A 115,343-nucleotide genomic window follows, 5' to 3' on the forward strand; every position below is an offset into this window, starting at 1 on the left:
ATCGTGCATCAACAGGATTCGAAGCATTAACAGACAATGTTAATGAAGTGAAAAGTATTTTCGGAGATACAGTTGTAATTGAACGCGCTTCTCTAGAGGATATCATGTATTACCTGAAAGGGGGCATGCACCATGTTTAATTTAATCAGACGGGATGTCATTTTACAAAAAAGGCAGTTGTTAATCTATATTCTTTGTATCTTATTTTTTATCTTTATGGATAAACATCCAGCATTCACTTTTCTTGTAGCCAGTATTTTCATTCCCTTTAACACATATGCCTATGATGAAAAAGTAGAGACAAATATATTATTGAATTCCTTACCTTATACACGTACGGAAATTATCGCATCACGCTATCTTGGGGCTATTGCTTATATGATTTTAGCAATTGGAGTGACAAGTCTAGTATTATATGCTTTTAATAAACCATTTACACTGACCGATATTGCAATGGGGAGTGGCTTATTTTTATTATTTGCGGCGTGTACCTTTCCATTATTTTATCTATTAAAACCAGGTCATATTACAATGACTGTAATGATTACCTTTCTGATTTTAGCGTTTGTAGGAAGGGATAGTGTTCTTTTTTTAGCTGAACATTTACCAGGCATAACGGATTTTATCGTTAATTTATCCATCCCAGCTCTATACACTGGAGCGACACTTGCCATCATGGTAGTTTATTTAATTTCTTGGGGAGTTACGACTGTTATTTACCAACGAAAAGCATTTTAAGAGGAGCGTTGCACGAACTGAAACAGTTAGAATTACCCTCGAAATAAGAGAGATTTCTTAGTCTACTTATGGAACAATTTTAATTTAAGATTAAAGAACGCTTATATGAGAGATGAACTGCGCCTCAATTGTTAGACAGCGTCTATCGATAGAAGCGCATTTTTTTGTGAAAATGATTGAATGGAAGCGGTTGTTTTGAAATAATGGGTTGTAAGAAATCGGGCGAAGTGTCTATGAAACTTTAATACATATCTATTATTTACAGTTGAAAGGTTGTTGTCTAATGTTAAAAGCCAAGGCTTTAAAAGCAGGAGATCAAATTGGGGTTATTACACCATCCTCTCCAGCACCTGTTCTTTTTAAGGAAAGATACCAACGGGGTTTAATCCAGTTAGAGGAGATGGGGTTTACAATTGTTGAGGGAAAATGCTCAAGAGAAATACAATCTTATCGTTCTAGTTCAATTGGAACAAGAGCAGAAGAAATAAATGAGTTCATTTATAACAAGGATATAAAAGCGATTATTAGTACAATTGGAGGCCTAAATTCAAATTCTTTATTGCCTTATATAGACTATGAATATTTAAAAAGGAATCCAAAAGTGATTATGGGATACAGTGATGTTACAGCACTTTTATTAGCAATCTATGCTAAGACAGGACTGACTACCTTTTATGGACCTGCTATTATTCCTTCATTCGGTGAGTTTCCTAAAATGTTAGCGAAGGGGAGGGAGTATTTTGAAGATATTGTCCTATTAAAAAAGAAAGCCCCATTTGCACTTGATGTACCATTAGAATGGACAGAGGAAAGGCTTGAGTGGGAGACGCAAAGTAGGGAAAAAGAGATGGTGAAAAATGAAGGGTGGAAAACGTTACGAGAGGGCATTGCCGTAGGAACGTTGATTGGTGGTAATTTAGATACAATGTCTGGCATCATTGGGTCAGAATATTTTCCAAATTTAAAAGGGGCTATTTTGTTTCTGGAGGACACTTCAAAAAATATGGCACTTGAAGAACGTTTGTTAAGTATGTTAAAAGTTAATGGGGTATTTGATGATATCGCCGGTTTAATTATTGGAAAGCATGAACATTTTAATGATTTGAAATCACCATTCTCACTCGATGAGTTACTATTGGAAGTGATTGGTGATACGAATATCCCAATTCTTTCAAATGTAGATATTGGCCATACTTTCCCTTCACATGTATTTCCAATTGGAATTAAAGTGAAGCTAAATGCTACAAAAGGAATCATAACGTTCCTTGAAGATGGTGTTGTAAAAGATAAAGTTGAATAATATAGATGATATTACTAAAGTGGAAGCCCTTTGGATGATTTCTTTTCAAAGGGGCTTCTTTTTGGCTGTTTGAAAATGCTGGTTAATTTCAAACGCTTTAATAGATCGAAACAGGCATATCATTTCAGAATTTAGGTTAACGATTAGTTAGTTTGTGAACAACTTCCAGCATTATTGTATTAAGAGCTCTTTGCCTAGTACTACGTTCTTAATATTTATTAATATTTTTCAATCTTTCTTATATAAATAGTAGTATTTAGTCCGATTTGCTAGGGGAAAGAACGTTAGTTTGTGATAAATGTCACAAAATGTTCATGTTCATTAATTCACATATGGTTGATTTCGTCCTACAATAGATAATAAGAAATACTGAAAAATTTTAAAGAGCAGGAGGCAGCTTTATGGAATTTGATAGTGTCATATTAAGTAGAATGCTCACATCTACAACTTTAGCATTTCACATCATATTTGCGACAATTGGTGTCGGTGTGCCTGTAATGATTGCAATTGCAGAATTTATGGGCATTAAAAAAAAGGATCCCCACTATTTATTATTAGCCCGAAGATGGGCAAGAGGATTTACAATTACAGTAGCTGTAGGAGTCGTGACAGGAACGGCGATAGGATTGCAGCTTTCTTTATTATGGCCTAGCTTTATGCAGGTGGCAGGTCAGGTGATTGCTTTGCCATTATTTATGGAAACTTTCGCCTTTTTCTTTGAAGCTATCTTTCTAGGGATTTATTTATACACTTGGGATCGATTTAAAAATAGGTGGATTCATTGGATATTAACGATACCGATTATGATAGGCTCTTCCGCATCAGCCTTATTTATTACAACGGTGAATGCATTTATGAATACACCTCAAGGATTTGATTTAGTTGATGGAAAAGCAATAAACATTGACCCAATTGCAGCGATGTTAAACCCTGCAACACCGACGAAAGTTTTTCATGTGTTAACTTCTTCTTATATGACATCGGCCCTTATACTAGCTGCGATTACTGCATTTGCAATTTTAAAGGGAAGCAAGGGGGAGTATCATCGCAAAGCTTTACGTTTAACAATGGTTGCTGGCTTTGTGTTTACGATTGGAACTGCACTGGCTGGCGATGTTTCTGCGAAATTTTTAGCAGAGTATCAACCAGAAAAATTAGCTGCTGCAGAGTGGCATTTTGAAACAGAATCAAACGCTGATCTTATTTTGTTCGGAACGTTAGATGAAAATAATGAAATTCATAACGAAATTCGAATTCCAGGTTTTTTAAGCTTTTTAGCTGGAGGCTCACTTGATACTGAGGTAATTGGTTTAAATGAGTTTCCAGAAGATGAGTTGCCACCACTATGGGTCCATTATTTATTTGATTTAATGGTTAGTATTGGAGTCTTTAGTTTAATCATTACTTTCTTCTTTATTGTTGCATGGAAATGGAAGAGGTTGAATGAATGGTGGAAGCCGCTATTATGGGGAATTGTTGCCAGCGGTCCATTAGCTATGCTTGCTATTGAATTTGGTTGGATATTTGCCGAAGTCGGAAGACAACCTTGGATTTTAAGAGGGTATATGAAAGTGGCTGAAGCAGCAACGAAGGGAGACGGTGTAGGGATTACCTTTATCCTATTTGTTTTACTATACATCGTATTAGCCGTGTTAACGATTGTCGTTTTAATTAAAATGTTTAAAAATAAACCAGCAGAAGCTGAATTAGAACAACGTTTTCCAATAAAACAGTAAAGACGTACATGAAGGTCACCTCGTCCTTCTATTTGGAAAGGAGGAAGTATTTTGAGCTTAGAAGTATTAGGAATAACCGTTTTGTGGATCTTTCTTTATGGATATTTAATCGTAGCATCCATTGATTTTGGGTCGGGATTTTTTGCATTTTATGGTAAGGTGACAGGGAAGGATCATATTTTGAATGATTTAATTAGTCGATATTTATCACCTGTATGGGAAGTAACAAATGTCTTTTTTGTTTTCTTTTTTGTCGGTCTTGTTGGCTTCTTTCCAGATACAGCTTATTATTTTGGAACATCTCTTTTGATTCCAGGTAGCATTGCCATTATTTTACTTGCAATAAGGGGCTCTTTTTATGCATTTGGTAACTACGGTTCAAAGGATAATATCGTCTATTTGTTTTTATACGGAGCAACAGGATTACTGATTCCGGCATCTTTATCAACGGCACTGACAATCTCTGAAGGGGGCTTTTTAAAAGTTACAGATGATAAAGTCATCTTTTTAGCAAATGAACTGTTGAAAAGTCCTTATTCATGGAGTGTAGTCGCCTTATCGATCGTGTCAGTCTTATTTATTTCTGCTACATTTTTAACGTACTACGCTGATAGAGCAGGAGATATAAAGTCGAGAGAAATATTGAGGCGTTTTGCATTGTTTTGGAGTCCACCTACGATCGTGACATCACTGCTAGTATTTGTTGCGTTGCGTGAACATAATGAAGAGCATTTTACTCAAGCAATTGAAATATGGTGGATGTTTGGTCTATCACTTGTTTTTTTCGCCATTGCTTCTTATCTGATTTATAAAAAAACAAGGTTTGGCTTTGCTTTTATCGCCGTTATGTTGCAATTCTTTTTTGCCTTTTTTGGATATGGTGCGTCACATTTACCTTATATTCTTTATCCGTATATTACAATCCAATCGAGTGTGACCAATCCTACGATGGGAACGACATTAGTCATTGTATTTATTGCCGGTCTGTTTCTTTTAATCCCGTCTCTTATTTTACTGATGCGCCTATTCCTATTCGATGCTGATTACATCAAAGGCCAGAAGTAATATTACTTTCATTCCCGTAAAAATATGCTAAAATAGTGGAGAAGTGATGACTTCAATTTGGGGGTATAAAGGTGAATAAAGAATTTATAGTCATAGGCTTAGGTCGCTTTGGAGGAAGTATTGTTCGGGAATTAGCGGAGCAAGGAATGGAAGTCATGGCCATTGATAAATTTGAGGATAAAGTAAATGAATTTTCTTCTATTGCCTCGCATGCTGTAGTCGCTGATGCCACTGATGAGTCTGTGTTAAAAAAATTAGGATGTCGCAATTTTGACCATGTAATCGTAGCTATTGGGGATGATATCCAAGCTAGTATTTTAACGACGTTAATGCTAAAGGAAATCGGTGTACAAAACATTACAGTTAAAGCACAAAATGATTATCATGAAAAGGTACTTCGTAAAATCGGTGCTGACTCTGTAGTACACCCCGAAAGAGATATGGGAAAACGAATTGCTCATAACATTGTTTCGAATAATGTACTAGATTATTTAGAGCTTTCTGATGAGCATTCCATTGTAGAAATTGTTGCAAATGAACAATTAGCAGGTAATTCACTAATTGATTTAGATATCCGTGCAAAATATGGAATTAATATTGTTGCCATTAAACGAGGAAATGAAGTAATTGTTTCACCACAAGCGAGTGATTTAATTCGTTCGGGTGATATATTAATTGTTATTGGTGCGGATAGTGATATAAATCGTTTTGAAAAGAAAGTATTATAGAAAGTAAGGCATATCAGTCTTTATACTGCGCCTCCCATTGTTGAATTGAACAATGGGAGGTGCAGTTTTTTTATGGCCAATACAAATCGTTCTCTGTTATTAAAATAGAAACGAACGCTATCGATGTAAGAAACACAATGATTTTAATCTAGGTAAATCAATATAAGCAGAATGTATGGAAGCCTTTAGGTTAGAAAGAGAGTGTAACTGTTTTATCCTAAGGGGTTTTTCAGTAAAAATAAAGTGCTTATAGCATTAAAAGATAGATAATAGAACGGTTAATTGACAATGGAATTTTCTGGGGGAAGTTCCGTAAAATGGAATACTTGGATAATTTTTATTGGTTTATTCAGTAAAATGTTTTAAACTAATAGTTAGTTTAGATGAAAAAACAAAATTATTTGTATATTTCTTCTAAAATCCATTGGAGGTGTTTCAGATGAGGTTTATTGATAGTCATTTAGGAAGTTTCAATATTAGGTTCGTAATATGAGTAAATAAGGTAAAGGAAAATTTGTTAAAGTCATTATAATGTCAACTCCTAAAATCTAAAAACAATTTTAAGGAGTGAGTTATAATGAAGTATATAAACGCAAATAATGCCTTACCTAAGCAATTGTTAGTAGAAATACAAAAATATGTTCAAGGACAATTAATATATATACCAAACACTGAAGGGACTCGAAAAAAGTGGGGAGAAAATTCAGGTAGTAGAGAGTATATAAAGTATAGAAATGAAAAAATCTGTGAAGAATTTACTACAGGATTAACGATTGACCAACTATCAGAAAAGTACTGTCTTTCTGTGTATAGTATTCAAAAAATCGTTTACTCAAAGAAAAGACGATGAAGAGCTGACTGGATTAACAATCCAGTCAGCTCTTTTGTGTAGAAAACGATTATACTTATTTAAAATATATTGTTCACAAAGAAATACAGATAAAATAAAGGTGAAACAGGCTAGATGTAACATATTTACTAACGAGTGAATTTGCAGCGAGGGCAAAAAATAGGGTTACATCATTTAAAATAAGGGGATTTATTAATGAATACTAATGAAAAAAACTATCTAAGTATAGAAGAGATTATTTCATTACCAACACTATCAGGTACAAACATAAGTGAAGATGGTAATAACGTAGCATTTGTTAAGAAGACAGTTAACTGGAAAGACAATAATTATAGTAATCATGTATGGATATATGAAAAAGATAAAGGGCAGTGTTACCCATTAACAACTAGTGATACAGAGAGTACAGACCCATTATGGTCTCCCGATTCTAGAAATATCGCCTACCTAAGCCCAGTTGGTGATGGTGATAATAAGAGAAATCAGATATTTGTAAAGGCAATAGATGGTTATAGTGGTGTTCAAATTACTGATGAGAAAGAAGGGGTCATTAATTTCAAATGGGAGCCTACTGGCAAGGGTTTTTATTATGTTGCACATTCAAAGGAATCTGAGGAGATAAAGAAACGTAAGGAATTATATGGAGATTTCCATCATATAGGCAAGGATTACCAGAATAATAGTTTATATTATATTGAAGTAGAAAAAGTGATGCAAAAAGATAAAGGTGAGCATGATAGTAGCGTTGTTCATCAACTAACTGATGGTAAGGATTTTCATATCCATGATTTTGATATTTCAAATGATGGGAAGAAGATTGTATTAATGGCTACACCAAGCCCAAATATGGGAGATTATTTTTATCAAGACCTATACATACTAGACATTAAAGCTGAAGAGCTACAAAAGATGAATATAGATAAGTTGTTGGGAGGGAGCGTTTGCTTTTCTACTGACGGCAGCAAAATATGTTACTCAGCAAGCATAAGGGAGAAGGATTACTATAAGACCCATATACAAGATAGTACACTAGAGATATATGATATTAACAATGGAGAGTTCATTCAACCTTTAACAGATTTTGATAGTACCGTGATTCCATTACGCTGGACAGCTAAAGGAATTTTAATTAGATGGCAGAATAAAACGAATTATCTTATTGGATTATTATCTGAGAATGGCACTGTGGAAATGTTAAGTGAAAAAGTAGATAGCTTTATAATGGAGGCTTCTATAACAAGAGATGGAAATCATCTATCCTATAATAAGGCTATTACAACTGAAACCTTTGAAATCTATTTAGACGATAAAAAAATAACGAATGAAAATAGCTTTTTCAAAGGAAAACTTAAATGTAACAGGGAAATAATCTCATGGAAAAGTAGCGATGGTCTTGAAATAGAGGGGATTTTATCAACCCCAGTTGAGTTTGACGAAAATAAAAAATATCCCTTATTAGTGATAATCCATGGTGGTCCTGCTTGGGCATCCTTTCCAATATTTTCAGGCTGTTTTGATGAGAAATATCCTATTGAACCGTTTATCGAGAAAGGCTTTATCGTTTTAGAACCAAACTACAGGGGAAGTTCTGGTTATGGTAATGAATTTTTAAAAGCAAACTATAGAAAACAGGGAATTGCTGACTACGAAGATGTTATATCTGGAGTGGATAAACTAGTTGACATGGGGATTGTAGATAAAGATAGAGTAGGAGTTATGGGATGGAGCAACGGGGGATATATATCAGCTTTCTGTTCTACATTTAGTAGTAGATTTAAAGCTATTTCAGTTGGAGGTGGAATTACTAATTGGAGTACCCATTATGTACATACGGATATCCCTTACTTTGTTAGGATGTATTTAGGAGATAATCCATGGAATGATCCAGAAATATATACTAAAACTTCACCAATGACCTATATTAAATCAGCCTGTACCCCTACTTTAATCCAACATGGCGAAAAGTGTGCAAGAGTTCCAACTCCAAATGCTTATGAGCTATATCAAGGATTAAGGGATATGAAAGTTGATACAGAATTAATTATATTAAAAGGAATGGCCTATAGTTCTGACCAGCCAGGAATTAATGTAGCGATTATGAAGCAGAATTTGATGTGGTTTTCACACTATATTCTTGGAGAAAGCATGATTGATCTTAATGTATTATAATTAATAAAAGCATATCCTCACAGGATACAAAAAGGTGAAACAGCCTTCATAAGAGGGCTGTTTTTTAATAACCGTCATCTTAATCTTATAAACATGAAAAAGTTCATAGGATATTCCTATGAACTTCAATAGTATGTTACTTGACGATATATGATAAATTACTCTGACGTATACTCTTTTTCGTCAGTATGTTTATGATACTCATCACTATGATTCGTTCCACCCTCATATTCATCATTTGAATCATCGTGAGTAAACTCTAACTTATCCTTTACACCTAATAGATGTGCTAACTTTACAGGTACTTGTGCATTATCATAATAACCATTAAAATACTCGGCTCCTGTACCAATTGCACTTAAAGGAATTCTTACACCTGTGTGGATTTCAGTTGTCCATCCAATATTTCCCCTAAGTGCAACAATTTCACTAATGGCTAAACCAGTTTTGGTGTAGTAGTAACCAATATCATTGTTTTCATTATCGTCTGATTCCTCATCCATAGCTTTATTTATAATTTCTAGTTCTTTTTCACTTAACTCTCCCAATCCGTAATCGTTGCTTAGATAATGTAAGAATGCTTCTCTATCCTTATTAAATTCTTCAGTAAACTTCGTTTGAGCTACGTCTTCAATTGAATGATTACCAACTAATTTATCTAAATGTAACATGTATTCCTGGGTTGTTTTGCCGTCTTTATCATAATCTCCTAATCTTCCCCCTAACGTAAGTCCTCCTGTTTCGTGGTCAGCAGTCACTAAGATTAGGGTTTCATCAGGATGCTTTTCATAGAATGCTAATGCTTCATCAATTGCTTTATCCAATTCTAGCGTTTCTTCAATGACTCCAAGAGCATCGTTTGCGTGAGCAGCATGGTCAATTCTTCCTCCTTCTACCATTAAGAAGAATCCACTGTCTTCCCCTTTGTTATATAGAAATTCAATTCCTTTTTTAGTCATTTGATCTAATCTAGGATACTCTTTGCCTTCTTTTTCTGTTTCATCTCTATCAATTACATAAGGAATGTGTGAATAAGAGAACAGCCCTAAAACTTTTTCCTCTTTAGTTATGTCTTCAGATAAGAATTTAGTAGTGTCCTTCTCACTTAAGAAAATCGTATAACCTTCATCTTCAAAGGATTCAATTAACCCAGAATCTTCTCTTTTTGAATTTAACCCCATATCATTATCTTCCCCAACGAAATGTCTGTATCCTCCGCCTGCTAAGAAATCGACACCAGATTCTAAATAATCCTCTGCAATTTCATTTGCATTTTCTCTTGAATCTTGATGACTTGCAAAAGATGCTGGTGTTGCATGAGTCATTCGCGTTGACGTAATAAGACCAGTTTGGAACCCTTCTTTTTCTAAAGCTTCAATAATTGTTGGTTTACTCGTTTTATCATCTTCCATTCCAATGGCTCCATTATACGTTTTGTACCCACTTGATAATGAAGTTCCCGCAGCTCCTGAATCTGTAATTAGAGTATCTGAGGAGTGTGTACTAATATCAGCTGCCACTGGTAAAGTGTGCATGGATAAAATATCTGTATTTCCCATAACCGTATTTTTATAGTATTCTGTTAAACTTCTTTGCGGCATACCCATGCCGTCCCCTATAAATAGAAATACGTATTTTGGTTGTTCAATCTCACTTTTAGCTGCAGACTTCACTTCTTTATTATGATCTTTTTCAACTTCAGTATTAGATGTACATCCAACTAAGCCTGTCATAATTAATGTGCTCGCTAATAATTTCTTTACTTTTTTCATGAATATGATCCCTCCTATATGTCTAAAGAAATTCTACATTCTTAAGATGAACTCAATATTTTTTCGTTGTTAAATATATGTAAATAATTCATTAATAGTTAATAAAAGTAATTTACATTCATATATTTATATAATTAAAATAAAAAACTAGTCCTAATACACATATGTATATTTTTAATAGTAGACAAAAAAACACTGGTAGATCAGTACGTGTTAAGGCTGCCAATTGATCTCATATAAAAAAATCAACATTAAAATTTAACAAAGGTTAAGGGAAAAAGAAGGGGAGGGGGGAGTAAGTAAGACAGATACGGAAAGTGGATGTACGTAAAGGACGACAAAAAAATACTGATAGGTCAGTACGTGTTCAGACGATCGAAAAACTTTAATAGCTTATATATGTAAATTTATGCATTTATTTAATTGGAAAAAGATATTACATATTTGAAGGCAATAAACGTATTTCATCCAAGAAAATCAGAGGGCGTTTTTGTGTAATTAGTACTCTGAGAACCATCTGCTGCGAAAGAAAAACTAATACAAAAACCTGCCTCCCTTGTAATAGGGGGCAGGTTTGTTGTTGTAAGTGCTCGTTATACTTCCATAATGATTGGTAAAATCATTGGACGTCTTTTTGTTTTTTCGTATAAGAAAGGAGCAAGTGTGTCGGTCACTTCATTCTTAATTTCAGACCATTGCGTAGTCTTTTTCTCCAGTAAAATATTTAAATGCTTTGTAATGAGGTTCTGTGCTTCGTTAATTAAATCACCTGATTCCCTCATGTAAACGAATCCTCGAGAAATTAAATCTGGTCCAGAGGCTATCTTAAAGTCCTTCATATTAATACTTACTACGACAATCACTAATCCTTCTTCAGATAAAATTCGACGGTCACGCAACACAATATTTCCGATATCACCGATGCCACTACCGTCAATATAAACATTACCTGAAGGGATTTTTCCAGCAACACTAGCGGTATCTGAACTTAGTGCTAACACTTCTCCATTGTCCATGATATAGCAATGCTCAGCCTCAACACCACAATCAACGGCAAGACTAGCGTGCATTTTCTGCATTCGGAATTCACCATGTATCGGCATAAAGAATTTTGGTTTCATCAGGCGGAGCATTAGCTTTTGTTCTTCTTGCCCACCATGTCCAGAAGTATGAATATCATTTAGAGAGCCATGAATAACGTCTGCTCCTGCTCTAAATAATAAGTTAATCGTCCTATTAACACTTATTGTATTCCCTGGAATTGGAGAAGAAGAGAATACAACGGTGTCTCCTGGCTGAATTTGAATCTGACGATGTGTACCACCAGCGATTCGAGATAAAGCGGCCATTGGTTCACCTTGACTACCCGTACAAAGAATTGTGACTTCGTTTGCTGGTAAACGATTTATTTGGTTCGGCTCAATAAAGGTTTCTTTTGGAGCTTGAATATAGCCAAGTTCTTGCCCAATCTGAATGGATGATTCCATGCTTCTTCCGAATATGGCCACTTTACGACCATGTAGAACGGCTGCTTCAATTACTTGCTGAAGTCTGTGAATATTAGATGCAAATGTAGCAAAAATAATTCGACCATCTACTTTTCGGAAAATGTCATGAATACTGTCGCCAACTCGACGTTCTGACATTGTGAAGTTAGGTACCTCACTATTCGTACTGTCAGATAATAGGCATAGGACGCCCTCTTTTCCAATTTCAGCCATTTTGGTTAAGTTTGCAGGCTCACCAACAGGTGTAAAGTCAAATTTAAAGTCTCCTGTATGAACGACGTTTCCAGGAGGTGTTTTCACAACAATACCGTACGAATCTGGAATACTGTGAGTTGTTCTAAAGAATGTCACAGATGTTTTTCTGAATTTAATAAGGTCATCTTCTTTTATGACATTAAGCTTCGCAGTACGAAGTAAACCGTGCTCTTCAAGTTTATTTTTGATTAAACCAATAGCTAATTTTCCGCCATAAATAGGGACATTCACTTGTCTTAATAAATAGGGGATTCCACCGATATGATCTTCATGACCATGAGTAATGAATAAGCCTTTAATCTTATCCACATTTTTCACTAAGTACGTATAATCTGGAATGACATAGTCAATGCCGAGAAGCTCGTCCTCAGGAAATTTGATTCCCGCATCAATTAAAATAATTTCATCTTGGAACTGTACGCCGTAAGTATTTTTTCCGATTTCACCCAAACCGCCCAGGGCAAAAACAGCTGTTTGATCATTTTTTACAAATTTCATAATTTGCTTAGTTCTCCACTTTGAAGTTAGGACTTTGTTTTTCATATTCAAGGTGGTTCTCTAGTACGGCTTGAACAAACTCAATATTGTATGGACGGTCTTTTAAAGTTTGGCGTACTTCTCTTTCAGAATTTGCTTCGACATAAGTCGTCTTCGTGTGTTCACGAACGGGTGCTTCCTTTTTACTTTCTTGGTAATACACTTTGTAAATCATTTCTTTCTCTCCTTATCCGTTATCAAAGTAACTTTTTCTATTATATAAAAAGTTATCAACTTTTTCATGTATTCTTGCGTATTAGTTGATATCTTTATATGTAGGTTTCAAAGTCTTATGAATAGTTTGATGACCTTAGTTTTGCAATATAGTGAAGTGTAAAATAAGAAGAAGCCCTCCTAAACGTGAAGGGCTTACACATTTAAGCGATTGTTTTTTTTCTGAGTAAGTCTTTCCATTGTTTAAGCAGCTTTTTACGCAGCTTTTTCAACATGGTAGATCACTCCTTATTAGTCATTTTAACTATTTTCTTCTTTAAAGTAAAGGTGAAGGCGCACGTGATAATATTTTGATGATATTAGTATGTGATAATGAAGGAAAAACTATTATGGATATATTTTCCTTAACACTTAAGGAAATTGACATTTCACGTGATTATGTTTACGTTTATGTCTGAACAGGGGAAATTTGATTAAAGGAGTTAAAAATGAGTAAGGTTGTGTTTTTTGATATAGACGGTACGCTTTTAGATCATGATAAGAATCTACCTGTTGAGACAAAGGCTGCGATTAGGCAGCTTCAAAAAAATGGGACATATGTAGCTATTGCGACAGGTAGGGCACCATTTATGTTTGAATCATTACGGAAAGAATTGTCCATTGATTCATATGTCAGCTTTAATGGGCAATATGTTGTATTTGAAAATAAGGTGATCTATACAAACCCTTTAAATATGGAACCGTTCGAACGTTTACTTCATGACGCCTCTCTTCGTTCGCATCCCATTGTGTATTTAAACGAAGAGACAATGAAGGGAAATGTTCCTCATCACCATTTTATTGAAAAAAGTATGGAGAGTTTAAAGTTTACGCACCCAGATTTTGAGGCAGATTTTTATAAAGAGAAGGAAATATATCAATCTTTATTGTTTTGTGAGGAAGGTCAGGAGGACTATTTCCGAGAGAAATATCGCGATCTTCATTTTATTCGTTGGCATCCATATTCCGTTGATATTTTGCCAGGTGGGGGCTCAAAAGCTGAGGGGATTAAACAAATGATTAAACAATTAGGGTTTGCTCTTGAAGACGTTTATGCTTTTGGTGATGGATTAAATGATATCGAGATGATTCAGGCTGTTGGAACTGGGGTTGTCATGGGAAATGCTACAGAAGCAGTTAAAAAGCATGCAGACTTTCTCACAAAAGATGTTTCAGAACAGGGTATTCCATATGCTCTAAAAGAATTAGGATTACTATAGAAAAAAGCGAGTAGGTATACTCGCTTTTTGTTTTTTTTTGAACTTTTCAAGTGTTTAAGTCAATGGATTGTATAAGGGGGCCGTTTGAGTCCCCTTTTATCGGTCAACTGGTGTTGCCCCTTCAATTGGTGCTAGTGGTTTCTGTTTATCGATATGATCGTAAAACATAATCCCATTTAAATGATCAATCTCATGTTGGAACACAATAGCAGGTAATCCCTTTAATCGTAATTTTTGTTCATTCCCGTCAACATCATACCCTTTAACCGTAATTCGTGCGTAACGTGGAACATATCCAGGTATAGTAGTTTCAACGGATAAACAGCCTTCTCCAGTAGTTAAATAGGCCTTTTCCATCGAATGACTAATGATCTTAGGGTTGAAAAGCGCAGCTTCATAAAGTGTTCCAGCTTTATCAGTGACCCTTACTGCAATCATTTTTTTGGATACATTTATTTGAGGTGCTGCTATTCCAATTCCTGAACGCAACCCATATTTTTCTGCTTTTTCAGGATCTTGACTATCTTGAACATATTGAAGCATATCCTTGAGTGTTTGTTGATCTTCTTGAGAAGGAGGTAAAGGAACAACCTCTGCTATTTTTCTTAAAGTAGGGTGTCCGTCTAGAATAATATCTTTCATCGTAATCATTTTTATATCCTCCAAGCTATTATGGCTATTCAATCTAACAGTAGTGTATCAAACTGCTAGGAAAATGTTAACCAGTGTTAATTAAAAAATAAAAGGGGTCATAAGCAAGACAGTTATTTGGTATAATTCAACAAAAGGGAAAGGTTTGACAACGAATGACTTCACTATATATTGTCATTTCATAAAGCTACATATATAGTAAGGGTTGAAATAACAGGGGGGATTTCTATGAAAAAATTATATAGTGGTATGGCAACGATGGTTTTAACATCATTAATACTTTCAGGGTGCCTCGGAGGTCAGACACCGGAAGAGAAAATGTATGAAGTGATGGAGCAAACGGTCCAAAAAGAACAACCTTTTCAAAAGGTTCAACAACCATTATCTGAACTAGAAGTTAAAGAACAGGAAATCTTTTCAACTGTCATTACTTTAGGGATGAAAGAGTATGATGAGATTGTCAAATTGTCTGATGAAGCATTGAGCAATATCGCAGAGCGAGAAGAATTATTTGAATCTGAGAAAAAAGCATTAATAGAGGCAGAAGAACATTTTAATTCCATTAAAGAAGTTATAGGCGATATAGAAGATAAAGAACTAGGGGCGAAGGCGAAAGAATTATTGGAGATAATGAATGCCCGATATGACTCCCATGATACGTTGGTTACTGTATATGAAGAGGGGTTGAATCTTGATAAAAAGTTGTACGAAAGTCTAAAAAAAGAAGATTTAACAATGGAAGACTTTGAACAACAGATTGAAGAAGTGAATAAGGTGTATGAGAAAATTTATCAAGCCAATGAAGCCTTCAATAAAGAAACGGAAGCCTTTAATGAAAAGAAAAAAGCATTTTATAAAGAGGCAAACTTAACAGAAGCGAAGGAATAAGCGAATTGAATAGGAATGATAAGGCCACTGCATCGTAGAAGTGGCTATTTTTTTGTTCATTATTAAAAGAGAATATGGTCTGTTTCTAATATAGTACAGAGAAAAATAACTATATAATACAGTTCTAATATATCAATGGGAAAGCAGGGAGGAATCTTGGTAGAAAGTTATTAAATTCTTGAAGATTTACTAATTGACTTTAATGATTTTTGTATTGTACACTATGAAGCGAACACATATTATTGTATTAGTGTTAAAAGAAATGATATTAATACAGTTTAATGTCGATCATGATCTCATAATGCGGGTTTCTTTTCCTGGATTATGGAAAAATAATAAGAGATCTATCCCAAAGGTTAGATGTGGTAGAATGTGTGAATCTTGGGTAACCTATCTCTGTATGTAAATATTTAATTTTATTGTCAGAAAGGAAGAGGTGAATTGCATGGCTTCTAAATCAAAGAAGGCAGAATTCGATGCAGTTAAAACGCTCGAACATATTGAACAGCAATTTGAAATGTTTCAAATTTTAAATGAAGAAGGCGAAGTTGTTAATAATTCAGCAATGCCATCATTAAGTGATGAAGAACTTCAAGAACTAATGCGTCGTATGGTTTATACGCGTATTTTAGATCAACGCTCAATCTCTTTAAACCGTCAAGGTCGTTTAGGTTTCTACGCACCTACAGCAGGTCAAGAGGCTTCTCAAATCGCTTCACATTTCGCACTTGAGAGTGAAGATTTTGTATTACCTGGCTACCGTGATGTACCACAAATTATTTGGCATGGTTTACCGCTTTACCAAGCGTTCTTATTCTCTCGTGGTCATTTTCAAGGAAACCAAATTCCAGAGGGTGTTAATGTTCTTCCACCGCAAATTATCATTGGGGCACAATATATCCAAACAGCTGGTGTCGCATTAGGGATGAAGAAACGTGGTAAGAAAGCCGTAGCAGTTACATACACAGGTGACGGTGGTTCTTCTCAAGGTGATTTCTACGAAGGAATCAACTTTGCAGGTGCTTATAATGCTCCAGCAATCTTCTTTGTTCAGAATAACCAATTTGCGATTTCTACTCCTCGTGATAAACAAACAAAAGGGAAAACGATTGCCCAAAAAGCAGTTTCAGCTGGAATCCCAGGAGTACTAGTTGACGGTATGGACCCACTAGCTGTTTACGCGGTAACTAAAGATGCACGTGAGCGCGCAATCAACGGTGAAGGCCCTACTTTAATTGAAACAATGTGTTATCGATATGGACCTCATACGATGGCAGGAGATGACCCAACTCGTTATCGTTCTTCTGAAATGGATACAGAGTGGGAAAAGAAAGATCCACTTGTTCGTTTCCGTAAGTTCTTAGAAGCGAAAGGTCTATGGAGCGAAGAAAAAGAAAATAAAGTAATTGAACAAGCAAAAGAGGACATTAAACAAGCCATTAAGAAGGCTGATGGAGCACCAAAACAAAAAGTTACTGATTTAATGTCTAATATGTATGAAGAACTTCCATTTAATCTAAAAGAACAGTATGAAATTTATCAGGAAAAGGAGTCGAAGTAAGCCATGGCGCAAATGACAATGATTCAAGCGATCACGGATGCACTGCGTACGGAGCTTAAGAACGATGAAAACGTTCTTGTGTTTGGTGAAGACGTAGGCTTAAACGGTGGGGTATTCCGTGCAACTGAAGGTCTTCAAAAAGAATTTGGAGAAGATCGTGTATTTGATACACCGCTTGCTGAGTCTGGAATAGGTGGATTAGCAATCGGTATGGCATTAGAAGGGTACCGTCCAGTGCCTGAAATTCAGTTCTTTGGTTTCGTATATGAAGTAATGGATTCAGTAAGTGGACAAATTGCTCGTTTACGCTATCGTACTGGTGGTGTATTTAACGCCCCAATTACTATTCGTTCTCCATTTGGTGGAGGAGTTCACACTCCTGAACTTCATGCTGATAGCTTAGAAGGATTAATGGCACAGCAACCTGGATTAAAAGTGGTTATTCCATCTACTCCTTACGATGCAAAAGGGCTGTTGATATCTGCTATTAGAGATAATGACCCAGTAATCTTCTTAGAGCATATGAAATTATATCGTTCTTTCCGTCAGGATGTACCAGAAGAAGAATATACGATTCCACTAGGGAAAGCAGACGTAAAGCGTGAGGGTGCTGATTTAACGATTGTTTCTTATGGCGCGATGGTTCACGAATCAATTAAAGCGGCTGAAGAGCTAGAAAAAGAAGGACATTCAGTAGAAGTTATTGACCTTCGTTCTATTGCTCCATTAGATATTGAAACGATTATTGCTTCAGTTGAAAAAACGGGTCGTGCTATTGTCGTTCAGGAAGCTCAAAAACAAGCAGGGATCGCAGCGGACGTTGTGGCTGAAATTACAGAGCGTGCCATTTTAAGCCTTGAAGCACCGGTATTACGTGTAGCTGCACCAGATACAGTGTACCCATTCTCACAAGCTGAACCTATTTGGCTTCCAAATCATAAAGACGTTCTAGAAACGGCGAAAAAAGTATTAAACTTCTAAATTAGATAAAGTGGAAGGGGGTATCTTTGACTCTCTTCCTATTGAACTAAATATATAACAGGAGGGAATATCCTTGTCATTTCAATTTAAATTACCCGACATCGGTGAAGGTATACACGAAGGTGAAATCGTTAAATGGTTTGTTAAACCTGGCGATAAAGTAGCAGAGGATGACGTGCTTTGTGAAGTACAAAACGATAAAGCAGTTGTTGAAATTCCTTCACCAGTAGCAGGTACAGTAGAAGAAGTACTAGTAGATGAAGGTGAAGTTGCAGTTGTTGGTGATGTATTAATCAAATTCGATGCACCTGGATATGAAGACTTAAAGTTTAAAGGTGACCATGAAGGTGATGAAGCGCCAGAAGAAAAAGTGGAAGAAGCTGCTCAGGATTCTGGACAAAAAGTAGAAGCGACTCCAACAGAAGCAACTCCTGAAGTTGATCCATCCCGCCGTGTTATTGCGATGCCATCTGTACGTAAGTATGCGCGTGATAAAGGAGTTACAATTCAGCAAGTCGTTGGTACAGGGAAAAATGGTCGTATTTTAAAATCAGATATAGATGCATTCTTACAAGGTGGAGCAACGCCAGTAGCTGAAGCTTCAGAAGAAGTAATTGTTGAAGAAGTAGCTGTTGAAACTGCAGCTCCTGAAAAACAAGCGAAAGTGGAAATTCCTGAAACTGAGTTCCCTGAAACTCGTGAAAAAATGAGCGGAATTAGAAAAGCAATTGCGAAAGCGATGGTTAACTCTAAACAGACTGCTCCACATGTTACGTTAATGGATGAAGTTGATGTAACGGAACTATGGGCTCACCGTAAGAAATTTAAAGAAATTGCTGCGGAAAAAGGAGTTAAACTAACGTTCTTGCCTTATGTTGTAAAAGCTTTAACTAGTGCTTTACGTGAGTACCCTGTATTAAATACTTCTATTGACGACGCGGCAGGCGAAATTGTTCAGAAGCACTACTTCAATATTGGAATTGCAGCAGACACAGATAAAGGTCTTCTTGTTCCTGTAGTGAAGAATGCTGATCGAAAATCAATGTTCTCTATTTCTGACGAAATAAATGAACTAGCAACAAAAGCACGTGACGGCCGTTTAGCTCCGGCAGAAATGAAAGGTGCATCTTGTACCATCACAAACATTGGTTCTGCGGGTGGACAATGGTTTACACCAGTTATTAACCATCCAGAAGTAGCGATTCTAGGAATTGGCCGAATTGCACAAAAACCTGTAGTCAAAAATGGTGAAATTGTAGCGGCACCTGTGTTAGCATTATCATTGAGCTTTGACCACCGTATTATTGATGGTGCTACAGCTCAAAATGCGCTTAATCACATTAAGCGTTTACTGAACGATCCAGAACTATTATTAATGGAGGCGTAATGCTATGGTAGTAGGAGATTTTCCAATTGAAACAGATACTCTTGTCGTGGGATCAGGTCCTGGTGGATATGTAGCGGCTATTCGTGCGGCACAACTTGGACAAAAAGTAACGATTGTTGAGAAGGGTAGTATAGGCGGGGTTTGCTTAAATATCGGTTGTATTCCTTCTAAAGCACTTATTTCAGCCGGTCACCGCTATGAAACAGCTCAACATTCTGATGATATGGGAATTACAGCTGAAAACGTAAAGGTTGACTTTTCTAAAGTGCAGAAATGGAAAGCTAGTGTAGTTAATAAACTTACTGGCGGTGTAGAGACTTTATTAAAGGGTAATAAAGTAGACATCGTAAGAGGAGAAGCTTACTTCGTTGATGCAAATACAGTTCGTGTAATGGATGATAATTCAGCACAGACGTATAAATTTAAGAATGCGATTATTGCGACGGGATCACGTCCAATTGAAATTCCAACGTTTAAATATTCTAAGCGTGTTCTAGATTCAACAGGAGCGATTAACTTAGGTGAAATTCCAAAAAACCTCGTGGTCATTGGCGGAGGATATATTGGGACAGAACTAGGTACAGCGTATGCAAACTTTGGAACAGGTGTTACGATTTTAGAGGGATCTGATGAAATTCTTGGCGGATTTGAAAAGCAGATGTCTTCTATTGTAAAGCGTAAATTAAAGAAAAAAGGCGTTGACATCGTAACAAAAGCGATGGCAAAAGGTGTTCAAGAAAGTGAAGACGGTGTTGTTGTAACTTATGAAGCAAACGGTGAAACAAAAACTGTTGAAGCTGACTATGTGTTAGTTACAGTGGGACGTCGTGCGAACACTGATGAGCTAGGATTAGAGCAAGCTGGTGTAGAACTAACGGACAGAGGAATTGTGAAAATCGATAAGCAATGTCGCACAAATGTTTCAAACATTTATGCAATTGGTGATATTGTTGAAGGTCCTCCTTTAGCACATAAAGCTTCTTACGAAGGAAAAATTGCAGCTGAAGCGATTGCAGGAGAAAAATCAGAAATTGATTATCACGGAATTCCTGCTGTTGTGTTCTCTGATCCAGAACTAGCTTCTGTTGGTTATACTGAAAAAGAAGCAAAAGATGAAGGAATTGAAGTAGTAGCAGCGAAATTCCCATTTGGTGTTAATGGACGTGCACTAGCTTTAAACAATACTGATGGTTTTGTGAAACTAGTTACACGTAAAGAGGATGGCTTGCTAATCGGTGCTCAAATCGCAGGTGCTAGCGCTTCTGATATGATTGCTGAGTTAGGCCTTGCTATTGAAGCTGGTATGACAGCAGAAGATATAGCGATGACGATTCATGCTCACCCAACATTGGGAGAAATTGCTATGGAAGCTGCTGAAGTAGCGATGGGTACTCCAATTCACATCATGAAGTAAGTTAAGATTGTATAAAGTAAAATATTTTAGGATAGGGAAGTAGAGGTAAAAGCTGCTTCCCTATCCTTTTTGTTTACGAGCAATAAAGACATTCGAAAGATTATATTAGTTTGAAATAAAGTTTTAATCGTTAATAAAAGATATGACTTTATATTCTTAGGACATACAAATGAAGGGTTTCTTAGCACTTGAAGAAGATATGAAACTTAGCAACAACACGGTTATTCAATAAATTTAAAAGATGCCTTATGACTTATATCTCTGCAATAAAACGGTTCAGCCCCTACTTGTAGATACATGTGTGAGGCTGGTTGGGATAGGTGTTGAGGTTTTGAAAGAAATAGCATGTATGCCTCCCTTAGAATAATATCCATTATCTATATTCAATAAAAAACCCATTTTGTTTCAAAATGGGTTTTTAAAATTAAGTACGTACAAGCTATCCGCTACTCTGCAAAGATTGTTTTAATGTCTTCTAACATCGTGTTAGCGGCGATAACTCCACCGGCAGTGTTCCAAATCGTATCATTTACTTTATATACATTTCCACTTTGTACTGCATTTAAGTTTTTCCATAATGGGTCATTTATCCATTCTTCTTCGACAGCTGCAGCATCAGTATAGGTGAAATAAAAAATAGCATCTGCATCCATTTCAGGAATTAATTCCTTCCCGACTTCAACAGCAAAGTTCCCCATTTTATTATCCTCTGTAAAGAGCTTTTCTTGATGAGCGGCACGTTTAAATCCGAGTTGCTCGAAGATTACACCTGAAAATGAATCCGTGTAGTAAATTCGCGTCGGGCGAGAGCTAAAACGAACAACTGAGATTTCTTTGTTTACGTTATCTCCTAGACTTTCCTTCACATCTAACACATGCTGGTCAAAATTATTCATAACTTCTTGACCTTTTTCTTCTAAATTAACGGCCTTGGCATATAAATCAAAGTTCACTTTCCAATCGCCTGATAGATCTTCTGAAAAAATAGTTGGTGCTATTTTTTCTAACTTATCGTAAATCGCTTCTTGACGGATTTTATTTCCTATAATTAAATCTGGTTTTAATTCAATGATTCTCTCAATATTTACTTCTGTTTCATTTCCGACAACTTCTACGCCATCCATATCACCTTTAATATGATCGTACCAAGGGTCACCTTCCCAAGATTGTACGGCTCCTATTGGTTTCACATCTAAAGCAAGCAGTGCCTCTGTACTCTCGTTTGTTAAAACAACAATCTTCTTAGGTGTCTCTTTTATTTCAGTGGAACCCATAGCATGTGTAACCATGTAACTAGTATTCTTTTCATCCCCTTTATCACCCTCAACTTTCGTCGCATCTTCTGTCGCTTCACTACATGCAGCTAATAGTAGAAGAGTTAGGATGCCTAGTACTGACAATGTAAAAGATAATTTCTTTTTAAACATAATGAACCTCCTAAATATTTTTAAATGCTAATAATAATCATTCTCAATTAAACTAGCACGACATTATACTAAAACATTAGTAAGTAGACTGTCAACAACTAATTGAAAGTGATTATCATTTTCATTGACGACATTGTTAATATCTCCTAGACTAGTAGTTATAAAACACTAGAAGGGAGAACAAATGGGTTTATCAAATCAATTATTAAAACTATTATCTTTAATGACAGCACTATCCCTATTAATTCTGTTTATCTTATTGAGTTTGCTTTTAGGCTATGCTGATACGACTGTTCAAACAGCTTATGAAGCATTTACTCAATTTGATGGATCGAATGAACATCTTATTATAAAAAACGTTCGATTACCTAGAGCCTTAATAGCAGCAGCGGTAGGTTCATCGCTTGCTATCGCAGGGGTTCTCATGCAAACATTAACCAAAAATCCTTTGGCAGAATCGGGTATATTAGGGATAAACGCTGGTGCTGGGTTTGCAGTAGTTATAACTATTACATTTATTGAAAGCGCTCAGCTTCTTCCATTCGCTGCTTTTATTGGTGCAGGTATTGCCGCAATCGCTGTATATTTCACTGGTTCAGCTGGACTTCATGGTTTAACCCCCATGAAATTAACCCTTGCTGGTGCTGCATTTGCTGCGTTATTTTCATCCTTTACTCAAGCCTTATTGGTCACAAATGAAAGTGCGCTTGATGAGGCTCTTTTTTGGTTAGCTGGGTCAGTCCAAGGGAGAGACTTATCCATTTTAGTAACACTTTTCCCTTATTTAGTAACCGGCTGGATTATCGCTCTATTCATCTCTGCAAAAATGAATGTACTAGCGATGGGGGATGACGTTGCGAAAGGACTAGGAATTCAATTAGGTCTAGTAAAATTGACTGTGGCTCTAGTAGTAGTATTACTTGCTGGAGGATCTGTTGCCATAGCCGGTCCAATCGGATTTATTGGAATTGTTATACCTCATATTGCCAGACATATAATAGGCACAGACCATCGCTGGCTAATTCCGTTTTCAGGGTTGCTAGGGGGCATTCTTCTTTTGGCAGCTGATATTGGTGCAAGGTTTATCATCATGCCTCAAGAGGTTCCAGTTGGAGTCATGACTGCTTTTATTGGAACACCATTCTTTATTTATATAGCAAGAAGGGGGTTTAATAGCCAGTGAAAAAATATTATAGTTTCCGTCTATTTGCTGGTAAAGTCTCCTTTTTAATTGATAAAAAAGCAACGCGCACGATTCTTTTTTTAATGGGTTTGACAGCAATGGTCTTTATTATTAGTACGGGTTTAGGTGATTTTGCAATTAATCCTTTTACCACCATAAGCATGTTCTTTGGAGGTGGTACGGACATGGAACAGCTCGTTGTATTTCAATTCCGTCTGCCAAGGATTATCGTTTCTTTATTAGCTGGAATGTCATTGGCTGTAGCTGGAGGGTTACTACAAGGAATCATCCGAAATCCGTTGGCGTCACCAGATATTATTGGATTGACGGCTGGTGCTGGGACAGCGGTTATGGCATTTTTATGGATTTTTAGTAATAACAATCATTCTTTGTATGTAAGTATACAGTGGCTACCCATAGCTGCTTTTATTGGGGCTACAATTGTCGCTTTGGTTGTTTATTTATTATCATGGAGAAATGGCGTAACCCCTATTCGCCTTGTATTAATAGGGATTGGACTATCAGCCTTAATGCAAGCAGCAACGACAATGTTTATGATTTTAGGTCCAATTTATCAAGCTAGCCAGGCGAATATTTGGATGATAGGAAGTGTAAATAATGCATCCTGGGAAAACGTGTGGTTTTTACTCCCATCGACGACAATCTTACTCGTGATTGCCTTTATTTCTTCTCGAAATGTAAATGTGCAAGAGCTAGGTGAAGATGTAGCAACAGGAGTTGGCAGTTATGTTCAAAAGCATCGTTTTATGCTGTTATTTATCAGTACTGCACTAGTAGGAGGTGCAGTTGCATTCGCAGGAGGAATAGGGTTTGTTGGACTCATGGCACCTCATATGGCAAGAAGATTAGTAGGTTCTTCTTTTGGTGCATTATTACCGACTTCCGCTTTTATAGGAGCTCTTTTAGTTATGCTAGCTGATTTAGTTGGAAGAACCTTATTTTTACCAATCATTATTCCAGCAGGGGTTTTTACAGCGGGGATAGGTGCTCCCTATTATATATATCTATTAATTAAAACAAAAAATGGATGAAACACTGCCGTCGATGGAGGGAACGGAATGGAAGAAATTATTCGAACGAATGCTTTAACATTGTCATATAGTGATTCGACTATTATTAAAGAGCTGGACTTAGTGATTCCAGCAGGGGAAATTACAGTTCTAATTGGCGGGAATGGTTGCGGGAAATCAACATTGTTACGTGCATTAGCTCGTTTATTGCCTCCCGAAAATGGTTCAATTCTTTTGAATGGGGATGATCTTTCTCGTCTTCCCACTAAAGATGTAGCAAAAAAATTAGCCATTTTACCTCAATCACCTATCACACCAGAAGGACTATCTGTTATACAGCTCGTAAAACAAGGGAGGTATCCGTATCAAAATTGGTTAAAGCAATGGTCGAAGGAGGATGAAGAGGCGGTAGTAAATGCATTAACAGCGACGGGACTACTTGCACTAAAAGATAGGCCTATTGATCAGCTATCCGGTGGACAAAGACAAAGAGTGTGGATTGCCATGTGTCTAGCCCAAAATACAAATATCGTTTTACTAGACGAACCGACTACTTATTTAGATTTGACTCATCAAATAGAAATACTGGATTTACTATATGAATTGAATGAAAAAGAGAAAAGAACGATCGTAATGGTTTTACATGATCTAAATTTAGCATGTCGTTATGCACATAATTTAATAGCCATTAAGGACCAAAAAGTAGTGGCCCAAGGGGAACCAGAAAAAGTGATAAATTCCAAGCTTGTCAAAGAAGTGTTTGATTTAAATTGTGAAGTCACGCTAGATCCGTTATTTGGAACCCCCCTATGTATTCCATACGGAAAAGGGAGGAAGATTGTGTAGAGCGATAAAGAAATGAAAAGGAATATATTAAAAGCAGAGATAAATTATTCACTCCATCAAGGTAATTTAAAGAATGGGGAATGTAGGGGTCAATCTGATTTGTTGGATTGACCCTATTATTATGGATAAAGCTTAGTCGCTCATAAATGTGCTACAAGGAGGATGGAAGCATGGAAGAAGTTTATGCTTTACTAAACCAGCACCTTTCGTAAGTAACTAAAAAATTTATATTTTACAGGTCTTTAAAATGAAACTAGGTCATGATCTTTTTGAGGTGAAAGTCTTTATTCCTTCTAGAATTGGAAGTATATCGAATCTTAATCTGATTCCTTCTGCCGCACCAACACTTCAACTTCCTAATCCTGCTTTCTAAGTCTCTTCAATTCAATGAATGATGGGCATAAAAAAAAATTTTTTATGGAAAAGATTATTTTTATATTGAAAATGATAATCATTATCAATTATAATGATAATCGTTATCAATTAAACTGAAGCACCAAATCATATAATGAATGGAGAAAGGAATGAGCTCATTGTTTGTTCAAATGAAATATATTTATGTAACTGAAGGCCATGCTCATAATATGAAAAATCGATTTGCAGGGGAGGGTGTAATTGAGAAACAACCAGGTTTTATAGACTTGAGTGTGTTAAAAAAAAGTAGTCGTAAAGGGCAAGAGGAAGTAATTGTCATGATTCGATGGGAATCAGAGAGGGATTGGAAGGCTTGGGAAACGAGTGATATTCATCTTGCAGGGCATCGTGCCAATCGAGGCAAACCTTCCCCTTCTTACATAATTGATAGTCGCCAAGAAGTCTATCAAGTGCTTGCGCAAAAATAATTACTACTATACCTTCAATTTTGCATTATTAGTCCATAGGGCATAGTGAAAGGATGGAATCATGCAACACACAGCAAAACAAATTGCACTTTATGCCTCGTTTCAAGCATTTCTTAATGGCTATATTCGTGAAATAAGTGGCGGTCGATGGATGAAGAAGGACGAATGGGTAAAAGAGCAAAGAACATCAGAGATTATGACAGAACCTTATGTTTATGAATTAGAATTACCACTGCAATCAATTCGACTCGCAATTGGGGTTAAATATCGTTCCTTGGTAGGAAGACATACATTTGGAATTACTCTTACGTATAGTGAAGGGAATAGGGTCTGGGAAAAGTCGGACGAGTTAATCACGATAATGACACTCAATCAAGAATTATATTTAAGGAGTCAAATCAATCTGAGTGGTCAACACGACCCTCGCTACGATGAGCTAACTATTCGAATTATGGACAGCTATCAAACAATGACGAGAATCATTGAACAGAGGATGGAAGATGCTACTAGTCTGTATGATTCAAATAGCTCATTTATCGAAACAGAACAGTCGTTAATATATGGCCATTGGCTACACCCTACGCCAAAAAGCAGGCAAGGAATGGCACAATGGCAACAATCGACTTTTTCGCCAGAGTTAAAAGGATCGTTTCAGCTTCACTATTTTCTCGTAAATCGCAGCATTGTAAGGGAGAGTTCCGTTCTTCATGAAAGTGCAAGTCAGATATGTAAACAGCCCTTAATCCAAAGCGAATGTGAAATTAATACCTTAGAGAATGAATGTGTCATTCCAATACATCCTCTCCAAGCTCAATGGCTTTTGCAACAACCTTCTGTAAAAGAAGTAATGGAAGCTGGGTTAATCCAAGAGCTTGGGATACTAGGACCTTATTATCAGGCAACATCCTCACTAAGAACCGTGTATAACGAGGATGATCCCTATATGTACAAATTTTCAATTCCTGTAAAAGTAACCAATTCCTTGCGAGTAAATCGTCGTCACGAGCTAAAAGCAGGAGGTTTGATGGCAAGTCTGATGAATAAGCTTCACTATACAATTCATTATCCTTCTTTCCAAATCATTCATGACCCTGCCTTTATAACGGTGGATTTCCCAGATCAATTAGAATCTGGGTTTGAGGTCATTATTCGCTCAAATGTATTCCAAAGGGGTCAAGGTGAGGGGATTAGCTCTATTGCAGCATTAGTGCAAGATCCCATTCCTGGACATAAATCAAGACTATACAATATTATCGTTGACTTAGTCCAATTAGAATCTGAATCATTAGAATCTGAATCATTAGAATCTGTCAGCTTTAAGTGGTTCAAAGAGTATTGGCATTGTACGATTGAGCCCTTAATTAAATTATATGATCAATATGGTATCGCTTTAGAGGCTCATCAACAGAATAGTGTTTTAGATGTGTCAGCGGGTTATCCCAAAACGTATTATTATCGCGATAATCAAGGCTATTATTTATCAAAGTCTTATCAAGAAAGCTTATTAAATTTGGAACCTATGTTAGTAGAGTCCCCTGAGCTTTTTTATGAAGATGAATGTATTCAGGATCGATTTGCTTATTACTTAATTTGGAATCAACTATTTTCTATTATTCACCGTTTAGGTGCAGACCACTTAATTCGAGAGGAAGAATTACTAAAATGGTCTACAGAACAATTACGTGATTTACTAACTCAGCTCGGTAAAAGTGGAAAGACCTTTGTCCAATCCATTTTAAATAATGAAAAACTTGCCTATAAAGGCAACTTGTTAACAAGCTTTTATAATGTAGATGAATTAACGGCTGAGCTAGAACAAGCTGTGTATTGTAACGTGCCCAATCCATTTTTTCTTCATGGGAAGGAGGGGGAATATGCATTTTCAAAATCCAGTATCTTATCGTGAAGCGGAGAAGAGGGTTAGAAGGATGCTTGTAGAGTGTATATTATTTGAAAACCTTCTCCCTAATGAAGAAGCAGAAGCGGATAATATTTTTTTCATTTATGGAAAAGAACGAGTGTATAAATGCGTAGGGAAGAGGTCTGTGTTTGATCGAATTCGAATAAAAGAAGATCAGATTTTTAAAATAGTGGAAAACGAATCATTAATAGAGACGACCATTGAAGAATTGATAGATGAGCTTGTTCATAATAATGAGGATAAAAACGGATTATTAATGGAGTTACAACAAACCATTAAGTTGAGTAGCTGGAATCAAGATAATCTTTATCAGCCTAAATCTAGAAGAAAATCTACATATGAGGATTTGGAGTCAGAAGTAATGGAGGGGCATACGTATCATCCTTGCTATAAGTCACGAACAGGTTTTTCTTACGAGGATCATGCGATGTATGGACCTGAGGCTAAACAGTCCTTCCCGCTCAAATGGATTGCCATTAAAAGAAATTATGCTCAGCTTTCTATTTTGAAAGAGGAGCAAAGCTTTTGGAAAAGTGAGCTAGGACTGTCTTTCTGGGAAAAACTATTAGCCACCCTTCATAGGAATGGAGGGACATTTGAAGACTACACATTTCTTCCAATCCACCCGTGGCAATGGAAATCAATTGGCGAAGAGTTGAACCGTTATATCGAGAAGAGAATTATTATCCCTATATGTGATGGGGTTGATGCCTACCGAGCAACTCAATCTGTTAGAACGTTGATCAATACAACAAGCTTAAGCAAAGCGAATGTGAAACTGTCTATGAATATGGTTAATACTTCATCCTTAAGGACAATTCAATCACAGTCCATTTCTGCTGCACCGTTCATTTCAACTTGGATTCAACAAATCATTAGGTCAGATTCATACTTACATGAAGAAGTATCTATGGTTATTCTTGAAGAATATGCTGGCATGTACTTTGCTCCTAAAGATCATAATATAAATCTAGATGGGCAGCTTGGGGTGATATGGAGACAAAGTGTGCGAACATATATGAAAAATCAGGAGGAAGCAGTGCCGTTTACTGCCTTATTGAATGTAGAGCGTGATGGTCGTACGTTTATAGATGATTGGCTAACCAAATACGGGGCAACAAGCTGGCTAAATCAATTTTTTGATGTTTGTATTTTGCCCGTTTGGCATCTTCTTGTTGCCCATGGAATCGCAGTAGAAGCTCATGCACAAAACATGATTTTAATTCATCGAAATGGGTGGCCGATTCGTGTGGTGTTAAGAGATTTTCATGAAAGTGTAGAGTATCAAAAAGGTTACGTAAAAGAAACAGAAAAGGTGCCTCATTTTGAGACTTTACATGAGAATTTTGTAGGAGCACCTGAAGACAAATACTATTGGATGTCGTCTGTTGAGGGACTAAGAGAATTAATTATGGATACTTTATTTGTGTTCCACCTAAGTGAACTCTCTTTTTTAATGGAGGAACAATACGGTTATCGTGAAGAAAAGTTTTGGCATTTATTAAATGAAAAAATGGAACAACATGTAGAGCGATTTCCTTCCATAACAACCCGACTTTTAAAACTTCAACATACGAGCTCTTCTATCTATGTTGAGTCTTTACTTAAAAAGAAATTAGCTCATGATGATGAAGCTTCCTTTCGTCATTCAGTTCAAAATGTATTTACAACTACTAAATAGGAGAAAAAATTATGTTCTTTGTAGATGATTATTTTTACTCGATAGATGATTTAGAAAATCAATATGCCATCTTTGATCGTATTTCCTTCTTAAAGGAATGTGAGAATAGTAGATTGGCTGTCTGTATTCCGGATGTATTTCAATGGTTGACTCTTTGTCTTTATGTACGTCAGAAGGGGGGCTCAATTGTCCCTATTCATCCTTCTATGCCGAAGGAAGGAGCAATGAAAATGGCGCATGCAACGAATAGCCATTCTTTGCTGTACGATACCATTCATTCGCCTATTGAGATTGACAGTGACAAAAAAGAAGCGGAAGGTGTTCTTGTCCAAATGAGCTCAGGAACAACAGGAGCACCTAAAAGTATCGAGCGCACTTGGGAATCAGTAGACGAAGAGCTTAAAAGCTACGCTTCTATCCTGCCAATTCAAATGGGAACGAAATCAATTATTGCTTGCCCAACTACTCATTCTTACGGTTTAATAAGCGGTGTGTTTTCTGCTCTAAAAAGAGGAGAGGCGCCTGTGATTATCACGAATATGAATCCTAGGTATGTTCTGAAAAAACTAAATCAATTCCCTAACCATATTTTGTACGCAGGACCTGCTCTTTTATCTCCTTTAACGAGCTTACTTTCTAATCGACAGAAACTTGACCGCGTTATGGTATCAGGTTCATTAATGACAGACCAGCTACTGACTACATTAAAGGAGAAAAGCAACGAGGTTTCACAGCAGTATGGCTGTTCTGAAGCTGGATGTATTACAGTTAATACTCACGTAAATAATGCTAGAGAAATGGGATGTCCTCTGCCTCATCTCACTGTAAAAGCTGGAAGTGAAAACGATCCGAACGAAATTATTCTTTCCACCTCTACAAAGACTATTTATACAAAGGATATCGGATATATGGTAAATGGCACACTCACATTTCTTGGGAGAATGGATGACACAATCAATGTTGCGGGTTTGAATGTTTACCCTCAGGATGTGGAAAATGTCCTACTGAATGAACCAAGAATTATCGAAGCGGTGGTATATAAACGACGACATCATTTTTCAGGTGAACGCGTTTGTGCTCAATATGTTTCGACAGAGCCGATTGAGAATAATGAACTAAGACAGTGGTGTCATAAATATCTTGCACCATATCAAGTTCCGATGGAGCTTGAGCGTGTTCCAAAGATTGAAAAGCTACCAAATGGAAAAATAAGTAGGAAGCTATTGGGAGGAGTAATGTAGTGGATCGAAAAGACATAGTAAACGCCATTTATGACATATTAAAAAATAACATAGAGCTCCCGACATTATCTGCTTTCCATGAGGAGGCAAGATTAAACGAAGACCTGTATATGGATTCGTTAATAATCCTCCAACTTATCTTACATTTAGAGCTAGATCATGGATTCCATATACCCGATGAAATCATTGTGGCAAAGGATTTTAAAACAGTGGTCACTTTAGTGAACTTTCTCGAGAAACAAAAAAGGGTTTCTAGATCGGAGGAGGAGGAATGATAAAGGTTCATTGCTTTGTGAGTTGTGTTTGTGAGGTAATTAAAAAGACAAAGGGTGTTGATCATAGGCCATATTATTTTGGCGTATGGGATGCTGATTTTGATGTTCAGGAGAATATGCAATTAACCTATCATTCTGAACAGATAAACCATGATTTTTTTAAAACATGGTATGAAATGTTGTACGGAATTAAAATTCACAAGTGGTATAATCCTCAAAAAACAAAACAGGAAAATATCATTATTTTGCAGGAATTACTAGAGAATAAACGACCGAACGAGCATGTAATGGTGATGCTAGATTTGTCGAGGTTACCAGAGCGAGAAAATAAATTCAATCAAACGCCCTTTCCCCATTATGTAATGCTGGAAACGACGGATAACGACGAAGAATGGTTAATGTATGATCATGATTTTAGGTGGGAAGGGGTATTACCTAAGGATAGAATTATTGCATCGATTAATGAACCATCGGTTGCTGGAGGATATTCTTTTGACTCCAAATCCATTATTCCACCAGATTATAAGACAGTTGAAGCCTATTTTAAAAGTTGTATGAAGCATGATAGCAATCCTTTGACAGAAGCTGTTATTAACATTGTTAATGCATTTACAACGGGAAAGGAAAAGCATAATCTATCGATGATTACATTATCATTACGGGAACTACCTGTTATTGCGATTAGAAAGTATGCATATGAACACGCTTTTGCCTACTTTTGGGAACATCTTCAACTTAACAATGAAGAGTTTGAGATATGGTGTGATGAGATTGAGAAGCTTGTAAAGGGTTATACTCTTGTTCAATATAGAGCGATGAAATTCGCATTGACGAGAAACTATGCCATTTCGGATGATATTCTTTCAAAATTGGATGAACTAAATAGACTAGAATTCAAGATTAAAAATGAACTACAAAAATATTTTAATGAATGGCTACAATCTCAAAATTACAAAGTGGAGATGAATAAATGAAAATATCAATTTGTACCATTTCATTCAGGCACTATTTACTGTCAATAGATCAGATTGCTTATTGGGGGCAAACACAAGGCATTCATGGGATTGAATTATGGGGGGTACATGCAAAAAACCTTTCAAATGACTTCCATTATGGAAAGGAATGGCTTCATGGCTTTGGTTTGGAAACGAGTATGATTAGTGATTATTTACCCCTTGATTTTCCTTCTAGTAAAATAATTGGAGAGACAAAAGAATTATCATCATTGGCAAAACATTGGGGAACGAAAAAAATACGTACATTCGCTGGAAATAAAGGAAGTCATGAAACAAGCAAAGAGGAGAGGAGAAAGCTAGTAGAAAGCATCAAATTAATTTGCGATCTTTTAGAATCAGAGGGTCAATTCTTGCTAGTTGAAACCCATCCTAATACGTTAACCGATAATGTATTGTCTACTTTAACCTTGCTAGATGAAGTGAATCATCCTGCCCTTAAAGTAAACTTCGACGTTTTACATATTTGGGAATCTGGAGTTGATCCAGTTAAAGCGTTAAAGTACCTCTTACCGTATATTTCTCATTTTCACTTCAAAAATATTGCCTCACGAAAGGATTTAAATGTTTTTGCGCCAAATAATGTGTATGCTGCTGCAGGGAGTAGAGTAGGCATGGTACCTTTATTTGATGGTGCTGTAAATTACCAAGAATTTATAAGGGAAGTACAGGATTGTAAGCTAGATGTGGGTGCTTCCTTAGAGTGGTTTGGCCCAAATGTAAAACAAGTATTAGAAAATGATTTTTCCATGGTTAAGAGAATGTTTCAAGTTGTTCAGTGAGAATCACTGAATAATGCATAAGGTCTAAAGTAGATCATTTATCTCTAAAAAGCATTCTATATATTAATTGAATACTAAATACTTTTTAATGAAGTGAGCATAGGATTATTATTCATATAATCCTAGTTCACTTCATTTATTCTTTAATGATTACCACCTTCATTTCATTATTTGGAATAGAAGACATTGGGTGGATTAGTTTAAATTGATGCGGAGGCGTTTAAATGAACGAACAAACAATGCTTCAAACAATTATTAAGGAAAGGCGTACGATAAGAGACTTCATTGACAGACCCGTACCTCTTACACTTATTCAAGAGTTATTAAACATCGCAGTTTGGGCACCTAATCATGGGCTACGAGAACCGTGGCGATTTGTGATGTTTGAAGGTGAGGGAAAGGATGTCCTAATTAACGGCTCACTGGAATCTTTGTCAAATAATTTAGGTGAAAATTATAAAGAGAAATTAAAACAATATATCTCAAAAGTACCTTTAATAATTTCTGTCATTTTACCAAGAGATAGTAATGAACGAGTATGGGAAGAAGATATTTGTGCTGCTGCGAGTATGATTCAAAACTTTCAACTGCTGACGTGGGAAAAGGAAATAGGTGTGTTATGGAAAACCGGAGAAATATTAAGCCATCCAACTATTCGCAAAGTACACGAAGTGAAAGAAAATGAAAAGATTATCGGAATGCTATTTTTGGGATATTTCGATAAAACTCCTAAGAAGATGAAACGTAAACGTTTTGAAGAATTAACAACATTTGTCACAAAGAAGTAACAAAAACAGCTCTATAAGCAATCATGAGTGTTCTTTTAATTTGGATATTAATATAATTTACTATGCAAATCTCATTTTTAAAAAATATACTCATTCCTTCTTAATGGGTGCTTTTTCACGGTATAGATTTGCTGACTGTTATTAATCCGTATTAAACACATATAATAAGGTAGGTTGCACTTCTTTGTAGTGCCACTATATGGTTATATTCTTCGTACTTTGAGCTACTTATTCTTCAATTATTTTATCTCCCTGAGCTATAGGTGACGTGTGATAAAATGAAAGAGTACAACTTAAAAAGGGTGATAACTATGAGGTCGATGATACTGATAAGTGCATTGTTTTTATTGACGGCTTGTACTAGTAACGAACCGTTAAAGGAAGAAAGTCAAGGTAGTGAGAATAAAATGGGGGAAGAGCAAAAAGAGAAAACCGTTATAGAAAATAAAGAAGAGGAAACGCGAGAAAAAGAACAAATAGAAGAATTCGAAGAAAATGAAGTTGTAGCAGAACCTCAATATAAATTAAATCCAAACACTTGGTCGATTGAGCCGATAGCTGAAGCAAATGAAAGTATTGTCTTATTGACCATTGACGATGCACCTGATAAACATTCGATTGAAATGGCTCAAACGCTAAAAGATCTTCAAGCACCTGCGATTTTTTTTGTAAATGGTCATTTTCTTGATACACCTGAGGAACAAGAGGTGTTGAAGGAGATTCATAAGATGGGCTTCCCGATTGGAAATCATACTTACTCCCATAGTAATTTAAGTGACTTAAATGAGGAGAAACAAAGGGAAGAAATTTTATCATTAAACGATATTATCGAAGAAATCACTGGAGAGCGCCCGAAGTTTTTTCGAGCTCCTTTTGGGGTAAATACAGACTTTAGTAAAGCAGTTGTTGCTGAAGAAAATATGGTATTAATGAATTGGACTTATGGATATGATTGGGAAGCAGAGTACCAAAATAAAGAATCAATTACAGATATCATGGTCAACACCCCATTACTTAGTAATGGTGCCAACCTTTTGATGCACGATCGATCATGGACGAATGATGCCTTAGCAGACATCGTGAAAGGATTAAGAGAGAAAGATTACGAAATAATAGATCCATACTTAATTGAATCTTCTCAAACAGCTCCTTTTTAATAAGGAGCTGCAAGTTAGAAAGTACGTTTAATGAAAGGTATCAAAATATGAATGTTCAAGAAGTAATAAATATATTAATAAAAAATGGAATCATTCAAAATGGTGATGTAGAAGTAAAGGAATTAAAAGGTGGGACAGTAAGTAAATTATACTTGATCAATACTAACCATGGATTAAAGGTAGTGGTAAAACAGAACCTTCCTGAGATCATAAAGGCAGAAGCTCTCTATTTAAACATCTATCAGGATGTGGAGTTTTTGCCTAATTTACTGTACGTAGAGGAACATTTTCATTTTATGGTGTATTCCTATATCGATGGATCGACGAATAGGAAAGGGCTCCGTAAAAAGGAAATGGTAGCAGAGTTGGTAACCCATCTTATTAATCACTATAAACCATTCCCTAATAGTGAAAATTGGGGATGGGTAGATGAACAAACAGATTCGTGGAACCGCTTCTTATTACAGAGAGTGGAAGCTGCTGAAAAATGGGTTAAACCTTATTTAACAAGCGAGGATGTACTATTAGTCCGCCACCTTGTTGAAAGTAAGAGCCGTACTTCAGTTAGTAATGTCCCTTATTTACTTCATGGTGATTGCGGGATACACAATTTTATCTTTCAAGACGGGAAGTTTATAGGTGTAATTGACCCTATGCCTGTTTTAGGGCCACCACTATACGATGTCATTTATGCATTTTGTTCGACTCCTGATGAATTAACGAAAAGTGCGTTACTATCTACAGTAGCTAACTTATTATATAAAGAAGGAATTAGTGAAATGGAATTGTTTGAAGAAATGGTCATTGGATTATTCCTTCGAATATCAACTTGTGTAAAACATCATCCAACCGAGCTAAAGGACTATCAATTAGCTTGGAAGTATTGGAAGAATATCCTTAACAATTGTCATGAAGTGTAGCTTAGAAAGATAGTTTATATAGTGGGGAATAGTTAAAGCAGTGCAAACATAAGTTTGCACTGCTTTTGTATGATTGAGTAAAGTTCAAGAGGTTACGAATTAGTAATAGTACCTTGATGAAAAAACATTTGCCACTTTCCATCTATCAATTTCCAAATAGAGCTACGTAAAGTATTTACCATTCTAGTTTTATCCTGAATTCGATAGGTAGCTAAAACAGCATCCTCGGCTAATGGGAATATTTCGAAATGAGAAAGTGTCATGTCCCTAACACTAAGTCCTTCTCCTCCGGCAGAATCCTGTTTATACCAAATATTACCTGAACTTCCGAATTCAAAAAAGTTATCTGCAAGTAAAGAGTCTAATTTTGCTGGCGTAGTTCGGGTGTTTGGTTGTAATAACTCCTGTTCTAACTCCAATAAATGATTTCGTAGTGTTGTAATGTCATCCATTTTTTATCCCCCGCATTTATGTAATTAACTTATAATATCTAAAATATCTCGTCAATTCAATCTACAATTAGTAATAAAAACAATGGTAATAAAAGAAGTAATAATCATTATAGAGAGGATTTAAAGGAATGTAATGATTAAATGACGAATAAAAAATAAATAAGTTATACTAATTAGGCTTGAAATCTTCAATGTGTTATATTAATATGGTGTTAGAAGGTTAAACGCTTTCACATCACATTGAAAAGGGGAGTCCTAAATATGGGGATTATTGTTTGTCAATCATGCTTAGGTACAATTGATCACTTTGAAGATGAAAAAGTAACGGTTTTATATTCCGAATGTGGTTGTGATCACGAAGAAGAATTAGATGATTAAGAGTTTGGTTATGTCTTATTTTTAGAGAGACAGTACTTTATAATATTGAAAAACGAGGTGATTTATTCACCTCGTTTTTTATGCAAACAATATCTTATTTACGGAGAAATCTCCATGTTATAAAATGGCTTTACGCTCTTTTATAACCCGTAAATGTTTTAAATCAAAGTCCTCTGGTCCTTGAACAGGAAGGCCTGCTTCGATGTTTTTCTCGATGTAGGTAATATTATCTTTGGTCACAATTTCTCCTGGAATAAAGATTGGAATCCCTGGAGGATAAACCATAATAAATTCAGCAATCACTCTCCCAACACATTCATGAATGGGCAGTACTTCTGTTTCCGAGTAAAAGGCATCTCGTGGCGTTACTGCTAATAAAGGTATATCTGGAAGAAGGACGGAAATATCTCGTTGACCAGATAAATGCTGAAATGTAAGAGAAAGCTCCTTTAACGCTTTAATAAGTATTTCAGCTTCGTTATTCGTGTCTCCTGGAGTGATAATACATAAAAGATTGTATAAATCAGACATTTCTACTTCAATATTGTATACTTCTCTGAGCCATTTTTCAGCATCATAACCAGTGATACCTAAATCTTTAACAGATATAATCAATTTCGTTGGATCATAATCAAAGGTAGCTTTCGTCCCTAAAATTTCTTCTCCTACACAATATAAATAGTCAATTTCATTCACTTGCTTACGAATGGATTGTGAAAGATTAATTGATTCTTTAATTAACGCTTCACCTTCTGTTGCGAGCCTTTTTCGAGCAATATCTAATGAAGCAAGTAATAAATAAGAAGTCGAGGTAGTCGTTAACATACTTAATATCGATTGAACTCGCTTAGGTGAGACAAGTTCCCCTTTTATATTTAATACGGAGCTCTGAGTCATCGAACCGCCTAATTTATGAACGCTAGTAGCAGCCATATCAGCACCTGCCTGCATAGCGGACATCGGTAGATCATCATGGAAATGGATATGAACTCCATGTGCTTCATCAACAAGCACGGGAACATTATATGAATGGGCGATGCTCACGATTTCTTTTAAATTTGCCGAAATTCCGAAATAGGTTGGATTAATGACTAAAACCCCTTTGGCATCAGGGTGCTGCTCTAATGCTTTAGAAACCGAATCTGGCGTAATGCCATGGGATATTCCTAACGCTTTATCGACTTCTGGGTATAGGAAAATCGGTGTAGCTCCTGAAAAAACGATGGCGGTCATAACGGATTTATGAACGTTTCGCGGAACGATAATTTTATCTCCTGGCCCGCATACGCTCATCACCATTGTCATGATGGCACCAGACGTTCCTTGTACAGAAAAGAAAGTATAATCGGCACCAAATGCTTCTGCAGCAAGGTCTTGAGCTGCTTTAATCATCCCTTTTGGCTGATGTAAATCATCTAAAGGACCAATGTTTATTAAATCAATTGACAAGGCGTTTTCTCCAATAAAATCACGAAATTTTGGATCCATCCCCGTTCCTTTTTTGTGTCCGGGAATATGAAACTGAACAGGATTTTTTTGGCTATGTTCAACTAAACCAGTGAACAAAGGCGTTTCGAATTGTGACAAAGTGTTACACCTCTTTTTTCTAAAAAACTATAAGGAAGATAGATTAAACTATTTTTTAATATGCAGGATTTTTTCTTAGCGTACATAATTAATAAAATAACGAATGAAATTATAGCACTTATGTATATTTTTGCATAGTCATTTTAGTATGTGTGATGCAGGAATTTTTATGAGTGTATTCGTAGTATGTTTAATGAAAGGAGATACATAGTATGAATTGGGAAACAAAAGTAACAAAGATGCTTAATATACAATATCCAATTATTCAAGGAGGGCTCGCTTATTTAGCGTATGCAGACCTTGCAGCTGCGGTTTCAAATGCTGGTGGGTTAGGACAAATTACCGCGATGAGCATGTCTAGTCCAGAGGAGTTAGTTGAAGAAATTCATAAGGTAAGAGCGCTAACTAATCGCCCATTTGGTGTAAACTTTGCAATTGGTCAGCATGGTAGACCGTATGAACATTTTCTTGATGCTGCAATTCAAGAAAAAATCCCTGTCATTTCGATAACTGGGGGGAATCCTACACCTATTTTTGAAAAATTAGACGGAATTGACATGAAAAAATTAGTGTTAGTCGCTTCAAAAAGGCAAGCCATTAAGGCAGAAGCAATAGGTGCTGACGCAGTTATGGTTGTGGGTCATGAAGGAGGAGGGCATTTAGGGAAAGAAGATATTGGAACGATGGTATTAGTACCTCAAGTAGTGGACGCCGTTACAATTCCTGTCATTGCTTCAGGTGGAATTGGTGATGGCCGAGGGTTAATGGCAGCGTTGAGTTTAGGGGCTGAAGGGATTGAAATGGGCACACGTTTTATTGCGACAAAGGAATGTGTTCATGCTCACCCATCCTATAAGCAAGCGTTGATTGAAGGACAAGAAAATGATACAGTCGTTATTAAACGAACAATAGGAGCCCCTGCAAGAGTTATTCAAAATGAGTGGTCGGATAAGATATTACAACTAGAGGAATCGAAGGCTACTTTTTCAAGGTTAAAAGAGTATATTAGCGGTGAAGCAAATAAAAGATATATATATGATGGAAATTCGTCAGAAGGGTTTGCATGGGCTGGACAAGTAATGGGGTTAATAGGAGAAGTTCCTACTGTAAATGAATTATTCAAAAAAATGATTTTAGACGCAGAGGATATTAGACAGCAATGGGGAAAATAAAAAAAGTAGGTGTAAAGATGGACTACCAATATCCATTTTCATTGGAATGGTCGACACAAGAAGTAGTAGATGTCATTAGATTCTTTGAAATGATTGAAAAAGCGTATGAAAAAGGTGTTAAGCGTAATCAGTTAATGTCAGGTTATCGTAGATTTAAAGAAATCGTTCCGAGTATATCAGAAGAAAAGCAACTATTTAAAGAATTTGAAAAAGCAAGTGGCTATTCTTCTTATCATGCAGTTAAGAAGATGAAAGCGGGAGAATCCGAAGAGTGGATAACAATGTAAGCATAAGTCGGTGTCACTACACCGACTTATTTAGGAGTAAAGTAATTCTAGTAGAAAACTATTAATAAAGCGATATATATTTATGACAATTTATATAGAGGGGTTAATTTATCAAATATATGATTTAAAACATTCGTCCATTCTTCTTGAGACATGGATACAGCTTGTTCTCTTGAGATGGTCATGCCACATAAAATTTCAGCTTTTTTGACCGTTTCTAGACGGTGAAACATTTTTTCTAATTCAACACGATTAAGTTCATCCATTTTGATAACGTCAGGTTTTGTATGATCCAAAGACCAAACAAAATCGGAAGGAATCATGGATTGAATGTTCTCAATATTCTTTAATAAAGTTGTGGCAAATTCTTGTTTGAAAGGTGCTTCATAGATAACAGCAAACCAAATAAATACATGTGTTTCCCATAAGCCTATTTGAAAATGAGGGTGTTGTTTGTATCCTCGTTTATTGTTAGCAAATGCAACCCACGTATCTTTAGGTGGGTTGATGGTCCTTCTTGCATGCTTTGCAACGTGATAAAACATCTCATCTCCAGTTAATGTGCTTAGAGTAGGTGAAATTTCTTCCCCTAATGCTTCAAGCTTTGGTCGAATTTGTGTTTTTAAACCTTCCATTCTTGGTTCTAGACCATCTATTGAAAATACATCAAAATCTTCATTTGTAAACCCAGTAAAACTCATATTTGAGACGTCCTCCTACCTTTAGAATTTGTTTATTATTGTAGCATATTTCTCCCTAATTCGAAAAATAGAAGAATTACTAGGTAATAACACATTTTTGTTGCGTCTTTTACTTATTTTCATACTATATAGTAACTCTAGTCCTCTAAGTCACGAAAGATGAAACTAAACGTGGAAGGGGTGTTAAAATCCATGAAACAAGTTATGAATAGCTCAGTTAGGAAAGATTTTCACAAACAAAAAATAGCTGTACTACGTTTAGAAATGGATTACGAACTCGCTGTCTTATATGAAGCGATTCAACAGAAAAATGAGTTGCTAAAATCTAAAGCGGAAAAAAAGTTGCTGAAAATCCGAGATGAACTGGTAAAGCTAAATGCTTTTTAATTTAAAAGCCCTTATAACTTAAGACGGGCCTATAGGCTCGTTTTTTTAGTGAGTCACGAATGATGTTCAGCTACTTTTTGTGAATCCAGGATTAAATGGACCTGTATAGATATTAGGTAGGAATCATATCGGCTTTGAAAGAGGATATTGCGGATTTAGTCTTTAAATATTTAATTCCATTTTACACCATTCGATATACAATCATATTCTCCCATTTCGTTGTCGACCCATTTAATTACTAGGGTCGGAGTCTTCATGTATTCTTTATCTTAAAGCAAGTGATTTAAGTTTACCCATAGCTATTCGTGAGAATCTAATAATAAGGTCACCTAGGGATGAATTGTTTAAATAAGGTGATGATAATCAATACAACGTATGAGGATACATAAGAGTATGATACTTGATGGAATGTAGGTTTTCTTATAAGCTAAAATGAAAGATACGAAGAAAAACTGTGTAAAAAAATATTGCTGGAGGGAACTCTATGATTATGTGGGATGAAATGGATAAATGTGTAAAAGAGTGGATTGAAGAAGCAGGAGAAAGGATAAAAAAATCCTTTTTAAAACAACTAACTATTGAAACTAAATCGAATCGGAATGACCTCGTTACAGACATGGATAAAGAAACGGAGCAATTTTTTATAAAAAATATTAATGAAAAATTTCCTGACCACCGAATATTAGGTGAGGAGGGCTTTGGTGATTCAGTAGAAGATACAAAAGGGGTTTTATGGATTATTGACCCTATTGATGGAACGATGAATTTTGTTCACCAACAGCGAAATTTTGCTATTAGTATTGGGATATATGAAAATGGTGTCGGACGTTTAGGGTATATATACGATGTTGTACATAATGAACTTTATCATGCAAAAAAAGGCGAGGGGGCCTTCATGAATGATCAAAAACTACCAAACCTTCCTTCTGTAGCACTAGAAGATGCTGTTATTGCTTTAAACGCATTATGGCTAACCACGAATAAACATATGGATTCTTCTAAGCTAGTTCCTCTTGTAAGAGATGTTAGGGCTGCTAGATCATATGGGTCAGCTGCATTAGAAATGGCTTATGTTGCTGCAGGGCGTTTGGATGCATATTTAACAATGAGATTAGCTCCATGGGATTTTGCTGCAGGTAAAATTCTTATTGAGGAAGTTGGTGGAGTTGTGACAAACCTCAAAGGAGAATCACTTGATGTAGTGAGAAAAGATTCGGTATTTGTTGGAAAACCAACTCTTCATCAAGATATTTTGCAACGATATTTGACATGATTAAGGCCTACAGGATGTGGGTCATGAAGGCGTTGTAACAGGACGTCGCGCAGTTAGGCTTCGTTCCTTAATGCTGTCTAGCTCCACTGCCCAACGCCTAGTAAACTTGCCCTCTCCTCCTTACGATAAGTCAACATCGACTCGCTATGCTCCTCGTGTTTCCTTTATCTCGTGCGGAGCGGTTCAAGTTTATACGTCGCTGAACGGGCAGTTCCGCATTTCTTTTTGTCTAGCTTCGTCGGGTAGCAGCTCGGGGTCAACTGCCACCCCACTCCGGAAATCGGAATTTCCTGCGTGTTGCGTCAGTTGCCTGTCGCTGCTGAGCGACCCGACTCCGCATTTCCTTTTGTCTAGCTCCACTGCCCAGCGCCTAGTAAACTTGCCCTCTCCTCCTTACGATAAGTCAACATCGACTCGCTATGCTCCTCGTGTTTCCTTTATCTCATACGGAGCGGGTCAAGTTTATACGACGTTGATCAGGCGCTTCCGCTTAGGCCTACAGGATGTAGGTCATGAAGGCGTTGCGACAGGACGTCGCGCACTTAGCCTTCGTTCCTTAATGTTGTCTTGTGGCAGTTGCTGCCGCTGCCTGTTGCCCCAGAGTTAGCCGACTGCGCTATTCTTATTTTTCCCTAATTTTTTTCTTGGTTGTGAAGCCTACTCCCATAATCGTGATCAGGGCGACGATGCATAATAGGATTCCGATTAAGCTTCTTTCACTAATAAATATACCTATACCTATAATGGCTGAAGCTGCAAGTATTGCGAAAAATACAAACGGCCATTGAATTTTACTCATGTTATTCACTCCTTCTTTTTCATTGTACATAATCTATTTCTGCTTTTCTACACTCTGTGATATAATAATCAGGTTAATAGAACGTATGATGAAGTCATGCTAATCAGGAGTGAAGAAATGAAAACAAGACAAGATTTACGAAATATAGCGATTATTGCTCACGTTGACCATGGAAAAACCACTTTAGTAGACGAACTACTAAAGCAGTCAGGGATTTTCCGCTCTAACGAAAATGTTGAAGAACGGGCAATGGATTCAAATGATTTAGAAAGAGAACGTGGAATTACCATTCTAGCAAAGAATACCGCTATTCAATATAAAGATACTCGTATTAATATTTTAGATACACCAGGTCACGCAGACTTTGGTGGAGAAGTCGAGCGTATTATGAAGATGGTTGATGGTGTTCTCCTCGTTGTAGATGCATATGAAGGATGTATGCCGCAAACCCGTTTTGTTTTAAAGAAAGCATTAGAACAAAATCTAACACCAATTGTTGTTGTGAATAAAATTGATAAAGATTCAGCTCGCCCTGAAGAGGTAGTAGATGAAGTATTAGAGCTATTTATTGAATTAGATGCAAATGAAGACCAACTTGAATTTCCTGTAGTATATGCTTCTGCTATTAGTGGTACGGCTAGTCTAGATCCAGATCCTGCTAATCAAGAAGAAAATATGCAATGCTTATACGAAGGAATAATTGAAAATATTCCAGCTCCTGTTGACAATCGGGAAGAGCCATTGCAATTCCAAGTAGCATTGCTAGATTATAATGACTACGTTGGAAGAATTGGAATAGGTCGTGTGTTTAGAGGAACGATGGAAGTTGGACAACAAGTTTCTTTAATGAAGCTTGATGGTTCTGTTAAAAATTTCCGTGTGACGAAAATGTTTGGATTTTTAGGACTGAAGCGTGTAGAAATCGAGAAGGCTTATGCTGGTGATTTAGTGGCCGTTTCAGGAATGGAAGATATTAATGTAGGGGAAACCGTGTGTCCTGTAGACTATCAAGAGCCACTTCCTATTCTACGTATCGATGAGCCAACTCTACAAATGACTTTCTTAGTTAATAATAGTCCATTTGCTGGTCGTGAAGGAAAATTTGTAACAGCCCGTAAAATAGAGGAACGTCTACTAGCTCAACTTCAAACAGACGTAAGTTTACGTGTTGAAAATACGGACTCTCCTGATGCTTGGGTTGTATCAGGGCGTGGAGAGCTTCATCTTTCTATATTAATTGAAAACATGCGTCGTGAAGGTTATGAGCTCCAAGTATCAAAGCCTGAAGTTATTGTACGTGAAATTGATGGTGTAAAAAGCGAGCCCGTTGAGCGCGTTCAAATCGATGTACCGGAAGAGTATACAGGAAGTATTATTGAGTCATTAGGTTCAAGAAAAGGTGAAATGCTTGATATGATTAACAACGGAAATGGTCAAGTTCGCCTAATCTTTATGGTTCCTGCCCGTGGCTTGATTGGTTATTCAACCGAATTTATGACATTGACTAGAGGGTACGGGATCATCAATCATTCCTTTGATAGTTATCAACCTCTTCAGCAAGGTCGTGTCGGAGGACGCCGCCAAGGAGTTATTGTTTCAATGGAGACAGGGAAATCTTCAACATATGGCATAATGCAAGTGGAGGATCGCGGAACCATCTTTGTTGAGCCTGGCACAGAAATTTATGCAGGTATGATCGTTGGAGAGCATACTCGCGAAAACGATATTACCGTTAATATTACGAAAACAAAGCATGCTACCAATGTCCGTTCTGCTACGAAAGATCAAACGGTTACGATTAAAAAACCGAGAATTATGTCTTTAGAACAGTCACTTGAGTATTTAAATGATGATGAATATTGTGAAATTACACCTGAATCCATTCGTCTTCGTAAGAAAATCTTAGAAAAAAATGAACGTGAAAGAGTAGCTAAGAAAAAGAAGCTTGCTGAAAAGAATGATTAATTAAGGAGAGGATAGGTAATGGGAGATATAAAAGTAGAAGAAAAATTGTCATTTTTTGCAGCACTTTATCAAGTTGATCAAAATGCTACATTAGGAATGTGGATGCTTTTTCTCACTATTGTAGCCCTTTCCATTTTAGTTTTTAAGCTTGGATTTGCCAAGAAGCTACCTATAATGAAGTCAGTTATCATCTACCTTTTCCTAATCATTGGCTGTACGGTTCTAACCTTTTTAGGGATATTTTTGCCTATAGCTGAAGGACTAGTAGTTGCAGCGGTCATTTTAATTATTTATAAAGTTCGCTTATATAACGAAAAGAAGGAAAGTTCTTCATCGTAAACAACATTAAAAGGCTCATCGTATTGTACGATGAGCCTTTAAAAATTGGCTGTCTGTTTTGTGAAGCACTGGACTGGTTGCAAGTATTCCCCTAAAGGGGTTTGGGACTATTAAAATTCATCAACTTCTTTAGGTGTTTGATATAGGTGAAAACTTGTAGATTTTTTTCGTTCTTCTGTTCTTATTCGAATCCGTTCATGGCAATTTGTACACATATATGTATGGATAGGACGGTTTCTCAATCGCTTAGCTTCTAATGTTTCATCTTCAAGCTTGTTAATTTGGTCACATAAAATACACTTCACTCTCATAGAAAAACCTCCATCATTTCTCCATTTTTAATAAGTATAGCATGTTAAAAGAAAAGAATCCTCTATAAGTAAGTTCTATATTCCTTCACTATCCATAATATAGTATACTAACAGCATAACCTACTCACCATGTACGTATAGATAATAAAATCTATATGAAAGGTTGAAATGGCAGACAATGAATTGGTTATAAATTTTGCAAATGTGCTAGAAGGAGGAGCGGAATGGCGAATCGAGTTGAACCGAAGCTTATACCAGCACTATTTGAAGAATTTCAATCAGAAACATTTGTAACCATCTCTTCAGTTGACAAAAAGTCAGGGGCCCCAGTAATTCATGCAATTTCTTGGATATTGGCGAAAGATGAGGAGACGCTCGTCCTCTCGGTTGATCAACGTTCGAGGTTGGTCGAGAATGTAGAAAATAATTCTACAGTCACTGTGTGTTTAATAGCCAATGAGTCTACGTATGCAATCTCAGGGGAAGCTAGCGTAGAAGGGATGCTAGAAGAAGTGCCATTAAAATTGTCTTTAATTAAAATAAAAATTAATGAAGTAAGAGATGTGATGTTTTACGGATCGAAAATGGTCCAAGCTCCGACATATGATAAAACATACGATAAAGTGGCGGCTGAACGCCTAGACAGCCAAGTAATGGAAGCCATGAAAAAAGCATAGTGCTTTTTCATGGCTTCTTTTTATTGAAAGAAGTATCGATTTTATTCTTCTTTCATGAATTGATTCGATTGATCTTCTTGGATTTCATTTAATTCATTCTCTGTTTGTGGATTTAGTTTCTTTTTCTCCTTATCTGGAGCATCTTCAGGGTTGGGATCTTGAAGTAGTCTAGGAACTTCCGGCATAAGTCGACCTACAATGTCAGATAATTCATTTGTAATTCCTTGAAGAGGGTGTCCATTTTGTATATCTTGTCCAATTTCTTTTAATCTTGCTGTAATGTCAGGATCTGCTACGACAATGGCGTTCGCGCCACTAGGGTCATTTTTTAGACTTTCTGCTACAGAATATTTAATGGTTCCAACTTCAGAACGATCAAGGTTTTGGTCTACATCAATACCAACAATTGCGTACCCCCCTAAAGCGACAGCGGTAGCTCCTTTTACGTTACGGGTTGAAATAGCTAATTTTTCAAGATGCTTAGATACAGTAAGACTTTGTTCACGATCCTCTATTTTTATATGACTATCTTTAACCGTAATGGCTTGATTTTTGGCTTGAGCTAACTCATCTTTTTCTGGATTCGTGGCACAGGCAGTTAGCAAAAAAAGTATCGTTGAAAAATATAAAACGTTTTTCATAATTTTCCTCCAAGCTTTAATATGTTCCTGTAAAGGTTAGTGTGTATTTATCTTCTATCTTTATGCGTTGGTTCATATATTTTAACAAGCTGAGAATGGAAAATAACCTGTTGGAGAGGAGCTACATACAATAGAATAAGAAATGAGGAGCAGGAGGCATCGATTTGAGTAAAATTTATGTATTAGATACCAATGTCTTGTTACAAGATCCGTATGCGATTTTTTCCTTTCAGAAAAATGAAGTGGTTATTCCAGCCGTCGTCTTAGAAGAAGTTGATTCTAAAAAGAGGTACATGGATGAAATCGGAAGAAATGCAAGACAAGTATCCAAAATGATCGACGGCTTACGGCAACAAGGAAAGCTCCATGAAAAAATAGCACTCCATAACGGTGGTTCCTTACGTATTGAATTGAATCATCGTTCTTTCCATCAACTCCAAGACATATTTGTAGAAAAAACAAATGATAATCGAATTTTGGCTGTGGCTAAAAATTTATCGAATGAGGAAGAAGCGAAAAGTAATGGTAAATTAGTCATATTAGTCAGTAAAGATACGCTCGTTCGTGTAAAAGCCGATGCTCTAGGGCTACAGGCAGAAGACTTTTTGAATGACCGAGTAATCGAAGTAAACGATATTTACAATGGCTTTTTAGAAATCTATGTTGAAAAGAAATCATTAAATATATTTTATGAAAAAGGAGAGCTGATGTTATCAGATATAACAGATCAGCGCTTCTATTCTCAACAATTTGTCATATTGAAAGATGTGCTAGGGAGTTCGTCATCTGCCATCGGGATAGTTGATCATACTACGAAAAGCTTAAAAAAGCTCGTGTATGATCAGGAACAAATATGGGGAATTAAGCCGCGGAATGTTCAACAAACGATGGCTTTGGAACTACTTCTTCGAACTGATATCCCTTTGGTAACACTTGCTGGAAAAGCAGGTACAGGTAAGACGCTGCTGGCTTTAGCAGCAGGATTATTACAAACTGAGGATTTTCAATCGTATAAAAAACTTCTTGTTGCTCGACCTATTGTACCAGTAGGCAAGGATATTGGCTTTTTACCTGGTGAGAAGCAAGAAAAATTACGACCTTGGATGCAACCGATTTTTGATAACCTTGAATATTTGTTTAATACGAAGAAGCAGGGTGAATTGGATAATATATTGGCGGGAATGGCATCCATTGAAGTGGAGGCATTGACTTACATTCGTGGTAGAAGTATTCCGGACCAATATATTATCATCGATGAAGCACAAAACTTAACAAAACACGAAGTTAAAACTATTTTAACGAGAGTTGGAGAAAGAAGTAAAATCGTGTTAATGGGAGACCCTGCACAAATTGATCATCCATATTTAGATGAATATAATAATGGGTTAACCTATGTGATCGAGCGCTTTAAGGAACAGCAAATTGCTGGTCATATTAAATTGTTAAAAGGGGAAAGGTCAGGTCTTGCTCAATTGGCAGCAGACCTTCTGTAAAGGGTGTTCACTATAAACGTCTTTTAAAACATGCCAGACTGTAGACAAACTCGATGCAAATCGAAAAACTCTACAGTCTTTTTTTATTTTATAGTAACTTAAGTTGCAATCTGGAAAACAATCTCTCTTATTAACAATAATTTCAAGAAGAAAGAATCCAAAAAAGAAACCTAACCCGTTTGATAAGCATAGGTGGGAGTATAGTTAAAACGATGGGAGGGATGCTTAGTAAAGAAAAGACAAATGAAACCATGTATTTCTTCTTTCCGGACGCTATCAGACGTGCAACGGATTTTTTTCGCTAATCCTTAAGTCAACATGGAATAGTTTAGTGAGGGCTTAAATGATAAACGAACTATTTAAGACGAAAAAAAGGGGTGATGAATATAATGTTCATCATCCCTTTTGACGACAATATGTTTTACTCTTTTGTTTTTAAATAATGAAATGTGCAAAAATTTACTCTATTCGTAAAGTTTTTACATGTGTAATGGGGTTGGACTTATTCGAACCATCTTGAAAATAAACGTGAACAGGTCCATCATCTTGCAGAGGCTTCCCTTTAGAGGAAAAACAAAGAATAAATGAATACGCATCTTCTAATGGGAAAGCATACTCGTTTGTTTCTGTTTCGATAATAAACGTTTTTGCCTCTTCAAAAGGGGCAGCATTTTCAATAAAAGGCTTTAAAACAATCGCAAACGTGGATGTAAGTAACCTTTCCTTTTCATATTTTTTTTCAGTTTTTAGCGTTGGTGGGTAAGTTGCCCCTTCTTGAATTTCTCGTGACCAATGTTTGGAGATGGCTTTTGTATAGGTTTCTAATTCATTATTCGTCTCGTTAGTTGCTTCGAAAAAACTTTCTAACTCTTGTTTGCGATCATCAAAAATCCAAACAGAGGGGTCAATCGTAATAGGGAATTTGACTTTTCCTGCAAAGTTAATAATCTTATCCAATTTGTTCTCTCCCTTTCATCATTCGTGTAGGCGCTTCCTACTCATTTCGTGAATAAGCATACCATACGAAATTCATCAATTCATCCTCTTTTAAATCAAAATGAGTGACTTAGTAGAAAAGGGGGAACCTATTGTATAGGAAGTTGATTTGTTTCGTTAGGTAGAAAGGGTGAGTAAATTGATAAGCTGTAAGACAAATGAAGAACTTACAAAGCTTGTTGAACAGGCAAGACCATTTGTAAAATATGGGAAAGTTGCGGACTATATTCCTGCTTTAAAGGAAAGTAATCCTGACGATTTATCTGTGTCCATTTGCTATTTAGACGGGACAAGATTTTTTGCAGGAGATTATGTGAAGAAGTTTACTCTACAAAGTATTTCAAAAGTGATTGCGTTAGCATATGTATTAATTGAGAATGGACCAAATGAAGTTTTTTCAAACGTTGGCATGGAGCCGACGGGAGATCCGTTCAATTCAATTGTCAAGCTGGAGACTAGTAATCCTTCAAAACCATTGAATCCGATGATAAATGCCGGTGCCTTAGCTGTGACAAATATGTTTAAGGGTGAGGATCATTACGAGAAATGGGAAGGATTTATTCAATTTGTCCAATCATTATTAGGAATTGAAGAGGTATCATGGAATGAAAACGTGGCCTTATCAGAATTTAATACTGCCTTTTTAAATCGTTCCTTAGGTTTCTTTATGAAACAATACGAAATTATTCATGGTGATATTGAAGAGTTATTATTTTTATATACAAAACAGTGTGCCATTGAAATCAATTGCTCACAACTAGCTACAATCGGTGCAGTATTTGCAAATGAGGGGAAAGATCCTGTAACGCAGGAGGTTAAAGTTCCGTCAGATGTAGCAAGAATATGTAAAACCTTTATGGTAACGTGCGGTATGTATAATGCTTCAGGAGAATTTGCGACTAAAGTGGGGATTCCAGCCAAAAGTGGGGTTTCAGGAGGGATAATGGGAGCAGTTCCCCATAAATGTGGAATTGGTGTATTTGGTCCAGCACTAGATGAGAAAGGAAATAGTATTGCTGGCTTAAATTTAGTGCAGCTTATGAGTGACCGTTATCAGTGGAGTATTTTTTAACATTTTCAATTGTAAATCCCTTTCCTAGCGCTTGCAATTTTATTCATTTCACGATAAAATTTTTGGTAGGATTGGCTATTTGCTCGGAAACAGGGGGGATCACTGTGGCGTCCGAAATGACAATAAATCATCGCGAGAAAGCCTATGAATTATTAAAGCTCGATGCAGAGAAAATTTTACAGCTAATCAAAGTCCAGATGGATAACTTAACGATGCCTCAATGTCCTCTTTATGAGGAAGTGCTCGATACTCAAATGTTTGGGTTGTCGCGCGAAATTGAGTTTGCTGTCCGTCTTGGTTTGGTTGATGATAAAGATGGAAAAGAACTGATGGATTCGCTTGAGCGTGAACTATCTGCCTTGCATGAAGCTTCAACAAGAAAATAATCTATTTTTATAAGAGGCTCAAACAATACGATGCGATTGTTTGAGTTTTTTTGTACAATAGAGTAAGGAATTAAGAAATGAGGCAGGATTTGCAAAAAAATTATAGAATGATAATATTTAGAAAAGGGAATGAAATCTGAATGTTTAAAAAGATTATGAAATCCTATGACTACTCATTAATTATTGTTTATGCACTACTTTGCTTATTCGGTGTGGTCATGGTGTATAGTGCGAGCATGGTGGTTTCGGTTACAAAGTATGAACTTCCTAGTGATTATTTCTATCAAAGACAATTGCTCTATGTATTGGTAGGTTTTGTTGCGTTTTGTTTAGCGGCTGTATTCCCTTATAAAGCTTTTAAATTTAATAAAGTGCTAGTCCCCATTTTAATCTTGACGGTCGGTTCTTTATTTGCGGTTCAGCTTATTGGAGCTAATGCAAGTGCTAATAATGCGCAAAGTTGGATTTCATTAGGTGGAGGCTTTAAGATTCAACCTTCGGAGTTTGCGAAGCTTTCTATCATTATCTATTTATCTGTCGTTTATGCTAAAAAGCAGGCTTACATAAATGATTTTAACAAAGGGGTAGCACCGCCCATTGCCATTCTTATTTTTATCTGTACACTCGTCATTATTCAGCCAGATTTAGGAACTGCTACGATTATTTTTGCGATTGGCTGTTCAGTTATTTTATGCTCTGGGGTGAACATTAAAACTTTATTCAAACTGATAGGGTTAGCGGTAGTGTTTGCCGTCCTGTTTTCCCCCATGATTTGGTTAAAAAAAGATGATATTTTAACTGAAGAGAAACTAGGTAGAATCGATGCTTATTTCGACCCGTTTCTAGATCCATTGGACAATGGTCTTCAATTAATTAATTCTTATTTTGCAATTGGAAATGGCGGAATACAAGGCGTTGGGTTAGGCGAAAGTATTCAAAAATTAGGCTACCTTCCTGAACCGCATACAGATTTTATTATGGCGATCATTTCAGAGGAGCTTGGTTTATTAGGGGTAAGCTTCGTCATACTAGGAATAGGGTATATTGTCTTAAAAGGAATTTATATAGGGATGAAAAGTAAAGATCCTTTTGCGACCATGCTTGCGGTGGGAATTAGTTCAATGATTGGTATCCAAACGTTCATCAATCTTGGAGGCGTCTCAGGACTGATTCCAATAACAGGAGTCCCTTTACCGTTTATTAGTTTTGGTGGATCTTCACTGATAGTTTTGTCATTGTCAATGGGGTTATTAGTAAATGTTTCCATGTTTGCGAAGTATGAAGAAAAATATAAAGAAGATAAGAGTCAAAAGAACTCAAGTTCAAAAATTCGTCAAAATGGGTATTCTATCAACGCGTAAAAGAATACTTCTAGAACAAACATAGGGGAGTGGCTAAGTTGAAAAAGATCAAGAAAATTCTTGTCGCCAATCGTGGTGAAATTGCAATTCGTGTATTTCGTGCTTGTACGGAATTAAATATTCGAACAGTAGCGATTTATTCAAAGGAAGATTCAGGTTCGTACCATCGCTATAAGGCGGATGAATCGTATTTAGTAGGAGAAGGCAAGAAACCGATTGATGCATACTTAGATATTGAAGGGATTATTTCGATTGCGAAAACTGCCAATGTTGATGCTATTCATCCAGGGTATGGATTTCTATCAGAAAATATTCAATTTGCTTCTCGTTGTGAAGAAGAAGGGATTACATTTATTGGACCAACAAGTGAACATTTAAATATGTTTGGGGATAAAGTTAAAGCTCGGAAACAGGCTGAACTTGCAGATATTCCGGTTATACCTGGAAGTGGAGGACCTATTCAAGGATTAGAAGATGTTATCGAGTTTGGAAAAGAGTACGGTTATCCGCTAATCATTAAAGCGAGCTTGGGTGGCGGCGGTCGAGGGATGAGGATTGTCGAAAGTCTAGAGCAAGTAAAAGAATCATACGAGCGGGCTAAATCGGAAGCGAAGGCTGCTTTCGGTAACGATGAGGTGTATATCGAGAAGTTTATTCAAAACCCAAAACATATTGAAGTTCAAATTCTGGGGGATAAAGATCAGAATTTGATTCATTTATATGAGCGTGACTGCTCTGTTCAACGTCGTCACCAGAAGGTTGTTGAAGTGGCTCCTAGCGTAAGTTTATCAAATGACTTTCGAGAAAGGATTTGTCAGGCAGCTGTTAAGTTGATGAAAAATGTAGATTATTTAAATGCTGGAACCGTTGAATTTCTTATTTCGGGTGAGGATTTTTATTTTATTGAAGTAAATCCTCGAGTTCAAGTTGAGCATACGATCACAGAAATGATTACGGGTGTAGATATTGTCCAATCTCAAATTCTTATTGCAGAAGGATACTCCTTACATAGCAAGGAAGTGGGCATTCCTCATCAAAGCGACGTCACTACCCATGGATATGCTATTCAATCGCGTGTAACGACAGAGGATCCATTAAATAATTTTATGCCAGATTCAGGAAGAATCATGGTTTATCGATCAGGAGGGGGATTTGGTGTTCGCCTTGATGCAGGAAATAGTTTTCAAGGTGCAGTTATAACCCCGTATTATGATTCTTTATTAGTAAAAGTTTCTACTTGGGCACTCACCTTTGAACAAGCAGCATCTAAAATGGTTCGAAACCTACAGGAATTTAGAATAAGAGGGATTAAAACAAATATACCGTTTTTAGAAAATGTCGTTAAACATGAAAATTTCCGTACAGGGAATTATGATACGTCCTTTATCGACGATACTCCAGAATTGTTTATGTTTCCGAAAAGAAAAGACCGTGGGACGAAAATGCTTAATTATATTGGCAATGTTACAGTCAATGGTTTTCCTAGTATTGAAAAACAAAAAAAGCCTGTCTTTTCTCAACCGAGAATCCCGATTGTAGAAATGGGAAAAGACATCCCAGTTGGAACGAAGCAAATATTGGATGAACAAGGTCCTGAAGGATTGATGAGCTGGGTTAAAAATCAAAAATCAGTCTTGTTAACGGATACAACCTTTAGGGATGCTCATCAGTCATTGTTAGCTACCCGACTTAGAACGCATGACTTAACGCAAATATCAAGCCAAACTTCTCGTCTTTTACCAAACCTATTTTCAATGGAAATGTGGGGTGGAGCAACGTTCGATGTGGCATACCGCTTTTTAAAAGAGGATCCTTGGATGAGGTTGTTGAAGCTTCGTGAGCAAGTACCGAATGTTTTATTCCAAATGCTTCTAAGAGCTTCTAATGCGGTAGGTTATAAAAATTATCCTGATAATGTTATTCGGGAGTTTGTTGAGAAATCAGCTAATGCTGGAATAGACGTTTTCCGAATTTTTGATAGCTTAAACTGGGTGAAAGGCATGGAAGTAGCCATTGATGCTGTGAGGCAATCAGGAAAAGTCGCTGAAGCAGCCATTTGTTATACTGGCGATATTTTAGACCCTACTAGAGCAAAATATAATATTGATTATTATAAACAACTAGCAAAAGAGCTTGAACATCAAGGTGCGCATATGTTAGCCATTAAAGATATGGCAGGGCTTTTAAAGCCTGAAGCTGCTTATCGATTGATTTCAGAGCTTAAGGACACAGTAGATTTGCCGATTCATTTACACACCCATGATACGAGTGGAAATGGAGTCTTTATGTATTCAAAAGCTATTGATGCTGGAGTAGACGTCGTTGATACAGCTTTAAGTACGATGGCTGGATTAACGTCACAACCGAGTGCGAATACACTTTATTATGGGTTAAAGGGGAATGACAGAGAACCTCAAATCGATATAAAGTCATTAGAGAGTCTCTCACACTATTGGGAAGATGTGCGTAAATACTATAAAGACTTTGAAAGTGGAATGATGAGTCCTCATACAGAAGTATATGAACATGAAATGCCTGGAGGACAATACAGCAATCTTCAGCAACAGGCCAAAGCAGTAGGTTTAGGGGAGCGCTGGGAAGAAGTCAAAGAAATGTATGCCCGTGTAAATCACTTATTTGGAGATATCGTGAAGGTAACTCCTTCTTCCAAAGTAGTAGGAGACATGGCCCTATTTATGGTCCAAAATGACTTAACGGAAGAGGAGGTACTAGAACGAGGCGAAAGTATCGACTTTCCTGATTCTGTCGTAGAATTATTTGAAGGGTACTTAGGACAACCTCATGGTGGGTTCCCTAAGGAACTACAAAAGGTGATTTTAAAGGGAAGGGAGCCTATTACGGTTCGACCTGGAGAATTATTAGAAGAGGTAAACTTTCCTGCGTTAAAAGAAAAGTTATTCCATGACCTGGGCAGACAAGTGACAAGCTTTGATGCATTGGCTTATTCACTCTATCCGAAAGTATTTATGGAATATTGTCAAACAGTCGACCAGTTTGGTGATGTTTCCGTGTTAGATACACCAACATTTTTATACGGAATGAGATTAGGGGAAGAAATTGAAGTCGAAATTGAAACAGGAAAGACTTTAATCGTAAAGTTAGTATCCATTGGACAAGCACAAGCAGATGGGACACGAATCGTCTATTTTGAATTGAATGGGCAGTCTCGTGAAGTAGTTATTAAGGATGAGAATGTAAAAACGACAACCTCAAGTAAGGTAAAAGCAAATCCGAAAAATGATTTCCATATTGGAGCTACCATGCCTGGTACAGTAATCAATGTGATCGTTGAAAAAGGCGATAAAGTGCAAAAAGGGGATCATTTATTAATTACAGAAGCGATGAAAATGGAGACAACTGTACAAGCTCCTTTCTCAGGTATAATTAGAGAGTTACATGTTAGTACAGGAGAAGCAATTTCACCAGGAGATTTATTAATCGAAATTGAAAAAGGGTAAAAAAAGAGACGACCTATTAGCTAAGTTAATAGGTCGTCTCTTTTGTGTGTAAAAACGGTTTGTTTATCCATTGTAAGCTACATACTTTTGCTTCGAGATGCAAGTAAAATAAAATAACATAATAGGCCAAATAATAATGTGATAAAGAATGCATGCGCAAGCGCTAATGGTAAAAATAATTTTGTCAAAACAACCAATGCACCAGCAATCACTTGAAGTGTAACAAGGATAAAGGCAAGAATCCAACCCCAATAAATCACTTTTTGATGTTTATACTGTTTAATGGCTAGAAATGTAATATAGGCTATCCAAATAAAAACAATTCCTGCCGCAGCTCTATGCCCCATCTGTACCCATTCGTGTAGATTACCTGGTAAAGATGGTGAATTATTAATACATAAAGGCCAATCAGGACAAACTAAACTGGATTTTGTATGCCTTACAAGAGCACCAGTATAGACAACAATATACGTGTAGATAGTTAAGGAAAAAATATGAAATTTCATTTTTTTGTCTATGATTACATTACGAGCATCAAACTTTTTGTCTACCTCAAAAATTAGAAGAGTAAGTAAAAGAACAGCAGCAAAGGAAATAAGTGATATTCCAAAATGTAGTGCTAAAACAAACGAACTTTGGCCCCAAACAACTGCGGCTGCTCCAATCAGAGCTTGAAGCATTAAAAAGGAAAAGGAAAGAAGTGAGAGAAATTTCGTTTCCCTAATATGCCCAATCGTTTTCCAAGAGGCAATGGAAAGAGCTAAAACAAGTAATCCAACCACACCTGATACTACCCGATGTGCTAATTCAATAATCGTTTCAAGAGGAACATCGTCTGGGATTAATTGACCATGACATAAAGGCCAAGTTTGTCCACAACCCATACCAGAGTCTGTTTTGGTAACGAGGGCACCGCCTAGTAAAACGAATAGCATTCCGATTGTCGTAATGACAGAAAGCCATTTAATTCCTTTATTCAAAAATGTCACCTACTTAATCGTTTTATGAATAGTTTGCTAGAAAAATAAATGTCACATTTTTAAATGATACAGAATATAGGCAGGAAACTCAACTAATAAAATGTGACAGTTGTGCTACTATCCTGTGGTAGGAGTGATGATGGAGAGATAAAAAGCAAGAGATAAGTCAAAATATTGAAAGCGTTTTTATAGAACCTATGATAAAATGAGGATTGTATTATGAGAAAATCCCTCTATAATATAGTAGGACACAATTTTGCCATAATTATTTCATAATTACTTCGCAATTGTCTTATTATTTATGGTTTAATATGTTCATAATGGAGAAATATGCGCAGATTTTACGTGTACTTGATGAAATTTAGTATACTTCCTAGAAAAGAGAAGTCATTTCCTTTATAGTATAAGGTAGTATGCGCAGATTAGGAGGGGGGAGAATATGTCAAATAGTCGTATTTTGACAACTTCAATCCATGAAGCCGATATACCTCGAACCAGTGCGTGGAAAGATTTCTTAGCATTGATAAAAATAGGTATTGTTAACTCAAATTTAATAACAACGTTCACTGGTCTATGGCTTGCTCTTTATTTTTCAGGAGCACACTTTTTAGAATCATTAGATATTATGTTCTTTACCTTAATAGGTTCTTCTTTAATCGTTGCTGGCTCATGTAGTATTAATAACTACTATGACCGAGACATAGATCATTTAATGGAACGTACGAAGAGTAGACCTACTGTTACAGGGAAAGTGAGTACCGCAAAAGTTCTTGCACTCGGCTTTGGCTTCATCATAGTAGGGTCGATTCTCTTGTTTATGACAACATTGATGGCGGGAATCATCGGATTAATTGGGGTTTTCAGCTATGTTGTTTTATATACAATGTGGACAAAACGACAATATGTTAGTAACACTATTGTTGGAAGTGTATCTGGGGCAGTACCACCTTTAATCGGTTGGGCAGCTGTAGATCCAAATTTAAGTGTAACAGCGTGGGTATTATTTTTAATTATGTTTATATGGCAACCACCACACTTCTATGCGATTGCGATGAGACGGTGTGAGGAATATCGAAAAGCAAACATCCCGATGTTACCAGTTGTAAAAGGGTTTGCCGTCACAAAAAGGCATATTATCGCGTGGGTCATTGCCCTGTTACCACTACCATTTTTCCTAATGGAGTTAGGTATTACCTTCGTTGTGCTAACCACTCTATTAAATGTTGGTTGGCTAGCCATTTCGTTAGCAGGCTACAAAATGAATGATGATATCAAATGGGCAAAAATTAACTTTATTTACTCGTTAAACTATTTAACGATCGTTTTTGTCAGCATGGTCATCGTGACCGTTATTTAACAAACGGGAATTCTTTCTATTGAGAAATCCATATATATTCTTTCAGTCCTTGTTTACTTACCAGAACATATAACGAAAGAGGGGTTTGATTAAGCTATGAAAGCAAGGCTACAAAAAAAAGGGCGTTTAATTGCACTATTTGCTACATTAACGCTAATTTTATCAGGCTGTGGAGAAGCATTTCTATCCACATTACAGCCAGCCGGTGAAGTTGCTCAAACACAATATGATTTAATGATTTTGAGTACACTCATTATGGTTGGAGTAATTGTAGTTGTAACCATCATTTATGCAATTGCAATCATCCGTTTCCGTCGTAAAAAAGGGGACGAAAACAAAATTCCAAAACAAGTAGAGGGAAGTCATACACTTGAAATTGTGTGGACGGTCATTCCTATTATCTTGCTACTCATCCTAGCTGTTCCGACTGTTACAGCAACGTTTAATCTTGCAGATACATCGGGTATGGACAAGGTGGATGAGGATGGAAATAGAGAAGCACTTGTCGTTAACGTACGTGCTAACCTTTACTGGTGGGAATTTGAGTACCCTGACTTAGGGATTGTTACAGCGCAGGACCTTATTGTTCCAACAGATGAAAAAGTCTATTTCAACATTACTGCTTCTGACGTTAAACATTCATTCTGGATTCCAGCAGCTGGTGGAAAGCTAGATGCGAACGTTGATAATATCAACACATTTTATTTAGAGTTCGATAGCGAAAAAGCAGATGAGGCTGGGAATCTATTTTACGGAAAATGTACTGAGCTATGTGGACCATCACATGCCATTATGGACTTTAAAGTAAAAACGATGGATCGTGACGAATTCGATGGCTGGGTAACAGCTATGCAAACGACTGAAGAAACGGTCCCAACATCTGAAGTTGCACAGCAAGGACAAGAGATCTTCGCTGAGAGCTGTATTGCTTGTCATGCGGTTTCACCAACGACTGGAGTAGGTGGAGCAGGTCCAAACTTAGCTAACTTTGGAGAACGTGAACAATTGGCTGGGTTCTTAGATCATGACAAAGAAACATTAAAAGAATGGATTAGAAAGCCTGAAGACTTTAAACCAGGCAATAAAATGCCTAATTTTGAATACTTAAGTGAACAAGAGCTCGATGCTCTAGCAGAATACTTAATGGGCTTAAAAGTGTTAGAATAATATCGCAATTAGGATTGAAAAGGGAGGTAGAATTGTGAGTAGCTATGCACAGAAAAAAGGCTTCCTCGGTACCATTTGGGAATACTTAACGACAGTAGACCATAAGAAAATTGCGATTCTTTACTTAATCGCAGGCGGAATCTTCTTCGTTATCGGTGGTATTGAAGCCCTCATTATTCGCATTCAGCTTGCAGTGCCTAACAATGACTTTGTTAGTGCAAATCTTTATAATGAACTATTAACAATGCATGGGACGACCATGATATTTTTAGCCGCAATGCCACTTGTCTTTGCGTTTATGAATGCTGTAACGCCTTTACAAATCGGAGCACGTGACGTTGCATTTCCATTTTTAAATGCATTAGGTTTTTGGTTATTCTTCTTCGGGGGACTTTTCTTAAACCTATCGTGGTTCTTAGGAGGAGCACCTGATGCAGGTTGGACTTCTTATGCATCATTGGCTTTAGAATCTCCTACTCACGGTGTGGACTTTTACGTACTAGGTCTGCAAATATCGGGAGCTGGAACCTTAATCGGGGGGATTAACTTCCTCGTTACGATTATTAATATGCGGGCGCCAGGTATGACTTACATGCGTATGCCACTGTTTTCTTGGACTACATTTGTAACATCTGCCTTAATCTTATTTGCCTTCCCACCGCTTACGGTTGGATTATTCTTACTAATCTTTGATCGTATGTTTGGTTCGAATTTCTTCGATGTAGGTATGGGAGGAAATACGATTATATGGGAGCATTTCTTCTGGATCTTTGGTCACCCAGAAGTATACATTTTAGTATTACCGGCATTCGGTATTTTCTCAGAAATTATTCCGGTGTTCTCAAGAAAACGTTTGTTTGGATATTCATCCATGGTATTTGCAACGGTATTAATCGGTTTCCTAGGGTTCATGGTATGGGCTCACCATATGTTCACAGTTGGTTTAGGACCGATTGCTAATGCAATCTTTGCTGTTGCAACAATGGCTATCGCCGTTCCAACAGGGATAAAAATCTTTAACTGGCTCTTAACGATGTGGGGCGGAAGCATCCGATTTACAACACCGATGCTTTATGCTGTAGCCTTTATTCCTTCCTTCGTAGCCGGAGGAGTTACAGGAATCATGCTATCAAGTGCCGCAGCGGACTATCAGTATCATGATACGTATTTCGTTGTCGCTCACTTCCACTATGTTATCGTTGGAGGGGTTGTATTCGCACTACTAGCTGGTACTCATTTTTATTGGCCAAAAATGTTTGGTACGATGTTAAATGAATTCCTTGGAAAAATTGCATTCTGGTTATTCTTTATTGGATTCCATTTAACGTTCTTTATCCAGCATTTCTTAGGCCTTATCGGAATGCCACGTCGTATTTGGAAGTTCTTGCCTGATCAAGGGTTAGATTTAGGAAACTTAATCAGTTCCATCGGTGCAGGTTTCATGGGTGTTGCCGTGATTATTTTATTAGCTAACGTTATCATGACACAGGTTAAAAATGAGAAAGTTGGCAATGATCCATGGGGAGATGGCCGTACAATTGAGTGGGCTATTCCTTCACCACCACCATTTTATAACTTTAAGCAATTACCACTTATTCGTGGGCTGGATGCATACTGGATCGAAAAAATGGATGGAAAAAATGAATTGACACCAGCAGAGCCTATTGGGGATATTCACATGCCAAACAACTCCATTTTACCGTTTATTATGTCATTTGGATTATTTGTTGCTGCGTTTGGAGCGATGTACCAAATAGATGATAAACCATGGGCAATTCCAGTATTAATCATTGGTATGCTTATCACTTTAGGAGCAATGTTTGTTCGCTCTATTAAAGATGATCATGGCTACCACATTCATAAAGAAGACTTATTAGAAGATAATAATGATAAGGGAGGTAAGGCATAATGCACGCTGAAGAAAAATTTACGCCGAGAACATGGCCTGCTTCGCCTGAAAAACAGACCCTTGAAGCGAAAAATAAGTTTTTAGGCTTCTGGTTTTTCCTTGGAGGAGAAACGGTTTTATTCGCATCATTATTCGCAACTTACCTTGCCTTAAAAGATAAAATTGAACCTGGCACTGAACAAAAATTAGCAGCAGAGTTGTTTGATCTTCCACTAGTATTTGTTGCAACGATGCTACTATTAACAAGTTCACTAACAAGTGTTTACGCTATGCATCATATGAAGAACTATAACTTTAAAGGGATGCAAGCTTGGCTTTTAGTAACGGTTTTATTAGGATTAGCTTTCTTAATATTAGAGGTATATGAGTTTTATCATTATGTACATGAATATGGCCATACATTTACGAGTAGCGCGTTTGGATCGGCCTTCTACACATTAGTTGGATTCCACGGTGCACACGTTGCTTTCGGACTTCTTTGGATTACAACGCTGATGGTTCGTAATGCTAAGCGTGGCTTAAATTTATATAATGCACCAAAATTCTATGTTGCTTCTCTTTATTGGCACTTTATCGATGTTGTTTGGGTGTTCATCTTTACAGTAGTATATTTAATGGGATTGGTGGGATAAACGAATGGCGAACGTACAATCAAACTCAGGTAACCCAAATGTTGACTATGAATATCGCCGTAAGAAAAACGCGGAAGATATGAGAATGCAAGTCATATCGTTTGCTATTATGATTTTCCTTACACTTATTGCATTTATTGCAGTTGCAGGAGATTTCTCAAAATGGTTTATCGTTCCATTTATTCTGTTGTTAGCTGCTATTCAAGTAATATTCCAATTATATTACTTCATGCATATGAGTCACAAAGGCCATGAAGCCCCTGCATTATTCCTTTATTCTGGAGTATTGGTAGGTTTTGTAACCATTCTTGCATTTGTGACAATTATCTGGATTTAATAAAGAAGCCAACCGTTAATCGGTTGGCTTTTTTTGAAAAAGATTTAAGGTACTATTATTGCATAGGAAATAAATAGGGAACAGGTAGCCTCATACGTACACACATATCATCAGAACCTCAATAAAAGATTTGAGTGATAATGCTGTTCTTTAGGAAATCACTTAGTTTTCATTGTGATTAGTTTTATAATCTCCAGGGACTAGTTTTCATTTGCAACGGGTGTTTTGTTCATGATTTTGTCATTACCTTACATTGAACGTAGTAGGGTGGAACGGTATAATAGATAAGGAATGATTCAAAATGAAGAGGTGAATACTTATGCCTTTAGAGATATTCGGCTTTCTAGCATTATGGAGTCCTTTCTTTTTAGTGGCAGTATTATTTATGACAGTTGTGTTCTTTTTAATTACAACGGTTTGGCGTAAAGACTTTAAAAATAGTGAACCGTTAAAAAAATCTCAAGCGGTTACATTTATTGTGGCAATGATATTACTATACATTGTAAAAGGGTCGCCGGTTGACTTACTTGGTCATATCATGTTTTCTGTTCACATGATTCAAATGGCGATATTGTACTTAGTCATTCCGCCTTTATTAATTATTAGTATCCCGAATTGGTTATGGAAAGTAGTAATTGAGCTGCCGGTTATTAGCAAGCTTTTTTCATTTTTTACAAAACCAATTGTCGCACTTATCTTATTTAATGGTATGTTTTCCTTTTATCATATTCCTTTGATTTTTGACACCATTAAAGTAGATGAAACACTTCATATGATCTATACCTTTACTTTATTTTTAGTTGCCATTTGTATGTGGTGGCCAATGATAAACAAACTACCGGGCCAATATCAGCTAAGTGGTTTAAAGAAGGTGGGCTATTTATTTGCGGATGGAGTATTGCTAACCCCAGCTTGTGCCCTGATTATTTTTGCGGATCAACCGATGTATGCAACCTACTATGATTCCGCCTTATGGATGCAAGCACTTGCCCTATGCGTGCCTACTAGCACGTTGGAAGGGTTAACCTTATCAGGGCCTCAGCTCTTTACAAATATGCCTGTGCAAGAAGATCAGCAATTAGGCGGAGTGTTGATGAAGATTATTCAAGAAATCGTCTATGGCGTAGTATTGGCACAAATTTTCTTCCAATGGTTCAAAAATGACCAGGCTGAAGCTGATAAATTTAATGAAGAGTTAAACGCTAATAATAATCCAGAGTATATTTAACTAGTTAGAAGGGCGCCCCATTTCATAAGGGGGATGTCGAAATCAGGTGGTGTATAGGCACCACCTGATTTCTGATGTTTATTATGACTGTACGCATTTAATTGTTAAATAGGGGCGTAGATGCTTCAACTATACGAAGAGGGAGAGGACTTTAATCGATGGATATTCCAATTTTACCTACGATTAGTACAACATTTATTGTTCTTAGTGCGATAACAGTAGCGATAGGATGGTATCAAATAAAGCAACGGAAAGTGGAGCAACATAAAAAAACGATGTTCATAGCTGCTCTCTTTGCATTAATATTTTTTATCATTTATGCAAGTCGTACGATTTTTGTCGGAAATACTGCTTTTGGAGGACCCGATTCTATAAAGATTTACTATACAATCTTTTTAGTTTTTCATATCTTCTTAGCTACTAGTGGTGCAGTCTTTGGTTTAGTTACTTTATGGACTGGCTATAGTAATAAATTAGCTCGTCATAAAAAATTAGGACCTATAACGTCCATTGTATGGTTCTTTACAGCTACAACCGGAGTATTAGTGTATTCTCTTTTATATATTCTGTACCGTGGAGGAGAGACGACATCTGTTATTAAAGCCATTTTAGGATTTTGATTTATTTGCTTGTCTTTTAAAGACAAGCTTTTTTTATTGTGGTATCTTATGCATAAATAAATCTAGGAGGGATAGCATTGATTAAAAAACTGGAACAGGAAGATTTTCAGGAAGTATTAAAGCTATCGATGTATGCATTTCAATATATTGTTCCGAAAGAAAAGTGGGAAGAACGTTTTAAAGATTTTTTATCTCATGAAATTTATGGGATAAGAGTAGAAAATCGCTTAGCTTCAAAGCTTCATTTACTACCTTTAAAAATATGGCTGCACGGAAGAGAAGTCAATATGGGGGGAATTGCAGGTGTAGCAACTTACCCTGAATACCGCCGTAAAGGGTACGTAGATGAGTCATTACGATTTATTTTAAATAGAATGAGGGAAAAAGGTCAGTATATCTCATTATTACACCCATTTTCAATTCCTTTTTACCGAAAATTCGGTTGGGAGCTGTTTTCCTCTTACAATAAAGTCACTGTTGATCAAACAAATATGAAACCATTTTCAAATGTTAGTGGTGAAGTTAGAAGATTAACGAAAAATGAGAGTGAGGAGTTAATGGGAATCTATGATTTATACAGCCAACAATTTAACGGCATGCTGATTAGAACGAAGGATTGGTGGCTGAATCGAACAATAGGGGAATCAATCGTTGCCATTTATTATAGTAAAGAAAAGGTCCCAACAGGATATGTTTTGTACGACATAAAGGATAAAAGATTAGAAGTAAACGAGATGATTGTACTAAATAATGAAGCTAGAAAAGGTTTGTGGAATTTCTTATGTCAACATGATTCCATGGTTGAAAATATAGAGTTGATGCTAAATGATCAAGATCCTTTACCATTTTTATTACATAATCCTAAGGTCAAAACGGAATTACACCCTTATTTTATGGCAAGAGTTGTAGATGTTCAAAAATGTTTAGAATCCCTTCGATTACCAGTTAAGGAGGAAGAGAACATCTTTTTGCACATTACTGATTCACACGCACCGTGGAATAATAAAACATTTCTACTATCTAAAAATGAAATCAATGTTTTCCAAAAGGAAATAGATTCACCATCATGTCAATCTCAGCCAAAAAGAGGAGTGTCGATGAATATTAATGCTCTATCGGCTTTACTCTTTGGAGTCAAATCTGCAAGGGAATTAGCTGATATGGATTACCTTACAGGTAAGGATGATGAAATTACCCGATTGAATGAAGTTTTTTCAGGAAATCAACCGTATTTTGTTGACTTCTTTTAAAACTCCCTATAAAAAAGGTACCATCTCAATCGTCATCAAATTGAGATGGTACCTTTTACTATTATATTTTAAAGTTCCATTTAATAATTCCAGCTTCCTTAGCTGAATTAAAAATGATTAAGATCATCGGGCCAATAAAAAACCCAAGCATTCCAAATAATTTTAGTCCAAAAAACATGGCTATTAAGGTTGAAAGTGGAGACAATCCGATATGGCTGCCCATCACTTTAGGTTCTACTGTTCGTCGTATAACGAGTAATATAGCTGCTAAAATAGCCAGTTTCGTCCCAAGAGCAATATCACCAGTTATTAAGTGAAAGAGCGCCCATGGTCCCAATATTACAATTGAACCAATTATAGGGATAAAGTCAATTAACCAAATAATGACCGCCATTACTAAAGCCACCTCTGGTGAAATGAACAGTAACCCAATGAACGAAACAAAAAAGATGATGATACTTACTAAAAATTGAGCTTTAAAAAACCCAAAAACGACATAGGACAAACGTGAGGTCATAAACCGTACCTTATCTGCTGTTCGTTCTGTTAAGTGGGAGTAAAACTTTTCTCTAATCCTTGGTAAGTCAATCATAAATAAAAACAAGGCAATCAAATAAACAAGAAAATTAACGAGGTAGTTGGGGATATAACTAAGGAAAGCGCTAATTTTTCCAAGATTTAAATAATCTTCTGTTAAATTAGCTTGTGTTTGCTCTAAAAACCCATCTATATCTTCCTTTGCTCGTTCAACAACTTCATCTGGAAGGTCACTTGTATAATGGCTATATTTTTCTTCATATTCATCCCAAATGTCCGAAAGCTCCTTTAAGTACTGTGGTGCATTATCAACAAACTTAATTCCTTCTCCCACTACTTTCGTTACGACAAAGAAACTAGATAGTCCGATAAGTAAAATAAAGAGAAAGAAGATTAATAAAACGGATAGCTTTCTGTTTATCTTCATTCTGTTTTGTAACATATTCACTGCGGGTGCTAAAAATAAGGCAGTGATAAAAGCAGCCACTAACGGGACTGATATTGGTAAAATGTAATAAAAAATAATAAGTGAAACAATAATGAATAGTGAGATAATAATTGTTTTTTTGTTTATAATTTTGGTCAATGCCTAGCCCCTCTCTAATCCATAACTCTATATTCTATTATAGTCAATTTTAAGGGGATTGAACAGTAACTAGTATTATAAGGAATAAAAATACAGCACAGTAAATTCTGTGCTGTATTAGCTTAATGGGCAAAAGCCGAAACTTCTTTAACCACATCTGTTAGGATTTGCTGACATGTTTTTTGTAGGTGCTGAGGGAAGTGTTCGCCATCTCCGTACTCTACTCCATGTGGGTAATAGTGCTTTCCTAATAAAGGAATCATTAGTTGGATGGATGCATCATGAGCACCGACATCCCCTTCAAGCGTATGTCCTTGTATACGTAAGTAAAAGGTACCTTCTTTAATTTGAAATTTTCGATCATATGTTACACGCTCATAATCCCATTGACCTTCTCTTACAAGCCCATGTGAACGCATAATTTCATCTAGACGGTTTACGTCAGCCTTTAATTTTTCAATTCCTGTATTTTCAATTTTCATGACTTTCCCTCCTACATTATTCAGAAAAGATTTCTCTTATTTCAATAAAAAATCATCACTTTTAATAATAGTGTAAAATGCCATTACTTGCAATGAGGAATAACGGAAACTAATCGAAAGAATAGTGAATACTGTTTCCTACTATAGGACAAAGTAAAGTTAAGTGACTAATTATGAATGTGTCACTACTTGAGGAGGAAGAAAGATGAATGTTGATCAAATTATGACAAAAGATGTTGAGTGTTGCACAGTATTAGACAATGTTTATGAAGCAGCTGCTTTAATGAAAGAACACAATGTTGGGAGTATCCCTGTTTTAGACGGAAAGAAGTTAGTCGGAATGATTACAGATCGTGATATTGTTATAAGGGGAGTTGCTGAAAAGCACCCTGGTTCAGCAAAAATTGATACGGTGATGAGCTCAAATGTTTATTCTGTATCAGCTGATACGACAGTGGAAGATGCTTTAAATATTATGCAAGAACATCAAATTAGACGGCTTCCAATTGTAGATAATGAAGCCTTAATAGGGATTGTGTCGTTGGGAGACTTTTCTATTAAATCTAATTCTCATCAAGTTGATGAAACTTTACATGAAATATCTGAGCAAAATCATTAAAATACCCTTGAAAGGGTATTTTTTAATTTAACGATATTTCGTGAGAATGGTATAATAATATGTGAGATGGAAGAGTGCGAATGAAGGGAGAGAATACGTTATTAAAATTATCAGAGTTTTTATCGCCCTTATTTTCTTTATCTTAATAAGTATTTATATGAATATACAGTCCCAAAATAAATCGACAATCCTAAACCCTCAATTAAATGATCCAAAGCAAGATAATCAATTAGTAGTAGATGATAATTTTGAGAATATTGGTGAAAGACCAACTGAAGGGTTATCCACCTTCATTGGAAAAGATATCGCTTCATTTACTGACCAATACGGTAAGCCAGCTCGTAAGGATCCTTCTGCATATGGGTACGAATGGTGGGTGTATAACGATAGTTCCTATGACTATATGCAAATTGGAGTTAAAGATGAAAAAATAGTGACAATATATGCACTCGGACCAAATCTTAATGTAGCGCCTTTTGATATTGGACAAAGTTTGAACGATCTATATCGGTTCACCATTATTGAATCAGAGATTTTTATTGAAGATGAAAAAGGATCTTATCGTTTTGAATTAACCGAAGAAGATTTAAATACAAGGTTGTTAGTTGATTTAGGCGGAATTTATGCGCAAGTATATTTAGATCAATTAACAGGAACACTTGTTAGTATTCGTTATATGGATATGGAAACGCTTATTCTTCAACAACCGTATGAAATGGTGTATAGTGGATACCTGATGGATTACGAGCCTGAAGAAGAAGAGTGGGCGTTAATTGAGAAAGGGAATGAAGCTCAAATTTTTGATATTACAAACAGTATTCGAAACATTTATGGTATTTCATCGTTAGAAGGGGATGAAAATGTTTCAATGGTAGCTAAGAAACATAGCCAAGACATGTTCCAAGGGGAATATGTTGACCATGTTTCTCCTACTTTCGGTACTTTAAGTGAGCGACTCAAAACAGAAGGAGTTTTGTTCGATCTTGCTGGGGAAAATATTGCAACAGGTTATATTGACGGTGCTGATACTGTTCAAGTATGGCTAAATTCCTCTGTTCACAGAGAAGAAATACTCGAAGAGAAATATACACATCTAGGGATAGGAGTGTACAAAAAGTACTACAGTCAAAACTTTATTGAAAAAGCGGAATAATCATCCGCTTTTTCTTTTTCTTCTGTCATACTTAAGATTGCGCTTTGATAATAAAAAAGGAAGCAGTACTATGAGCAATCACTTTTTGGTCGTCATTATAGACTTTTCCTTCGACCATCATCGTTTTCTTCCCCTTATGAATGATTTCTCCGGTAGCACGTAGGTTTCCGGCTATTCCAGGTGCTAAGTAATGGATTTGTAAATTTGATGTGACCGCTCCATAACCTTTTGGTAGCATATAGTTTGCTATCGTTCCCATCGCGGAGTCGACTAATGTAGCTGTAACCCCACCATGTACCATGTTTAAAGAATTATACGTGAGGGGGGTAATAGGTATGGTTACTTCACAAAAATCCTCACCTAATTCTCGCTCCATATGCATTAGGCCCCCAATGTATGTTGAATTCTGTTTTTCTTTCTTTTTCAAAAAACCATCTAAAATTGAACGTAGGGTTTCTTGTTCTTCTTCACTAGCATTTATTAAGCATTGGTCCACTAGAGCTTGTATTTTTTCTTTCATATAATCCTCCAATTATTATTTCGACATAATCCACCATCATCATATCAAAATATTTTTAGTCAAGCGATACTGGGCACAAATCTTTTCTATAAGTCATATGTTATTGTAAGGAAACCTATGGGAGTTAGGAGGCATTGCCCATGGAACAAAAGCAGTTACATCCTTCTGTACAAGAATTTAAAGAGTTTGTTCAACAGCATCCGAACCTGGTTAAAGAAGTAAGGAATGGACAATCAACATGGCAGGAGTTATTTGAAGATTGGTATTTACTTGGAGATGATGATCCTAAATGGAATTCGTATAAAAAAGAGGATACTGAAAAAGAAGATAAAAAAGAAGAGAAGGACAGCAAGGGATTGTTTGAGCAAATAACGGGAATCCTTCAAAAAATGGAACCTGACCAAGTACAGCAGCATATAACGAATCTAAGCCAAGCACTAGGAGCTATTCAGGGCGTTCTCACTCAGTTTTCATCCGGTGGAGGAGCAACTGGAGGAACAACACCACAAGTGAAAAGCGAACCTCAGGAACGTCCTAATCCCTTTTCTTTCCGTAAAGATTAAGGAAGAGGTGTATAGATGAGAAAAGAAGTATTAGACATTATATATTCAAATGAAGATTTGAAACGCTTTTTACGAGAACAACCTATTTGGTATCGAAAGCTCACTAGAAATCCAGAAGAAATAAATTCTTTCCAAGTCTCGGCAATGGAATATTATAAAAGAACGATTCCTCATCAAATACAAAAATTCTCGAATGGTGTACAAATGGCTTCGATGATGATGAACATGGTCCAATCGATGAATGCCGCTGACGAATAAAATTGGTTAAGGTCATTTTTTCTGTATGTGTATTTTTCTTCAAATTGCTTATCCTATTCATAAGGAGTGGTAAATTTGAAGAAAATTATGATCATCATGATGCTTTTGGTCCCTGCAGGTTGTCGAGATTCTGTACCAGAACCAGAATCAGTTGTTGCGAGTGTATTACCTAAACAATCAATAAAAGTTAATGAAGATTCATTTACTGTTAGACATATCGTCCAAAAACAAAATCTCTATATTGAATGTATGTTGAAGGATATATCATTTTCAGGAAAAAATGGGAAAAAAGTAGGGAAGGTAGTCGTTTCTGTCAATGGAAAAAAACAAGGAGAGTTTAATACAGCAGCATTTGTAGTAAAGAATTTGCCAAAAGGAAACCATCACATTCAATTAGAAGTGATGACCCTTAATAATGAACCTCTTTTACAGAAACAGTTTTTTGTTTGGATTACGTAAAGATAACGTAAGAAAGATTCGCTAATCTTTTTAAAACATGCTAAAATATGTGGCATGGAGGTGAGCGCTGTTGCTTGCTACTTTAGAAAGGTTAGAAATTCTTCAAGCTACTGAAGAATTAGTAGAGTTGATTTTGCAATCAAAAGAAGCTGATGAATACCGTTCTTGCTACCAACGATTGAAAAACTCAGCTACTAGCCAGGAAAAAATCAATGAATTCACGAAATTAAAAGAGCTCTATGAAGAAGTACAACGCTTCGGACGCTATCATCCAGATTATCAGCGTGTAATGAAAGAAATACGTCGAGTCAAGCGAATAATGGACTTAGATGAGCACGTAGCTAATTATAGAAAAGCAGAAAACGATCTCCAGGACTTGTTGGATGAAGTCAGTGTTTTAATAGGGGGTTCAGTTTCTGAACATATTAAGGTTCCAACCGGTAACCCATTTTTCCAATCCTCATCTTGTAGTGGGGGTTGTGGAACTGGTGGTGGCTGTAGTTGTTCGGCATAAGAGAAGAGTATTCTTCTCTTTTTGTTTTGGAGATAATTTCCTTTACTTTCTTTTCAAGCGAATACAATCTTCACATAAATTCCCGCAGCAGAACATTTTTTCTTGTGGTACGAAAAAACGGTGACGATAAACAGAGAGATCACCTTGTTTGCGAACGAATTCTGTTTCAGCATGCAAGCGAAAACCAACCATGGTGTTGGCAGCACTTTGCTTTATTTCTTCATCTAGCAAGATGGGGTCTAGGCTGCTATGAATATAAATGAATGGAATACCGGCACTTTTCTTCCAAGTAGCTTGATTAATTCCTTTTTTTTCGTTCAAATGGTACATAAATTCATCCCAGATTTGGGCTAAATCCACATGATTTCATTCCTTTCCATTAGTTGCAGATTACTATCCAGCTATGCTAGACTAAATGAAAAATAGACAGTTCGGTGAGGGGTTATTGTCATGTTGACAGAAAGACAAGGAATGGTAGTATGGCTTTATCATTTAAAACATGCTAAATCATTGAGGCGTTTCGGGCATGTCCATTATGTCTCTAAAAAGTTAAAATACGTCGTTATTTATTGCAATAAGGAAGACATTAAGGCTACTATGGGGAAGCTATCCCAATTTTCGTACGTAAAAAAGGTAGAACCATCCTTTAAGCCTTCGATTAATACAGAGTATGAAAACTCCAAGCCCGATAAGGCAAAGGAATATGATTATAAGATTGGGCTATAAAGTAGAAGGTGAGGGCTTTCCTCACCTTCTTTTTATTTCATTGGTGTAATTAGACGTTGTAGTCTTAAAATACCGATCAAGTATTGATAATATAATTCTTTCTCAGCAAATATAGTCGAAGGTTTCACATCCAATTCAGTAATGGGTTTCTGAATGGTTTTAGAGAGCTCCTCAAATAATTGAAAGCGCTTATTTGGGATTTCATGTGGATTCGGTATCCCTTCACGGCATATGTATATTGGCTGAAATTCACCTTCTTTTGTAGGGGATAAAACGGTCACGAGGGAACTTACCAATCGACTATTTATCGTCGTATGAAGAGCTATTAAGTGCTCGACACGGTGTTGACTCGCATTTGTTAATTCGATTAGCTCATATAAATCTGAGTACCCTTCTCCAAGCTCAATAAAACGTTGAATCAACCTTGCTCACTCCACTTCTCATTTCTATTAATGATTAATACTTTACCATTCTTAACATAAAATGAGAAGTAAGATATAAGAAAGGTGTGAAAAGATGATTTGGATATTCGTTTTCTTGTTAACCGTATTATGGATTGGGTATATTTGGCCGTCGGCAAAAAAACCTATACAGCAAACAAATGTCCCATATTCCTTTCTTTTAATGTCCATTTTATCAACGTTATCCATACATGGATTCCTTGCATTACTTGAGGAGGATGAAATTGAAGGAGCGACGATCGACTCTTTGGAAGAGCTTTTAGTAAATCGCAAAAATATTTTTTCTCAAGAAGAGTGGCATGATATAGTGTTAGACCATTGTTCCAACAATGCTTCATTAGATGATTTTGACGGTTTCGACTTGTGTATGTAACTATTCGTTACATTTATACACAAAAACTATATCTTTTTCTATATTTCCTTTGTTACAGTTACTGTAAGGATAAAACGAAGGGGATATGATTGATGTTTCGGAAATCGTTATTAATAGTATTATTCCTCATTCCTGTTTGTGGTGTAATTTTAGTATGGCAGTGGAATGTTTATAGTAATACTCAAGAAAAAAAGCCTATTGTCTCACAAAATATCCTTGTTCACATTCAAGAGAACTCCTTGTCAGTTACTCAACGACTTTCAGGAATGGATGTTTCAAAGGCATTAATGTGGCCACAACAAGTTCAGGACGTATCATGTGTAACCGTAGATGGTGAAGCTTGTCGTATTACGGATGAAGGTTTTGTTACAACAACTTTGAGGAATGTAGATGAATTTATCTTAACCTATCATTTAAACAAATCAGAAAAGACAAGCTTAATGGTTGATTGGTTGTTTAAAATAAAGGAACGTAATATTTTTACCACAATAGAACTTTCCGACTCATCCGAAGTGGAAGGTAATTGGTTTAGCAATTTACCAGAAGTAGCAAAGAAGCAATTAGATTTAGTGGAGTATTATCAGTTTGAAGGTGTGAATTCTTCCCCAGTGTTATATTGGCAACCAGGTTCTTGGGTAAAGACTGATATAAACAAACAGTTGACGTTATTTTCGAACCAGTCCATCGAAGCAATTGGATTGCCTACAATAGGGGGAGGGCATACAACCATCATCGTTGATGCATCGTTATCATCCGTTCATTATCCTAATTTTCATGTGTTATCCTCTCTATCAGAAATAGAGGATGTGGCAAAATTGAATAAAGTAGCTTATTTAAACGAACGATTTAACTATTCCGACGATTGGATAAAGGATTTTCTTCTTGCTACTCTCGTTCAGGAAGTTCCGTCTGCTGAAAAGTCTCAGTATGCTTATCATGAATTTCAATATGTTTTTTCTGATGAAGAGTGGGATACATGGGAAAAGGAACTGAGTAAATGGGAAGATGAGGTCATTACACCTACTGTATTAGATTCCATTACAGGAAAGGTTCTTAATGGTGAAACGGAATTCTTTAAACAAATTGCCCAGCAGCCTAATACAGATGCAGTATTAATGATGAAGTTGCCGACAGTGATTCAAAATAAAAGCAAACGGAGTTTACCTATTTCTAGCTATATGTACAAAAATGAGAGACTGTACCCGTTAAGGGAGACGTTGATTCAATTAGACTATTCTGTTAAAACGTTAAGTTCTGAAAGCTCGTTTTTAGTTCAGCAAAAAGGAAAGATGTATCGATTTTATGATTTACGAAGCTATTATATTTTAAATGAGGAAGAATTTTCTTTAGCAGATGATTCATTTTTTATTTGGAATGATACGTTGCTTATTAAAGAAAAGGCCCTAAGTAATCTTTTTCAACTTACAATAGAAAAACAGCCTCAAGCCATCACTATAAAGAGAAATGATTAAAAAAACCCTGCAGATAATCTGCAGGGTCCTTCCATTTCCTTTTCAGGACAGAAGGCAAAGGGAGAGGAGAAACCGGAGGAAGAACTTATGGGGAAACGTAAGTCTTCTCCGCGGTTGGCAACAACATCAGTTTAGATGTTGTTATTGTTAGTATGACCGACTGCTCTGTTTTTATACGTAACGTTTTTCAATTTAGCGAACCATGGCTAAAATAGATGAAATATGGTAGGATAGATAAGAAATCTGATAGGTAGTGGTGAAGAAAGAATGAGAGTAATATCTGGAACTTGTAAGGGAAGACCTTTAAAAAGTGTGCCTGGCACAAATACAAGACCTACTACGGATAAAGTAAAAGAGGCAATTTTTAATATGATTGGTCCTTATTTCACAGGTGGAATTGCCCTTGATTTATTTGCAGGTAGTGGCGGGCTTGGCATTGAGGCACTTAGTCGAGGAATGGAAAAAGTAATTTTTGTCGACCGAGACGCTAAGGCTATTTCAACGATAAAAAGCAATGTTAAGAGCTGTTCTTTTGAAAAGGAATGTGAAATATATCGAAACGAAGCTAATCGGGCATTAAAAGCCATCAGTAAGAGAGAAATAACCTTTGATTACATATTTTTAGATCCGCCCTATAAAAAACAAAAATTAGAGGCGTTACTAACGTATATTGATACAAATGAATTAATAAATGAAAGCGGTTACGTAGTTTGTGAACATAGTAATGACGTTCTACTTCCGCAACAAGTAGATCGTTTTCAATTAGTCAGGGCTGAGAATTACGGAATGATTTCAGTTTCTATTTATCAATTATATATAGATTAAGTTGGAGGTACCTTATCATGGGGAGTATTGCTGTTTGTCCAGGGAGTTTTGACCCAATAACATTAGGTCATTTAGATATTATTTCAAGAGGAGCAAAGGTTTTCGATAAAGTATATGTTGTTGTATTAAATAATTCATCTAAAAATCCATTGTTTACCGTTGAAGAACGACTGGAACTTATAAGAGAAGTGACGAAAGATCTTCCGAATGTTTCAATTGATACTTATCAAGGGTTATTAGTTGACTATGCAAAAAGCGTGAAGGCAAACGCAATTATTCGTGGTCTACGAGCTGTGTCGGACTTTGAATATGAAATGCAAATTACTTCTATGAACAGAGTCTTAAATGATGAAATTGAAACATTTTTTATTATGACCAATAACCAATATTCTTTTTTGAGCTCTTCTATAGTGAAAGAAGTGGCTAAGTATAAAGGGGATATTTCTGATCTAGTTCCAAAAGCCGTTGAAGACGCATTAATTAAAAAATTCTCATAAAGTAGCGGAAGAGAGTCTCTCTTCCGCTATTATTGTTTATAAGGATGCTAGGACGGACTCTATACAGGAAGTGCTGTTTATTTAATAATCATTTCTTTTATTAAGGAAATGACGAGAATAATAAAGCAGTATATACAAAAGTAAAAAGCTTATTGTTATCGTGGGGCCAAGATAGAATAACTGATGAAAATACCCAACTACTGGATTAGAATCGTTGAACTGAAAAACAGGTGTGACATCTGTATGTTCAATGGAATAAAGCTTGATATATAGTGGCTTCCATAATACCCATGCAAAAAAAGCAGCAGAAGCCCCTTGAATAATTCGAGCGAAGAAAAACGGCTTAAAACGTATATCTGTTTGAGCAAGAATGCTTGCTACCTGTGCATGAACACTAAATCCACTAAAGCCTAGCAGGAAGCTGACAATCATCACTTGATACAGTAAAGAAGTGGATACTTTACTAGTTAACTGACTTCCGAGTGTAATTTCAAAAAGTCCTGATATAAAAGGAATACTCAATTCATTTGGTAGTTGAAAAATGGAAAAGAGATATGAAATGGGTATTGCAAGAATATTCGTCACGCTAATATGTTTTAGTATAGAATTTAATACAGAAAATAAAATAATAAATCCACCGATCATCAACAATGTTTGAATAGAGGACATTACTGCGTCTCCTAACAGCTTACCTAGGGGGCGGTTGTCTCGCAAACGTGAATGGTGTAGTTCTCGAAAGGCATTCCTTACTAAAAAGGGTTGCTTTATCGATCGCGTATGTCGTTTTTCTTCTACTCCATAAAAGCGCATCATGACCCCGACGAGGATATTTCCTAAAAAATGGGCTAAAACTAATATGACCCCAATATGTACATTCTCAAAAAATCCGGCGGACACAGCTCCGAAAATAAATAGTGGATTAGAAGAATTGGTAAAGGAGACGAGGCGTTCTGCTTCAACTTGTGAGAGTTGTTCTTCCTGACGTAATCTTGCGGTTAATTTAGCTCCTGCTGGGAAACCAGAAGCCATTCCCATCGCCCAAACAAACCCCCCTGAACCAGGTACACGAAAAATAGGCCTCATAAGAGGTTCTAATAGTACGCCGAGGAATTTTACAACACCAAAGGCAATTAGCAATTCAGAAACAATAAAAAAAGGAAGGAGAGATGGAAAAACGACCCCCCACCACATTTGTAACCCTCTTTCTGATGCTTGAAGAGATTCTTGAGGAAAGGCGATTAATGATGCAGCAAAACTAGTAGCAATAAGGGCAAGAAGTAAAGTTTTGATGAAGGATATATTCAAAAGGGGCGCCTCCTCTAATTTACAATGTTGAAGTAGAAAACATTGATTAATCAATCACGCGGTAACCTGTCCTTATATTAATCAATATACTCATAACGTATAGATTTAGACCATAAGATGAAATGGGTTAGTGTAATCGAGGAGTGATAAATATGACTAGACCCAAAATAGGGCTTGCTCTAGGTTCTGGAGGGGCAAGAGGATTTGCTCACTTAGGAGTTCTAAAAGTATTAAAGGATCATGGAATCCCCATTGATTTTATTGCTGGAAGTAGTATGGGAGCCTTAGTTGGCGCCTTTTATGCTACTGGTCATAAGATAGAGGATTTGTATCGATTTTCAACAGTATTTAGGAGAAAATACTTTCTTGATTTTACAGTCCCGAAAATGGGGTTTATCTCTGGCAAGCGTATAAAAGAGTTTATTTACTTATTTACTCATCAAAAAAATTTTGATGAGCTGTTAATTCCTTTAGCGATTGTCGCTACAGATTTAACACATGGAAAAAAAGTTGTCTTTAAAGAAGGATGTGTTGCTGATGCAGTTAGAGCGAGCATATCGATACCAGGTATCTTTGTACCAGAGAAAAAGGATGGTAGGATATTGGTTGATGGAGGGGTCATAGATCGAGTGCCTGTTTCTGTCGTGAAAGAGATGGGAGCGGACCTTGTCATTGCTGTTGATGTATCCCATGTAAATAAAGAGGCTGAATTAAACAATATTTATGATATTATTATGCACAGTATTGATATTCTTCAGCTAGAAATATTAGAAAATCGGGTCATTGCTTCCGACGTAATGATCAGACCACATGTTGAAATGTTCAGTTCTAAAGCCTTTACGAATATTGAAGAAATGATTGAAGTTGGAGAACAAGAATCAATGAAATACATTCCTCAAATTCGTAAGCTAATAGAGGAATGGAAGGGGCCATAATATATGTCTAGAAAAGTAAGAAATCGTGTCATTATCATTGTAGGGGTCGTTTTGATCCTACTTCCCTTTTATCGATTACCATTTTATGTGACAAAACCCGGTGGTGCACATGATGTAACGGAGATCGTGGAGATTCAAGAGGGATACGAACAAGAAGGAGCCTTCTTTATCACCACTGTACAAATGGGGAAAGCAAATATTTATACGTACCTTTCAGCTAAGTTTCTCCCATATCACAATGTGTTCGCAGAAGAAGAGGTGAGAAGACCAGAAGAATCTGATGAAGCATATGCAACAAGGCAATTATACTATATGGAAAACTCCACACATAATGCTGTTATAACTGCTTTTGAAGCCGCAAGCAAACCATACGAACTTTCCTATGAAGGTATTTATGTATTAAATGTTTTCCCTCAATTCGAAGCGTCGAAAGTAATCAAACCAGGAGACAGGATAATAAAGATTGATGATCAGTCATTTAATTCATCTAAAGAATTTATTGAATATGTCCAACAGAAACAACCGAACGATCAAGTTAGTGTTACCATTATTCGAGAGGAAGAAAAAATCAATCATTCCATTACGCTACAAGAATACGAAGATGGGAAAGCGGGAATTGGAATTGAACTAGTAGACGATCGTGAATTATCCTCTTCACCAGAAGTAAAATGGGATACAAGCACTATTGGTGGGCCATCAGCTGGTTTATTATTCAGTTTAGAGGTATATAACCGACTAGTTCCAGAAGATATTTCAAAAGGGTATGAAATTGCCGGAACTGGAACCATTTCTGAAAATGGAGAAGTAGGAAGAATCGGGGGCATTGAGCAAAAAATCGTTGCAGCTGACAGTGCTGGAGCAGAAATCTTTTTAGCTCCCAATGATGAAATCACTGCTGAACTAAGAAAAGAATTCCCTGAGATGAAGTCAAATTATGATGCAGCGGTTGAAACAGCAAAAGAAATTGAATCTGAAATGGTCATTGTACCGGTTAAAACGTTTGATGAAGCATTGGCATATTTGAAGGATTTGACTACGAAATAGTGGTTGGCGATATGTGAAAGGCGAGAAGCAAAAGGAGATGCTTCTCGCCTTTGTATTTTCAAATACTTAAGATTTGTTAACATATAAAGGAGGCTGACTGTAATCTTTCGCCAATAATTTCTGTTGTGCAGAGGGACTTTTATAACCAAGTGCATATAATCTTGAAGCGCGTATGTCTATGGCGATATCCTCTTTTTTTACAGATGAAAGTTTACTAATAAGCGGGAGTTCGATATCTTTCTTGATATTATTTAAATATTGTCTGCCGATATCAGACATTCCTAATAGTCGAATATAACTTGGATAGTCTTTGTTCATCTCTTCTTTGGTTGTATTCGTTAGTGTATGCAACAGCATTCTCTGTATCCTTGTCCACGTATAACGTTTCGTCTTCACATTTTCCATTAATTCAAAAAAACTATTACTAGTTGTCATTTTATCCATAATCCGATGATGAACTCCCTCTTCCATTTCATAAATTAGCGAGAGGTCCTCTTTATTTGTTGTTAATAGTTTATATTGTAATAATGGCCAAAAGTCTTCCCAGCCCACTAATTGTCCGTATTCATGAATAGATGAATGAAGCTCCTGCGCTGTCCCTTTTGGGATAAACCTCTCTACTTTTTTTATTGAAAAAGAGTGTTCTTTCAATGCTTTTCGAATGGATGTGGCAGAAGCGATTGATGAAGAATTAAAGGCTTCGTCATGGTACCCAGCTTGTGTTCTTTGAATGGTTAAAGGCCTAATGGATGCTCCCATTCGTTGTTTCGCATCAATGTAATGGTACCCTAAAATGTTATTTGGCTGAGATAAATCAATAGCAGGCTTTGTAAAATGCAAAGTTTTAAAGGCGGCTGAAAGAGCGGATGGATAGCTCATTCCCTCTGCAATGTTTTTCGATATCTCCTTCTCATACGCCACATTTTGATGCTGAAGCTCATTTACTGTGTACATAAATGCATCTAAATCTCCCGATTCACTTCCAAAACAGAAGCTTTCACACCGTAATGCTTCTAAAATGGATATGGCACCGAATGCAAATGTTTTTGCATTTTGTGTCGCAAATGCATACGGTAGTTCGACAATTATGTCTACTCCTGCAAGTAGTGCCATTTTTGCTCTAGTCCACTTGTCTACTAATGCTGGCTCTCCCCTTTGAAGAAAGTTCCCACTCATTACGGCAATGACTGCATCGGCGTTCGAAATTCTCTTTGATAATTGTAAATGATGAAGGTGTCCATTATGAAATGGATTGTACTCTACAACGATTCCAGTTGCTTTCAAAAAAATCACATCCTTAAATTGTTGACAATGACTTATAATAACACGTTATAATTTCTATACTAGTGTTGTAAAGTGTGTAAAGAAAAAATATTGACAAAGTGTATTTGTAAAGCTATAATTACCTTTGTTGCCTTGAGGTGAGTATATTGAAGTGGTCAACAATTCAACTACAAAAGTTTCGCGACAAGGGCTTACATCTTGATGAAAAAGTCTCAGTGGAAGAGGTTAAGGATATCCAGCCGGATATTCGTAGTATATCACCTATTTCTGTAACTGGAAGAGCTGATATTAGTTCTGATAAAGTTACCTTTCATTTGCACTTATCAGGTGAGATGATTTTACCTTGTTCTCGTACGTTATCGGATGTTTATTTTCCAATTGACATCTCAACAAATGAAACCTTTTTACTTCGACCATCTGATTATGTTGGTTCAGAAGAGGAAGAAGTGCATATGATTCAAGGAGATGTGATCGATTTAAAACCGGTCATACAAGAGCTTATTGTCCTTGAAGTTCCTATGCAAGTGTTCAGCGATAAAGTGGTGGAAGAGGAATTACCATCTGGAAGGAATTGGAATCTTGTTGTGGATGAAAATATCACAACACCAAGTTCTTCATCTGAAAAGAAAGTGGACCCTCGACTAGCAGATTTAGCGAAATTTTTTGACAAAGACTCTTAATTAGCGAAGAACCAGCAAGAACTGGCCTTCATAACAACACGAATCTCTTTAAGGAGGTGGGAAGAATGGCTGTACCTTTCAGAAGAACATCTAAAACTGCAAAAAGAAAACGTCGTACACACTTCAAACTGCATGTACCAGGTATGGTAGAATGCCCAAACTGCGGTGAAATGAAGCTTGCTCACCGTGTGTGCAAAGAGTGCGGAACGTATAAAGGAAAAGACGTTGTAAACAAATAACGTCCGAAAAACCGTAAAGAGACCATGGCTCTTTACGGTTTTTTTGTTGTGCTTATAGAAATAATTTGTAGTATTGTAAGAAAGAATTAATAACATAACGATAGAAAGGGAGGGGTATGAATGGGAGACTACATAATTGAGAAGAAAGGTCACATAGTTTGTTTTACTATAAATCGAGAAAAGAAGCGAAATGCAGTGAATGATGAAGTCATGAATGGCTTACAGAGGGCGTTAGAAGAAGCTAAACATCCCACAATTAAAGCTTTATTGATTAAGGGAGCAGGGGTGGAAGCTTTTTGTTCAGGTGGAGATCTATCGGTGTTTCATAAGCTATTTACAGCGGAAGAAGCCTTTGGAATGTTATCGAAAATGGGGAAAATATTATATACTTTATCGACATTTGAAAAGCCTACCTTTTGTTATATAAATGGTTTAGCCGTCGGTGGTGGAGCTGAAATTGCCACAGCATGTGATATTCGAGTCATCCAAAAGAGTGGAAGAGTGGGCTTTATTCAAGGGGCACTTGGGATTACGACAGGGTGGGGTGGGGGAACGCTACTCATGAAAAAACTACAACGAGATATGGCACTCCAAATGCTATTATCGTCATCGCGATATGACGCGGATTCGCTAAAGAATATGGGGTTTGTCCGAGAAATAGTAGATTCTGAAAGAGCGGCAATAGAATATTTTACAGCCCTTACCCATCACTCTTTAGATGTTATGATGGCTTATAAAAAAATGATGTTAGAAGATGCAAATAACCTTTTTGAATCAATGAAAAAAGAGATAGAACATTGTTCTGTGCTTTGGGCAACAAAGGAACATCACCAAGCTGTGGCTAGCTTTCTTCAGAAAAAATAAATTCTTTCGTCTATCTACTCTATTATGTGCATATTTATTGAGTATAAGGCACAAAAAAGGAGTGATAGACAATGTCTTCCACTAGACAAGATGCTTGGAGTCAAGATGAAGACCTTTTGTTAGCCGAAGTGGTATTGAGACATATTCGTGAAGGAGGTACCCAGCTCCAAGCTTTTGAAGAGGTGGGTCAGAAATTATCTAGAACAGGTGCTGCCTGTGGGTTTCGGTGGAATTCATATGTAAGAAAGCAATATCGTTCTGGAATTGAGCTAGCGAAGAAGCAACGAAAAGAACAAAAGAAAAAGGGGATAACGGTTCAAAGTAGTCATGAAGATATAAGGCAGCCGAAGGAGTCGGACGATTCTAACATTTTCCCTTCGTTAAATGAAATTACATCGTATTTAACTTACCTTGAAGGTGTGAAAGAGCAAGAGCATAAACTCTCAACTGAAAAGCAAGTATTAGAAGAACGGGTAATTTCTTTAACTGAAGAAAATGATTCGTTAAGGCATGAACAGGTTCAACTTAAAACAGAATTACAAACCGTAAAAGAGGATTACCATTCATTATTATCTTTCTTAGAAAAAGCAAGAAAAATGGCTGTTCAAACCGAAGATAATGAAAATATGAAATTCCAAATGGATAAAAACGGTAATTTACAAAGGATGTCCAATAAGTAAAGCACCTAAGGTATCTTAGGTGCTTTTGTTTTGAAGTTTAAAAAAGGTTGACGAAAAAATATAGTGAAACGATTTACAGTTCAAATTTTTATTGGACTGTAACGCCGTTTGGATACCAAACAAGTGGATTTTCCCCTAAATCACGTTCCATATCATATGAGACAGATTCAAACCCCATATGCTCCCAGAATTCTTTGGACTTAATTCTAGAATTGGTTTTTATTGGCATATTAAAATTTTTAGCGAATTCGACAAGTGTTTTCCCGTATCCCTTCCCTTGATAAAGAGGTAATACTTCTAACTTCCAAAGTTCAAGGTAGGTTTGAGGTGGATTAAAGTATTGGTCAAATTGTGCGTGACGTTGATAAAGACTCATCCTAGCGACTAGTGTCTCGCCAAAATAGATTCCGTAAAAAGGGGATTGGCTGTCATTCTCAATAATATTAGCTTGAAGGTCTTCGTGCATGGAAAGTTCCTGAATTCCATACTCTTTAAACTTTTTAAACTCTTCTAATGTTTTATAATTAATTTTCAATTTTTCCACTTTAATCATTTGAATCTCCTCCGATTGAATTGCTGTTTTCACTATCTTCCTCTATCATTATATTACAAATAAACAAAAAATTCTGCACGATTCTTAGAAAGCGTTTACATTATTAGCAGGAATTTTCGAATAAAGACAGAAAGTTAATAGAGGGTGTGCTTTTCATTAATGTGTGAAGGAGGATGTATAGTGCGTAAAGTATTAATCGCAAATCGTGGAGAAATTGCTTCTAGAATTATTAAAACGTGTAAAGAAATGGGGATATATACAGTAGCCGTCTACTCGGATGCTGATAAAGATCTACCTTATGTGAATGAAGCGGATCGTGCGCATCGAATTGGTGAACCGCCTGTTAATAAATCTTATCTTAACATGGATGAAATCTTAAGGATTGCTAGTGAAGAGAAAGTAGAAGGAATTCATCCAGGCTATGGATTATTATCGGAGAATTCAGTATTTGCTAAAAAGGTAGCTGAACTGGGGATGGTTTTCATTGGTCCTCATTTTGATACGATTGAAAAGATGGGAGATAAAATTGAATCACGTAAGTCGATGAAAAATGCAGGTGTCCCCGTAGTTCCAGGAAGTATTGAAGGCATACAGGATATTGAAGTGGCAAAAGAAATTGCGCTTGAAATTGGGTATCCTATTATGCTAAAGGCTAGCGGTGGCGGTGGTGGCATCGGTATGATACGTTGTGAAGATGAACAAGCGCTCGTTCGAAATTTTCAATCTACGAAAGCGAGAGCAAAAGCATATTTCGGTAATGACGAAGTATTTATTGAGAAGTGTATCGAAAATGGTAGACATATAGAGGTGCAAATTTTTGCGGATGGAGAAGGAAATGTTGTTCATTTATTTGAAAGGAATTGCTCCGTTCAGCGGCGAAATCAGAAGGTAATTGAAGAATCACCATCTCCCTTTCTTTCAGCGTCAACGAGAGAAAAAATGTTTGCCGCAGCAGTGAAAGCGGCAAAAGCAGTAAACTATGTCAATGCAGGGACTGTTGAGTTTTTTGTTGACCAAGAAGAGAATTTTTATTTTTTAGAAATGAATACAAGATTACAAGTAGAACATCCTGTTACGGAAATGGTTACAGGACTTGATTTAGTGAAGTGGCAGTTGCTTGTAGCTATGAAGGAGAAACTTCCTTTATCTACTCAAGATGGGATTATTGAGCAAGGACACGCCATTGAGTTTCGCCTTTACGCAGAAGATCCGATTACCTTTATGCCTTCACCGGGAAAAATTACGAAGTTACAATGGGGCGATACAGCAACGACAAGAATTGATGAAGGGTATATAGAAGGGAATACAGTAACGCCTTTTTATGATCCTATGATTGCTAAATGTATTGTGTTTGGAGAGACGAGAGAACAGTGCATAAATAGTGCCAAGAGATTTTTTAGTGAAACGAAAATTGAGGGGATTAAAACCAATCTACCTCTTTTCCACCGCTTACTACAAGAGGAAGAGTTTATATTGGGAGATTATACGACGGATTTCTTAGTAAAAGAGAAAAATCATTAGGAGGCAATGGGTATGAATGAAGTTACATCGTCTATGGCTGGAACAGTATTGGACATCACGGTTAATACAGGAGAACAAGTAACTAGTGCACAAGAAGTATTAAAGCTGGAATCCATGAAAATGGAAATACCAATTGAATCGGGGATCAATGGTACCGTTCGTGAAATCAAAGTAAATATTGGTGACTTTGTAAATGAAGGGGACGTTTTAGTGTTAATAGAGGATTAGTACTTAAAGGGGGAAGCATAGTGACAACTTCAAAGATAGAAGAAATGACGCTTAATGAAAAAAGAGAACAAGTTAAAGCAGGAGGACACGAGAAATATCATGAGAAGTTAAAGGCTCAAAATAAACTATTTGTGAGAGACCGTCTTCAGCTTCTATTTGATGATGGTGAATACGAAGAGGATGGGATCTTCGCCAATTTTCAGGAGGGAGATTTGCCTGCTGACGGAGTGGTGACGGCCATTGGGAAGGTAAATGGTCAAACAGTGTGTGTAATGGCGAATGACTCGACTGTAAAAGCTGGGTCATGGGGATCCAGAACGGTTGAAAAAATTATTCGCATTCAAGAAACTGCTCTAAAACTGAAAGTTCCGATGTATTATTTAGTGGATTCCGCGGGAGCTCGGATCACGGACCAGCTAGAAATGTTTCCAAATCGAAGAGGAGCGGGAAGAATTTTTCACAACCAAGTGAAAATGTCAGGTATGGTTCCTCAAATTTGTTTATTATTTGGTCCTTCTGCTGCCGGAGGTGCTTACATTCCAGCCTTTTGTGACATTGTCATAATGGTTGAAGGGAATGCTTCTATGTACTTAGGTTCACCAAGAATGGCTGAGAAGGTAATTGGTGAAAAAGTCACGCTTGAAGAAATGGGTGGGGCGAGAATGCACTGCTCAGTGAGTGGATGTGGAGACGTTCTCGTTCAATCGGAGGAAGAAGGAATTCAATCAGCTAGAAAATACCTATCATACTTTCCAATGAATTTCCAAAAAAAGACCACAGATATCCCGGGTGTATCTCCTAAAAGTGGGAGATCACTAGAATCAATTATTCCAAAGCATCAAAACGCACCATTTGATATGTATGAATGCATTGATTCTCTTATTGATGAGGGGAGCTTCTTTGAAATTAAACGGTTGTTTGCTCCAGAACTTATCACGGGTCTAGCTCGGTTAAACGGGAAAGTTATCGGAATTATTGCCAATCAGCCAAAAATTAAAGGAGGCGTTTTATTCCCGGACTCAGCTGACAAAGCAGCAAAATTCATTACTTTATGTGATGCATTTCATATTCCATTACTCTTCTTAGCAGATGTTCCTGGTTTTATGATCGGAACGAAAGTTGAAAGAGCGGGAATTATTCGTCATGGAGCAAAGCTTGTTGCAGCAATGAGCTCGGCTACGGTACCGAAAATATCTGTTGTTGTGCGCAAAGCTTATGGAGCGGGCTTGTATGCTATGGCTGGCCCTGCATTTGAGCCAGACTGCTGTATTGCTCTTCCAACAGCTCAAATAGCTGTTATGGGGCCAGAAGCGGCTGTAAATGCGGTATATTCTAATAAAATTGAAGCAATAGAAGACCCTAAGGAAAAAATTCAATTTGTTCAGGAAAAACAACGAGAATATCAAGAGCATATTGATGTGTATAAACTAGCTTCAGAGCTTATTATTGATGAAGTCGTAGATCCAAATGAGTTAAGAAAGGTACTTGAACGTCGCTTTACCTTCTATTCTTCCAAAGAAGTGTCATTTAGTGAACGTAAACATCCTGTTTATCCTGTTTAACCTATTAGAACGTATGATGCGAAAGAACTGCATTATACGTTTTTTTGATGGCCTAGTTTCTAAATGAATATAAAAAAACATAACCCCAAGTGAAAACGTTGGCATGATAGTAGTCTAGCAGTTATGGACTAAATCCCCTTTAAATTATTAAAAGTCTTTGAAATTACTTTCTTTACAGCTATCCAACCAGCACTTGGTGTATTTTTATTGAAGAAATATAGGACTTTAGGTACATTTTTTGGTAAAATTAAAACATGAAGACATAAGGAAAGTAGAGGAATATATTGAATATTGCAATTATTGGGTCAGGATCTATCGGATTACTATATGCAGCTTATTTGCAGGAAAAACACGCTGTTACGCTATTCACTAATAGAAATGGTCAAGCGAATAGGCTGACAAGTGAAGGGCTTACCTTACAAGCATTTAATGATACAAAAAATATTAGTGTGAAAGCCTATCCGATGACAAGTTTGATGGAGAATAAAGAGTTTTATGATCTTGTAATTGTCGCGGTTAAACAGTACCATCTATCTGAAGTAGTTCCCTCCCTAAGGAATCTCCCGAAGCAGACTTCGCTTCTTTTTCTCCAAAATGGTATGGGGCACCTTGAATTACTTCATACTTTAGAAAATACGACCATCTTTGTTGGAACAGTTAGTCATGGTGCATACAGGTTAGATGATACGTCGGTTTCTCACCGAGGTTTAGGTTCTACGAATATAGCGCTATTTAAAGGCAAAAAAGAACCTGTATTTTCAAAGTTAACAATGATGGGGGCATCGTTTTCATTTGAATTTAAAGAAGAGTATTATTTACTGTTACTTGAAAAACTAGTGATTAATTCGGTTATTAACCCATTGACGGCAATTTTTAAAATAACAAATGGTGAATTATTTCATAATGAACATTTTTGTTCAATCGCAAAATCATTATATGAAGAACTTGAGACGGTTTATCAAAATCTTTCCGTTGTTTGTCCATTCGAGCAGATCAAGGAGATTGGGAAAAAAACAGGGCATAATCGTTCATCCATGCTTTCGGATATTGAAAATGGAAGACAAACAGAAATTGATGCGATATTAGGTTATACGCTTTCTATTGCAGAAAAACAAAATAACCGTCTGAGCTTAGTCCCGCTACTATACAAAGGCATTAAAGGGGAGGAATTAAGAGGGAGGAAACAAAGTGGCTAATGTTTTATCATCGATTGGAGCGGTTTTCGTAACCATCCCTTTAGTTGGATATTTTATTGTTTTTATTATTGTGAAGCAACTTTCAAAGCAACACCGTCTTGCAGTTAGTTTCGCAATTGATATTACGACGCTCCTTTTATTATTTGCTGTTCATTTTATTATTCTGACAATATGGGAACAATCTTTTTTTTGGTTAATCTTCCTCTTCATGCTAATAATGGGAGTCGGCTTTATCCTTTTATACTGGAAGGTAAAGGGTGAAATCATTTATTCAAAAATTATAAAAGGGTTCTGGAGAATGAATTTTTTAGTTTTGAGTTTTGCTTATGTGACATTACTACTCTTTGGTCTTATTTACCGTCTGCTCACAACAATATAAGCAATTTTTTTTCATTTCTGATAAGAGAATGCTATACTTGTTTGAGAATTTAAGAAGTAAAGTAAAGGGGTTACAATTCTATGGAACTGGAAAAGTTCTCGATTCCGGCTACAAATCGCTTCGCGTCTTTATATCTTCAACAACAACAACCTGTTACGGACTATTTTCATTATCAGATTACAGACTCTGATGTTTATCGAAAAAGAGTGAATGATCTTCAAAAGCGCACATTCCAACGGGAGAAGCTTGTTGAATGTATTGATCAATATATGGAACGTTTTCCTAGATCAGAGAAGGTAGAGGAATCGCTATTAAAATTAAAACACGACGGGGTTGTAGTAATTGGCGGACAACAAGCAGGTTTATTAACAGGCCCACTATATTCAGTACATAAGATAATATCTATCATTGCATTAGCTAATCAACAAGAAAGAGAGTTAGGAGTTCCGGTTATTCCTGTATTTTGGATTGCAGGAGAGGACCATGACTATCAAGAAATCAATCATGTGTTTGCATTTGATGAAGGAAAGGTAAATAAACTATCCTATCAAGAAAAAAATGTTGATAAACAAATGGTGTCAGGAATGTCTTTTGATAAAGATAAGATGAACACATGGATTCGATCTGTCTTTGAATCTTTCGGAGAGACTGTTCATACTAAAAAATTGTTAGCGATGGTCGAACGTGCAGTGCAGTCATCAATGACGATTGTAGACCTATTTAGTTACATTGTTATGGAGATGTTTAAAGACTATGGACTATTAATTATTGATTCAGCGGATTCATCTCTTCGTCAAATCGAAAGGCCATTTTTTCAACAGTTATTAGAAAAAAATGAAACCATCACGAAAAATTTACTGTTTCAACAAGAAACTATAAAAGTTGATGGATTTGAACCTATGATTGATGCAACTGAGTTTAGTATGAATTTATTTATTCAGCATAACGGTGAAAGAATGTTATTAGAGAGAACAGAAGAGGGTGCGAAAAGTAAGGGTGCAAAAAAACGTTGGAGTATTTATGAGCTCAACAATACTTTACGATCAGCACCTGAGTCGTTCAGCAATAATGTGGTGACAAGACCGATGATGCAAGAATGGCTTTTTCCGACGCTAGCATTTATTGCTGGACCTGGAGAAATCGCCTATTGGGGAGAGTTAAAGAAAAGCTTTGAATGCATGGGGCTGAAGATGCCTCCAATTATTCCTAGACAAAATATTACCATATTAGAAAGGGATATAGAAAAGCTTCTTGGAGAATTCAATGAGACTCCCGAGAAGGTCATTCAGCATGGGCTATTACAAGAAAAAAACGCCTTTATCAGCAGTTTAAAAGATGAAAGCTTACATGATGCAATACACGGGGTGAAAGAAAAATTAATTTCTCAATATGGTGATATTACAAATTTAACAGAAACGCATGATAAAGGCCTCATGCCTCTTGTTGAGAAAAATTTAGCTTTTCATCTGAAGCAACTTCAATTTTTAGAAGAGCGCATTGTGAAAAGTAATCTGTTAAAAGAAACGATAAGTATAAAAAAATACGATCGAGTGATTGCATCATTACAACCAAATGGGGTACCACAAGAGCGAATTTGGAATGTGTTTTATTATTTAAACAAACATGGTCTACATTTTATTCATGAATTAACCAGTCTTTCTTATTCTTGGGACGGAAGACATAACCTTGTAAAAATGTAAAAAAAATCATGGGTTTTAGACTGTGAAAACAAGATGAATAACAGATTTTACAAAAAACTTACCCACCTATGGGTGAGTTTTTTGATTTTTCTAAAAAAATAGAATACTTTAGTTAAATATGGGTGGTGGAAAGTGGGGGGATGTGGTAAAGTAAGGAGTGAAAGTGGGGGTAGCTTATGTTCATGGGTGAATATCATCATAATATTGACCAAAAGGGACGGGTTATTGTTCCAGCCAAATTCCGTGAACATCTAGGTGATTCTTTTGTCATTACACGTGGATTGGATCAATGTTTATTTGGTTACCCAATTGATGAATGGAAGCTACTAGAAGATAAACTAAAAGCCCTCCCACTAACGAAAAAAGACGCACGTGCTTTCACTCGTTTTTTCTTCTCAGGGGCAACAGAATGTGAATTGGACAAGCAAGGAAGGGTTAATCTTCCTTCAACACTTACAAAGTATGCTTCACTTGAAAAAGAATGTGTTATTTTAGGTGTTTCCAATCGAGTTGAGATTTGGAGTAAGACATTATGGGAAGACTATTTTACACAATCAGAGGACTCCTTTGCAGAACTTGCCGAAAATATGATAGGATTTGATATTTAAGGCACCACATTCGATTGGAAAGGTTGAAAGAAATGTTTAATCATACAACGGTATTATTGAAAGAAACAGTAGATAGTTTGAATATTAAGGCTGATGGCGTTTATGTTGACTGCACATTAGGTGGAGCCGGTCATAGTGAGTATTTACTCTCTCAATTAAGCGATTCGGGACATTTATTTGCATTTGACCAGGACGAAACGGCCATTAGTCATGCGAAACAAAGATTAGCTCAATATGAAGGAAATGTCACATTCATTCAATCAAATTTTCAGCATTTAAAACAAGAGTTGAATAATCGAGGGATTGAGAAAGTGGATGGTATTTTATATGACCTTGGTGTTTCTTCCCCACAATTAGACACACCTGAAAGGGGATTTAGCTATCATCATGATGCACCATTAGATATGAGAATGGATTTAAATGGAGACGTATCTGCTTATGATGTCGTAAATCAGTGGCCGTATGAAAAATTAGTTCGTATTTTCTTTCAGTATGGTGAGGAAAAGTTCTCGAAACAAATTGCTCGCAAGATTGAGGAGACAAGAGAAAAATCACCTATTAAAACAACTGGAGAGTTAGTCGATATAATTAAAGAAGGAATTCCAGCTCCAGCACGACGAAAGGGGGGCCATCCTGCTAAACGAGTGTTCCAAGCCATTCGGATTGCAGTAAATGATGAGCTAGGTGTCTTTGAGGATTCAATCAAACAAGCCATTGATCTATTGGATACAACTGGACGTGTGAGTGTCATAACGTTCCATTCATTAGAAGATCGGATATGTAAATCGGTTTTTAAGGAATTGGCTAGGGGGCCAGAACTACCTCCGGGCTTACCCATTATTCCAGAAGAGTACAAGCCAACATTGAAAATCGTTACAAGAAAACCAATTATTGCATCTGATGAAGAATTAGAAGAAAATAATCGAGCTAGATCTGCCAAATTGAGAGTGGCTGAAAAAAGGTAGTGGACTCATAGCAAGGGTGAGTTCATGCTAACAAAATTAAGTGCCCCCCATCGTTAGGGGGAATATCATTTATTTTGGAGGGAGAGGGGGAAAGTGAGTTGAGCAATCTTGCTAAAAACTATCAACAACAAACGGTTGATCGTGTCGAGCCTGCTATTCAACCACAAAGGAAACCTCGGGTAGAAAAAAGACTATTTACACTAGGAGAAAAACTATTATTTGTCGGCCTCATTGCTTTTGCCTCCTTTATGGCAATAAAAATTATTGCAACACAAGCCAGCATTTATGAGGTGAACAAAGATATTCAAAAATTGGAGCAATCCATTCAAACGCAACAAAAACAAAATAATAATTTGGATGTTCAAATTAGCGAGCAAAAGACATATGATAGAATCCTTGAAAAGGCAAAGCAAGCTGGACTAGATTTAAACGAAGAAAATATTAAGGTTGTTGAATAATAATGAGACAAAAAAACGTAGCAAGAAAAATAGGAGCAGGAATATTGTTTATAATATTCAGTCTGCTCTTTTTGTTATTGGTGTTTAGGTTCGGGTTTATTCAAATTACCGGAAAAGCGGAAGGAAGGGTTCTGGCTTCTCAAGTAGCTGAAAAATATTTAAAAAGCAGCGTGTTAAAAGCTAACAGAGGAACGATATATGATCGAAACGGGAAGGTCATTGCGGAAGAAACGGCTTCCTATAAGCTTGTTGCCATATTAGACGACTCCGTAACGGCCGATAAAAAGAACCCAAAACATGTTGATGATCCAAAAGGAACGGCGAAAATATTGGCAGAATATATTGAGATGAGTGAAGAAGATATATTGGAACGTTTGTCTCAAGAAGAATCCTATCAAGTAGAATTTGGCTCGGCGGGAAGAGAGATTTCCCAAACAGTAAAAAATGCTATTGACGAGGAAAAATTACCGGGCATTACGTTTGTGGAACAATCTAAACGGTTGTATCCAAATGGTATCTTTTCCTCACATTTAATCGGGTTTGCTCAGAAGGAAGAAATCGATAATAAAACCGTTACTGTTGGGAAAATGGGCATTGAAAGTAGTTTAAATGATGTCCTAACAGGGAAGGATGGAAAGCTAGAATATCAGTCTGATAGTTGGGGCTATTTACTCCCTAATGGGGAGGAACTCGTTACTGCGCCAGAACATGGGAATGAAGTATATTTAACGACTGATACTACCATTCAAACCTTTTTAGAAGATGCTCTAAGTAAAGTTGAAGAAGAATATGAGCCAGAGAAAATGATAGCCATTGTGGCAAATCCGAAAACAGGGGCTATTCTAGGAATGAGCCAACGTCCAAGCTTTCATCCTGACACTCGAGAAGGGTTAGAGAATTGGTCAAATGAAGTGGTGGAATCTGCATTTGAACCGGGTTCTACGATGAAATCTTTTACGTTAGCAGCGGCTGTCGATACTGGAGTTTTTGATCCAAATGATACATATCAATCAGGAGAATATAAAGTTGACGGGGTACCAAAACCAATACAAGATCATAATAATGGAGAGGGTTGGGGGAAGATATCGTACTTAGAAGGAGTACAGCGCTCCTCGAACGTAGCTTTCGCATATTTACTAGAAAAAATGGGAGAGGATACGTATCTCGACTATTTAAATAAATTTCATTTTGGACAGCCAACAGGAATTGGTCTTCCGAACGAAGCATCGGGGACGGTTCTCTACAAATATCCAATTGAAAAAGTGACAACAGCATTTGGACAAGGGACGACCCTCACACCGCTTCAAATTATTCAGGCGGAAACAGCGATTGCAAATGATGGAAAAATGATGAAGCCATACGTTATCGATAAAATCGTCGATCCGAATACAGATAAAGTCATAACGAAAAACAAACCGACTATTGTCGGAGAACCAATATCGGCTGATACGGCCAAAAAGGTAAGAGAATACCTTGAAACAACGGTTACATCAGACAGAGGGACAGGCAGGTTTTTTAACATCGATGGATATCAAGTTTCAGGGAAATCAGGAACGGCACAAGTAGTAGATCCTGAGACAGGGAGTTATATTTCTGGTGATAAAGAGGCTTACATTTTTTCCTTCTTAGGAATGGCTCCGTCGGATGATCCTCAGCTTATAGTGTATGTAGCGATTCAACAGCCAGAGATCCCTACTGGTGAATATGGCTCTACAGTTGTTTCAAAAGTATTTAACCCTGTAATGCAAAACTCGTTAAAATACTTAAACATTCAATCAGAAAAAGAGATAAATATAGAAGAAATCTCAGTTCCTGACACGAAAGGCCAATCTGTTGCCAAATATGTCGAGCGATTACAAGCGTTACAACTAGACCCTATCGTGATAGGAGAAGGCACTACGATAAAGAGTATGTACCCTTCAAGTGGTCAAAAGGTGTTAGCGGGGGAAAAAATTATCATAAAAACAGAAGGGGAGACCGTATTACCAGACTTAAAAGGCTGGTCTATAAAAGATGTATTGAAGGTTGCTAATGTAGCAGAGCTCAAGCTAGATATTATTGGCAGTGGTTTTGCAGTAAAACAAACCATTACCCCTTCCTCGATTGTGAATAAAGGAGACCCCTTAACGGTAACCTTCCAATCACCTAATGAAACTAAGGAGAAAAAAGAATCGACAGAAGAAGATGAACAAGCTACACCCATAAATTAGAAAGCTGCCGAATGTGGCAGCTTTTTTCAATTTTCTTATTCACCAACGGGCAGAATAATGAAATAACAAAAATTAACATAGCACTTGAAATTGGACATAACCTCTAATAGGGGGTGTTCAATTTGAAGAAAATTATCACTGGTCTTGTGGTAATAGTCTGTATAGCTGTTTTTGCATACCTTATTTTTTATAATTTCAACTCCGAAAAAAACACAACTTTGTATGAAAATGAACAAAAAATTGTTCCTCCTTATCTAGAAGAGATTTCTGAATCTAAAGATAAGGTAGGAGATATCATTTCAGAAGAACTAAGGGCAAAAGGTTTCAACATTATTGGATGGGGTGTATCTTTTCCCGAAAAGGAATTTGATATACGTATCACAGGTTCTGAAAAGTATTTTGATACCGTTAAAAGTGACATTGAAAAAACTGTGAAAGACATTTTACAATCCAAAAATTATGATGCCTATACATTCAAAGTGAGTAGGCATAAGGAAAGTAAGATTGAAATGGGTAAGAAAGAAGAGAATGAAATAAATGAATTTAATATTATCTCTACTGCCATTACGGAAGAATTGAGAAAACTGGATTACAACATATTATCATTGAGGATGGGCTTTGATTCCAAATCACTTATTGTAGAGGTCCCTGATAGCGAGGGTAGAATCGATGAGATGAAACAATTAATTAATAATATTGTTAAAGCAAATAATCTAGACCCTATTTCGTTAAACATAAAGAAAGTTGACATAAGCAGAAAAGGATTAGATGAGAGATGGAGTGAGATATTGAGCGTAGTTAGTGAAGATTTATTAGGGAAAAAGGATTACAAAGTTAGAATGGTAGGATATTCTGTCCACCCTGAACCTGAAATCCAAATGTTTATCAATTTGCTTAGTAGGGATGAAAATGCGAAGAGCTTTGCTCAACAACTTGAAAAAGTGATTGATGACTTTCTAAAATCAGAACAAATGAAATCAAGAGTTAATAATGTTCCATACGACATTACAATATATAGTATTGACGAAAAAATTATAAATTGATAGAAACATTTTAGGTATCAGTGTTCCTATTGGAACAGGTACTTGATTGTATACAGAAAATAGATATAAAAAATTGAAATCGGCGTATTCCTAAATAAACATAGGATACGCCGATTTTTTTTTCTCAATAGCAATAATCTTTTAGAGAACAGCCTTTAAATAAAAATGTTTACGTGTAATCTGTTGCTTTTAATGATTGATAAAATACGGTTTAAAAGGCATTCAAATTTGTGCAAAGATGTATAGAAAGAATTTAACAAATTGCATCTGGTGTTGCTTATGTTCATTGTGGAAGTTGGAATTAGTAAGTAAATTCCGTGCAACCAAAAATTACTGCTCGTTTAAACGTATTCCTCCTATTTCGTTATCCACCTTGTCTGTCGTACTTTTCCGTTTTTTAAGTACACCTCGAGTAATGAAATCACTTCCTATATGGAGCAAATATAATCGTTTGCCTATAATTATAAAGATTTCTATATGGGCCACTGGGCTACGTTTGTCATGAAGACGTTCAGACAGGATGTCGAGAACTTAGCATGAGTTCCTCAATGATGGCTAGCTCCGTCGGCCAGCGGCTAGTAAACTTGCCCTCTCCTCCTTACGATAAGTCAACATCGATTCTCTGCGCTCCTCGTGTTTCCTTTATCTCGAGGCCTACAGGATGTAGGTCATGAAGGCGTTTTGACAGGACGTCACGATTTTAGCCTTCGATCCTTAATGTTGTCCAGCTCCAGCGCCTAACGTCTAGTAAACTTGGCCACTCCTCCTTACGATAAGTCAACATCGACTCGCTGTGCTCCTCGTGTTTCCTTTATCTCATACGGGAGCGGGTCAAGTTTATACGTCGCTGAACGGCCGTCTCCGCATTTCGGTGGTGTCTAGCTCCGACGGCTTGTGGCTCGGGGTCAACTGCCACCCCACTCCGGAAATCAGGATTTCCTGCGTGTCGCGTCAGTTGCCTGTCACCCCAGGGCGAGCCGTCTCTGCATTTCGGTGTTGTCTAGCTCCGACGGGTAGCAGCTCGGGGTCATTTGTCAAATCACTCCGGAAATCAGGATTTCCTACGTGCTTCGCCAAATGCCTGTCGCTGCTGAACAACCCGTCTCCGCTTTTCTTTCTCCCCTCATATCTCCTTTGGTACAGGCATATAATTAAGCGATATCAAGAGGGGGAGAATAGATGAAAAGAGTATCAAATGTGACAGTTAGAAAACGTTTGGCCCTTTTGTTTTTGGTTGGGATTCTCATTTTTTCAATTATTGATGTCCGTTTAGGGTATGTTCAATTTTTCTTAGGGGATCATTTAACAGGCTTAGCAAAGGACTTAAGGAGTCGGAATATACCTTTTGAGCCAGAGCGTGGGAAAATCCTTGATCGAAATGGAGTTGAACTTGCAACGAATCAAAGCTCGCCGACTGTTTATGTAGTGCCTCAACAGGTCGAGGACCCTGCCAAAACAGCGGAGGTTCTTGCAGATGCTTTAAAGATGTCTAAAGAAAAAGCTTACCAATACCTTACCAATAATAAAACATGGATTGAACGGATTCCTGAAGGTAGAAAAATTTCCTTTGACAAAGCGAGGGAAATAGAAGAGTTAAATTTGAAAGGCGTTTTCATCGGAGGGGACTCTACGCGATATTATCCGTTTGGAAGTTATTTATCTCATGTGTTGGGGTTTGCAGGTATTGATAATCAAGGGTTAATGGGTTTAGAGAAATATTACGATCAACAGCTAAGTGGGGAAAAGGGAGCCGTGAAATTTTATTCAACAGCTAAGGGGAAAGAGATGCCTGATATGGCGGATGACTTCTCTCCTCCAATAGACGGATTAGATTTGAAATTAACTATCGATACTAAGGTGAATACAATTCTAGAACGGGAATTAGACAACGCAGAAGCTTTGTATGATCCTGACGGAATTATGGCGATTGCAATGGACCCTAATACTGGAGAAATATTAGGAATGTCTTCTCGTCCAACTTTTGATCCGGCAAAATTTCAAGAAGTTCCTCAAGAAATATATAACCGTAATTTACCAATATGGAGTACTTATGAGCCAGGGTCCACGTTTAAAATTATTACGTTAGCAGCTGCATTAGAAGAAAAACTCGTCGACCTTGAAGGGGAGCATTTTTATGATTCTGGCCATACCGAGGTTGCAGGTTCCACTTTGCATTGTTGGAAAAGAGCAGGGCATGGTGACCAAACATTTTTAGAGGTTGTTCAAAACTCATGTAACCCAGGCTTCATTGAGTTAGGTGAAAGGTTAGGAAAGGAAAAATTATTCGAGTATATTGATGATTTTGGTTTTGGGGAAAAAACGGGAATAGATCTTCAAGGGGAAGGAACTGGAATTTTATTTGACCTTGATAGGGTGGGGCCGGTTGAACTTGCAACAACTGCATTTGGACAAGGGGTTGCAGTAACCCCAATTCAACAGGTAGCAGCAGTAGCAGCGGCTGTAAATGGTGGAACCCTTTATCAGCCGTATATTGCTAAAGAACTGATAGACCCAAGGACAGGTGAAGTAGTAATGAGGAACTCTCCAGTAAAGAAACGGCAAGTCATCTCAGAAGAAACATCAGAGGAAATTCGTCATGCATTAGAGAGTGTAGTCGCAGTAGGGACTGGTGGTGGAGCTTTTGTAGACTCGTACCGAGTTGGAGGAAAGACTGGTACCGCTCAAAAAGCAGAGAATGGGAAATACTTAGAGAACAACCATATTGTTTCTTTTATGGGGGTAGCACCGATGGATGATCCACAAGTAGTGGTTTATTTAGCGGTCGATAATCCGAAGGGTACAATACAGTTCGGAGGGGTTGTAGCTGCACCGATTGTAGGCAATATGATTGAAGATATTATGCAAGCCTTGGAAGTAGAACCTAGAAAAGATCAAATCGAAAAAAAGATAGATTATAATGACATTCCAATCGTTGAGGTTCCTAATTTAGTAGGTTTGTCCAAAAAAGACTTATCTCAACAGCTCTATAATTTGCAGCTAAGTATATCGGGAGATGGTGATAAAGTAGTTTCCCAATCCCCTGAAGCAGGTGAAAGAGTAGAGCAGGGATCAACCATTAGGATATATCTTCAATGACCTGTGCGTGGAATTCGGGTTAAATGAATCGAATAATATAATAAGGAAGGCACATTGAATATAGGTTCAAGGGATATGACCTAGCCCTATTTGAATAAAATACAAAAGTGTAGGTCAAAAGCTTAATAGCTTTCGAGAATGATTTTTTGTAAAATAGAAAGGGCTGCCTTTAAATAAGGAGTTGAAAAGATGAAACTGCATATCTTGATGGGTATATTGCCAGTGTACTCTCTGTATGGAGACGGAGATCCACAGATTAATGATTTGACTGACCATCATGAAAGTGTAAAACAAGGCGATCTTTTTTTCTGTATTAAAGGTGAGAAACTGGATGGACATGATTTTGCCCAACAGGCTGTATCAATGGGGGCAGTTGCCATTATTGCTGAAAAGCGCTTGAATGTAAACGTACCTTGTGTGGTTGTGAAAAATACGAGAAGAGCGATGGCCGTTATGGCAGATTATTTTTTTGGTCAACCGACAAAGCAATTATGTTTAGTTGGGATTACAGGAACAAATGGAAAAACGACTACTTCTCTTATAATAGAAAAAATCCTTGATGATGCCGGAAAGAAAACAGGGTTAATCGGCACTTTATTTAGTCGGATAGGGGGAGAGCGGGGAGAGGAAACAAAGGTAAGTAATACGACACCAAATAGCTTGTACCTGCAGAAGTTATTTGCTAAGTTTAGGTCACAGAATGCTACTCATGCTGTTATGGAGGTATCTTCCCATGCATTAGTTCAAGAAAGAGTGATTGGTTGTGATTTTGATATTGCTCTCTTTACAAATTTATCTCAAGACCATCTTGACTATCATGGTACAATGAATGATTATCGGGATGCAAAAGGATTATTATTTTCTCGACTTGGAAACTCATATAATATAAACTACCCAAAGTATGCAATCGTAAATGGTGACGATTCGCATTCATCATTCTACCAAAAGCTCACTGCATCTCATGTTTTAACGTATGGAATAGTAGAAAAAGCGGATATTATGGCGAAGCATATTGAAATGAATGAGAAGGGTACGAGGTTTTTACTAATAACTCCTTTTGGTGAAAAAAAAGTAATGGTTCCGCTTGTTGGTGAATTTAATATTTACAATGTATTAGCAGCGGTTTCTGTTGGATTAATTCAAAAGATAGATCTTAATCAAATAATAAGTAGTATTGAAACATTTCAAGGGGGGAATGGCCGATTCCAATTAATAAATAGAGGTCAAAAATTTATGGTGATTGTGGATTATGCACATACACCGGATGGATTAAAAAATGTGTTAGAAACGGCTGGAAAAATTGCGAAAGGAAAGATCTATGTTGTAATAGGCTGCGGTGGTGAGCGAGATAGGCAAAAAAGGCCTCAAATGGGGGAAATCGCTTGTCACTATGCTGATTATGCCATCTTTACTTCGGATAATCCACGATCGGAAAATCCTCAACACATTATTAAAGAAATGGAGAAGGGCACGACAAAAGAAAATTTCACTTCTATCGTTGATCGAAAGAAAGCGATTTACCATGCTATCCAACAGGGGATAGAAGGAGATGTCATTCTCATTGCAGGGAAAGGACATGAACCTTACCAAATTATTGGTGATAAAATACTTGAATTTAATGATGTTGAAGTCTGTCATAAAGCACTAATGAAGCAGGCTGAGAATGATTAGCCTCAGAGAGGTGGCAGCGCATTCTGCTCAAGTACGCGGTGTGAAGGATACAGATGTATATATCCATACTATTTCAATGAACGGAAATAGTCTGATGCCGAAAGGGTTATATATCCCTTTCGGTTCCGATGAATTTGAAAGTGCAATAAAAAATGGATGTATAGCAGCAGTAATAAAAGTAGATGAATCTTTTCCTCCCTGGTTACCTAATCACTTTCCTTTATTTAAAGTAGAAGATCCGTTATTATTTTTAGTCGTTCTATTGCAACAGTATTTAAAAAATATGAATCAAGAAAAGTGGGAGAAGATGACGAATTTGGTGGTAAATAAACAAGCATTACTATACATGGATAAAAAAACAAATACTAATAGTGAAACGCATTCAAACTTAATGAAGATGATGGAACAGTTGAATGAGTTAGGTAGGAGGGGATAATCATGTTAGAACAAGTGATCATGTTTTCAATTTTAATGGGATTTTTAGTTACCGTTGTATTATCCCCTATTTTTATTCCTTTTTTACGTCGACTAAAATTTGGGCAAAGTATACGTGAAGAAGGACCGAAATCGCACCAGAAAAAGACAGGGACGCCGACGATGGGCGGGATTGTCATCTTATTATCGATTATGATAACGACATATGTCATGACGTTAAAATTCTCTGCTCCAGGTGTAGAGATGTACTTATTGCTTATTGTAACCATAGGCTTTGGGCTTTTAGGGTTCTTGGATGACTTTATTAAGGTTGTGTTGAAGAGGAATCTTGGATTAACCTCAAAGCAAAAACTATTAGGTCAAATTGTTATTTCTGTCATTTTTTATGTAATATATATACAAAATGATTTCTCAACAGCTGTATCGATTCCAATGACAGATTTTAGCCTTGAATTAGGCTGGTTTTACGTTTTGTTTATTGTTTTTTGGTTAGTAGGGTTTTCAAACGCGGTGAACTTAACAGATGGATTAGACGGATTAGTATCAGGTACATCGGCAATCGCCTTTGGTGCATTGGCCGTGTTAGCGTGGAGCCAAGACCAATATGAAGTGGCTATATTTGCTGTAGCAGTAGTTGGAGCAGTACTTGGTTTTCTTGTGTTTAATGCTCATCCAGCCAAAGTGTTTATGGGGGATACAGGTTCTCTAGCATTAGGCGGTGCTTTTGCGACTATTGGTATTTTATTAAAAGCAGAATTATTATTAATATTAATTGGTTTCGTTTTTGTGGTGGAGACTTTATCAGTTATCTTACAGGTGATTTCATTTAAAACAACGGGTAAAAGAATTTTTCGGATGAGTCCTCTTCACCACCATTACGAGCTAATTGGTTGGTCTGAATGGCGAGTGGTCGTAACGTTTTGGACAGTGGGGCTATTATGTGCTGCCCTAGGTATTTATATAGAGGTGTGGATGTAATGAAGAAACAGACAAAATATCGACATAAGAAAATATTAGTATTAGGATTAGCCAAAAGTGGTGTGAGTGCGGCCAAGCTTCTTCAAAAGCTTGATGCGTTCGTCACAGTAAATGACTACAAACCGCTTTCTGAAAATCAGGAAGCCAAAGGTCTCCTTGAAGAAGGAATTAAAGTAATTTGTGGAGGGCATCCTATTGAACTGTTAGATGAAGGCTTTGAATACATAGTAAAAAACCCTGGGATTCCATATACAAATCCCCTAGTAAAGGGCGCGATTCAAAGAGGAATTCCTGTTTTAACAGAAGTAGAGCTTGCTTATGAAGTTTCTGACGCTCCAATCATTGGTATAACAGGAACGAATGGTAAAACAACAACGACAACATTAATATTTGATATGTTAAAAAATGCGCAGCAGAATCCGCGAATTGCAGGGAATATTGGCACAGTAGCAGCTGATGTTGCGCAGCAAGTCACACAAGATGAAACCATGGTTGTGGAATTATCATCATTCCAATTAATGGGCATAGACTCGTTTAAACCACATATCGCTGTAATGACCAACTTATACGATGCTCATCTAGATTATCATGGAACAAGAAAAGAGTATGCTCAGGCAAAAGCAAATATTGCATTAAATCAAACAGAGGAAGACTATCTTGTCTTAAATGCAGATCAGCCGGACTTATTGGATTTATTTAAAGAGTCGCGTGCTCAAAAAGTATGGTTTTCAACGGAAAGAAAGTTAGAAACAGGGGGGTACATTTTCGAAGGGGCATTATATTTCAATAAAGAAAAGATTATCGATATCGTTGATATTGTCGTCCCTGGGAAGCATAATTTAGAAAATATATTAGCTTCTATCTGTGTTTGTAAAATAAGAAGTGTAGAAAATGAGGCAATCATTTCGGTATTAAAACAGTTCTCAGGGGTAAAGCATAGAACTCAATTTGTGTTAGAGCATAATGGGAGAAAGTTTTATAACGATTCAAAGGCGACAAATACATTGGCAACAAAAAGTGCTCTTCTTGCTTTCGACCAACCGACCATTTTACTGGCGGGTGGATTAGATCGAGGTCATTCATTTGATGAACTGATTCCATATTTGTCAAATGTAAAGGCGGTCATAACCTTCGGACAAACTGCTAAAAAGTGGAATCAAACCGCAATTAAAGCTGGAATACAACACGTTATATCTGTCGATAATGTAGAGAGTGCCGTGCCAGAGGCATACAAACACTCTTCAAATGGAGATATTATTTTGTTATCTCCTGCCTGTGCGTCTTGGGATCAATACAAAACTTTTGAAGAACGTGGTGACATGTTTATACAAGCGGTGCATAAACTTTAGTAAGGGCTTGTCTTAGGATTGTGCTTCTTTGTTCAGATTAACCTAGCTCTAATCCAAGTATTGAGGTGTTTATCGTGCCGATAAAAAAATCGACGCCTGATTTTATATTAATTGGGTTAACATTTACTTTACTCGCTCTAGGTTTAGTAATGGTATATAGTGCGAGTGCTGTGATGGCTGAGTACAACTTTAAAGATGAATTTTTCTTTCTAAAACGACAAATGCTCTTTGCAGGTGTTGGCGTCGCAGCGATGTTATTTATTTTAACTATCGATTATTGGACATGGAGAAATTGGGCAAAGTTAATGTTGGTCGTTTGTTTTATTCTATTAATTGTTGTCTTAATACCAGGGATTGGAGTAGAGAGAAACGGATCGAGAAGTTGGATAGGAGTAGGGGCTTTTTCCATTCAACCCTCAGAGTTTATGAAACTTGCAATGATTGCTTTTTTAGCAAAGTATTTATCAGAGGATCAAAAGTATATTACTTCGTTTAAAAAGGGCGTGCTCCCCGCTTTATTACTTGTTTTCACAGCATTTGGATTAATTATGCTTCAACCTGATTTAGGAACTGGAACGGTAATGGTGGGGACATGTATTGTAATGATATTTGTTGCTGGAGCGAAAATCTCACATTTTGCTTGGTTGGGCTTACTTGGATTACTTGGTTTTGTCGGGTTGGTCGCATCAGCACCTTATCGTATTCGTAGGATAACTTCTTTTTTAGACCCTTGGAATGACCCGTTAGATAGCGGCTTTCAAATGATTCAATCTTTATATGCGATTGGACCAGGCGGATTATTCGGGTTAGGTTTAGGAGAAAGTAGGCAGAAATACTTTTATTTACCAGAGCCTCAAAACGATTTTATTTTTGCTATAATAGCGGAAGAGCTCGGTTTTATTGGAGGAACCTTTGTATTATTATTATTTTCGTTATTACTTTGGAGAGGAATTCGTATAGCGTTAGGTGCTAATGATCTCTTTGGAACGTTTCTAGCCGTAGGAATTGTTTCAATGATTGCTATACAAGTGATGATTAATGTAGGCGTTGTAACGGGATTGATGCCAGTTACGGGTATAACATTACCTTTCTTAAGTTATGGCGGTTCTTCTTTAACCCTCATGTTAGTTGCTGTCGGTGTGTTGTTAAATATAAGTCGTTATTCACGATACTGAACAAAAAGGAACCGGTAAGGTTTCCTTTTTGTTTTGTTACGAAATTTATAATCAGTAAGGATGTTTGACGAAAGATTTACAATTCTATTACATTCAATAGTATTTAAGTCTGTTGCCTAAAAAATGTAGTAATATAAAAAACATATTCTCATGCTTCTTTTTTAAGGGTTTTTTTTTTATATTATTATTATTTTGAAATAATAATAATAATTTGACCGTTTAGTATTATAATAAACGAGCGTATTGACTATGAATATGATATAGTTATACCCTCTGAGTAATGCGGTTAATAAAAGGAGTCCTAAAAGTGAAATGGAAGAAGTGGGAAATTAATGAAATCCTCTTTTAACATTTCCTTCCTTCATATAAAATAGAATTAATTACACAATATACATTGTTTAGTACATAAAAGTAGTGTAGTCAGTTTTATGCGAGCCATTACTTTTTTTAGATAAGAATATGATGTTGTTACGTGGGGGGAACGAGATGGAGAAGGAGAACGAAAACGTCGTTTCTCTTGAAGATCGGATACCGAAAATAAAAGAGGAAAGAAAGAGAAAAACGAATCGTCGATTAGCATTTCTACTATGTTTATTTTTTATTTTAATAGCGTCCGTTGTTTATATGCAGTCACCGTGGAGTGAAATTTCTCATATTACTGTTCAAGGTAATAACATTTTAGACGATAACAATATTATAGAGCATAGTAGTTTATCATTGGGGGCAAGTGTTTGGAAGTTGAATAAGGAGGCAGTAGGTGAAGAAATTGAGTCACTGCCAGAGATAAAATCAGCTGAAATACATTTTATTTTTCCTAATTCCTATATAGTTAAAGTGGAAGAATATGACCAAATAGCGCTTATATTTACTGAAAATTTGTTTAAACCTGTACTTGAGAGTGGACTAGTTTTAGAGGGGGACAACCTTTCGACGCAACCTTTGCCAATCCTTCGAGATTTTGAAGATAAAAAAATGCTAGAAGAGGTTGTACAACAATTGAAGCTGTTACCTTTAGATGTGAAAAATCGTATTTCAGAAATCATTTATACACCGAAGCAAGCGGATCCTTATCATATTACTTTATTTATGAATGATGGATATGAAGTGAGTGCAACGATTCGTACATTAGCCGAGAAGCTTGTTCACTATCCTTCTATTGTTAATCAGCTTAAAGAAGAAGGAAAAGGAATTATTGATTTGGAAGTAGGCTCATTCTTTAGAGCCTATGAAGGTACTAAAAAAGAAGAGGAAACCAATAATGAAGACTAACTATGTGATCATGTTTCTTGTTTGTCTTGTTTTAGGATTTATGTTTTCCTTTTCTTACAGTCAAACGAACCGAGACAAAGATGAACAGACAACTCCTTCAAATCTTCAGTGGAAAGAAGAAGATAATTTGAGAAACCAGATCATTGATCAATCTGCAACAAATAATTCTCTTCAAGAGGAATTGTATACAAAACAAAATGAAATTCGAGATTTTGAAAAAGAGTTCTCTGAGGAAGAAGAAATCTTCTTTAACTTAGTACAAGATGCCAACAAATATCGAATGTTTTTAGGGGAAGTTAAAGTGAAAGGGCCAGGTGTAAATGTGACCCTGGCAGATGGAGATTATGACCCTACTGATGAAAATGTGAATAATTACATTGTTCATGAGGCTCACGTTTTTAAAGTCATTGATGAATTGTATATTTCAGGGGCGACAGCCGTTGCCATTAATGGAAAGCGATTATCACATAACTCTTATATCGTTTGTAACGGTCCAGTTATCACAGTGGATGGAGATCAATTTCCAGCACCTTTTGAAATTACAGCTATTGGTGAACCTGAAATATTAGAATCTGCCCTTAACATTGTAGGTGGTGTGAAAGATCAGCTTGTGAATGATAATGTTGTATTTAGTATGGAAAAGAAAAAAGAAATTGTACTCGATCCAATTATTCCTGAGTCATAAAGGGTTTGTTGAAGGCTAGGTGGAAGAATGAAGAAGCGAGCTAAGATTAGTTTTACGGTTATTACGATGATTATTGGGTTTATGCTTATGATTCAGTTTAAATCAGTAAAAGAACCAGTCGTAAGAGATACTCGTGATATATGGGAATTAAGGGATGATCTACTAAAAGAAAAAGAAATGCATTCAACGCTCTTACAAGAAATTCGCTCAGTAGATGAAACGTTAGAAAGGTATGAATCAGAAAGACAAACAAGTAAAGAACAAGCCTTGAAGGAAACAGTAGAGGAATTAAAAATGAAGGCTGGTTTAACGCCCATAACAGGCCCAGGAATTATTTTAACTGTCGAACCTGTTTTAGAGGACATCATGCTAGGTAATCCAGTTCAATCTGTGTCACCTGAATTACTAAAATGGCTATTGAATGAATTAAATCAATATGGTGCTTATCAGTTATCCATTGACCATCAGAGAGTTGTTAATACTTCTGTCATTCGTGATATTAATGGGGAAACAACCGTAAACACTGTACCTATTACCAATATTCCTTTTGAGATTAAAGTCATTACGAAAGATTTAGAGAGTGCAGAGAAATTATCGAATCAAATGAGGGTTTCGAAAGTGGTCGAAGCCTTTTATAGAGAAAAATTTAAAATTTCTATCTCAGCGGAAGAAGAGGAAATTACCCTCCCTGCGTATAACCGAAATATCCGTAATAAATTGATGGAGCCAGTAGAGTAAGGAGGAAGTTAGTTACATGTGGTTACCCTTTATTGGGCTTCTAGTCGGAAGTATATTTGGACTATTAACTGATTTAAGGATTCCGGAAGAATATTCAAATTATTTATCAATAGCTGTATTAGCTGCATTGGATACATTATTTGGAGGATTACGTGCATATTTACAAAATAGTTATGATGAAAAAGTATTTGTGTCGGGTTTTTTCTTTAATATTTTGTTGGCAGCAAGTTTAGCTTTTCTAGGTGTTCATCTTGGTGTAGACTTGTACTTAGCAGCAGTATTTGCATTTGGAGTAAGACTTTTTCAGAATATTGCCGTTATTCGAAGGATGCTTTTACGAAAATGGAGTTCAAAAGACCCAAAAGAAGAAAAAATTTAACTTTTTTAAAAGGGAATATCCTTTATATGACGAATAGATGAATTAAGATACACTTATGAAAAAAGTAAAGAAATTGTTGTTCAACGATTCGCAGTTTTTAAGGAGGTGCCATAGAATGAACAGCAATGAAATATATGTAAGTTTGGACATCGGTACATCCGCAGTAAAAGTAATAATTGGTGAAATGGCAAACGATTCGTTGAATATTATCGGTGTAGGGAATGTTGAGTCGAAGGGGATCAAAAAAGGATCTATTGTCGATATCGATGAAACCGTACAGTCGATTAAAAAAGCAATCGAACAAGCAGAAAGAATGGTTGGAGTGAAGATTGACCAAGTGATTGTCGGTATTTCTGGAAATTATGTGAATCTTCAGCCCAGCCATGGGGTCGTCGCCGTTTCAAGTGAAAACCGAGAAATTACCAATGAGGATGTAACGAGAGTATTGGATGCTACTCAAGTAGTATCAATACCACCTGAGAAAGAAATCATAAATATTATACCGAAACAATTTATTGTGGATGGATTAGATGAGATTACTGATCCTAGGGGCATGATTGGTGTTCGCCTAGAAATGGAAGGTACAATTATTACTGGAAGCAAGACGATTTTACATAATACATTACGTTGTGTTGAAAAAGCAGGTCTTGAGATCACGGATATTGTGTTACAGCCTTTAGCAGCAGGAGGCGTGGCCTTGTCGAGAGATGAACGAAATCTCGGTGGTGTATTGATCGATATCGGGGGTGGATCTACTTCAGTAGCCGTTTTTGAAGGGGGACATTTGAAACATGTTCTTGTTCTTCCATTAGGTGGAGAGCATTTAACTAAGGATTTGTCAATAGGTCTACGGACATCAACAGAGGCAGCAGAGCAAATTAAGAAAAAGTATGGACATGCTTTTTATGATAGGGCTAGCGAAGAAGAGGTATTTAGTGTTCCAATTATAGGAAGCGATCAACATCAACAATTTAACCAATTGGAAATATCTGATATTATTGAAGCTAGGTTGGAAGAGATTTTTGAATTAGTTCTTCACGAGCTTAGGAGATTAGGGGTGAATGATTACCCAGGTGGAATTGTCTTAACAGGTGGTACATCTAATATTCCTGGAATACTTGAGCTTGCACAAGTAGTATTTAAAAATTCTGTACGAGTAGCTGTACCTGATTATATTGGGGTAAGGGATCCACAGTATACGACATCAGTTGGATTGATAAAACATTCATACAAGAATGCTAGATTACAAGGAAGAAATGTAAGTGCATCGATGACACCAGTCGAACAAATTGAAGTGAGTCAAGTAAATCACAAAGAAGAAAAGAGAAAGCAACCAAAGCAAGAAGGCGAAAAAGTTACTTCTCGAATGAAGAAGATTTTTGGATACTTCTTCGAATAGTCATCTAGATGGAATATGGACGAATTAGGAGGATTTGTCATGCTGGAGTTTGATACGAATTTAGACCAATTAGCAACAATAAAAGTTATTGGAGTAGGTGGCGGTGGAAACAATGCCGTTAACCGAATGATAGAACATGGCGTTCAAGGAGTAGAATTTATTGCCGTTAATACAGACGCTCAAGCATTAAATTTATCAAAGGCAGAAATTAAAATGCAAATTGGCTCAAAGCTAACAAGAGGTTTAGGAGCCGGAGCAAACCCTGAAGTAGGAAAGAAAGCGGCAGAAGAAAGTAAGGAACAAATTGAAGAGGCACTTAAAGGAGCAGATATGGTGTTTGTCACAGCCGGTATGGGTGGTGGCACAGGCACAGGTGCTGCGCCTGTAATTGCACAAATTGCGAGAGACTTAGGTGCTTTAACTGTAGGTGTAGTAACAAGACCGTTTACATTCGAAGGAAGAAAACGTGCAACACAAGCAGCTGGTGGTATTACGTCAATGAAAGAATCAGTTGATACGCTGATTGTCATACCTAATGACCGCTTATTAGAAATTGTCGATAAAAGCACGCCAATGCTAGAAGCTTTTCGTGAGGCAGATAATGTACTTCGTCAAGGTGTCCAAGGTATCTCTGATTTAATTGCCGTACCAGGATTAATTAACCTTGATTTCGCTGATGTGAAGACAATTATGTCAAATAAAGGATCCGCCTTAATGGGAATTGGTGTTGCATCAGGAGAAAGCCGTGCTTCAGAAGCAGCAAAGAAAGCCATTTCTTCTCCGCTTCTTGAAACGTCAATAGACGGTGCTCAAGGTGTCCTAATGAATATAACTGGCGGAACTAATTTAAGTTTATATGAGGTCCAAGAGGCTGCCGATATAGTGGCTTCAGCGTCTGATCATGAAGTCAATATGATTTTTGGGTCTGTCATTAACGATAACCTAAAGGATGAAATAGTTGTAACGGTCATTGCTACTGGATTTAACGAGGAAGCTATTCAACAATCCAAAGTATCTCGTCCATCTATTGGGAAAGCGAAACAACCATCTCCAAGTGGAAAAAGAGAACCGGTTCGTGAAGAGCAGCCTACTCCTATTCAGCACCAGGAAGTAAAAAGTAGTCCGCAACAAGGAGCAGAAGATACATTAGATATCCCAACGTTCCTTCGTAATCGAAATCGTCGTCGCTAAATAGATAGTTTTAAAAGGCCTAGTAAGAGTAAACTCTTACTAGGCCTTTTTTTAGTAGATTGTAGTTGTCTTTAAGATATTTTAGACAAAATTCGTTTAGAAAAGAGGAAAGTTCCTTATTTTTTCTTGCAGAAAATGACACCCTTTGAAGGGACTGTTACGTTATACTTGCGATAATTAATGAGATTACTAACACATTTTGATCCATGCAAAACATCATGAATGAATAGTGTATTGGGAGGGTGAAGGTTGGTCATATATTTAGACGTTATTTGGCTTCTCAACGTCCTTTTTGACACCGTTTTGCTATGGATGACGAGCTTTTTTTTAAAAAGGGAAGCAAGTTGGTGGAAATTACTATTAGGAGGGTTTGTTGGATCGACTATCATTATAAGTTATATCACACCTTTTGCTGCTTATTTTAACCACCCATTTAGTAAGTTGCTTTTTTCTGCATTGATGGTGTATGTATCATTTGGTTTTAAACGATTTCGTTATTTTGTGAACAATTTGCTTATGTTGTATTTTGTTACGTTTGCAACTGGAGGTTTTTTATTAGGTACTCATTTTTTTATTCAATGGGATGAAAGAGTATATATGTCCGTTCTTAAAGGTTCTGTACAAGGATTTGGAGACCCAATATCATGGATTTTTGTTATGTTTGGACTCCCTCTAGCATGGTATTTTTCAAAGGGAAGAGTGAATGATTTAGAACTTGCACAAATTCAGTATGACCAACTTGTGAATGTAACAGTTAACATTAATCAACTTTGCATTAAGGTAAAAGGAATCATTGATAGTGGAAATCAGTTAGTAGATCCTATTTCGAAAAAGCCAGTCATGATTGTATCTATTCATCAAATTCGCCAGCAATTTCCTGAACCACTCCTACATGCGATAGAATCATCTGATGGGTTCATGAATGATGACATAGATCTTGGCCATGAATGGACTGATCGAATTCGATTTATTCCAGCACGTTCAATTGGAAAAAAGAATCAATTATTAGTTGCCTTTAAACCGGATTCAATAGTAATTGAAAAAGGAGATGAGAATTGGAAGGGAAGTAAGGGGCTAATTTCTTTCACTAAGGACCCCCTATCCGCAGATGAAGCATTTGCCTGTATTGTCCACCCGCAAATGGTGTCAGGACCAACGGTGAGAAGTGCTTCTTAGTCACCGTAGTATGACTATATTCTTCAAACTGACAATGTAGAAGGAGGACAAACAATGAAAAAAATCCGCCTTAAAATTATGTACTGGTGGTATAAACTACTCATTAAATTGGGATTGAAAAATGATGAAATTTATTATATAGGAGGAAGTGAAGCCCTGCCTCCACCTCTATCAAAAGAAGAGGAGGAAGTTCTGTTAAATAAGCTCCCTACGGGGGATAAGGCAGCTCGTAGCTTATTGATTGAGAGAAATCTTCGTCTAGTAGTCTATATCGCGCGAAAGTTTGAAAATACAGGTATAAATATTGAAGATTTAATCTCTATTGGCACGATTGGACTTATTAAAGCGGTCAACACTTTCAACCCTGAGAAAAAAATAAAACTTGCTACTTATGCCTCTAGATGTATTGAGAATGAAATTCTAATGTATTTAAGAAGAAATAATAAAATTAGATCGGAAGTTTCTTTTGATGAACCATTAAATATAGACTGGGATGGGAACGAATTGTTATTATCAGATGTATTAGGAACAGATGATGATATCATTACGAAGGATATAGAAGCAACGGTCGATCGTAAGCTATTATTTAATGCCCTTCATACTTTAAATGACCGTGAAAAGCAAATAATGGAGCTGCGTTTTGGACTAAATGGTGGAGAAGAAAAGACACAGAAAGATGTGGCGGACATGCTTGGGATTTCCCAGTCATATATTTCTCGACTTGAGAAAAGAATCATCAAAAGACTAAGAAAAGAGTTTAATAAAATGGTGTAAAACAAATAAATTATTTATGATACCTTTCTTGCTTTAACCATCTTTTTTAAGGTTAAAGCAAGAAAGAGGGCAATCTTCAAGCCTATTTGTTGGTAAATAGTGTACTTCAGGAGAAGCTGCGGCTTATTGGTACATGAAAAATGACCACTTTACGATAGAGATTGAAGAAATAGTTCAAAGTAAAGAGCTTTATTATTAGAAAATAATGATAGTAAAAAACCATATCATATAAAGATATGGTTATTTTTTATTTCTTCCGCCTAAGGTCAAAGAAGGTTGGATTGCTTCTTTTCACCTTGTTTAGTGCCAAAATGTTTTAGTGAATAAAAATTTTTTTTGAATAAAATCGCACTACTACTCACTTTTTATACTATTTGTTTGAATAGTAAAATTGTATAGATGCATAATTTTCCCTTCAAAGGAGATACTGAATTTTGAACATCAGCTCCTGCAAGGAGGGAAAAGAATGACACGCAATAAGGTAGAAATTTGTGGAGTAGATACCTCGAAACTTCCTGTCTTAAAAAACGAAGAAATGAGAGAACTATTCCGCCAAATGCAATCTGGCACAATAAGTGCGAGAGAAAAACTTGTAAATGGAAATCTACGTTTAGTGTTAAGTGTGATTCAGCGATTTAATAATCGTGGTGAAAATGTGGACGACCTTTTCCAAGTAGGGTGCATTGGACTTATGAAATCTATTGATAATTTTGACCTTGGTCAAAATGTTCGCTTTTCAACTTATGCGGTACCAATGATAATTGGTGAAATTCGTCGATATCTTCGCGACAATAATCCAATTCGTGTTTCACGTTCTTTAAGAGATATCGCTTATAAAGCCCTACAAGTAAGAGAAAAGTTAATGGGCGAAACCTCTCGAGAGCCAACCGCGGAAGAAATTGCGAAAGTATTAGATGTTCCTCATGAGGATATTGTTTTTGCGTTAGATGCCATTCAAGACCCTGTTTCTCTTTTTGAGCCTATTTACAACGATGGGGGAGACCCGATTTTCGTGATGGACCAGTTAAGTGATGAAAAAAATCGTGATATTCAGTGGATTGAAGAGATTGCTTTAAAAGAAGGTATGAGGAGATTAAATGAAAGAGAAAAAATGATTATTAGAAAGCGCTTTTTCCAAGGTAAAACACAAATGGAAGTAGCCGAAGAAATTGGAATATCGCAAGCACAAGTATCTCGTTTAGAAAAAGCAGCAATAAAACACATGAATAAAAATATACAATAAGAAAAGCGGAGACGGGTCGCTCAGCAGCGACAGGTATTTGACGAAGCACGCAGAAAATCCTGATTTTCAAAGTGGTTTGACAAATGACCCCGAGCTGCTACCCGTCGGAGCTGGACAATAAGAAAAGCGTAGACGGCCGTTCAGCGGCGTATAAACTTGAGGCGCTCCGCACGAGATAAAGGAAACACGAAGAGCGCAGCGAATCGATGTTGACTTATCGTAAGGAGGAGTGCACAAGTTTACTAGACGCTGGCCGTAGGAGCTGGACCCCATTAAGGAACGAAGGCTAAGATCGTGACGTCCTGTCACAACGCCTTCATGACCTACATCCTGTAGGCCTAAGCGGGGACGGCCGTTCAGCGGCGTATAAACTTGCTCCCTTTTAGGAACGAAGGCTAAGTTCGCGACGTCCTGTCGCAACGCCTTCATGACCTACTTCCTGTAGGCCTCGAGATAAAGGAAACACGAAGAGCGCAGCGAATCGATGTTGACTTATCGTAAGGAGGAGAGGCCAAGTTTACTAGTCGTTGGGCAGTGGAGCTAAGACCCCATTAAGGAACGAAGGCTAAGATCGTGACGTCCTGTCACAACGCCTTCATGACCTACATCCTGTAAGGCCTACGAAGGCTAAGTTCACGACGTCCTGTCGCATGATCTACACCCTGTAGTCCTCAATATTTTCTTTATCTATTTAAGGAGTAGAAACAAAAGGTCTGCTCCTTTTTTTTGTGCATATATTTTAGAAAGGATGATTTAGAAAGAGGGGAGAGGCATGGTTAGAATTTCAGAATTTCAAACTAAAGATGTGGTAAGTGTATCAGACGGTAAAAAGCTTGGGAATATAGGCGATATTGAAATAAATTTAGATACAGGGAAGATTGAAGCAATCGTCGTCGGTGGAGTTGGTAAGTTGTTAGGTTTCTTTGGGAAAGAAGATGAAATTGTCATCCATTGGAGTTCCATCGTGAAAATCGGCGCAGATGTCATATTGGTTCGTTTTAAAGAATCCCATTATTTGCAAGGGAAATTAGAGCAACCTAAGGAAAACACGTAAGAGAGCCGAGACACGGCTCTCTTTTCTATGATAAACTAATGAAAAAATAATAATGAGGGAAGAAGCATGGATACGTTTGTTAGAACCGGGCAAAGAGCGTTTAGTATAACAGAATGGTCAAACGAAGACTCATCTTTAATTGCAGGTTTTTCCACCAAGCTGAGTGGAGCAAGTGAGGGGTGTTTCGGTAGTTTAAATTTAGGGTATCATGTTGAAGATAAAGAGAACCACGTACGAGCAAATCGCGAATTATTGGCAGGAGAGATCTCCCTTCCTTTATCTACCTGGGTTGGGGCTGAGCAGACTCATGGTGATCGAGTTGTAAAGGTAATGACTGCGGACAAAGGGAAAGGAGCTAAAAGCTATGATACTGCCATAAAGGACACGGATGGCATGTATACTTTTGAAAGTGGCGTTCTTTTAACATTAGCGTTTGCTGATTGTGTTCCCATATACTTCTATGCACCAAATCATCATTTAGTAGGGATTGTCCATGCAGGCTGGAAAGGGACTGTGAAACAAATTGCTGCAACCTTAGTGAGGGAATGGAACTCACTAGGTGTGAAATCCGAAGAGATTCAAGCTGTTATTGGGCCCTCTATTTGTCAATCTTGCTATATTGTTGATGATTTTGTGAGAAGTCGAATAGATAAAATAGTGACGAATATCGGTGAAAAGTATTATACTGAGAAGGAACAAGGACAGTATTTGTTGAATTTAAAGGAAGTAAACCTTTCCATTTTACAACAAGCTGGACTATTAAGAGAGAATATATATACGTCGAGTCTTTGTACATCTTGTGATTCTTCTACTTTTTTCTCACATCGGAGAGATCAGGGTAATACAGGAAGAATGTTAGGATTTATAGGCTGGAAGGAGTAAGGAATGAGTGTTGCTGAAAATCTAAAAACCATTCAAGATAATATTCATAGTGCTTGTCAAAAGACTAGCAGAAATGTAGAGGAAGTTTCTATCATTGCCGTAACGAAATATGTAACTTTAGAGCGTACAAAAGAAGCTGTTGAAGCAGGGATTGTTCATCTTGGTGAAAATCGTGAAGAAGGACTTATGAAAAAATGGGACGAGATTAAAGATGGTGCCCAGTGGCATTTTATTGGAACTCTTCAAAGTCGTAAGGTAAAATCCATTATAGATAAGGTTTCTTATATTCACTCGTTAGATCGGATATCATTAGCTAAAGAAATCCATAAAAGAGCTAAGTACCCAATTTATTGTTTTGTACAAGTAAATGTATCTGGAGAAGAATCTAAGCACGGTTTACCACCAGAAGATGTGATAAACTTTATACATGAGTTACAGAAGTACTCGAATATTGTTGTTAAGGGCTTAATGACAATGGCGCCTTTTATCGAAGAGGAAGAACAGTTACGAATGTATTTTCGTACTTTAAAAGAGTTACAGGAAAATGTGAAAGATTTAAAACTGTCTTATGCTCCTTGTGATGAACTTTCGATGGGGATGTCGAATGATTATCGTATCGCTGTTGAAGAAGGGGCAACCTTTGTTCGAATTGGAACAGCATTAGTTGGTGAAGAATAGGAGGGTATAATATGGGGTTGAAAACTAATTTAAAAAAGTTCTTTTTTCTTGATGAAGAAGACTATGTTGAAGAACAAGAAGAAAATACTTCCTCACAAATTGAAACAATGCATACTCCACAAAATACACAATCAAAACAAAATGTCGTAAGTCTCCAAAGTGTTCAAAAGGCTTCAAAAATGGTTCTAGTTGAGCCTAGAATTTATGCTGAAGCTCAAGAAGTGGCAGATCATTTGAAAAATCGTCGCGGGGTAGTTGTTAATCTTCAACGAATCTCACATGACCAAGCAAAACGAATTGTTGATTTTCTAAGTGGCACAGTTTATGCTATTGGTGGAGATATTCAAAGGATTGGA

Annotated in this window: 117 protein-coding genes (2 of these 117 running past the window's edge); 95 read left to right on the forward strand and 22 right to left on the reverse strand. The window is 36.8% G+C overall.

Annotated features, from left to right (window positions below; all coding sequences use genetic code 11):
• The 8 genes from WAK64_RS02710 to WAK64_RS02745 all read left to right on the forward strand — a co-directional run.
• Window positions 1-140 carry the end of an ABC transporter ATP-binding protein gene (locus tag WAK64_RS02710; RefSeq protein ID WP_336585404.1) on the forward strand. Its footprint begins 727 nt before the window's first position, so only the last 140 of its 867 coding nucleotides appear in the window; the start codon falls outside the window, past its left edge; its stop codon occupies window positions 138-140.
• Window positions 133-738: an ABC-2 transporter permease gene (locus WAK64_RS02715; protein ID WP_336585405.1), complete on the forward strand. Its 606-nt coding sequence runs from the start codon at window positions 133-135 to the stop codon at window positions 736-738. The genes WAK64_RS02710 and WAK64_RS02715 overlap by 8 nt, the downstream gene beginning before the upstream one ends.
• A gap of 283 nt (window positions 739-1,021) precedes the next feature.
• Window positions 1,022-2,038, forward strand: coding sequence for a S66 family peptidase (locus WAK64_RS02720; RefSeq protein WP_336585407.1), 1,017 nt, complete (start codon window positions 1,022-1,024; stop codon window positions 2,036-2,038).
• A gap of 401 nt (window positions 2,039-2,439) precedes the next feature.
• Window positions 2,440-3,774, forward strand: coding sequence for a cytochrome ubiquinol oxidase subunit I (locus WAK64_RS02725; RefSeq protein WP_336585408.1), 1,335 nt, complete (start codon window positions 2,440-2,442; stop codon window positions 3,772-3,774).
• Window positions 3,775-3,825: 51 nt separating this feature from the next.
• Window positions 3,826-4,839: a cytochrome d ubiquinol oxidase subunit II gene (locus WAK64_RS02730; protein WP_336585410.1), complete on the forward strand. Its 1,014-nt coding sequence runs from the start codon at window positions 3,826-3,828 to the stop codon at window positions 4,837-4,839.
• Window positions 4,840-4,910: 71 nt separating this feature from the next.
• On the forward strand, window positions 4,911-5,567 hold the full coding sequence (locus WAK64_RS02735; protein WP_336585411.1) for a potassium channel family protein: 657 nt from the start codon (window positions 4,911-4,913) through the stop codon (window positions 5,565-5,567).
• Between the two features lie 577 nt (window positions 5,568-6,144).
• The gene (locus tag WAK64_RS02740) at window positions 6,145-6,417 is read left to right on the forward strand and encodes a CD3324 family protein (RefSeq protein ID WP_336585412.1); all 273 of its coding nucleotides are present in this window, start codon (window positions 6,145-6,147) and stop codon (window positions 6,415-6,417) included.
• A 195-nt stretch (window positions 6,418-6,612) separates the two neighbouring features.
• A complete protein-coding gene (locus WAK64_RS02745) occupies window positions 6,613-8,586 on the forward strand; it encodes a S9 family peptidase (RefSeq protein WP_336585413.1) in 1,974 nt (657 codons plus the stop codon).
• 158 nt (window positions 8,587-8,744) lie between these two features.
• On the opposite strand, the gene WAK64_RS02750 is transcribed toward WAK64_RS02745, so the two are convergent.
• The 3 genes from WAK64_RS02750 to WAK64_RS02760 form a co-directional block, all read right to left on the reverse strand.
• Window positions 8,745-10,358, reverse strand: coding sequence for an alkaline phosphatase (locus WAK64_RS02750; RefSeq protein WP_336585414.1), 1,614 nt, complete (start codon window positions 10,356-10,358; stop codon window positions 8,745-8,747).
• 593 nt (window positions 10,359-10,951) lie between these two features.
• Window positions 10,952-12,619: a ribonuclease J1 gene (gene rnjA, locus WAK64_RS02755; RefSeq protein WP_336585415.1), complete on the reverse strand. Its 1,668-nt coding sequence runs from the start codon at window positions 12,617-12,619 to the stop codon at window positions 10,952-10,954.
• 7 nt (window positions 12,620-12,626) lie between these two features.
• Window positions 12,627-12,833, reverse strand: coding sequence for a DNA-dependent RNA polymerase subunit epsilon (locus WAK64_RS02760; protein ID WP_336585416.1), 207 nt, complete (start codon window positions 12,831-12,833; stop codon window positions 12,627-12,629).
• Between the two features lie 487 nt (window positions 12,834-13,320).
• On the opposite strand from WAK64_RS02760, the gene WAK64_RS02765 reads away from it, so the two are divergent.
• A complete protein-coding gene (locus WAK64_RS02765) occupies window positions 13,321-14,091 on the forward strand; it encodes a Cof-type HAD-IIB family hydrolase (protein ID WP_336585417.1) in 771 nt (256 codons plus the stop codon).
• A gap of 96 nt (window positions 14,092-14,187) precedes the next feature.
• Here the strand turns inward: WAK64_RS02765 and def are convergent, their stop codons facing one another.
• Complete coding sequence (def, locus tag WAK64_RS02770) at window positions 14,188-14,742, reverse strand: peptide deformylase (protein WP_336585418.1); 555 nt, start codon at window positions 14,740-14,742, stop codon at window positions 14,188-14,190.
• A gap of 228 nt (window positions 14,743-14,970) precedes the next feature.
• Here def and WAK64_RS02775 point away from each other — a divergent pair, with 228 nt between their 5' ends.
• From WAK64_RS02775 to lpdA, 5 genes are all read left to right on the forward strand, one after another.
• Window positions 14,971-15,630, forward strand: coding sequence for a YkyA family protein (locus WAK64_RS02775; RefSeq protein WP_336585419.1), 660 nt, complete (start codon window positions 14,971-14,973; stop codon window positions 15,628-15,630).
• A 445-nt stretch (window positions 15,631-16,075) separates the two neighbouring features.
• Complete coding sequence (gene pdhA / locus WAK64_RS02780; protein WP_336585420.1) at window positions 16,076-17,191, forward strand: pyruvate dehydrogenase (acetyl-transferring) E1 component subunit alpha; 1,116 nt, start codon at window positions 16,076-16,078, stop codon at window positions 17,189-17,191.
• A gap of 3 nt (window positions 17,192-17,194) precedes the next feature.
• Window positions 17,195-18,172 (forward strand): alpha-ketoacid dehydrogenase subunit beta, encoded by a 978-nt coding sequence (locus tag WAK64_RS02785; RefSeq protein WP_336585421.1) that lies wholly within the window; start codon window positions 17,195-17,197, stop codon window positions 18,170-18,172.
• 73 nt (window positions 18,173-18,245) lie between these two features.
• Window positions 18,246-19,559, forward strand: coding sequence for a dihydrolipoamide acetyltransferase family protein (locus WAK64_RS02790; RefSeq protein ID WP_336585422.1), 1,314 nt, complete (start codon window positions 18,246-18,248; stop codon window positions 19,557-19,559).
• Between the two features lie 4 nt (window positions 19,560-19,563).
• Window positions 19,564-20,973 carry a dihydrolipoyl dehydrogenase gene (gene lpdA / locus WAK64_RS02795; RefSeq protein ID WP_336585423.1) on the forward strand — a complete coding sequence of 470 codons (1,410 nt, stop codon included), beginning with the start codon at window positions 19,564-19,566 and terminating at the stop codon, window positions 20,971-20,973.
• Between the two features lie 446 nt (window positions 20,974-21,419).
• Here the strand turns inward: lpdA and WAK64_RS02800 are convergent, their stop codons facing one another.
• Complete coding sequence (locus tag WAK64_RS02800; protein ID WP_336585424.1) at window positions 21,420-22,400, reverse strand: ABC transporter substrate-binding protein; 981 nt, start codon at window positions 22,398-22,400, stop codon at window positions 21,420-21,422.
• Between the two features lie 184 nt (window positions 22,401-22,584).
• Here WAK64_RS02800 and WAK64_RS02805 point away from each other — a divergent pair, with 184 nt between their 5' ends.
• From WAK64_RS02805 to WAK64_RS02865, 13 genes are all read left to right on the forward strand, one after another.
• Window positions 22,585-23,583, forward strand: a complete 999-nt coding sequence (locus tag WAK64_RS02805) for a FecCD family ABC transporter permease (protein WP_336585425.1) — start codon at window positions 22,585-22,587, stop codon at window positions 23,581-23,583.
• Complete coding sequence (locus WAK64_RS02810; RefSeq protein WP_336585426.1) at window positions 23,580-24,635, forward strand: FecCD family ABC transporter permease; 1,056 nt, start codon at window positions 23,580-23,582, stop codon at window positions 24,633-24,635. The genes WAK64_RS02805 and WAK64_RS02810 overlap by 4 nt, the downstream gene beginning before the upstream one ends.
• 27 nt (window positions 24,636-24,662) lie before the next feature.
• Window positions 24,663-25,460, forward strand: a complete 798-nt coding sequence (locus WAK64_RS02815; RefSeq protein WP_336585427.1) for an ABC transporter ATP-binding protein — start codon at window positions 24,663-24,665, stop codon at window positions 25,458-25,460.
• 533 nt (window positions 25,461-25,993) lie between these two features.
• The gene (locus tag WAK64_RS02820) at window positions 25,994-26,302 is read left to right on the forward strand and encodes an antibiotic biosynthesis monooxygenase family protein (RefSeq protein ID WP_336585694.1); all 309 of its coding nucleotides are present in this window, start codon (window positions 25,994-25,996) and stop codon (window positions 26,300-26,302) included.
• Between the two features lie 61 nt (window positions 26,303-26,363).
• Window positions 26,364-28,208, forward strand: a complete 1,845-nt coding sequence (locus tag WAK64_RS02825) for an IucA/IucC family protein (protein WP_336585428.1) — start codon at window positions 26,364-26,366, stop codon at window positions 28,206-28,208.
• Window positions 28,177-29,904: an IucA/IucC family protein gene (locus WAK64_RS02830; protein ID WP_336585429.1), complete on the forward strand. Its 1,728-nt coding sequence runs from the start codon at window positions 28,177-28,179 to the stop codon at window positions 29,902-29,904. The genes WAK64_RS02825 and WAK64_RS02830 overlap by 32 nt, the downstream gene beginning before the upstream one ends.
• A gap of 11 nt (window positions 29,905-29,915) precedes the next feature.
• Window positions 29,916-31,145, forward strand: a complete 1,230-nt coding sequence (locus WAK64_RS02835) for an AMP-binding protein (RefSeq protein ID WP_336585430.1) — start codon at window positions 29,916-29,918, stop codon at window positions 31,143-31,145.
• Window positions 31,145-31,420, forward strand: a complete 276-nt coding sequence (gene asbD, locus WAK64_RS02840; protein ID WP_336585431.1) for a petrobactin biosynthesis protein AsbD — start codon at window positions 31,145-31,147, stop codon at window positions 31,418-31,420. Before WAK64_RS02835 ends, asbD begins: the two co-directional genes overlap by 1 nt.
• The gene (locus WAK64_RS02845) at window positions 31,417-32,394 is read left to right on the forward strand and encodes a DUF6005 family protein (RefSeq protein WP_336585432.1); all 978 of its coding nucleotides are present in this window, start codon (window positions 31,417-31,419) and stop codon (window positions 32,392-32,394) included. Before asbD ends, WAK64_RS02845 begins: the two co-directional genes overlap by 4 nt.
• A complete protein-coding gene (locus WAK64_RS02850; RefSeq protein WP_336585433.1) occupies window positions 32,391-33,215 on the forward strand; it encodes a sugar phosphate isomerase/epimerase family protein in 825 nt (274 codons plus the stop codon). Before WAK64_RS02845 ends, WAK64_RS02850 begins: the two co-directional genes overlap by 4 nt.
• A 224-nt stretch (window positions 33,216-33,439) precedes the next feature.
• Window positions 33,440-34,003 carry a nitroreductase family protein gene (locus WAK64_RS02855; RefSeq protein WP_336585434.1) on the forward strand — a complete coding sequence of 188 codons (564 nt, stop codon included), beginning with the start codon at window positions 33,440-33,442 and terminating at the stop codon, window positions 34,001-34,003.
• 311 nt (window positions 34,004-34,314) lie between these two features.
• Window positions 34,315-35,160, forward strand: coding sequence for a polysaccharide deacetylase family protein (locus tag WAK64_RS02860; RefSeq protein ID WP_336585435.1), 846 nt, complete (start codon window positions 34,315-34,317; stop codon window positions 35,158-35,160).
• Window positions 35,161-35,207: 47 nt separating this feature from the next.
• Window positions 35,208-36,080 (forward strand): aminoglycoside phosphotransferase family protein, encoded by an 873-nt coding sequence (locus WAK64_RS02865; RefSeq protein ID WP_336585436.1) that lies wholly within the window; start codon window positions 35,208-35,210, stop codon window positions 36,078-36,080.
• A 92-nt stretch (window positions 36,081-36,172) separates the two neighbouring features.
• Here WAK64_RS02865 and WAK64_RS02870 read toward each other — a convergent pair whose 3' ends face one another.
• A complete protein-coding gene (locus WAK64_RS02870; protein WP_336585437.1) occupies window positions 36,173-36,532 on the reverse strand; it encodes a nuclear transport factor 2 family protein in 360 nt (119 codons plus the stop codon).
• Between the two features lie 261 nt (window positions 36,533-36,793).
• Here WAK64_RS02870 and WAK64_RS02875 point away from each other — a divergent pair, with 261 nt between their 5' ends.
• Complete coding sequence (locus tag WAK64_RS02875) at window positions 36,794-36,910, forward strand: GapA-binding peptide SR1P (RefSeq protein ID WP_336585438.1); 117 nt, start codon at window positions 36,794-36,796, stop codon at window positions 36,908-36,910.
• Window positions 36,911-37,027: 117 nt separating this feature from the next.
• Here the strand turns inward: WAK64_RS02875 and WAK64_RS02880 are convergent, their stop codons facing one another.
• Window positions 37,028-38,497, reverse strand: coding sequence for an aminotransferase class I/II-fold pyridoxal phosphate-dependent enzyme (locus WAK64_RS02880; protein ID WP_336585439.1), 1,470 nt, complete (start codon window positions 38,495-38,497; stop codon window positions 37,028-37,030).
• A gap of 212 nt (window positions 38,498-38,709) precedes the next feature.
• On the opposite strand from WAK64_RS02880, the gene WAK64_RS02885 reads away from it, so the two are divergent.
• Together WAK64_RS02885 and WAK64_RS02890 are read left to right on the forward strand one after the other, a co-directional pair.
• Window positions 38,710-39,669: an NAD(P)H-dependent flavin oxidoreductase gene (locus tag WAK64_RS02885; RefSeq protein WP_336585440.1), complete on the forward strand. Its 960-nt coding sequence runs from the start codon at window positions 38,710-38,712 to the stop codon at window positions 39,667-39,669.
• Between the two features lie 17 nt (window positions 39,670-39,686).
• On the forward strand, window positions 39,687-39,956 hold the full coding sequence (locus WAK64_RS02890; protein ID WP_336585695.1) for a UPF0223 family protein: 270 nt from the start codon (window positions 39,687-39,689) through the stop codon (window positions 39,954-39,956).
• Between the two features lie 80 nt (window positions 39,957-40,036).
• On the opposite strand, the gene WAK64_RS02895 is transcribed toward WAK64_RS02890, so the two are convergent.
• Entirely contained in the window at window positions 40,037-40,657 is a 621-nt protein-coding gene (locus tag WAK64_RS02895; protein ID WP_336585441.1) for a YktB family protein, read from the reverse strand.
• A 192-nt stretch (window positions 40,658-40,849) separates the two neighbouring features.
• Between WAK64_RS02895 and WAK64_RS02900 the strand changes: the two genes are divergently transcribed.
• Both WAK64_RS02900 and WAK64_RS02905 read left to right on the forward strand, forming a co-directional pair.
• Window positions 40,850-41,044: a hypothetical protein gene (locus tag WAK64_RS02900; RefSeq protein WP_336585442.1), complete on the forward strand. Its 195-nt coding sequence runs from the start codon at window positions 40,850-40,852 to the stop codon at window positions 41,042-41,044.
• A gap of 484 nt (window positions 41,045-41,528) precedes the next feature.
• On the forward strand, window positions 41,529-42,317 hold the full coding sequence (locus tag WAK64_RS02905; RefSeq protein ID WP_336585443.1) for an inositol monophosphatase family protein: 789 nt from the start codon (window positions 41,529-41,531) through the stop codon (window positions 42,315-42,317).
• Window positions 42,318-42,939: 622 nt separating this feature from the next.
• Here WAK64_RS02905 and WAK64_RS02910 read toward each other — a convergent pair.
• On the reverse strand, window positions 42,940-43,116 hold the full coding sequence (locus WAK64_RS02910) for a YlaF family protein (RefSeq protein ID WP_336585444.1): 177 nt from the start codon (window positions 43,114-43,116) through the stop codon (window positions 42,940-42,942).
• A 117-nt stretch (window positions 43,117-43,233) separates the two neighbouring features.
• Here WAK64_RS02910 and typA point away from each other — a divergent pair, with 117 nt between their 5' ends.
• Window positions 43,234-45,081: a translational GTPase TypA gene (gene typA, locus WAK64_RS02915; protein ID WP_336585445.1), complete on the forward strand. Its 1,848-nt coding sequence runs from the start codon at window positions 43,234-43,236 to the stop codon at window positions 45,079-45,081.
• Window positions 45,082-45,099: 18 nt separating this feature from the next.
• Entirely contained in the window at window positions 45,100-45,420 is a 321-nt protein-coding gene (locus WAK64_RS02920) for a YlaH-like family protein (RefSeq protein WP_336585446.1), read from the forward strand.
• A gap of 110 nt (window positions 45,421-45,530) precedes the next feature.
• Here the strand turns inward: WAK64_RS02920 and WAK64_RS02925 are convergent, their stop codons facing one another.
• Window positions 45,531-45,731, reverse strand: coding sequence for a YlaI family protein (locus tag WAK64_RS02925; RefSeq protein WP_336585447.1), 201 nt, complete (start codon window positions 45,729-45,731; stop codon window positions 45,531-45,533).
• Window positions 45,732-45,955: 224 nt separating this feature from the next.
• Between WAK64_RS02925 and WAK64_RS02930 the strand changes: the two genes are divergently transcribed.
• On the forward strand, window positions 45,956-46,408 hold the full coding sequence (locus tag WAK64_RS02930; RefSeq protein ID WP_336585448.1) for a pyridoxamine 5'-phosphate oxidase family protein: 453 nt from the start codon (window positions 45,956-45,958) through the stop codon (window positions 46,406-46,408).
• 41 nt (window positions 46,409-46,449) lie between these two features.
• Here WAK64_RS02930 and WAK64_RS02935 read toward each other — a convergent pair whose 3' ends face one another.
• Entirely contained in the window at window positions 46,450-47,049 is a 600-nt protein-coding gene (locus WAK64_RS02935) for a YhcN/YlaJ family sporulation lipoprotein (protein ID WP_336585449.1), read from the reverse strand.
• Between the two features lie 164 nt (window positions 47,050-47,213).
• Here WAK64_RS02935 and WAK64_RS02940 point away from each other — a divergent pair, with 164 nt between their 5' ends.
• Window positions 47,214-48,542, forward strand: coding sequence for a PhoH family protein (locus tag WAK64_RS02940; protein WP_336585450.1), 1,329 nt, complete (start codon window positions 47,214-47,216; stop codon window positions 48,540-48,542).
• Window positions 48,543-49,001: 459 nt separating this feature from the next.
• On the opposite strand, the gene WAK64_RS02945 is transcribed toward WAK64_RS02940, so the two are convergent.
• Window positions 49,002-49,499, reverse strand: a complete 498-nt coding sequence (locus WAK64_RS02945; protein WP_336585451.1) for a peptidyl-prolyl cis-trans isomerase — start codon at window positions 49,497-49,499, stop codon at window positions 49,002-49,004.
• Window positions 49,500-49,680: 181 nt separating this feature from the next.
• On the opposite strand from WAK64_RS02945, the gene glsA reads away from it, so the two are divergent.
• The 4 genes from glsA to pyc all read left to right on the forward strand — a co-directional run bounded on the left by glsA (window position 49,681) and on the right by pyc (window position 55,836).
• Entirely contained in the window at window positions 49,681-50,610 is a 930-nt protein-coding gene (glsA, locus tag WAK64_RS02950) for a glutaminase A (RefSeq protein WP_336585696.1), read from the forward strand.
• 104 nt (window positions 50,611-50,714) lie between these two features.
• Window positions 50,715-50,996, forward strand: a complete 282-nt coding sequence (locus WAK64_RS02955; protein WP_336585452.1) for an Fpa/YlaN family protein — start codon at window positions 50,715-50,717, stop codon at window positions 50,994-50,996.
• Window positions 50,997-51,136: 140 nt separating this feature from the next.
• Window positions 51,137-52,357, forward strand: a complete 1,221-nt coding sequence (locus tag WAK64_RS02960) for an FtsW/RodA/SpoVE family cell cycle protein (RefSeq protein ID WP_336585453.1) — start codon at window positions 51,137-51,139, stop codon at window positions 52,355-52,357.
• Window positions 52,358-52,395: 38 nt separating this feature from the next.
• Window positions 52,396-55,836 carry a pyruvate carboxylase gene (gene pyc / locus WAK64_RS02965; protein WP_336585454.1) on the forward strand — a complete coding sequence of 1,147 codons (3,441 nt, stop codon included), beginning with the start codon at window positions 52,396-52,398 and terminating at the stop codon, window positions 55,834-55,836.
• Between the two features lie 77 nt (window positions 55,837-55,913).
• On the opposite strand, the gene WAK64_RS02970 is transcribed toward pyc, so the two are convergent.
• Window positions 55,914-56,816 carry a COX15/CtaA family protein gene (locus WAK64_RS02970; RefSeq protein WP_336585455.1) on the reverse strand — a complete coding sequence of 301 codons (903 nt, stop codon included), beginning with the start codon at window positions 56,814-56,816 and terminating at the stop codon, window positions 55,914-55,916.
• A 439-nt stretch (window positions 56,817-57,255) separates the two neighbouring features.
• Here WAK64_RS02970 and cyoE point away from each other — a divergent pair, with 439 nt between their 5' ends.
• The 8 genes from cyoE (at window position 57,256) to WAK64_RS03010 (ending at window position 65,316) form a co-directional block, all read left to right on the forward strand.
• Window positions 57,256-58,173 (forward strand): heme o synthase, encoded by a 918-nt coding sequence (gene cyoE / locus WAK64_RS02975; protein WP_336585456.1) that lies wholly within the window; start codon window positions 57,256-57,258, stop codon window positions 58,171-58,173.
• Window positions 58,174-58,269: 96 nt separating this feature from the next.
• The gene (gene coxB / locus WAK64_RS02980) at window positions 58,270-59,340 is read left to right on the forward strand and encodes a cytochrome c oxidase subunit II (RefSeq protein ID WP_336585457.1); all 1,071 of its coding nucleotides are present in this window, start codon (window positions 58,270-58,272) and stop codon (window positions 59,338-59,340) included.
• Window positions 59,341-59,374: 34 nt separating this feature from the next.
• Entirely contained in the window at window positions 59,375-61,249 is a 1,875-nt protein-coding gene (gene ctaD, locus WAK64_RS02985; protein ID WP_419465881.1) for a cytochrome c oxidase subunit I, read from the forward strand.
• On the forward strand, window positions 61,249-61,881 hold the full coding sequence (locus WAK64_RS02990) for a cytochrome (ubi)quinol oxidase subunit III (protein ID WP_336585458.1): 633 nt from the start codon (window positions 61,249-61,251) through the stop codon (window positions 61,879-61,881). Before ctaD ends, WAK64_RS02990 begins: the two co-directional genes overlap by 1 nt.
• 4 nt (window positions 61,882-61,885) lie before the next feature.
• On the forward strand, window positions 61,886-62,218 hold the full coding sequence (gene ctaF / locus WAK64_RS02995) for a cytochrome c oxidase subunit IVB (protein ID WP_336585459.1): 333 nt from the start codon (window positions 61,886-61,888) through the stop codon (window positions 62,216-62,218).
• Window positions 62,219-62,537: 319 nt separating this feature from the next.
• Entirely contained in the window at window positions 62,538-63,446 is a 909-nt protein-coding gene (ctaG, locus tag WAK64_RS03000; protein WP_336585460.1) for a cytochrome c oxidase assembly factor CtaG, read from the forward strand.
• A gap of 158 nt (window positions 63,447-63,604) precedes the next feature.
• On the forward strand, window positions 63,605-64,066 hold the full coding sequence (locus WAK64_RS03005) for a DUF420 domain-containing protein (protein WP_336585461.1): 462 nt from the start codon (window positions 63,605-63,607) through the stop codon (window positions 64,064-64,066).
• 77 nt (window positions 64,067-64,143) lie between these two features.
• Window positions 64,144-65,316, forward strand: coding sequence for a GNAT family N-acetyltransferase (locus tag WAK64_RS03010; RefSeq protein WP_336585462.1), 1,173 nt, complete (start codon window positions 64,144-64,146; stop codon window positions 65,314-65,316).
• Window positions 65,317-65,377: 61 nt separating this feature from the next.
• On the opposite strand, the gene ytvI is transcribed toward WAK64_RS03010, so the two are convergent.
• Both ytvI and WAK64_RS03020 read right to left on the reverse strand, forming a co-directional pair.
• Window positions 65,378-66,439 (reverse strand): sporulation integral membrane protein YtvI, encoded by a 1,062-nt coding sequence (gene ytvI / locus WAK64_RS03015; protein ID WP_336585463.1) that lies wholly within the window; start codon window positions 66,437-66,439, stop codon window positions 65,378-65,380.
• Between the two features lie 122 nt (window positions 66,440-66,561).
• Window positions 66,562-66,921 (reverse strand): YugN family protein, encoded by a 360-nt coding sequence (locus WAK64_RS03020; protein WP_336585464.1) that lies wholly within the window; start codon window positions 66,919-66,921, stop codon window positions 66,562-66,564.
• Between the two features lie 205 nt (window positions 66,922-67,126).
• Between WAK64_RS03020 and WAK64_RS03025 the strand changes: the two genes are divergently transcribed.
• Window positions 67,127-67,540: a CBS domain-containing protein gene (locus tag WAK64_RS03025; protein WP_336585465.1), complete on the forward strand. Its 414-nt coding sequence runs from the start codon at window positions 67,127-67,129 to the stop codon at window positions 67,538-67,540.
• A gap of 61 nt (window positions 67,541-67,601) precedes the next feature.
• Complete coding sequence (locus WAK64_RS03030) at window positions 67,602-68,693, forward strand: CAP domain-containing protein (RefSeq protein ID WP_336585466.1); 1,092 nt, start codon at window positions 67,602-67,604, stop codon at window positions 68,691-68,693.
• A 31-nt stretch (window positions 68,694-68,724) separates the two neighbouring features.
• On the opposite strand, the gene WAK64_RS03035 is transcribed toward WAK64_RS03030, so the two are convergent.
• The gene (locus WAK64_RS03035; protein ID WP_336585467.1) at window positions 68,725-69,213 is read right to left on the reverse strand and encodes a PaaI family thioesterase; all 489 of its coding nucleotides are present in this window, start codon (window positions 69,211-69,213) and stop codon (window positions 68,725-68,727) included.
• A gap of 140 nt (window positions 69,214-69,353) precedes the next feature.
• On the opposite strand from WAK64_RS03035, the gene ylbD reads away from it, so the two are divergent.
• The 4 genes from ylbD (at window position 69,354) to WAK64_RS03055 (ending at window position 71,007) form a co-directional block, all read left to right on the forward strand.
• Window positions 69,354-69,776, forward strand: coding sequence for a spore coat protein YlbD (gene ylbD, locus WAK64_RS03040; protein WP_336585468.1), 423 nt, complete (start codon window positions 69,354-69,356; stop codon window positions 69,774-69,776).
• A 15-nt stretch (window positions 69,777-69,791) separates the two neighbouring features.
• On the forward strand, window positions 69,792-70,034 hold the full coding sequence (locus WAK64_RS03045) for a YlbE-like family protein (RefSeq protein WP_336585469.1): 243 nt from the start codon (window positions 69,792-69,794) through the stop codon (window positions 70,032-70,034).
• Between the two features lie 75 nt (window positions 70,035-70,109).
• Window positions 70,110-70,493 (forward strand): hypothetical protein, encoded by a 384-nt coding sequence (locus tag WAK64_RS03050; RefSeq protein WP_336585470.1) that lies wholly within the window; start codon window positions 70,110-70,112, stop codon window positions 70,491-70,493.
• A 70-nt stretch (window positions 70,494-70,563) separates the two neighbouring features.
• A complete protein-coding gene (locus WAK64_RS03055; RefSeq protein ID WP_336585471.1) occupies window positions 70,564-71,007 on the forward strand; it encodes a YlbF/YmcA family competence regulator in 444 nt (147 codons plus the stop codon).
• A 42-nt stretch (window positions 71,008-71,049) separates the two neighbouring features.
• Here the strand turns inward: WAK64_RS03055 and WAK64_RS03060 are convergent, their stop codons facing one another.
• The gene (locus WAK64_RS03060; protein WP_336585472.1) at window positions 71,050-71,367 is read right to left on the reverse strand and encodes a hypothetical protein; all 318 of its coding nucleotides are present in this window, start codon (window positions 71,365-71,367) and stop codon (window positions 71,050-71,052) included.
• Window positions 71,368-71,457: 90 nt separating this feature from the next.
• Here WAK64_RS03060 and WAK64_RS03065 point away from each other — a divergent pair, with 90 nt between their 5' ends.
• Window positions 71,458-71,733: a YlbG family protein gene (locus tag WAK64_RS03065; protein WP_336585473.1), complete on the forward strand. Its 276-nt coding sequence runs from the start codon at window positions 71,458-71,460 to the stop codon at window positions 71,731-71,733.
• 32 nt (window positions 71,734-71,765) lie between these two features.
• On the opposite strand, the gene WAK64_RS03070 is transcribed toward WAK64_RS03065, so the two are convergent.
• The gene (locus tag WAK64_RS03070) at window positions 71,766-72,155 is read right to left on the reverse strand and encodes a DUF7147 family protein (RefSeq protein ID WP_336585474.1); all 390 of its coding nucleotides are present in this window, start codon (window positions 72,153-72,155) and stop codon (window positions 71,766-71,768) included.
• Window positions 72,156-72,249: 94 nt separating this feature from the next.
• On the opposite strand from WAK64_RS03070, the gene WAK64_RS03075 reads away from it, so the two are divergent.
• The 4 genes from WAK64_RS03075 to coaD all read left to right on the forward strand — a co-directional run bounded on the left by WAK64_RS03075 (window position 72,250) and on the right by coaD (window position 75,361).
• Window positions 72,250-72,567, forward strand: a complete 318-nt coding sequence (locus WAK64_RS03075; protein WP_336585475.1) for a hypothetical protein — start codon at window positions 72,250-72,252, stop codon at window positions 72,565-72,567.
• Window positions 72,568-72,659: 92 nt separating this feature from the next.
• Window positions 72,660-74,039 carry a hypothetical protein gene (locus WAK64_RS03080; RefSeq protein WP_336585476.1) on the forward strand — a complete coding sequence of 460 codons (1,380 nt, stop codon included), beginning with the start codon at window positions 72,660-72,662 and terminating at the stop codon, window positions 74,037-74,039.
• A 267-nt stretch (window positions 74,040-74,306) separates the two neighbouring features.
• Window positions 74,307-74,864 carry a 16S rRNA (guanine(966)-N(2))-methyltransferase RsmD gene (gene rsmD / locus WAK64_RS03085; RefSeq protein ID WP_336585477.1) on the forward strand — a complete coding sequence of 186 codons (558 nt, stop codon included), beginning with the start codon at window positions 74,307-74,309 and terminating at the stop codon, window positions 74,862-74,864.
• Between the two features lie 17 nt (window positions 74,865-74,881).
• The gene (coaD, locus tag WAK64_RS03090; protein WP_336585478.1) at window positions 74,882-75,361 is read left to right on the forward strand and encodes a pantetheine-phosphate adenylyltransferase; all 480 of its coding nucleotides are present in this window, start codon (window positions 74,882-74,884) and stop codon (window positions 75,359-75,361) included.
• 81 nt (window positions 75,362-75,442) lie between these two features.
• Here coaD and ylbJ read toward each other — a convergent pair whose 3' ends face one another.
• A complete protein-coding gene (gene ylbJ, locus WAK64_RS03095) occupies window positions 75,443-76,666 on the reverse strand; it encodes a sporulation integral membrane protein YlbJ (RefSeq protein WP_336585479.1) in 1,224 nt (407 codons plus the stop codon).
• Window positions 76,667-76,818: 152 nt separating this feature from the next.
• On the opposite strand from ylbJ, the gene WAK64_RS03100 reads away from it, so the two are divergent.
• Complete coding sequence (locus WAK64_RS03100; protein WP_336585480.1) at window positions 76,819-77,601, forward strand: patatin-like phospholipase family protein; 783 nt, start codon at window positions 76,819-76,821, stop codon at window positions 77,599-77,601.
• A gap of 3 nt (window positions 77,602-77,604) precedes the next feature.
• The gene (locus WAK64_RS03105; protein WP_336585481.1) at window positions 77,605-78,645 is read left to right on the forward strand and encodes a SepM family pheromone-processing serine protease; all 1,041 of its coding nucleotides are present in this window, start codon (window positions 77,605-77,607) and stop codon (window positions 78,643-78,645) included.
• A gap of 66 nt (window positions 78,646-78,711) precedes the next feature.
• On the opposite strand, the gene WAK64_RS03110 is transcribed toward WAK64_RS03105, so the two are convergent.
• The gene (locus WAK64_RS03110; protein ID WP_419465882.1) at window positions 78,712-79,938 is read right to left on the reverse strand and encodes a nucleotidyltransferase; all 1,227 of its coding nucleotides are present in this window, start codon (window positions 79,936-79,938) and stop codon (window positions 78,712-78,714) included.
• Window positions 79,939-80,066: 128 nt separating this feature from the next.
• Between WAK64_RS03110 and WAK64_RS03115 the strand changes: the two genes are divergently transcribed.
• The 4 genes from WAK64_RS03115 to WAK64_RS03130 all read left to right on the forward strand — a co-directional run bounded on the left by WAK64_RS03115 (window position 80,067) and on the right by WAK64_RS03130 (window position 82,392).
• Window positions 80,067-80,609, forward strand: a complete 543-nt coding sequence (locus WAK64_RS03115) for a YceD family protein (protein ID WP_336585483.1) — start codon at window positions 80,067-80,069, stop codon at window positions 80,607-80,609.
• Window positions 80,610-80,674: 65 nt separating this feature from the next.
• Complete coding sequence (gene rpmF / locus WAK64_RS03120) at window positions 80,675-80,848, forward strand: 50S ribosomal protein L32 (RefSeq protein ID WP_336585484.1); 174 nt, start codon at window positions 80,675-80,677, stop codon at window positions 80,846-80,848.
• 120 nt (window positions 80,849-80,968) lie between these two features.
• Window positions 80,969-81,712 carry an enoyl-CoA hydratase/isomerase family protein gene (locus tag WAK64_RS03125; RefSeq protein WP_336585485.1) on the forward strand — a complete coding sequence of 248 codons (744 nt, stop codon included), beginning with the start codon at window positions 80,969-80,971 and terminating at the stop codon, window positions 81,710-81,712.
• Between the two features lie 71 nt (window positions 81,713-81,783).
• On the forward strand, window positions 81,784-82,392 hold the full coding sequence (locus WAK64_RS03130; protein WP_336585486.1) for an RsfA family transcriptional regulator: 609 nt from the start codon (window positions 81,784-81,786) through the stop codon (window positions 82,390-82,392).
• An 88-nt stretch (window positions 82,393-82,480) separates the two neighbouring features.
• On the opposite strand, the gene WAK64_RS03135 is transcribed toward WAK64_RS03130, so the two are convergent.
• Window positions 82,481-82,945, reverse strand: a complete 465-nt coding sequence (locus WAK64_RS03135) for an N-acetyltransferase (protein ID WP_336585698.1) — start codon at window positions 82,943-82,945, stop codon at window positions 82,481-82,483.
• Between the two features lie 180 nt (window positions 82,946-83,125).
• Here WAK64_RS03135 and WAK64_RS03140 point away from each other — a divergent pair, with 180 nt between their 5' ends.
• From WAK64_RS03140 to WAK64_RS03190, 11 genes are all read left to right on the forward strand, one after another.
• The gene (locus WAK64_RS03140) at window positions 83,126-84,466 is read left to right on the forward strand and encodes an acetyl-CoA carboxylase biotin carboxylase subunit (protein WP_336585487.1); all 1,341 of its coding nucleotides are present in this window, start codon (window positions 83,126-83,128) and stop codon (window positions 84,464-84,466) included.
• A 12-nt stretch (window positions 84,467-84,478) separates the two neighbouring features.
• Window positions 84,479-84,694, forward strand: a complete 216-nt coding sequence (locus tag WAK64_RS03145; protein WP_336585488.1) for a biotin/lipoyl-containing protein — start codon at window positions 84,479-84,481, stop codon at window positions 84,692-84,694.
• Between the two features lie 44 nt (window positions 84,695-84,738).
• On the forward strand, window positions 84,739-86,256 hold the full coding sequence (locus WAK64_RS03150) for an acyl-CoA carboxylase subunit beta (RefSeq protein ID WP_336585699.1): 1,518 nt from the start codon (window positions 84,739-84,741) through the stop codon (window positions 86,254-86,256).
• A gap of 284 nt (window positions 86,257-86,540) precedes the next feature.
• On the forward strand, window positions 86,541-87,452 hold the full coding sequence (locus WAK64_RS03155) for a 2-dehydropantoate 2-reductase (RefSeq protein ID WP_336585489.1): 912 nt from the start codon (window positions 86,541-86,543) through the stop codon (window positions 87,450-87,452).
• Entirely contained in the window at window positions 87,445-87,831 is a 387-nt protein-coding gene (locus tag WAK64_RS03160; RefSeq protein WP_336585490.1) for a DUF3397 domain-containing protein, read from the forward strand. The genes WAK64_RS03155 and WAK64_RS03160 overlap by 8 nt, the downstream gene beginning before the upstream one ends.
• Window positions 87,832-87,911: 80 nt before the next feature.
• The gene (gene bshC, locus WAK64_RS03165) at window positions 87,912-89,531 is read left to right on the forward strand and encodes a bacillithiol biosynthesis cysteine-adding enzyme BshC (protein WP_336585491.1); all 1,620 of its coding nucleotides are present in this window, start codon (window positions 87,912-87,914) and stop codon (window positions 89,529-89,531) included.
• Window positions 89,532-89,707: 176 nt separating this feature from the next.
• The gene (gene mraZ, locus WAK64_RS03170; protein WP_336585492.1) at window positions 89,708-90,139 is read left to right on the forward strand and encodes a division/cell wall cluster transcriptional repressor MraZ; all 432 of its coding nucleotides are present in this window, start codon (window positions 89,708-89,710) and stop codon (window positions 90,137-90,139) included.
• Between the two features lie 32 nt (window positions 90,140-90,171).
• A complete protein-coding gene (rsmH, locus tag WAK64_RS03175) occupies window positions 90,172-91,104 on the forward strand; it encodes a 16S rRNA (cytosine(1402)-N(4))-methyltransferase RsmH (RefSeq protein ID WP_336585493.1) in 933 nt (310 codons plus the stop codon).
• A 98-nt stretch (window positions 91,105-91,202) separates the two neighbouring features.
• Complete coding sequence (gene ftsL / locus WAK64_RS03180; protein ID WP_336585494.1) at window positions 91,203-91,562, forward strand: cell division protein FtsL; 360 nt, start codon at window positions 91,203-91,205, stop codon at window positions 91,560-91,562.
• A gap of 2 nt (window positions 91,563-91,564) precedes the next feature.
• Window positions 91,565-93,772 (forward strand): penicillin-binding protein, encoded by a 2,208-nt coding sequence (locus tag WAK64_RS03185; protein WP_336585495.1) that lies wholly within the window; start codon window positions 91,565-91,567, stop codon window positions 93,770-93,772.
• 122 nt (window positions 93,773-93,894) lie between these two features.
• Window positions 93,895-94,815 carry a DUF4030 domain-containing protein gene (locus WAK64_RS03190; RefSeq protein ID WP_336585496.1) on the forward strand — a complete coding sequence of 307 codons (921 nt, stop codon included), beginning with the start codon at window positions 93,895-93,897 and terminating at the stop codon, window positions 94,813-94,815.
• Window positions 94,816-95,766: 951 nt separating this feature from the next.
• Here the strand turns inward: WAK64_RS03190 and WAK64_RS03195 are convergent.
• Window positions 95,767-95,892, reverse strand: coding sequence for a hypothetical protein (locus tag WAK64_RS03195; protein ID WP_336585497.1), 126 nt, complete (start codon window positions 95,890-95,892; stop codon window positions 95,767-95,769).
• 102 nt (window positions 95,893-95,994) lie between these two features.
• Here WAK64_RS03195 and WAK64_RS03200 point away from each other — a divergent pair, with 102 nt between their 5' ends.
• The 19 genes from WAK64_RS03200 to WAK64_RS03290 all read left to right on the forward strand — a co-directional run.
• Window positions 95,995-97,911 (forward strand): stage V sporulation protein D, encoded by a 1,917-nt coding sequence (locus WAK64_RS03200; protein ID WP_336585498.1) that lies wholly within the window; start codon window positions 95,995-95,997, stop codon window positions 97,909-97,911.
• A gap of 189 nt (window positions 97,912-98,100) precedes the next feature.
• Window positions 98,101-99,582 carry a UDP-N-acetylmuramoyl-L-alanyl-D-glutamate--2,6-diaminopimelate ligase gene (locus WAK64_RS03205; protein WP_336585499.1) on the forward strand — a complete coding sequence of 494 codons (1,482 nt, stop codon included), beginning with the start codon at window positions 98,101-98,103 and terminating at the stop codon, window positions 99,580-99,582.
• Window positions 99,575-100,018, forward strand: coding sequence for a hypothetical protein (locus WAK64_RS03210; protein WP_336585500.1), 444 nt, complete (start codon window positions 99,575-99,577; stop codon window positions 100,016-100,018). Before WAK64_RS03205 ends, WAK64_RS03210 begins: the two co-directional genes overlap by 8 nt.
• Window positions 100,019-100,020: 2 nt before the next feature.
• Complete coding sequence (gene mraY, locus WAK64_RS03215) at window positions 100,021-100,995, forward strand: phospho-N-acetylmuramoyl-pentapeptide-transferase (RefSeq protein ID WP_336585501.1); 975 nt, start codon at window positions 100,021-100,023, stop codon at window positions 100,993-100,995.
• Window positions 100,995-102,344, forward strand: a complete 1,350-nt coding sequence (gene murD / locus WAK64_RS03220; RefSeq protein WP_336585502.1) for a UDP-N-acetylmuramoyl-L-alanine--D-glutamate ligase — start codon at window positions 100,995-100,997, stop codon at window positions 102,342-102,344. Before mraY ends, murD begins: the two co-directional genes overlap by 1 nt.
• Before the next feature lie 74 nt (window positions 102,345-102,418).
• Entirely contained in the window at window positions 102,419-103,519 is a 1,101-nt protein-coding gene (gene spoVE / locus WAK64_RS03225; RefSeq protein WP_336585503.1) for a stage V sporulation protein E, read from the forward strand.
• Window positions 103,520-104,005: 486 nt separating this feature from the next.
• Window positions 104,006-104,788, forward strand: a complete 783-nt coding sequence (locus WAK64_RS03230; RefSeq protein WP_336585504.1) for a cell division protein FtsQ/DivIB — start codon at window positions 104,006-104,008, stop codon at window positions 104,786-104,788.
• Window positions 104,778-105,473 carry a DUF881 domain-containing protein gene (locus WAK64_RS03235; RefSeq protein ID WP_336585505.1) on the forward strand — a complete coding sequence of 232 codons (696 nt, stop codon included), beginning with the start codon at window positions 104,778-104,780 and terminating at the stop codon, window positions 105,471-105,473. Before WAK64_RS03230 ends, WAK64_RS03235 begins: the two co-directional genes overlap by 11 nt.
• Before the next feature lie 27 nt (window positions 105,474-105,500).
• Complete coding sequence (locus tag WAK64_RS03240) at window positions 105,501-106,211, forward strand: DUF881 domain-containing protein (protein ID WP_336585506.1); 711 nt, start codon at window positions 105,501-105,503, stop codon at window positions 106,209-106,211.
• A gap of 16 nt (window positions 106,212-106,227) precedes the next feature.
• A complete protein-coding gene (locus WAK64_RS03245) occupies window positions 106,228-106,590 on the forward strand; it encodes a small basic family protein (protein ID WP_336585507.1) in 363 nt (120 codons plus the stop codon).
• A 115-nt stretch (window positions 106,591-106,705) separates the two neighbouring features.
• On the forward strand, window positions 106,706-107,989 hold the full coding sequence (gene ftsA, locus WAK64_RS03250; RefSeq protein ID WP_336585508.1) for a cell division protein FtsA: 1,284 nt from the start codon (window positions 106,706-106,708) through the stop codon (window positions 107,987-107,989).
• A 39-nt stretch (window positions 107,990-108,028) separates the two neighbouring features.
• Complete coding sequence (gene ftsZ, locus WAK64_RS03255; protein WP_336585509.1) at window positions 108,029-109,180, forward strand: cell division protein FtsZ; 1,152 nt, start codon at window positions 108,029-108,031, stop codon at window positions 109,178-109,180.
• Window positions 109,181-109,429: 249 nt separating this feature from the next.
• A complete protein-coding gene (gene spoIIGA, locus WAK64_RS03260) occupies window positions 109,430-110,356 on the forward strand; it encodes a sigma-E processing peptidase SpoIIGA (protein ID WP_336585510.1) in 927 nt (308 codons plus the stop codon).
• Between the two features lie 54 nt (window positions 110,357-110,410).
• On the forward strand, window positions 110,411-111,130 hold the full coding sequence (gene sigE / locus WAK64_RS03265; RefSeq protein WP_336585511.1) for an RNA polymerase sporulation sigma factor SigE: 720 nt from the start codon (window positions 110,411-110,413) through the stop codon (window positions 111,128-111,130).
• 466 nt (window positions 111,131-111,596) lie between these two features.
• Window positions 111,597-112,373 carry an RNA polymerase sporulation sigma factor SigG gene (sigG, locus tag WAK64_RS03270; RefSeq protein ID WP_336585512.1) on the forward strand — a complete coding sequence of 259 codons (777 nt, stop codon included), beginning with the start codon at window positions 111,597-111,599 and terminating at the stop codon, window positions 112,371-112,373.
• A gap of 772 nt (window positions 112,374-113,145) precedes the next feature.
• The gene (locus tag WAK64_RS03275) at window positions 113,146-113,427 is read left to right on the forward strand and encodes a YlmC/YmxH family sporulation protein (RefSeq protein ID WP_336585513.1); all 282 of its coding nucleotides are present in this window, start codon (window positions 113,146-113,148) and stop codon (window positions 113,425-113,427) included.
• Between the two features lie 66 nt (window positions 113,428-113,493).
• Window positions 113,494-114,309 carry a peptidoglycan editing factor PgeF gene (pgeF, locus tag WAK64_RS03280; protein WP_336585514.1) on the forward strand — a complete coding sequence of 272 codons (816 nt, stop codon included), beginning with the start codon at window positions 113,494-113,496 and terminating at the stop codon, window positions 114,307-114,309.
• A 3-nt stretch (window positions 114,310-114,312) separates the two neighbouring features.
• Window positions 114,313-114,987 carry a YggS family pyridoxal phosphate-dependent enzyme gene (locus WAK64_RS03285; protein ID WP_336585515.1) on the forward strand — a complete coding sequence of 225 codons (675 nt, stop codon included), beginning with the start codon at window positions 114,313-114,315 and terminating at the stop codon, window positions 114,985-114,987.
• A gap of 11 nt (window positions 114,988-114,998) precedes the next feature.
• Window positions 114,999-115,343, forward strand: partial view of a cell division protein SepF gene (locus WAK64_RS03290; RefSeq protein ID WP_336585516.1) — the 5' portion only. The gene runs 96 nt beyond the window's last position; 345 of the gene's 441 nt are visible here — the first part of the coding sequence; it begins with the start codon at window positions 114,999-115,001; the stop codon falls past the right edge of the window.

Source organism: Bacillus spongiae, from assembly GCF_037120725.1.
GTDB lineage: Bacteria > Bacillota > Bacilli > Bacillales > Bacillaceae_K > Bacillus_CI > Bacillus_CI spongiae.

Excerpts from the sequence above, each read along its gene's own strand:
- WAK64_RS02720 (WP_336585407.1), top strand. The coding sequence starts at position 1,022 with ATGTTAAAAGCCAAGGCTTTAAAAGCAGGAGATCAAATTGGGGTTATT.
- WAK64_RS02715 (WP_336585405.1), top strand. The coding sequence starts at position 133 with ATGTTTAATTTAATCAGACGGGATGTCATTTTACAAAAAAGGCAGTTG.
- WAK64_RS03025 (WP_336585465.1), top strand. The coding sequence starts at position 67,127 with ATGAATGTTGATCAAATTATGACAAAAGATGTTGAGTGTTGCACAGTA.
- WAK64_RS03200 (WP_336585498.1), top strand. The coding sequence starts at position 95,995 with ATGAAAAGAGTATCAAATGTGACAGTTAGAAAACGTTTGGCCCTTTTG.
- WAK64_RS03005 (WP_336585461.1), top strand. The coding sequence starts at position 63,605 with ATGGATATTCCAATTTTACCTACGATTAGTACAACATTTATTGTTCTT.
- WAK64_RS03100 (WP_336585480.1), top strand. The coding sequence starts at position 76,819 with ATGACTAGACCCAAAATAGGGCTTGCTCTAGGTTCTGGAGGGGCAAGA.
- WAK64_RS02935 (WP_336585449.1), bottom strand. The coding sequence starts at position 47,049 with ATGAAAAACGTTTTATATTTTTCAACGATACTTTTTTTGCTAACTGCC.
- WAK64_RS02865 (WP_336585436.1), top strand. The coding sequence starts at position 35,208 with ATGAATGTTCAAGAAGTAATAAATATATTAATAAAAAATGGAATCATT.
- rsmD (WP_336585477.1), top strand. The coding sequence starts at position 74,307 with ATGAGAGTAATATCTGGAACTTGTAAGGGAAGACCTTTAAAAAGTGTG.
- WAK64_RS02745 (WP_336585413.1), top strand. The coding sequence starts at position 6,613 with ATGAATACTAATGAAAAAAACTATCTAAGTATAGAAGAGATTATTTCA.
- ylbD (WP_336585468.1), top strand. The coding sequence starts at position 69,354 with ATGGAACAAAAGCAGTTACATCCTTCTGTACAAGAATTTAAAGAGTTT.
- WAK64_RS03275 (WP_336585513.1), top strand. The coding sequence starts at position 113,146 with ATGGTTAGAATTTCAGAATTTCAAACTAAAGATGTGGTAAGTGTATCA.
- WAK64_RS03135 (WP_336585698.1), bottom strand. The coding sequence starts at position 82,945 with ATGATTAAAGTGGAAAAATTGAAAATTAATTATAAAACATTAGAAGAG.
- WAK64_RS03035 (WP_336585467.1), bottom strand. The coding sequence starts at position 69,213 with ATGAAAGAAAAAATACAAGCTCTAGTGGACCAATGCTTAATAAATGCT.
- WAK64_RS02805 (WP_336585425.1), top strand. The coding sequence starts at position 22,585 with ATGGGTTTATCAAATCAATTATTAAAACTATTATCTTTAATGACAGCA.
- WAK64_RS02775 (WP_336585419.1), top strand. The coding sequence starts at position 14,971 with ATGAAAAAATTATATAGTGGTATGGCAACGATGGTTTTAACATCATTA.
- ftsZ (WP_336585509.1), top strand. The coding sequence starts at position 108,029 with ATGCTGGAGTTTGATACGAATTTAGACCAATTAGCAACAATAAAAGTT.
- WAK64_RS03080 (WP_336585476.1), top strand. The coding sequence starts at position 72,660 with ATGTTTCGGAAATCGTTATTAATAGTATTATTCCTCATTCCTGTTTGT.
- WAK64_RS02960 (WP_336585453.1), top strand. The coding sequence starts at position 51,137 with ATGTTTAAAAAGATTATGAAATCCTATGACTACTCATTAATTATTGTT.
- ftsA (WP_336585508.1), top strand. The coding sequence starts at position 106,706 with ATGAACAGCAATGAAATATATGTAAGTTTGGACATCGGTACATCCGCA.
- WAK64_RS03230 (WP_336585504.1), top strand. The coding sequence starts at position 104,006 with ATGGAGAAGGAGAACGAAAACGTCGTTTCTCTTGAAGATCGGATACCG.
- WAK64_RS02845 (WP_336585432.1), top strand. The coding sequence starts at position 31,417 with ATGATAAAGGTTCATTGCTTTGTGAGTTGTGTTTGTGAGGTAATTAAA.
- WAK64_RS02740 (WP_336585412.1), top strand. The coding sequence starts at position 6,145 with ATGAAGTATATAAACGCAAATAATGCCTTACCTAAGCAATTGTTAGTA.
- WAK64_RS02760 (WP_336585416.1), bottom strand. The coding sequence starts at position 12,833 with ATGATTTACAAAGTGTATTACCAAGAAAGTAAAAAGGAAGCACCCGTT.
- WAK64_RS02900 (WP_336585442.1), top strand. The coding sequence starts at position 40,850 with ATGAAACAAGTTATGAATAGCTCAGTTAGGAAAGATTTTCACAAACAA.
- WAK64_RS03125 (WP_336585485.1), top strand. The coding sequence starts at position 80,969 with ATGGGAGACTACATAATTGAGAAGAAAGGTCACATAGTTTGTTTTACT.
- WAK64_RS03105 (WP_336585481.1), top strand. The coding sequence starts at position 77,605 with ATGTCTAGAAAAGTAAGAAATCGTGTCATTATCATTGTAGGGGTCGTT.
- WAK64_RS02765 (WP_336585417.1), top strand. The coding sequence starts at position 13,321 with ATGAGTAAGGTTGTGTTTTTTGATATAGACGGTACGCTTTTAGATCAT.
- WAK64_RS02825 (WP_336585428.1), top strand. The coding sequence starts at position 26,364 with ATGCAACACACAGCAAAACAAATTGCACTTTATGCCTCGTTTCAAGCA.
- WAK64_RS03245 (WP_336585507.1), top strand. The coding sequence starts at position 106,228 with ATGTGGTTACCCTTTATTGGGCTTCTAGTCGGAAGTATATTTGGACTA.
- WAK64_RS02920 (WP_336585446.1), top strand. The coding sequence starts at position 45,100 with ATGGGAGATATAAAAGTAGAAGAAAAATTGTCATTTTTTGCAGCACTT.
- WAK64_RS02925 (WP_336585447.1), bottom strand. The coding sequence starts at position 45,731 with ATGAGAGTGAAGTGTATTTTATGTGACCAAATTAACAAGCTTGAAGAT.
- WAK64_RS02815 (WP_336585427.1), top strand. The coding sequence starts at position 24,663 with ATGGAAGAAATTATTCGAACGAATGCTTTAACATTGTCATATAGTGAT.
- typA (WP_336585445.1), top strand. The coding sequence starts at position 43,234 with ATGAAAACAAGACAAGATTTACGAAATATAGCGATTATTGCTCACGTT.
- mraZ (WP_336585492.1), top strand. The coding sequence starts at position 89,708 with ATGTTCATGGGTGAATATCATCATAATATTGACCAAAAGGGACGGGTT.
- pdhA (WP_336585420.1), top strand. The coding sequence starts at position 16,076 with ATGGCTTCTAAATCAAAGAAGGCAGAATTCGATGCAGTTAAAACGCTC.
- mraY (WP_336585501.1), top strand. The coding sequence starts at position 100,021 with ATGTTAGAACAAGTGATCATGTTTTCAATTTTAATGGGATTTTTAGTT.
- WAK64_RS02905 (WP_336585443.1), top strand. The coding sequence starts at position 41,529 with ATGATTATGTGGGATGAAATGGATAAATGTGTAAAAGAGTGGATTGAA.
- WAK64_RS03145 (WP_336585488.1), top strand. The coding sequence starts at position 84,479 with ATGAATGAAGTTACATCGTCTATGGCTGGAACAGTATTGGACATCACG.
- coaD (WP_336585478.1), top strand. The coding sequence starts at position 74,882 with ATGGGGAGTATTGCTGTTTGTCCAGGGAGTTTTGACCCAATAACATTA.
- WAK64_RS02835 (WP_336585430.1), top strand. The coding sequence starts at position 29,916 with ATGTTCTTTGTAGATGATTATTTTTACTCGATAGATGATTTAGAAAAT.
- WAK64_RS02870 (WP_336585437.1), bottom strand. The coding sequence starts at position 36,532 with ATGGATGACATTACAACACTACGAAATCATTTATTGGAGTTAGAACAG.
- WAK64_RS03210 (WP_336585500.1), top strand. The coding sequence starts at position 99,575 with ATGATTAGCCTCAGAGAGGTGGCAGCGCATTCTGCTCAAGTACGCGGT.
- WAK64_RS02990 (WP_336585458.1), top strand. The coding sequence starts at position 61,249 with ATGCACGCTGAAGAAAAATTTACGCCGAGAACATGGCCTGCTTCGCCT.
- rpmF (WP_336585484.1), top strand. The coding sequence starts at position 80,675 with ATGGCTGTACCTTTCAGAAGAACATCTAAAACTGCAAAAAGAAAACGT.
- WAK64_RS02800 (WP_336585424.1), bottom strand. The coding sequence starts at position 22,400 with ATGTTTAAAAAGAAATTATCTTTTACATTGTCAGTACTAGGCATCCTA.
- WAK64_RS02785 (WP_336585421.1), top strand. The coding sequence starts at position 17,195 with ATGGCGCAAATGACAATGATTCAAGCGATCACGGATGCACTGCGTACG.
- WAK64_RS02725 (WP_336585408.1), top strand. The coding sequence starts at position 2,440 with ATGGAATTTGATAGTGTCATATTAAGTAGAATGCTCACATCTACAACT.
- WAK64_RS03045 (WP_336585469.1), top strand. The coding sequence starts at position 69,792 with ATGAGAAAAGAAGTATTAGACATTATATATTCAAATGAAGATTTGAAA.
- WAK64_RS02750 (WP_336585414.1), bottom strand. The coding sequence starts at position 10,358 with ATGAAAAAAGTAAAGAAATTATTAGCGAGCACATTAATTATGACAGGC.
- WAK64_RS02850 (WP_336585433.1), top strand. The coding sequence starts at position 32,391 with ATGAAAATATCAATTTGTACCATTTCATTCAGGCACTATTTACTGTCA.
- WAK64_RS03205 (WP_336585499.1), top strand. The coding sequence starts at position 98,101 with ATGAAACTGCATATCTTGATGGGTATATTGCCAGTGTACTCTCTGTAT.
- WAK64_RS02875 (WP_336585438.1), top strand. The coding sequence starts at position 36,794 with ATGGGGATTATTGTTTGTCAATCATGCTTAGGTACAATTGATCACTTT.
- WAK64_RS02830 (WP_336585429.1), top strand. The coding sequence starts at position 28,177 with ATGCATTTTCAAAATCCAGTATCTTATCGTGAAGCGGAGAAGAGGGTT.
- WAK64_RS03240 (WP_336585506.1), top strand. The coding sequence starts at position 105,501 with ATGAAGAAGCGAGCTAAGATTAGTTTTACGGTTATTACGATGATTATT.
- ctaG (WP_336585460.1), top strand. The coding sequence starts at position 62,538 with ATGCCTTTAGAGATATTCGGCTTTCTAGCATTATGGAGTCCTTTCTTT.
- def (WP_336585418.1), bottom strand. The coding sequence starts at position 14,742 with ATGATTACGATGAAAGATATTATTCTAGACGGACACCCTACTTTAAGA.
- WAK64_RS02930 (WP_336585448.1), top strand. The coding sequence starts at position 45,956 with ATGGCGAATCGAGTTGAACCGAAGCTTATACCAGCACTATTTGAAGAA.
- pgeF (WP_336585514.1), top strand. The coding sequence starts at position 113,494 with ATGGATACGTTTGTTAGAACCGGGCAAAGAGCGTTTAGTATAACAGAA.
- coxB (WP_336585457.1), top strand. The coding sequence starts at position 58,270 with ATGAAAGCAAGGCTACAAAAAAAAGGGCGTTTAATTGCACTATTTGCT.
- WAK64_RS02855 (WP_336585434.1), top strand. The coding sequence starts at position 33,440 with ATGAACGAACAAACAATGCTTCAAACAATTATTAAGGAAAGGCGTACG.
- WAK64_RS02890 (WP_336585695.1), top strand. The coding sequence starts at position 39,687 with ATGGACTACCAATATCCATTTTCATTGGAATGGTCGACACAAGAAGTA.
- WAK64_RS03235 (WP_336585505.1), top strand. The coding sequence starts at position 104,778 with ATGAAGACTAACTATGTGATCATGTTTCTTGTTTGTCTTGTTTTAGGA.
- WAK64_RS03285 (WP_336585515.1), top strand. The coding sequence starts at position 114,313 with ATGAGTGTTGCTGAAAATCTAAAAACCATTCAAGATAATATTCATAGT.
- lpdA (WP_336585423.1), top strand. The coding sequence starts at position 19,564 with ATGGTAGTAGGAGATTTTCCAATTGAAACAGATACTCTTGTCGTGGGA.
- sigG (WP_336585512.1), top strand. The coding sequence starts at position 111,597 with ATGACACGCAATAAGGTAGAAATTTGTGGAGTAGATACCTCGAAACTT.
- WAK64_RS03130 (WP_336585486.1), top strand. The coding sequence starts at position 81,784 with ATGTCTTCCACTAGACAAGATGCTTGGAGTCAAGATGAAGACCTTTTG.
- rsmH (WP_336585493.1), top strand. The coding sequence starts at position 90,172 with ATGTTTAATCATACAACGGTATTATTGAAAGAAACAGTAGATAGTTTG.
- ctaF (WP_336585459.1), top strand. The coding sequence starts at position 61,886 with ATGGCGAACGTACAATCAAACTCAGGTAACCCAAATGTTGACTATGAA.
- murD (WP_336585502.1), top strand. The coding sequence starts at position 100,995 with ATGAAGAAACAGACAAAATATCGACATAAGAAAATATTAGTATTAGGA.
- bshC (WP_336585491.1), top strand. The coding sequence starts at position 87,912 with ATGGAACTGGAAAAGTTCTCGATTCCGGCTACAAATCGCTTCGCGTCT.
- sigE (WP_336585511.1), top strand. The coding sequence starts at position 110,411 with ATGAAAAAAATCCGCCTTAAAATTATGTACTGGTGGTATAAACTACTC.
- WAK64_RS02885 (WP_336585440.1), top strand. The coding sequence starts at position 38,710 with ATGAATTGGGAAACAAAAGTAACAAAGATGCTTAATATACAATATCCA.
- WAK64_RS03075 (WP_336585475.1), top strand. The coding sequence starts at position 72,250 with ATGATTTGGATATTCGTTTTCTTGTTAACCGTATTATGGATTGGGTAT.
- WAK64_RS02895 (WP_336585441.1), bottom strand. The coding sequence starts at position 40,657 with ATGAGTTTTACTGGGTTTACAAATGAAGATTTTGATGTATTTTCAATA.
- WAK64_RS02860 (WP_336585435.1), top strand. The coding sequence starts at position 34,315 with ATGAGGTCGATGATACTGATAAGTGCATTGTTTTTATTGACGGCTTGT.
- WAK64_RS02910 (WP_336585444.1), bottom strand. The coding sequence starts at position 43,116 with ATGAGTAAAATTCAATGGCCGTTTGTATTTTTCGCAATACTTGCAGCT.
- cyoE (WP_336585456.1), top strand. The coding sequence starts at position 57,256 with ATGTCAAATAGTCGTATTTTGACAACTTCAATCCATGAAGCCGATATA.
- WAK64_RS03185 (WP_336585495.1), top strand. The coding sequence starts at position 91,565 with ATGAGACAAAAAAACGTAGCAAGAAAAATAGGAGCAGGAATATTGTTT.
- WAK64_RS03065 (WP_336585473.1), top strand. The coding sequence starts at position 71,458 with ATGTTGACAGAAAGACAAGGAATGGTAGTATGGCTTTATCATTTAAAA.
- WAK64_RS03020 (WP_336585464.1), bottom strand. The coding sequence starts at position 66,921 with ATGAAAATTGAAAATACAGGAATTGAAAAATTAAAGGCTGACGTAAAC.
- rnjA (WP_336585415.1), bottom strand. The coding sequence starts at position 12,619 with ATGAAATTTGTAAAAAATGATCAAACAGCTGTTTTTGCCCTGGGCGGT.
- WAK64_RS03150 (WP_336585699.1), top strand. The coding sequence starts at position 84,739 with ATGACGCTTAATGAAAAAAGAGAACAAGTTAAAGCAGGAGGACACGAG.